Here is a 113310-nt window from a genome sequence, read left to right on the forward strand (position 1 = left end):
TCGACATCCTCACCGGGCAGACCGATCCCCGACTGGTCCACTTCGAGCTCGACCTCTACTGGACCTGGCGGGGCGCGCACGACCCGGTCGACGTGATCCGGGCCAACCGCGGCCGGATCCGTCAGGTGCACGTCAAGGACCTCGACGTCGAGGGCGGTTTCGCCGACCTCGGCGACGGCCTCATCGACTTCGGTCGGATCTTCGCCCACGAGCGCGAGGCCGGCATCGAGGAGTACATCGTGGAGCGCGACGACGCAGGCACCCCGCCACGCTCCCCCGCCGACGCCCTGGACACCGCCCGGGTCGGCTTCGACTATCTCGCTTCACTCCGGTACTGAAAGCACCTCGGGGGACCATTTGATGAACAGGACCGCATTCGCGTCCGCCCTGCTGCTGGTGACGGCCGGCCTGGTCGTACCACCGTCAGCCGCGGCCGCCGCACCGGCCGCACCGCCGGACAGCAGCTTCCAGAAAGTGACACTGAACGACTTCCCGGGCGAGCCGATGAGCCTCGCCGTCCTGCCCGACCTGCGGGTGCTGCACACCTCCCGCACCGGCGAGGTCCGCATCCACGACCCGCGCACCGGGCTGAACACCCTCGCCGCCGACATCCCCGTGTACGAGCACGACGAGGAGGGGCTGCAGGGGGTCGCCATCGACCCGAACTTCGCCCAGAACAAGTGGGTCTACCTCTACTACTCGCCGCCGATGAACACGCCGGTCGACGACCCGGCGACGCCCGACGTCAACGAGGGGGACGCGCCGGAGGTCGGCACGGAAGCGGACTGGCAGCGGTTCAAGGGCGCGCTGCGGCTGTCCCGGTTCAAGCTGGACGGAATGAAGCTGAACCTCGCCAGCGAGCAGCAGATCATCGACGTGCCCACCGACCGGGGCATCTGCTGCCACGTCGGCGGCCAGATCGACTTCGACAGCCTGGGCAACCTGTACCTGTCGACCGGTGACGACACCAACCCGTTCGCCTCCGACGGCTACATCCCGATCGACGAGCGGGCCGACCGCAACCCGGCGTACGACGCCCAGCGCACCTCGGCCAACACCAACGACCTGCGCGGCAAGCTGCTGCGTATCAAGGTGAAGGCCGGTGGTGGTTACACGGTGCCGGCCGGCAACCTGTTCAAGCCGGGCACGGCGAAGACCCGCCCGGAGATCTACGCGATGGGGCTGCGCAACGCGTTCCGGTTCGCCGTCGACCGGCGTACCAACGACGTGTACCTGGGCGACTACTCCCCCGACGCCTCCAACCCGAACCCGGAGCGCGGGCCGGCCGGGCACGGCCGCTGGATGCGGATCGACAAGCCGGCGAACTACGGCTGGCCGTACTGCGTCACGCCGACGATCGCCTACCGCGACTACGACTTCGCCACCGGTCAGTCCGGCGCCAAGTTCAACTGCAAGCGGCCGGTCAACGACTCACCCCACAACACCGGCAAGCGGATCCTGCCGCCGGTGGAGCAGCCGGAGGTCTGGTATCCCTCCGCCGCCTCCGGGGAGTTCCCGCAGCTGGGTTCCGGCGGCATCGGCCCGATGGGTGGCCCGGCGTACGACTACGACGGGACCAGCACGTCGCGTACCCGCTGGCCGGCCTACTACGACGGGGTGCCGCTGTTCTACGAGTGGACCCGCGACTACATCAAGGAGTTCCGCCTCGACGACGACGGTGACGTCACCGACATCCGGCCGGTGGTGCCATCGCTGGTCGTGGACAACCCGATGGACATGGAGTTCGGCCCGGACGGCGCGCTCTACGTGCTGGAGTACGGCGACGGCTACTTCGCCGAGAACCCGGACGCCCAGCTGTCCCGGATCGACTTCGTCCGAGGCAACCGGACGCCGATCCCGAAGATCAGTGGCACCCCGACGGTCGGGCAGGCCCCGCTGACCGTCGCGTTCTCCAGCGCCGGCACCACCGACCCGGACGGTGACAGGCTCAGCTACGCGTGGGACTTCAACGCGGACGGCTCGGTGGACAGCACCGACCCCAACCCGACGTGGACGTTCCAGGAGAACGGCTCGTACACCCCGACGGTGAAGGTGACCGACCGCACCGGACGCTCCGCCTCGGCGACCCTGCCGCTGGTGGTCGGGCCGACCGCGCCGATCATCGAGTTCGTCACCCCGGTGGCCGGGCAGCCGTTCCAGTTCGGGCAGACCGTCGCGTACGAGGTGAAGGTCACCGATGACCTGCCGGTGGACTGCTCCCGGGTGAAGGTCACGTACGTGCTCGGGCACGACGAGCACGGGCACCCGCTCTCCACGGCGACCGGGTGCTCCGGGACGATTCCCACCTTCGTGGACGGTGGGCACAGTGGTGCGGACAACCTGACCGCGGTGTTCGTCGCCGAGTACACCGACGCGCCGACCGAGCCGGGTGTGCCGCCGCAGTCGGCCTCGGCCACTGTCGTGCTGGACCCGGACCCGGTGGCGGGTCTGGCCGGCTGATCACCTCACGATGACAGCGGCGGCGACCGGAGTGATCCGGTCGCCGCCGCTCCTCGTTCCACCACCGACCGCCGGTCCAGGGCCGTTGCCCGGCTGACCGCCGTCGCCGGGTGGTCGCTCAGGTCCAGTCGCTGTCGACGTGGTTGTCCCGCCAGCGTCCGCCCACCGGCGGGGTGTCGAGCTGCATCCCCTCGTCGGCGTTGCCGGCGAGGTCGTTGTCCTCGACCCGGCTGCCCACGCAACTGCCCCGATCGGTGATCCACAGCCCGTGCGTCTGGGTCTGGTGGTCGTGGTTGTCCCAGATCCGGTTGCCGCGGATGGTGGCCGAGTCGAACGGCGCGTCGATGGTGATGCCGGCCCGCCGCTTCGGCGCGGCAGCCAGTTCGTATCCACATCCCGGTGGCGGGATGTCCCCGCTCCACGCGCTGAACGCGTCCGGGCGGACCGGGGCGAGGGTGAGTTCGTCGCCGGTGTTGCCGGCGACCATGGCGACGGACCGTCCGACCCGCAGCATCTTGCCCCGGTGCCCGTCGTGCGGCCAGTTGGCCGACCGGTCCACCACGGACCGCTCGCCGTAGCGCACGGCATCACCCGTCCCGCCGGTGCCTTCGGCGTACTGTCGCCCGTTGTTGCGGATCCGGTTGTTGAGCACCACCGCGTCGGTCATCTGGTGGTCGACGCGGACCGCGTCCAACCCGTTGCCCCAGATCTCGTTGCTCTCGATCACCACGTCCCGGATCGCGCCCTGGTAGCCGCGCCTGAGGTTGCGCGTGTGATAGCCGTGCTGGCCGTTGCCGCTGATTCGGTTGCCGCGGACGGTGTACGGGCCGGGGGTGTTGCCGATGCTGACCCCGTCGCGCAGGTTGCCGTCGATGACGCAGTCGGTGAGCAGCCCGCCCCGGCCGGCCACCGACGAGGTGCCCTGCGACGACACGTCGAAGCCGGTCTCCAGGTTGCCGGTCATCGTGCAGGCCGAGACGATCAGACCGTCGGCGCCCCAGTCGGAGATGCCGAACCGGTTGCCCTGACTGTGGCAGCCGATGATGCGGTAGCCGCGTGGCGGCTCCCAGTAGTCCTTCTGCAGCTCCAGGAAGATCCCGTTGGTGCCGTTGGCCAGGGCGGTGCAGTTGGCGATGGTCAGCCGCTCCACCGGGCCCCACCCGCCGATGCCGATCCCGATGCCGGCGCCGCCGATCTGCTCGCCGTTGTCGAGGCGACCACAGCCGACCACAACCACGCCGTCGATCAGGGAGTCCTGGAGGAAGTCGCAGCCCAACCCGGTGGCCGCGGTGTGGTGGATGTAGAGGTTGCGGAACACGCCCCGCACCATGTACTGGATACCGAGGCCCTTGGCCAGGTAGCTGTACTCGGCCATCGCGACCCCGGAGCCGTCGATCTGGAAGTCGGAGAAGGTGCAGTCGGCGATGTGCCGGTCCCGGTCGGCGCCGTGCTGCACAGTGGTCCAGAAGGCCAGCGGCGTCGGATCGGCCCGGTTGCCCTCGTTGCTGAGCATGAACCGGGTCGCCGCCGGGCCGGCCCCGATCAGGGAGACACCGCTGCGCCACACCGTCCCCGCGTCCCGGATCGAGTAGATGCCCGGCGGGCAGTAGATGACGCGGGCCCGCCCGTCCGAGGCGTAACCGGCACCGAGACGTTCCACGAGGGCGGCCAGCGCCGGCTGGTCATTGGTCGCGCCGTCACCGGTCAGCCCGTATTCCAGCGCGTCGCAGTAGAGGGGCGCGCCCGCCGAGGCGGGTCGTCGTACCCGGACCGAGTTCAGTAGCAGCTCGTTCGCCACGGCCACAGGTGGCTCCCTTCGACGCGTGCGGTGCGTTCCGGCGGGGCCGACTTCCCGATGACACGGCCGGGAAACCCCCGGCCCGGTGACGCACGCCGGGCAACCCCCGGCCCGACGACGCATGCCGGGAAACCCCCGGCCCGACGACGCACGCCGGGCAACCCCGGACATGGGCCGGCCCCGGCGCCGCACGGGCGGCGCCGGGGCCGGGAGGTGTACGCCGTCAGACGGCGGCGATCAGCAACGCCGGGCGCTCCACGCAGTCGGCGACGTGGCGCAGGAAGCCACCGGCCACCCCGCCGTCGCAGACCCGGTGGTCGAAGGTGAGGCTGAGCTGGGTCACCTTGCGCACGGCGAGTTGCCCGTCGACCACCCATGGCTTGTCCACGATCCGCCCGACTCCGAGCAGTGCGGCCTCGGGGTGGTTGATGATCGGCGTGGAGCCGTCGACGCCGAACACCCCGTAGTTGTTCAGCGTGAACGTGCCTCCGGTCAGCCGGGCCGGCGGCAGGCTGCCGGCCCGCGCGGCGGCGGTGGTCGCCGCCAGTTCGGCGGCCAACTCGGCGGTGGTGAGCCGCTGGGCGTCGCGCAGCACCGGCACCAGCAGACCCCGGTCGGTCTGCGCGGCGATACCGAGATGCACGCCGGCGGACTGGACGATCCGCTGCGCCTCGGTGTCGACCCGGGCGTTGAGCTGCGGGAACCGGCGTAGTCCGCTGAGGCAGATCCGGGCCAGCAGGGCCAGGATGCTCACCGGCGCGTCGGGAGTCGCCGCGTTGATCGCCGCGCGGGTCTCCAGCAGGCCGGTGGCGTCCACGTCGACCCAGATGGTCACCTCGGGGATCTCCCGCCGGCTGCGGGAGAGCTTGTCGGCGATGACCTTGCGTACGCCGGTGAGCGGGATGATGACGTCGCCGTCCCCGGCCGGGGCGAGCGCGACGTGCGGGTCGGGCACGGCGGCGAGCCGGGCTGCGGGCACGGCCAGCGCCGCCTCCACGTCGGCGCGGCGGATCACCCCGCCCGGTCCGGTGCCCCGCACAGTGGCGAGGTCGAGGCCCTGCTCGCGGGCCAGCCGCCGCACGATCGGTGAGATGACCAGGGCAGTCGCCGCGGCTGCGGCGAGATGACCGCCCGCGGTCGGACCGGTGTCGCCAGCCACGTCGGACCCGCGAGCGGGACCGGCAGTGGCCGGTTCGGGAGCCAGCGACAGGCGGGGTCGACGCCGGCGCCGGGTGGCACCGCCGTGCCCGGTGCCGTAGCCGATCAGCACGTTGCCGGAGCCGGCCCGCTCCTCCTCGCGGTAGGTGGCGTGCCCGGCCGGCTCGTCGCCGCCGTCCAGGGGCGCGATGGTGATCAGCGGCTGGCCGACCGGGCGTACCTCACCGGCCGCGCCGTGCAGGGTGACGACCCGGCCGGCGTACGGGCAGGGCACGTCCACGACCGCCTTGGCGGTCTCCACCTCGACCACGCTCTGGTCGACGGTGACGATGTCGCCCACGGCGACCCGCCACTCGACGATCTCGGCCTCGCTCAGCCCCTCGCCCAGGTCGGGCAGGAGGAAGACCTGCGTGCGCTCGACGGTGGTCATGCCGCGCTGCCCTGCGCCGCCCAGCGCGGGTCCGGCTGGTCGTCCCACTGCAACCGGGCCACCGCGTCGAGCACCCGGTCCACGCCGGGCAGGTGGGTGTGCTCCAGCATCGGCGCCGGGTACGGGATGTCCAGCCCGGCGACCCGCAGCACCGGGGCGTGCAGCGCGTGGAAGCACCGCTCCTGCACCCGGGCCGCGATCTCCGCGCCGACACCCGCGAAGCCCTGCGCCTCCTGGATCACCACGCACCGGCCGGTCCGTCGGACCGAGGCGGCGATGGTCTCGTCGTCGAACGGCACGATGGTGCGGACGTCGACGACCTCCAGGTCCCAGCCCTCCTCGCGGGCGGCCTCGGCGGCCTCCAGCGCGACCGGCACCGCCGGCCCGTACGCCACCAGGGTCGCGTCGCGTCCCGGCCGGCGCACGACGGCCCGCCCGAACGGCTCGGTCCGGGTCGGCAGGGCCGCCTCTGCGCTGCCGAAGTAGAGCTTCTTGGGCTCCATGAAGACCACCGGGTCAGGGTCGTCGATCGCCTCGCGCAGCAGCGAGTACGCGTCCTCGACGGTGGCCGGGGTGACCACCTTCAGCCCGGGGGTGTGCGCGTAGTACGCCTCGGACGAGTCGCAGTGGTGCTCGACCCCGCCGATGCCGCCGGCGTACGGCACCCGGATGACGATGGGCACGCTGAGCTTGCCCCGGGTGCGGTTGCGCAGCTTCGCCACGTGCGAGGCGATCTGCTCGAACGCCGGGTACGCGAACGCGTCGAACTGCATCTCGACGACCGGCCGCAGCCCGGACATGGCCAGGCCCACCGCGAAGCCGACGATGCCGGCCTCGGCGAGCGGGGTGTCGAAGCACCGTTTCTCGCCGAAGCGGTCCTGGAGGCCGTCGGTGATCCGGAAGACGCCACCGAGTTGACCGACGTCCTCACCGAAGACGACGACCCGGTCGTCGGCGGCGAGGGCGTCGGCGAGCGCGGTGTTGAGCGCCTTCGCCATGGTGGTGGCCATCAGGCGTCACCCTCCTCGTCGCGAGCGGCGGCCAGCTCGGCGCGGACCTGCTCGCGCTGTTCGATCAGCTGCGGGGTGGGTTCGGCGTAGACGTGGTCGAAGAGGCTCATCGGGTCCACGGTGGGCTGCTCGTTCATCCGGGTCCGCAGGTCCGCCGCGTACGCCTCGGCCTGTTCGGCGACCTCGGCGACCGCCGCGTCATCGAGCACACCGCGGGCGCGCAGGTAGGTCTCCAGGCGGGCGACCGGGTCCCGGTCACGCCAGGCGTCGACCTCGGCGCCGTCGCGGTAGCGGCTGGCGTCGTCGGCGTTGGTGTGCGCCTCCATCCGGTAGGTGTGCGCCTCGACGAGGAACGGCCCGTTGCCGGCGCGGGCGTGCGCGACCGCGCGGGTGAGGACGGCGAGCACGGCGACCGGGTCGTTGCCGTCGACCTGCTCGCTGGGTACGCCGTAGCCGACGCCCTTGTAGGCCAGCGACGGCGCGGCGGTCTGCCGGGACAGCGGGACGCTGATCGCGTACCGGTTGTTCTGCACGAAGAAGACCACCGGCGCCTTGAACACGGCCGCGAAGTTGATCCCCTCGTGGAAGTCACCCTCGCTGGTCGCGCCGTCCCCGATGAACGCCAGCGCCACCGTGTCACGCCCCTGGTATGCCTCGCCGTGCGCGAGGCCGGCGGCGTGCACGCACTGGGTGGCGAGTGGGGTGCACTGCGGCGCGGTGTGCACCTCGGTCGGGTCGTAGCCGCAGTGCCAGTCGCCGCGCAGCAGGGTGAGCACCTCGACCGGGTCGATGCCCCGGGCAACCAGCGCCATCGACTCGCGGTAGGTGGGGAAGACCCAGTCGGTGTCGCGGACCGCGAGAACCGCGCCGACCTGGCACGCCTCCTGGCCCCGCGAGGACGGGTAGACGGCCAGCCGGCCCTGCTTGGTCAGGGCGGTCGCCTGGGTGTCGAAGCGGCGGCCGAGCACCATCCGGCGGTACAGCTCGCGCAGCACCTCGACGGGCGGCTCCGGATAGTCGGTGCGGGCCGGCAGCGGCGTGCCGGTCGGGTCGAGCAGGCGGACGGGTTCGGTGTTCGGCAGCAGCGGGCGCGCCGGGTCGGGCGGGGTGGCCGCCCGACGGGTGCGCGGGGATGCCCTGCGGACCGCCTGGGGAGTGGTCGTCACGGCGGAACCTCCTGGGACGTGTGGTGAGCCTATGCTTCCGCCTGTTGGATGATTGACTCAAGATCCGCGTAGAAGGCGGGACGGTTGGCATGGGGAGGGACCAGCAGTGAGCCAGGAGACCGCAGACGGCGCGGGCCGGGCGGCGGGATCGGGACGATCGGCCCGAGCCCTGGACGAGGTGGACCGACGGATCCTCGACGAGCTGGTCCGGGACGGTCGGACGTCGGTGCGCACCCTCGCCGAGCGGATCCACATTTCCCGCACCAACGCGTACGCGCGGGTGGAGCGGCTGCTGCGCGACGGGGTGATCACCGGCTTCCGGGCCCAGGTGGCACCCGAGGCGGCCGGGCTGGGCACCTCGGCGTACGTCGCGTTGACGATCGAGCAGAACACCTGGCGGGAGGTGTCGGCCGAGCTGGCCCGGGTCCGCTACATCGAGCACGCCGCGCTGCTCGGTGGCGACCACGACGTGCTCGCGCTGGTCCGCGCGCCGGACAACGCCGCACTGCGGGATGTGGTGCTGGGCCGGGTGCAGAGCATCCCGGGGGTGTTGTCCACCCGCACCTGGTTGGTGTTCGAGGAGTTCGACGGGGCCGGCAGCCCCTGGGCCTGAGCGCTCAGCGCTCCGGTGGGGCCTCCAGCCCGTCCCGGTCGGCCAGCTCCAGCAACGGCTCCAGCGAGTGCCGGTCGCCGTCCAGGCCGGCGTGCGGGTCGCTGCACTCGGCTAAGCGAGCCGACATGCTGAGCACGTCGACGGCGAGGTTGCCGCTCGGTCAGGCGATCAGCAGCGCGCCGACCACGATCAGTGGCAGCCCGACGAAGAGGAAGATGCCGACCCCGGTGAGCACCCGCCCGCCGCCGGCCGTCTCGCGCTCCGATGCGGCGCCGAAGATGGCGCGCGGGCCCAGCATGCCGATCCGACTCATCGTCAGGTCACCCGTCACACCGAGGAGCCCGCCCACCACTATCAACGCGATGCCCAGCCGGGTGGTGTACTCGCCGCCGGCGACCGCCACCCAGATCGCTGCCGCGACCGCGACCAGCACCCCGGCGATCACGAACAACAGAAGCGCTTCCCGCAGACCTCGCACAATCGTCACATCGACACATCCCCACCAGTCGCCCCGGACACATTGTTCCGCATCGAACCGTCGTGGCGCTGCCCCCAAGCCGACAACTGTGGCTGGCGCACCGCGCTGGTGGTCGGCGGCTCCCCCTTGACCCCGGCGCAGTGTTGCCCGCCGGAGTGGCCGCGCCGCGTGCCTTCGACGGGGCCGTCAGCCCCTGGTCGTGACGGCCGGGGCTCAGCGCTCCGGTGGGGCCTCCAGCCCGTCCCGGTCGGCCAGCTCCAGCAACGGCTCCAGCGAGTGCCGGTCGCCGTCCAGGCCGGCGTGCGGGTCGCCACGCTCGGCGAAGCGGGCCGGCATGCTGAGCACGTCGAAGTCCTCCGGGCGGGCGTCGTCCAGCTCCGCCCACTCCAGCGGCGCCGACACCAGGGCCTGCGGTGTCGGCCGGATCGAGTACGCCGACGTCACCGTGTGGTCGCGGGCCATCTGGTTGTAGTCGATGAAGACCGGCCGGTCGCGTTGGTCGCGCCACCAGGTGGTGGTGACCAGCTCCGGCAACCGGCGTTGCATCTCCCGACCCAGGGCGAGCACCGCCCGGCGACACTCACCGAAACTCCACCGCGGCTCGATCGACAGGTAGACGTGCAGGCCCCGCCCACCGGTGGTCTTCGGGTAGCCGGTCATCCCCAGCTCGGCGAGGAACTCGTTGACCTCGCGGGCCACCGGCACCACCTGCTCGAAGCCGACGCCGGGCATCGGGTCGAGGTCGATGCGCAGCTGGTCGGGGCGTTCCACGTCCGAGGCGCTGACCGGCCACGGGTGGAAACGCAACGTGCCCAGGTTGGCCGCCCAGATCACCACGGCCAGCTCGCTCGGGGCGATCTCGTCGGCGGTACGGCCACTGGGGAAGGTGATGTGCGCGGTGCGTACCCACTCGGGTGCGCCCGCCGGCAGTCGTTTCTGGTAGAACGCGTCGCCCCGGTTGGTCTGCCGGGTCGCGATCGTCGCGCCCTCGAAGACGCCACGCGGCCAGCGCTCCAGCATCGTCGGCCGGTCCCGCAGGGCCCGCAGGATGCCGTCACCGACCGCCAGGAAGTAGTGGACCACGTCCAGCTTGGTCAGCCCCCGCTCCGGGAAGTAGGGCTTGTCGGGGCTGGAGACGCGGACCAGCCGCTCCCCCACCTGGATCTCCTCGGCCGCCGTCGCCACGCCACCGAGGGTACGACCTGCCCCCACGCCGGACGCCCACCGAGCGGACATCGGCATGGCGGATCACCGGACACGGTTACCGTCGGTGGCGCCCGGGTAGGGGTGCCGCATGGCGGAACTGGCAACCCTCTGGATCGTCCGACACGGCGAGAGCACCGCGAACGTCGCGGCGACGCACGCCGAGGCGTCGGGCGCGGAGCTGATCGATCTGACCCACCGCGACGCCGACGTGCCGCTCTCCGCGACCGGCGAGGACCAGGCCCGGGCGACCGGCCGTTGGCTGGCCGACCTGCCGGACGCGAAGCGCCCGGACGTGGCGGTGGTGTCGCCGTACCTGCGCGCCGTGCAGACCTCCCGACTGGCGCTGGCCGGCACCGACATTCCCGTCCACCGCGACGAGCGGCTGCGCGACCGGGAGCTGGGCATCCTCGACGGGCTGACCGGGCACGGGGTGCGGCGGCGGCACCCGGACGAGGCCGACCGTCGGGAGCGGTTGGGCAAGTTCTACTACCGGCCGCCCGGCGGCGAGTCCTGGACGGACGTGGCGCTGCGGCTGCGGACGCTGCTGGGCGACCTGCGCCGTGACCACGAGGGTAGCCGGGTGCTGCTCTTCGGCCACGACGCGCTGGTCTTCCTGCTTCGCTATCTGGTGGAGGGGTTGACCGAGGATGAGCTGATGGCGCTCACCCGCCAGGAGGTGATCGCCAACTGTTCGATCACCGAGTGGTCGGCCGACGAGGGCCGACTGGCAATCACCGCCTTCAACCGTGTCGAGCACCTGCGGCAGCAGGGCGCCCGGCCAACCAGGGAGGACGAGATCCATGCCGAGCCGGTCTGAGGTGAAGGTGATCACGCCAGGGCTGCTGCGGGACTGGGCACTGCCGGTGCCGGCCGGGGGCAAGGAGAGCCGCGGCACCGTGCTGGTCGTCGGCGGCTCCCGTTTCACCCCCGGCGCGGTGCTCCTCGCCGGGGTGGCCGCTTTGCGCGCCGGGGCCGGGGTGCTCCAGCTCGCCGCCGCCGAGTCCACCGCCGCCACGCTGAGCATCGAGGTGCCCGAGGCGCTGGTGGTCGGCTTGCCGGAGACCGCCGACGGCGCTGTCGCCGCCGACCGGGACGGCCAGCTCGGCGAGCTGGTCGCGCAGGCCGACGTGGTGGCCCTCGGCCCCGGGCTGAAGGCGATCGACGAGACCAACCGCCTGCTGAGCCTGGTCCTGGACGCGGCCCGGCCGCAGACGTCACTGGTGCTCGACGCGTACGCGCTCGGTGCCCTCAGCCACGCACCGGACCTGCTGGTCGGCTCGGGCCGGCCCGTGGTGCTCACGCCCAACGTCACCGAGGCCGGGCACCTGCTCGGGCGGGACCCGGGCGACGACCTGGACGCCGAGGCGGCCGAGCTGGCCGTCCGCTACGAGGCGGTCGTCTCGTTGTACGGGCACGTGGCCGCCCCCGACGGGCGGGGCTGGCGGGAGGAGAGCGGCGACGCCGGGCTGGGCACCTCCGGCAGCGGGGACGTGCTCGCCGGGTTGCTGGCGGGGCTGCTGTCCCGGGGAGCCGACCCGGCTCAGGCCGCCTGCTGGGGCTCGTTCGCGCACGCGGTGAGCGGTCAGCGGCTGATCCCCCGGTACGGCCGGATCGGCTTTCTGGCCCGGGAGTTGCTCGACGAGATCCCCCGCACCCTGGCGATGGTCTGAGGCGGTTTCACCTGTTTTCCGCGTTCGGCGTGGGGGTACCGGAACCCCACCAGCCGAGACTTTTCAGGGAGGTCATACCGGTGTCGACCGATGCCATCGTCCTGCTCAAAGAGGACCACAAGGAGATGCGCCGCCTGTTCAAGGCCTTCCAGGATGCCGAGGAGGGGCCTGCGAGCAAGCGGCAGAAGCTGGTCGGGCAGATCATCGAGGCCCTGACCGTGCACACCTACCTCGAGAACGAGGTGATGTACCCGGAGGTCCGCCGGCTGCTGCCCGACCTGGAGGACGACATCCTCGAGTCGTACGAGGAGCACCACGTGGCCGACGTGCTCTGCGCCGAGCTGGCCGCCATGGACGCGGACCACGAGCACTTCAACGCCAAGACGACGGTGCTGATCGAGAACGTGACGCACCACGTCGAGGAGGAGGAAGAAGAGTGGTTCCCCAAGGTCCGCGAGGCACTGGGTCGTAAGCAGTTGCAGGAGATCGGCGAGAAGATGATCGCGCTGCGGGCGGACGCTCCTCGTACGCCCAGTGACCCGAAGGCGATCAAGAAGGCGATCGACGCGGTGACCGCCTGAGGCGCCTGCTCACACCGAAGGGCCCGGCACGATGCCGGGCCCTTCGTCGTGCGTCGGGGGTCAGTCGCCCGAACCCGGCTCGGCCATCCGGCGGTGCTGTTCGGACTTGAGCTTGTCCGGGATGATCTTGCCGGCAGCGGTCTGCACCTTGTTCATCAGCGAACCCGCGGTGACCGTCTGATCGCCCTTCATCAGCGCCTCGAAGCCCTGCGCGGCGACCTTCGCCGGGCCGTCCTTGGAGCCCGAGCCGACCCGGGTGTCCTCCATGTCGGCCCGATCGAAGAACTCGGTGTCGGTCGGCCCGGGCATCAGCGAGGTCACCGTGACACCGGTGTCCTTCAACTCGTTGCGCAGCGCCTCGGCGAAGGACTGAACGAACGACTTCGAGGCGTTGTACACCGCCTGGAAGGGCCCCGGCATGGTCGAGGCGATCGACGAGGTGAACAGCACCCGGCCGGTGCCCCGCTCGACCATGCCGGGCAGCAACCGCTTCGCCAGGTGCACCGTCGAGCGGACGTTGAGGTCGACAATTTCCAACTCGTCGCGCAGGTCGGTGCCGCCGACGAAGGCGCCGCCAGCGCCCCGGCCGGCGTTGAGCGCCAGGGCGTCCACCGGGCGACCGGTGGCGGCGATCGTGGACGCCAACTCCTCCACGCCCTGCTCACGGGCCAGGTCGACACGGACGGGCTGAACCTCCGGGCCTCCGTCGCGGCGCAGCTTCTCGGCCGCCGAGGAGATACCGTCGTCTTCGGCGACCACGATGAGGTCGAAACCGTGCTCGGCGAACTGCACCGCCAGTTCGTACCCGATTCCGCTGGACGCCCCGGTCACCACGGCGAGCGGCCGGTCGGTGGACGGTGTGGTCATGATGGGTGACTCCTCTCGTGCGGGTGGCGGTCGTACCGGCAGGGGTAACCGCTCCCTACCGTGTGCCCCGACGTCGGCCGCTCAACCCTCCCGACGCGCGGCGCGCGGAGGTCGCCCGGGACGGCCCCGGCCGGACCGGTAGGATCGGACCGGGCCGTTACTGGCGCGTGGGGATGGACAACCATCGGGGAGCGGCCCCGTCATGAGGACGTTTGCCGAGCGCCTGGGCCTTCCCGCACGTCTGTTGGAGGTCGCATGTCGCGCAACGCCGAGTCCACCGCATTCCGTAGTGCCCTTGAGGTGATCCGGGCTGTCGAGCCGCGGGTGGCCGACGCCATCGGCGCGGAGCTGACCGACCAGCGGGAGTCGCTCAAGCTCATCGCCAGCGAGAACTACGCCTCCCCGGCGACCCTGCTGGCCATGGGCAACTGGTTCAGCGACAAGTACGCCGAGGGCACCGTCGGCCGGCGCTTCTACGCCGGCTGCCAGAACGTCGACACGGTCGAGGCGCTCGCCGCCGAGCACGCCCGGGAGCTGTTCGGCGCCGCGCACGCGTACGTGCAGCCGCACTCGGGCATCGACGCCAACCTGGTGGCGTTCTGGGCCGTGCTGGCCGACCGGGTGGAGTCCCCCGCCCTGAAGAAGGCGCAGGTCCGCCACGTCAACGACCTCACCGAGGCCGACTGGTTCACGCTTCGCCGTGAGCTGGGCAACCAGCGGATGCTCGGCATGTCGCTGGACGCGGGCGGCCACCTCACCCACGGGTTCCGGCCGAACATCTCCGGCAAGATGTTCGACCAGCGCAGCTACGGCACCGACCCGGCGACCGGTCTGATCGACTACGACCGGGTGGCCGAGGCGGCCCGCGAGTTCAAGCCGCTGATCCTGGTCGGCGGCTACTCGGCGTACCCGCGGAAGGTGAACTTCCGGATCCTGCGGGAGATCGCCGACTCGGTCGGCGCGACCTTCATGGTCGACATGGCGCACTTCGCCGGCCTGGTCGCCGGCAAGGTCTTCACCGGCGACTTCGACCCGGTGCCGCACGCCCACATCGTCACGACCACCACCCACAAGTCGCTGCGCGGCCCGCGCGGCGGCATGGTGCTCTGCCAGCCGGAGCTGGCCGACCAGGTGGACCGGGGCTGCCCGATGGTGCTCGGCGGTCCGCTGCCGCACGTGATGGCAGCGAAGGCGGTCGCCCTCGCGGAGGCACGCCGGCCCGACTTCGCCGACTACGCCCAGCGGATCGTGGACAACGCGCAGGCGCTCGCCGAGGGGCTGCTGCGGCGGGGCGCGAAGCTGGTCACCGGCGGCACCGACAACCACCTGGTGCTGATCGACGTGTCCGGCTACGGGCTCACCGGCCGGCAGGCCGAGCAGGCTCTCCTGGACTCGGGCATCGTCACCAACCGCAACTCGGTCCCGCAGGACCCGAACGGGGCCTGGTACACGTCCGGCATCCGGGTCGGCACGCCCGCCCTGACCACCCGGGGGCTCGGCACCGCCGAGATGGACCAGACCGCGGAGCTGATGCACACCGTGCTGACGCAGACCACCGCCGGCGCCAACGCCGACGGCACCCCGTCGAAGGCGAAGTACACGCTCGACCCGGCTCTGGCCGACAAGGTCGCCCGCCAGGCCACCGACCTGCTGGCCCCGCACCCCCTCTACCCGGCGATCGACCTGACCTGACCTGACCGGCCCCGGCTGCGGTCCCGGCCGCGTCGATCATGGAGTTGTGGTGCCCGAAACGGGCGGATGCACGGCGTTCGTCCACCACCACAACTCCATGATCGACGACGCGGGTGGGGCTCGGGGGCGTCGCAGGGGGTTAGTTCATGGGGCGCTTCAGGTGGTAGCGGTGGACCTCGGTGCTTCCCTGGACGTTGTTCACGTCCTCGGCGGCCGAGACCAGCTCCCATCCCTCCCGGCCCGCGCGGTTGAGGTGCGCGATGGCGGTGTCACCGAAGGCGGTGATGTCCTTACGGGACCCGTCCGGCGCGTACCAGACGAACGAGACATGGAAATTGCGGCCCTGTCCCTGATAGCGGCGGACGAGCAGGGCGTACTCCCAGGCAACCATGCGGCCTATTATGACCGTCCAACCAGGACGACGGCACGCGGGTCGTCGCGCATTGCCATCCGATGAACGCGCTGTGTCAACCCGCCCGGCGGGCCACCTCGTCGGTGATCAGGGCGGCCAGGCGGTCCAGCCCGACGTCGATCTGTTGTGGTGTCACCGCGCTGACCGACAGCCGCAGCGCGCACGCCGGCGCGGTGTCGTCGTAGAAGTGCGCCATCGGCGTCCACAGCACCCCGTAGTCGCGGGCCGAGCGGTCCAGCAGCGCGTCGTCGACCGGAAACGGCACTGTCACCACCACGAAGAACCCGCCGGCCGGCACCGTCCAGCGCACCGCCGCCGGGCCGCCCGCCCGGCCCGGGAACCGCCGGCGCAGCCCGGTCACCAGATGGCGCAGATTCCGGGTGTACGCGGAACGCTCCCGGGTGTTCGCCGCCACCAGGCTGCACCCGTTCTCCAGCAGCCGGCCGCCGATCACCGCCTGCGCGATCGGTGACGTGTTCACCGTGACCATGCTCTTGATCATGGCGAGCTGGTCCGCGAGCGGGCCGACCCGGCCGTCCGGCCCGGCCACCCGCTGGTCGGCGACCACGTAACCGACCCGCGCCCCGGGCAGCACGGTCTTCGCGAACGAGCCGAGGTAGACGACCCGACGCCCGGTGTCCAACGCCTTGAGGGTGGGCGGGCGCGGCCCGTCGGCGGAGTGGAACAGCCCGTACGGGTTGTCCTCCAGCAGCAGCAGGTCCTCCTCGGCGGCCAGCGTGAGCAACCGTCGCCGGTCCTCCGCCGAGATGCTGACCCCGGACGGATTGGCGAAGTCCGGCATCACGTAACAGGCACGCGGCCGAAGCCCCGACGCGCGGGCCCGCCGCACCTGGGCCGACAGGTCGGCCAGGTCCACTCCGGACGGTCCGCCGGCAACCGGCCACACCGGCAGGTCGACCAGCCGCGCCGCCCCGGTCAACCCGACGTAGGTCGGGGCGACCGCGAGCAGCACATCCTCCGGTCCGGCGCGCAACGCCCGCAGCGCCAGGAACATCGCCTCCTGGCAGCCGACGGTCACCACGACGGCCTCCGGGTCGACGGTGATCCCCTCGTCGACCGCGAGGTTGCGGGCGATCAGGTGGTGCACGATGCCCTTGGTCCGACCGTACTGGAGCAGCAGCCGCCGGGCCTGCTCGGACGAGTGACCCAGGTCGTCGGTGAGGTGCCGGTGGAACGTGTCCAGGTGCCGGTGCACCGCCGCGAGGTCGAAGAACTCCTCGTACGGCCGGCCGGCCGCCAGCGACACCGCCGCCGGGTAGCGCTCGGACACCTCGTTGAGGAAGTTCATCGAGGTCAGCGCCGGATCGCCCAGCGCGGGGTGCAGGTCGGCGACGGTCAGGTCGACCGGGTCGGTGGCAGTCACCGCTCAGCCCGCGTCGAGGGTCCGCAGCGCGGCGGCCGCCGCGGGGTCGGCGCAGCCGGCCAGGGTGAGCGCGTCGGTCAGCTCGGCGGCGAGCAGCGTCAGCGCGTCCCGCGCGCCGCGTTCGCCACCGGCGGCCAGCGCCCAGAGCAACGGCCGGCCGACCAGCACCCCGGCGGCGCCCAGCGCGAGCGCCCGCAGCACGTCGGTGCCGCTGCGGATGCCGCTGTCCAGCAGCACCTGGCAATCGCCGCCGACCGCGTCGACGACCTCCGGCAACATGGTGACACTGGCCGGCGCGCCGTCGAGTTGCCGGCCGCCATGGTTCGACACGACCAGCGCGTCCGCGCCCACCCGGACCGCCTCGACCGCGTCGCGGGGGTCCAGCACTCCCTTGACCACCAGCGGCAGGTCGACCTGCTCGCGTAGCCAGGCCAGGTCCGCCCAGCGCAGCGCCGGCGCGAACGAGGAGGCGGTGTGCGCGGCGAGCGCGGACACCCCGGGTGCACCGGCGTGCGCCAGGGCGTCGCGCCCGTCGGGCAGGTTCGCCGCCACCACGTCGTCCGGCAGCCGGAAGGCGTTGCGCAGGTCCCGGGGACGCCGGCCGAGCACCGGGACGTCCACGGTGACCACCAGTGCCCGACAACCGGCCGCGACGACCCGGGCCAGCAGGTCACGGACGAGGGCCCGGTCGCGCAGCCAGTAGAGCTGGAACCACACGTCCGCGCCGACAGCGGTGACCTGTTCGAGAGGTGTGCTGCCCAGCGTGCTCGCCAGGTACGGGATCCCGGCCGCGCCGGCCGCCGAGGCGAGGCCCAGCTCCCCGTCCGGGTGCATCAGGCGCTGGTACGCCATCGGCGCCACCCCGACCGGCATGGCGTACGGGCGGCCGAGCAGCCGGGCGCCGAGGTCGACGGTGTCCACCCCGCGTAGCATCCGGGGCAGCACGGCGACCCGGTCCAACGCGCGACGGTTGGCCGACACTGTCACCCCGGACGCGCTGCCGCAGTCGACGTAGTCCCACACGTCCTCCGGCAGCACCGTGCGGGCCCGCTCGGCGTAGTCGGTGAGCGACACGGCCGGCAGGTCGGTCAGCACCGGCTCAACCACCGCGCACCGCCGTGCCCGTCGGGCCATCCGCCGGCTCGTCACGCTCGGGCGCCAGCCCGAACCGTTCCCGCAGGAACGCCGCCGCGTCGGCCTGCGCCCGCCGGCCGTCGGTGAAGACGCCCGGCATGGCGAAGAAGCCGTGGATCATCCCCGGGTAGTGCCGCACCCGGGTGGGTACGCCGGCGGCGGCCAGTCGCTCCGCGTACCGCTGCCCCTGCGCGCACAGCGGGTCCAGCTCGGCGGTGACCACCAGCGCCGGGGGCAGGCCGGTCAGGTCGTCGGCGAGCAGCGGCGACGCGAGGGGGTCCTGGGCGTGCGCCTCGTCGGTCAGGTAGTGCGTCCGGTACCAGGCCACCGAACGGCTGTTGAACAGCGTCGGGTCGTCGTCGGCCGGGTCGGTGGGCTCGCCGCTCTGGTCGGTGTTCGGATAGACCAGCAGCTGCGCGGCGAGCGTGGGCCCGTGCGCGCGGCTGAGCAGGGTGACCGCGGCGGCCAGGTTCCCGCCGGCGCTGTCCCCACCCACCGCCAGCCGGTCCGGGTCAACGCCCAGCCGGTCGGCATGGCCGACGACCCAGCTGGCGGCCGCGTGGCAGTCGTGCACCGCCGCCGGGAAGGGATGCTCCGGGGCGAGCCGGTAGCCGACGGTGATCACCTGACAGGGCACGGCGTTGGCCAGTCGACGGCAGATGCCGTCGGCGGTGTCGATGCTGCCGAGCGTCCACCCGCCGCCGAAGAAGTACAGCAGGGTGGGCAGCGGGCCCGACCCTGCCGGCCGGTACACCCGCAGCGGCAGCTCGCCGGCCGGGCCGAGCATTCGCTCGTCGCGTACCTCGGACACCGGCTCGACCGCGCCGGAACCGGCGCGGATCGCGGCCAGGTCCGCGGCGCGCGCCTCGGTCAGCGTCTGCGTGTACAACGGCGGGGTGCCGGTCGCGGCGCGGGCCGCCCGGTACGCCGCCACCTCCGGGTGCGGGGCCATGTCGCTCCTATCCGCCGGTGCTGACGAGCAGCTTGTCGATGCCGCGCAGGAACAGGCTGCCGCTGTACGTCGGCGTCTCGGTGACGGTCAGCCCGGGGAACCGGGCGAACAGTCGGGGCAGCGCGAGGCGGCCCTCCAGTCGGGACACCGCCGCGCCGAGACAGAAGTGCAGACCCACCCCGAAGGCCAACGACGGCGGGCCGGGTCGGGTCGGGTCGAAGACGTCCGGGTCCGGGAACCGTGCCGGGTCCCGGTTGGCCGCCCCGATGATGATCAGCACGTTGTCGTCCCGGGCGACCGGCACATCACCCAGCACCATGTCGGCCGGCGCGGCACGGGCCAGGAAGTGCACGGGGCTCTCCAACCGCAGCACCTCGTCGACGCAGCCCGCGGTCAGCTTGTCGTCGGTGGGCATCGCCGCGACCGTCTCCGGGTGGGCCAGCAGCAACGGCATCCCGTTGCTGAACATGTAGACGGTGGTGACGAAGCTGGCGTTGAACAGCACGATCAGGTTGCTGACCAGCTCCTCCTCGGTCAGCTCCACCTCACCCGAGTCGAGGGCCTCCACCAGCCCACTCAGCAGGTCGTCCCCGGGCACCCTGCGGCGGTGCGCCAGCAGCTCCCGGTAGAAGACCCGCAGCTCCTCCGCCGCGGTGTTGGCGGCGGCCAGACGTTCCGGGGTCTTCCCGGCGACGTCCAGGAACTCGTCGATCCATTCCACCCGCTCGCGGTACCACGCCAACTCCCCCGCCGGGATACCGATGAACTCGGCCATCACCAGGGCCGGGACCGGGTACGCGAAGTCCGCCACGAAGTCCACCACGGCGTTTCCGGCGTCGGCCATCCGGTCCAGCAGCTCGTCGACCACCCGCAGGATCACCGGTTCCAGCGCGCCCAACCGGCGCGGCGTGAAGGTGCGGGAGAACACGTGCCGCATCCGCGTGTGGTCGGGCGGGTTCACGAACATCATCGAGGTCTGGAAGGTGCGCAGGATCTCCTGCTCCTGCCAGCCCGGCGGCGGCTGTTTGGTCCACTGCGGATCGCGCAGCAACCCGTCGACGAGGTCGTAGCCGACCGCCAGCGCCGCCACCGTGCGGTGCTCGGCCCGGGCCGGGACCGCGCTGACCGGCCCGAGCTTGTGCAGGCCGGCGTACCACGGATACGGGTTCTGTCGGCCCTGCTCGCTGTACAGGCCGGTGAGCAACTCCTGCGCCGTCACGACGCGCTCCTCCCCAGGATGTCGGTGCCGGGGCAGCGAGGATCACCCGCCGCCCCGGCCGGTGTCACAAGCCGAGCAGCCGCAGCGGCACAGCGTTCGCCAGTGCCTGGTTGCCGGCATCGTTCGGGTGGATGTGGTCACCCGAGTCGTACGCGGGCAGCAGCTGACTGGGCCGCGCCGGGTCGCGCAGCACCCGGTCGAAGTCGAGCAGCCCGTCGAACTCGCGGCTGCCACGCAGGTACGTGTTCACCGCCTGCCGGGTGGCTTCCTTCTGCGGAGTCCACACGCCGGGCGCCCCGTGCCCCTCGTACGGGGTCAGCGTGGCCACCAGGCTGGTCAGCCCTCGCTGCTGGAGCTGCTGGTTGATCTGCCGCAGGGTAGCGATGATCGCCTCGGGTGAGTCGTTGGACATCCAGATGTCGTTGATGCCCAGGTGGGTGACGACGGTGCGCACCCCGGTCTGGGGAAAGACGTCCTCGTTGAGCCGGGCCGCCGCGTTCGGGCCGAGCTGGTAGTAGCCGGGGTAGTTGCCGTCGCCCGGCTCGGTGCCCTCGTGGTTGAGGCGGTTGCCGGCCAGGCTGAGGTTGAGCACGCCCGGGGTGCGCGGGTCCGGCCGGGCGGCGAGCAGCCGGTCGGAGAGCAGGTCGGGCCAGCGCCGGTTGGCGTTGACGGTGCTGCCGTTGCCGTCACCGATGGAGTCACTGAGCACCACCACCGCGCCCGGGGTGGCCCTGCGCTGTACGTCGATCCCGGAGAGGAAGAACCAGCAGCAGGTGGGGCGGGTGGTGAACCCGGTGCCCTCGGCGGCCCCGGTCAGGTCCCCGGCGCCGATGAAGTTGGCCTGCTGCGACTGCCCGTGGAAGGTGGTCGGGCCGGTCGGCGTCGGGAAGTGCACTGTGACCACCAGGTCGCTGTCGTCCGCGACCGGGAACGCCAGCGGGTCGCTGAGCAGCTCGGCGCCCCGGTTCATGGTCGCCGAGCCGTTGCCGGTGAAGGTCAGCGGGCGCACCGAGGCCGGATCGATGTCGGAGAGGTCGTCGGCGGTGGCAGTGTTGGGTCGGGCGACGGTGGCCCGACCGACCGCTACCGCCTGCTCGCCGTAGAGGTTGCTCAGACGGACCCGCAGCGCCGGACCGCCCACCGATACGTGCACGATCATCCGTACGCTCTGGTCGTTCAGACCGGTGTTGGTCAGCCCGACCGAGTTGCCCCGGGTGACCGCGGTGGCCCAGCTGCCCGCCCACTCGGACCGGTCCGGTCGGCCGGCGGCGGTCCCGGACGGACCGGCGCTGGCGACGACCGCGGGTGTGCCCGTGACCAGCAGCGCGGCCGCGGCGGCGATGACGTGCCATCTCTTCGGGGTCGACATTGAACCTCCATCGTGTGGCAGCCCAGGGCCGTCCGCTGACGGCGCCCGCCTGGACGATGGTCCAGAAACCTAGCCGCCGCCGCTGACGGGCGTCAATCAACCTGATCGACGCGATCAAATGTCCGGCGGGCCTGTCGGATCGCCCCGTCGGCACGGTTCCGACCAACCGTTACCGGCCTAGGCTCGCAGTCGGCGGGCTCACCGGAGCGCGCGCCACCGTCGCGTCGTCACCGGGCGCTGCCCGGGGACCGCCGCTTTCTCGGATGGGGGCAGTCGGATGACTGACGGACCTGGGCACACCTACGTGGACCGAGTGCTGGATCTCTTCGCCGGCTTCGGGGACCGGGAGGCGCTGGTCGGCGGAGACCGCCGGCTCACCTACACCGAGGCCGCCGCGCTGGTGCGGACGATGGCCGCGACCCTGACCCGGCACGGCGTACGCCCCGGTGCGGCGGTGCTGGTGACAGTGGCGAACGCGGTCGAGGGCCCGTTGCTCCAGCTCGCGCTGCATCTCATCGGCTGCCGGACCATGTGGGTCGCCCCGGTGACCGCGCGCCGGGAGGTCGACGAGTTCATCCGCCTGGCCCGCCCGGACGCCCTCGTCTACGACGCCCGGGACCCGGCCAGTCTCGGCCCGGACCTGGCCGCCGCGCTGCCCGGCACGCCGTTGTGCTGTCTCGGCCCGGGAGGCGCCGGCCCGGACCTCACCGCCGACGCCGACGCGGCGGAACTGCCGGCATCCGTGCCGGCACCGGAGTCGTTCCTGCAGACCAGCGGCACCACCGGCAGCCCCAAGCTGGTGCACCACCGGGAGAGCTTCTACGCGCAGATCCTCACCCTGGCCGCCGACTTCCGCGCCGCCGGGTTCCCCCTGCTGCGGCACCTGTCGCACTCCCCGATGTGGTTGGCCAGCGGGCAGATCACCACCCTGTTCAACCTGTTCACCGGCGGGGTGCTGTTCCTGCGCGACGACTGGGACCCGGTGGCCTTCGTGGACACCGTACAGCGGGAGCGGATCAACTCCACCTTCCTCACCCCGCCGATGCTCTACGAGGTGCTGGACCACCCGGCGCTGGTCGGCGCGGACTTCAGCGCCATGTTCATGTTCAACGTGGGAGCGGGGCCCGCCGCGCCCGCCCGGCTGCGCCAGGCCATCGCGCGGTTCGGCCCGGTGCTGCGCATCGTGTACGGCCTCAGCGAAGCCGTGGTGATCACCGCGCTGCCCGGGTTGACCGATGACCCGGAGCACCCGGAGCGGCTGCGGTCCTGCGGTCGACCCTACGGCGACGTACAAATCGAGATCCGCGACGACGACGGCACGGTGCTGCCGCCGGGGCGCGACGGCGAGGTGTGGGTGCAGACCCGACTGAGCTTCGCCGGCTACCACGGCCAGCCCGAGCTGACCGCGCAGACGCTGGTCGACGGCTGGGTGCGTACCCGCGACATCGGGCACCTCGACGACAACGGTTACCTCTACCTGGTCGACCGCGCGCACGACATGATCGTCACGCACCGGCGGAACTGGGCGATCTTCTGCCGCCCCATCGAGGACGTGCTGGCCGGGCATCCCCAGGTACGGGCCGCCGCCGTGATCGGCGTACCGGACGAGACGGTCGGCGAGGTCCCGTACGCGTACGTCGTGGCCGCCCCGGACGCCACGGTCACCGGCGCCGAGCTGATCGACCTGGTGACCGCGGAGCTCAACGAGATGTGGGCGCCGGCCGCTGTGGAGTTCATCGACCGGTTGCCGGTGAACCGGTCGGTCAAGGTGGACAAACGGGCGCTGCGCGAGCGGTACGCGGCGCGTCGGGCGGCGGCGGTCGGGGCGTGACTCCCCGCCGGCAACTGGTCGTCCTGGTCGGCGCGGACCTGATCTCCAACCTGGGCACCCGCATCTCGGTGGTGACCATTCCATGGCTGGTGCTGGTCACCACCGGCAGCCCGACCAAGATGGGCCTGGTCGCGTTCGCCGAGACCCTGCCGTACCTGCTGTCCAGCGCGCTGGGTACACCCTGGGCGGACCGGATCGGCCTGCGCCGCACGTCCATCCTCTGTGACGCCGGCAGCGCGGTGGCCATGGTGGTCGTCGCGCTGACCCCGTGGTTGGGTTTCGGTTCGCTGGTGGCGCTGGTGGCGCTGGCCGGCGCGCTGCGCGGCATCGGGGACCGGGTGAAGCACGTGATGTTCCGGCCGGTCGCCGAGGCCGCCGGGGTGCCGCTGATCCGGCTGACCTCGGCGTACGACGGGTTGAGCCGGGTGGTGACCCTCTTCGGCGCCGCCGTGGGCGGCGTGCTGATCGCCGCGTTCGGGGTGACCGAGGCGATCCTCATCGACGCGGCCAGCTTCGGTGTCTGCGCGCTGCTGATCGGTGTCCTGGTCCGGCCACCGGCCGCGCCGGCGAAGCCCGCCGAGCCGGAGAGCTACCTGCGAGCGCTGCGTGCAGGATTCGGCTACCTGGGCCGGGACCGGCCGCTGCTCAGCATGCTGCTGGTCATCTCGGCGCTGAACATGGTGGCCAACGCCAGCGTGGCCGTCTACATCCCGGTGTGGGTCGCCCGGGAGCTGCACGGCCCCAGCGGGCTCGGTCTGGTGCTGGCGGCGTTCTCGGCGGGCGCGCTGCTGGGCAACGTCGTCTTCACCGCGCTCGGGCCGAGGCTGCCCCGCCGGCTGACGTTCCTGGTCGGGGCGCTGATCGCCGGCACACCCCGGCTGGTCGCACTGGCGATCAGCGACGAGCTGCCGGTGGTGCTCCTGGTGACCTTCCTGTCCGGCATCGGCATCGCGGCGGTCAACCCGCTGCTCGGGGTGGCGCTCTACGAGCGGGTGCCTGCGGAGTTGCAGACCCGGGTGATCGGCATCGCCGGTTCGCTGGCCTTCGTCGGTCTGCCGGTCGGCGCGCTGCTCGGCGGCTGGTCGGTGGACGCTCTGGGTCTCACCCCGGCGCTGCTGACCATGGCGGCGGCGTGCCTGCTGGTCAGCGCGTACCCACTGCTGACCCGGCCGTCCGAGCCGAGGACACCGACGCGGCCCACCCCCGCCGTCGCGCCCTGACAGTTGGGCTCGCACGAGCACACTGCGGCCCGCTGAGCGCGTACCGTGTGGACATGCCGAGCTGGGAGGACGTCCGCCGGATCGCGCTCGCTCTGCCGGAGACCACCGAGCGTCCGTCGTACGACGGGTTGCCGGCCTGGCGGGTCCGGGACAAGCCGTTCGTCTGGGAGCGACCGCTGCGCCGCGCGGACCTCGACGCCCTCGGTGACGCCGCGCCCGACGGCCCGCTGCTCGGCGTACGGGTGGCCGACCTCGGCGTCAAGGAAGCCCTGCTCGCCGACGACCCGTCGGTCTACCTCACCACCCCGCACTTCGACGGGTACCCGGCGGTGCTGGTCCGGCTCGACCGGATCAACCTGTCCGAGCTGACCGAGGTGGTCACCGAGGCGTGGTATTCCCGCGCCCCGAAACGCCTCGCCGCCGCCCACCGCGCCGATCAGGAGCCCACGAACGCCTAGACCGCGTCAGCGGGTGGCCGGGGCAGCGTGTTCGCTGCGGCAGCGGGGGCAGCGCAGGCGCGCTCCGGCGGCCGCCGCACCGGCGACGCCAACCCGACAGCGCCGCGAGGTGCTCGACGGGCGTTGGGTTGATGGCACGGAGGGCGTCGGGCGGGCCTGGCCGGGCGGGCGGTGGTCGGCTAGCGTGCCGGAATGGCATCGACGCTGGCCGAATCGACTGATCCGTACTGCCTGCGATCCGGGGAGGCCGCCGAGCTGCTGCGCGGGCACCCGTGGCGGCGATTCGTCGCACTGGGCGACAGCGTGATCGAGGGCAGCTGCGAGCCGACGCCCGGCTACTCGGACGTGCAGTGGGCCGACCGGATCGCCAGCGAACTGGACGCCGCCCGCCCGGGTCTGGCGTACCTGAATCTCGGCCGCAGTGGGCTGCGCGCGCACCAGGTGCGAGCCGAGCAGCTCGCGCCGGCGCTGGCCTTCGCACCCGACCTGGCGCTGGTGGTCTGCGGCGGAAACGACGCCTTCCGCCCGGCGTACGACGCGGACGCGGTCGACGCGGAGCTGACTGCGATGATCATTGCGCTGCGGGACGTCGGCGCGCACGTGGTCACGGTGGGGATGTTCGACGTCTCGTACAGCCCGGCGGTCCCGGAGGCCCTGCGCCCCGGCCTGCGGGAGCGGATGCGCCTCCTGTCCGCGCGCACCGCGAGGCTCGCCGAGCGCCTGGGCACCGTCCACGTGCACCTGACCGATCACCCGCTGACGGCCGACCCGACCCTCTACAGCACCGACGGCAGGCACGGCAGCGCCCGCAGCGACGCCATAGCAACGGCCGAAACCCTCCGCGCCCTCTCCCCCCACCGCCCCTGACCGACCCTGCGGCCCCCGGTCCCACCCTGCGCCCCGGTCCCCACCCGGTGATCAAGAGGTTTGCGTCATCGGACCTGGCGTGTCGTGACCGAAACCTCTTGATCACCGGGGCGATCGCGCGGTGGGCGTGGGGGTCAGTCCTTTAGGAGGACTCCGGTCATCAGGACGCCGTGGGCCAGGTTGAGGACTCCGTCGCAGCCGGGGTAGCCGACCCTCGCCAGGCCGCCGGAGGCGTGCCGGCCGAACAGGTACGGAGCGAGGGAGTACGGCACCTCCGCCGTCACCGTCTCGCCCGTCTCGATCTGCACGAAGTCCATCGACACCCGGTCGGTCGGCAGGTACTCCTGAAGGATCGCGCCACCCTGGTCGACAGCGGCCCGTACCCCGTCGGCCCAGTCCGTCGGGCTCAACTCCGGGCCGAGCAGCACGCCGTGCCCTGCGGAACCGTCAGCCGGTTTGGCCACCAGCTTCGCCTGGCCGGCGATCGCCCGGTCGAGCACCGCGGCAGTCAGCGGCACCGTGTACGGCACGTGCCGGCGGATCAGCGTCTGATCGTCGGCGGGCAGACCATCCACGTCCTCCCACAGCCACGCGAAGGTGATCTTGTTGCCGAGCAGCCAGGCCGCCGCCGAGACGAACATCGGCAGCGTGCCCGCCGCGAGGGCACCGGCCACCGCGTCCAGGCCGGCGGTCGGGGTGACCCGGTTGGGCACGAACAGCCGGAACAGCGCGTCGACCGGCGCGCCGTCGACCACCAGGCGACTGTCGGCGTCCAGGGTGGCGGTGGAGACCGGGGCGATGACCAGGTCGATGCCGAAGTCCCGGGCCCGTACGGCCAGTGGGTCGAGGATCCGGATGAACGTCTGCGGGTCGTCCAGACCGGGATAGTCGGAGTCGAAGTCCATCAGCAGCGCCACCCGGGCGCCGTCGGGCAACCGCAGCTCGTCGCGGATCGCCACGAACCGTTGGTCGAGCAGTGACGGTGCCGCCCGCGCGGGCAGGTCGTCCAGGATGCCCTGCTCCTGGTAGAGCCGCGCGAAGCGCTGGATCACGGTGTCGGCGTCGAAGCCGCCACCGAGGCTGCTGTCGATGTTGTACTCGACGAACTTCGGCACCCCCGCCGAGAAGATCACGTCCGGCCGGTACGCGGCCAGCAGCGCCTCGCTCAGCGGCTCCGACTCGTCCAGCAGGCGGGTCTCCCCCGCCGGTACGTCGAGCAGCCGGCGCAGCTCACCGGCGGTGCCCGCCCGACGACGGCAGGCGTCGAGGATCAGCTGGGCGAGCCGGTCGCAGACCTCGTTCAGCTGCCGCCAGGCGTCGGCGGTCAGGACCGGGGGGCGGGCCAGTCGCCACTGTTTGTTGTAGGTGGCCCGGCCGTGGAAGACCTGCTCCCAGGCCGCCGCTCCACTGGTCACCATGGCTCGTCGGGCCGGCTCCGGCAGGTCGGTCCAGGCTCGGTCGGCCGCCGGCCACGCGTAGTTGGGGTCGATCATGATCCGTCCTTCATGGTCAGGTGGATGGCGGTGGCGAGCTGGTCCCGGGACGGTTGCACGGCCCGGTCCAACGCCGGCGCGAACGGCAGCACCGCCCCGTCCGGGCGGGTGACCCGGCGGGGAGGGGCGAGCAGTCGGACGCGCTCCACCACCGAGGCGATGATCTCGGCGGCCATGCCGCAGGAGCGGTTGGCGTCGTCGAGCACCACGAGCCGCCCGGTGCGCGCCACCGACTCGGTCAGGCCGTCGATGTCGAACGGGTACAGCGTGCGCGGGTCGAACACCTCCACCGAGACCTGGTCGGCCAGCTCCTCGGCCACCGCGAGCGCGTCGTGCACCAGGTGCCCGACCGCGACCACTGTGACGTCGTCGCCGAAGCGGTGGATCCGGCCCCGGCCCAGCGGCACCGGGGTCAGGTCCTCGACGTCCTCCCGCAGGTCCATGGCGCCAGCCGGGGCGAACACCACCACCGGGTCGTCGTGGCGGATCGCGGTGACCAGCAGCCCGTACGCGTCGGCCGGGGTGGCCGGCACGACGGTGACCACGCCGACGTGCGCGAAGAGGCTGTACGGGTGGTCGGAGTGCTGCCCGGCCCAGCCCGTGCGCGAGCCGGAGCCGGGGACCAGGTAGGTGACCGGGACGGCGCACTGCCCACCGGTCATCAGCGGGAACTTGTGGGCGTGGTTGACGATCTGCTCGAAGACCAGGAACAGCAGCGACGGGATCTGGAACTCGATCACCGGCCGCAACCCGGCCAGCGCCGCGCCGGTGGCGAAGCTGGTGAACGCCTGCTCGGACAGCGGGGTGTCGCGTACCCGCTCGGTCCCGAAGCGCTTGGCCAGGCCGGTGGTCACCATCGACGCTCCGACCTGGACGTCCTCGCCGAGCAGGAACACCGCCTCGTCGCGGGTCAGCTCGTCGGCGAGTGCCCGGGTCAGCGCCCGGCGGTACGACAGTCGGGGCACCTCAGCCACCTCCGGTGCGGACGGTCATTCAGCCACCTCCGGTGCATGCGGTCATTCAGCCACCTCCGGTGCGGGCGGTCATGCCGCTGGCGTACAGGTAGGCCAGGGCGTCGGCCGGGTCGGGTTGCGGGCTGGCCAGGGCGAAGCGCACGGCCACGTCGAGGGTTTCCTCGACCTCGGCGTCCACTGCGGCACGGTCGACGGCGGAGAGGCGCTCACCCTGGATACGCACCGGGTCGCGGGCCCGACCCCGGGTCACCTCGTCGGGCGGGCGGTAGTCGAGGCGTACCGCGTGCTCGAAGGTGTGGTGGACGTCGAAGCGGTAGGTACGGGCCTCGATCAGCTCGGGACCGCCGCCGGCGCGCATCCGGTCGACGGCGGCGGCCGCGGCGACGCGTACCGTCTCGGGGTCCTGGCCGTCGACCTGGACGGCCGGGACGCCGAAGGCGGCGGCCCGGCCGGTGATGCTGCCGGCCACCGCGCCGGCGACCGGCATGGTGGTGGCGTAGCCGTTGTTCTCGCAGACGAACAGCACCGGAACCCGCCAGAGCGCGGCCAGGTTGAACGCCTCCAGCAGCATCCCCTCGTTGACCGCCCCGTCGCCGAAGAAGCTCACCCCGACGGTGTCGCGCCCCCGACGTCGGTGGGCCCAGACCGCACCCGTGATGATCGCCCCGGAGGCCCCCACGATCGCGTTGGCGCCGAGCACGCCGAGGCTGAAGTCGGCGGCGTGCATCGAACCGCCCCGCCCGGCGTTGAGGCCGGTGACCCGACCGCACAGCTCGGCGAGCATCCGGGCCGGGTCCGCGCCCCGGGCCAGGACGTGCCCGTGTCCGCGATGGGTGCCGGCGATCACGTCGTCGGCACCCAGGGCGGCGCAGACGCCGGCGGCGATCCCCTCCTGACCGAGGTACGGGTGGATGCCGCCGACGATCTGCCCGCCGTGGACCAGCTCCACCGCCCGTTCCTCGAACCGGCGGATCAGCCGGACCGTGCGGTAGAGCCGGACCGGGTCGGCGTCGGTCACGCCGGTCCCTTGATGGCCGCGAGGATGTCGTCCCACAGTCGGGCCCGGGCGGTGAGGGCGGTGTTGACCGTGTCGGCGCACTCCTGCCACTTGGTGTCGTCGTCGCCGCACAGGTCGGCGAGCATCTGCATGGCCATCGGGGTGTGCTGTTCGCCGTCGACCTCGATGTGCCGCTCCAGGTAGTCGACGAACGTGTGCAGCCGGTTGCTGCGCTCGTTGACCGAGACGACCTGCGTGAACATGTCCGGGATGAGGTCCTCACGACCGAACGCGAAGGCCGCCGCCTGGCAGTGCACCGGGGTCGACTCGATGATCCGCCAGGTGGTGGCGGCGAACCTCGCCGACGCGGCCGGCACCCCGGCCTCGGTGAGCGCGTCGGTCACCGGCCGGCCGGCGCGCAGCAGGTCGACGAGGGCGTTCACGGCCGTGGTGTCCGCGCCGGCCTCGACCATGCCCTGCACGTACAGCTCGAAGTGGCTGATGTAGCCGCCGCCCAGCTCGTCGCTCTCCTCGACCATGACGATGTCGTTGATGAGGCGGCGGCTGCCGGTCGGGCCGGTCGGGATCCACGGCACGGTGACGCAGGTCAGCTGCCGTTGCAACGACTTCAGCAGGGACATGAAGTCCCAGACCGCGAAGACGTGGTGCTGCATGAAGGTGACCAGCGCCTTATGGGTGTCCAGGTTGGCGTAGAGCGGGTGCTTGACCACCACGTCACGGCGGTCGGTCACCGCCTTTTCCAGCCGTTCGATGCCCGGGTGGGTCCTACCCCAGTCGTAGCGTGACATGTCAGCCTCCCTGTTGGGCGCGGTGGCGCCAGATGACCGGGCAGTAGTCGGGATCCGCGTAGTCGGGCCGCCCCTCGTGGGTGCGGCGGACCAGCACGTCGTGGTTGTACGCGGCGAGCGTGCCGTCGGAGAGCGGATACTCCCGCCAGGCGTTGTCGCCGTCCTGCAGGTGCAGCGAGATCGCCTGTCGGGGGCGACCGCTGACGTTGGGGCCGCTGCCGTGGTAGGTGCGGCAGTGGTGGAAGCTCACGTGGCCCTTGGGGATCACCATGGGGATCTTGCGGATCTCCGCACCGTTGTACGCGGCGTTCTCGGCCAGCATCTCCTCCAGCTGGCTGCGGTCCCGGTCGGCGAAGTGCCGCACCACTGTGTCGTCGGCGCCGATCTCCTTCCACCGGTGCGAGCCGTCGACCATGGTGATGGTGCCCATCTCCTCCCCACAGTCGTGGAACGGGATGAACGCGGTGAGCATCTTCTCCGACGACGAGGACGCCCAGTAGTGCTTGTCGAAGTGCCAGGGCACGATGTTGCTCGGCTCGCCGGAGATCGGCGGCTTGTAGATCAGCGTGGACTGGAAGACCCGGATCTCGTCGGCCTGGGCGAGTCGGGCCGCCACCGCCCCGACCAGCGGCTTGCGCAGGATCGCGCCGAGCCCGTCGTGCTCGTGGTGGACGTAGTCGTTGTGCCGTTGCACCGGCCCCGACGACGGCTCCCAGTAGGCCAGTTTCGGGGGCCGCACCGGCAACCGCCGGTCCCGCTCACCGTCGTAGTAGCGCTGCGCGGCGGCGGCGAGGGCGTCCACCTCGTCGTCGGTGAACACCTTCTTCGACAGGTACCAGCCGTGCTCGGCGTAGTGCCGCACGTCGTCGTCGGACGGCAGCAGGGCCTGCTCCTCGGCGGTCAGCGTCGGTTCGTAGCCGGTCACGCTCACGCCCCCACCCCCTGTGGTGTGGCCGCCACCGCGGCCAACTCCCGTTCCTTGGCCTCGTAGAGCGCCTTGATGTTGCCGCTGCCGAAGCCCCGCGCGCCGCGCCGCTCGATCAGCTCCAAAAAGAGCGTGCGGCGTACGTGCATCGACTCGGCGAAGATCTGCAACAGCTGGCCGTCGTGGTCGGAGTCGACCAGCACGCCCAGCTCCCGCAGCCGGTCCAGTGGGGCGTCCACCCGACCGACCCGCGCCTCCAGGGAGTCGTAGTAGCTGCCGGGTGTGCCGGCGAAGCGCACCCCGCGCCGGCCCAACGCCTCGACCGCGGTGAGGATGTCGTCGGTGCGCAGCCCCAGGTGCTGCACTCCCCCGCCGGCGTGCTGGTCGAGGAACGCGTCGATCTGCCCCGGCCGCCGGGCCCGGTCCGGTTCCAGCAGCACCACGGTGACCCGCCCGGACGGGCTCTGCACCACCTTGGAGTTCATCCCCTGCCCATCGACCTCGATGTGTTCCTCGAAGATCTCCGCGAAGTCGAACAGCTTCTCGAAGTGCCGGACCGTCTCGTCGAGCTGACCGGGCGGCACGCAGACCGCCAGGTGGTCGATCTCGGCGAGCACCGGCGGATGACCCTCCCCACCGGACGGTGCCGGTGTGATGACGCCGGGCAGGAACTCGGCCCGGTCACCGCGGCGCTGCACCAGCCGGTGCCGCACGTCGGCGAAGCCGTCCACCTCGGCGGTCACCACCTCGGCGTCCGCACCGGTGACGGTGGTCGGTGGCGTCACCCCGGTCGCGCCGCGGCCCACCAGCTCGGCGTACGCGGACGCGACGTCGTCGACCTCGACCGCGACGACGGCGATGCCGTCACCGTGGCGCTGGACGTACCTCGCCGCCGGATGCTCGGCGCTGAGCCCCGAGGTGAGCAGCAGTCGGATGTCGCCGTGACAGAGCAGCAGCGAGCGCTGCCCTTCCAGCCCGGTCTCCGGGCCACCCTGGCCACAGATCTCGAAGCCGACGGCGGTGCTGAAGTAGAAGGCCGCCTGTCGGGCGTCCCCCACGTAGAGTTCGATGTGGTCGATACCACGGATGTCCATGTCCCCTGAAACCCCTCCCACACGCTTCCCCCCGTGTTGCCGTCCGGGCGCGCCCGCCCGGGATGCCGCGTCGATCACCTCCTCGGCTCGGCGACGCGCGCGAGCAGCAGGCTCACGTTCTGACCGCCGAACCCGAACGAGTTGGTGACCGCGTACTCCGGGTCGGCCTTGCGGGGCGCGCCACGGATGTGGTCCGCCGGGCAGGCCGGGTCCGGGTCGTCGAGGTGGTACGTCGGCGGCAGCAGCCCCCGACCGAGCGCCAGCGCGGTGACCGCCGCCTCCAGGACCCCGGAGGCGCCGAGCAGGTGCCCGGTGAGCGCCTTGGTGGAGCTGACCGGCACACCGCCGACGCCGAACACGTCGGCGAGGGCGGTGGTCTCCGCGATGTCACCGAGCTTCGTCGCGGTGCCGTGCGCGTTGACGTAGCCGACCGCCGCCGCAGGCACACCGGAGCTGCGCAGCGCGCGCCGGATGCACGCGGCCGCGCCGGCACCGTCCGGGCGGGGTGCGGTCGGGTGGTACGCGTCAGTGGTCGCGCCGTGACCGGCCACTTCGGCGTACGCGGTGACTCCGCGCGCCGCTGCGTGCTCGGCGCGTTCCAGCACCAGCAGCGCGGCGCCCTCGGCCAGCACGAACCCACTGCGGGAGGTGTCGAACGGCCGGCTCGCCCGGGCCGGGTCGTCGCCTGCTCTGGCCAGGGCGCGCGCGTTGCCGAAGGTGTCGGCGAAGGTCGGGAACAGCGGTGCCTCGCTGGCCCCGCAGAGCACCACGTCGACCTCTCCGGTGGCGATCAGCCGGACCCCGTCGGCGACCGCCTGGGCACCGGAGGCGCAGGCGGTGCCGACCGACGAGCTGTAGCCGCGGATCCCGTGCGCGATGGCGATCCGCGCCGCCGGCATGTTCGGCAGGATCCCGGTGAGCAGGTACGGGCTGACCGCCGCCCGACCTCGCGCCGCCCGGGCCAGCACCTGCGACTCCAGGGTGGCCATCCCCCCGACACCGCCGACGATCACTCCGATCCGGTCGGGGTCGACGTCGCGGCCGACCTCGATGCCGGCGTCGGCGAGCGCGTCGGCGGCGGCGAGGAGTGCGAGCACCACGATCCGGTCCAGCACCCGGGTCTCCGGCCCGGACGCGACGGTGCGCGGGTCGATGTCGGGCAGCAGGCCGGCGACGTCCAACGACTCCCGCACCGGGTGCCCCTCGGGCGGGCGGGTCAGCCCGGAACGGCCGGTGGTCACCGCCTCGAAGGTCTCCTCGACGCCCCGCCCGACCGGGGTGAACAGACCCATCCCCGTGATCAGGGCGGTCACGCCGCCACTCCGCTTCGCTCCGCGCCGGCGCGAGGCTCCACGCTGCTGAGCTGCCTGATTCGCTCGCTCATGACGCCGCCTCGGTGAGGTAGCGCTCGCGCAGGACCACCTTGCGGACCTTGCCGGTCACCGTGACCGGGATGTCCGCGGAGCGCACCGGCACGACCCGGCGCAGCGTGCCGGCGACGTCCGCGCCCAGTGCGGCACGGACCCGTTCGGTGCGGTCCTCGGCCTCGTCGGCGCCGGCGGCCAACTCCAGCAGCACGTCGGTGACCACACCGTCGGCCTCGGCGACGATCACCACAGTGCAGTCGGTGACGTCCGGGCAGGCGGCCAGGATGCGCTCCTCGGACAACGCGGTGAACAGGCGTCGCCCGTCACCGGCGTCGACCGAGTCCACCGCCCGGTCCAGGTGGTAGTAGCGCCCCTCGGCGTCGGTGCGGACCAGGTCGCCGGTGAGGTACCAGCCGCGCTGACGGAACCGGTACGTGGTGACCGAGTCGTTCCAGTAGCCACGGAACAGCGACGGCGAGTCGACGCCCAGGAAACCCACCTCGCCGGTCGGCACCGGTTCGCCGTCGGCGTCGAGCACCGCGACCTTGGTGAACTGGTACGGGCGGCCGATGCAGCGGCCGTACCGGTCGGTGTCGGCGCGGTGGGTGATGTGGAACATCGAGTGCCCCATCTCGCTGGAGCCCAGGCCGTCGATGAAGACCGAGCCCGGCACCCGCACCACCCCCTCGCGGGTGACCGTGTCCCGGGAGCCGACCGCGACCAGCCGCCGGATGTGCGGCTCGTGCGAGCAGTCGCCGGTGTTGAACCACAGCCGCACCGAGTCCAGGTCGTACCCGGACAGGTCGAAGCGGGCCAGCTCGGCCCAGGTGACCGAGAAGCCGAACACGCCGTCGGGGTGCCAACGTTGGATCGCGTCGAGCACCCGCTCACCGTCCTGTTCGGACAGCAGCAGCATCTGCGCGGAGTTGCCCAGCGCCTGGTTGACCATCAGCACCGTGGCGGTGTGCGGGGCGGGCAGAGCGTTGAGGATCCGTGTGGTGCCCTGCGCCTGGGGCATGGTGAGCAGGTGCCGGGTGGCGGCGAAGAGGCTGGCGTGCGAGTGCAGCACCGCCTTGGGCACCCCGGTCGTGCCGGAGGTGTGGGTGATCACGATCGGGTCGTCCTGGTGGTGCCGGTAGTGCGCTGGGGCGGCGGACGGGTCACCCGTACCGGCCTGCGCGGGGGTGCCGAGCAGGGGTACGCCCAGATCGTGCCCGGCCAGCAGCGCGGTGTGCGCGTCATCGGCGAGCACACCGACGCCCCGCAGCCGACGGATGTACTCGGCGGCGATCTCCGGACGGAGCTTGCCGTTCATCAGCGCCGGAATCGCCCCGAGGCGGGCCAGCGCCAGGAAACTGAGCACCATGTCGGCGGCGGCGGTGGCCCAGACGGCGACCGGGTCGCGGGGACGTACCCCGCGCTCGTGCAGCCAGGCCGCACGAGCGGCGACGCGCTCGTCGAGCCGACCCAGCGTGAGCGGCTCCTCGGCCGGGTGCCCGTCGACGGCCGTGTCGAAGGTCAACCCGGGGCCGTCCGGGTCGGCGCCGTGTGCCAGCACCCGGGCCAGGACGTTGCCCGCGCCCACCTCGGTGTCGGCGGCCAACGCGCCCCGCAGTCCTCGTGTCCTCATGGTCGTCCTTCTCCCCCCAGCAGCACCGCGACCGCCTCGGTCGACGCGTCGGGCGCCTGTTCGATCAGGATCAGCAACACCTCGTCGGCGTCGCCGTCGTACCGCAGCAGGTCCGCCTCGGCGGTGCCGTCGGCGTACGGGTCACCGGTGGGGCTCAGGCAGACCACCGGGCCGCGCAGGCCCCAGCGGGCCGCGAGGTGCCCGGCGACGCTGTTGGGCACCGACTGGAAGAAGAACAGTGGGCCGATCCGCCCGCCGGCCTCCACAGCCGCCCGTACGTGCTCCGCGCTGGTGCGATCGCCACTGGCGCTGACCAGCACGATCGCGGTCCGCCTTCCCGGGGGCACGCCGGCAACCCCGTACCCGCGCCCCAGACACCGCTCCGCCACCGCCGCCACCACCGGTGCGAACTGCGAGGACACGAACCCGGGGACGCCCGGCGCCGGCCCGTCGTCGCCCACCTCGGGCCACCGCGCCTGCGCCAACACCCTCGTCCCCCGCTCCGCCGACCCCGCGCCGACGGGTGCCGTCTCGGGTTCGTCGGGGCGGACGGTGGACGACCGCCCGGTCATGGCGCGCCGACCAGGAGGGCGGTGTTCGCGCCGCCGAACGCCGCGTTGAGGGTCAGCGCGTGCGTCGTGGTCGTCCGGCGGGGGTGGTCCGTGATGACGTCCAGGGGGCACGCCTCGTCCGGGGCCAGCCAGCCGGCGTTGACCGGCAGTTCGCCCTGCCGCAGCGCGAGCGCGGTGACCACCAGTTCGAGCAACCCGGACGCCTCCAGCGCGTGTCCGTGCACCGACTTCGTGGAGCTGACCGGGACCTGCGTGGCGTGCGCGCCGAGAGCCCGGCGCAGGGCTGCCGCCTCGGCGGCGTCGCTCTGTGGGGTGCCGGTGGCGTTGGCGTTGACATAACCGACGGCCTGCGGCGGCAGCCCGGCCCGACGCAGCGCGGCGTCGACCGCACGAGCCAGGCCGGCGCCGGTCGGGTCCGGCTGGCACGGATGGAACGCGTCCCCGGCCCGCCCCCAGCCCACCACGGCGGCCAGTGGCTCGACGCCCCGCCGCCGCCCGGCGCTTGATTCCAGCACCACCGCGGCCACGCCGTCGCCGAGCAGCAACCCGCGTCGGTGGGCGCTGAACGGGCGGACCGCCCCGTCGACCGCGAGGGCCCGACCGGCGTCGAACAACGCGAACTGGTCCGGCTCCACCAGGTAACCGGCGGCGACCACCACCCGGTCGACGTCACCCCGGGCGATCAGGGTCGCCGCGTCGGCCACCGCTGTGCTCGCCGACACGCAGGCGCTGGTGTAGACCCGGGTGTGCCCCGAGAGCCCACACGCCACGGCGAGCTGGTCGACGAGCGCACCCGGCGTGGGGCCCGCTCCCGGTGCCGGTCCGCCGTGCACGGCGAGCAGCAGAGCGCACTGCTCGCGCTGCGCACCGGCCAGGCCGGCCGCGCGGCACGCCGCCTCGATCGCGGCGGCCAACTCGTCGTCGAGCGGACCGACCTCGGGCAGGGTTGCCGCCACGGTGACCCGGCGGGCGGCGGTGTCGAAGCGGCGTACCGCGCCGAACGCCGGCACCCCGGCCAGCACGCCGGCGAGCTGCGCCTCGGCGCCCCGACCAAGGGCACTGACCGCGTGTACGCCGGTGAGCTGGGTGACGCGCGGCTCAGCCATCTGCGGGGGTGGTCAGCGACGCCCGGAACACCGCCAGGGCGTCGTCGACGGTGCGAATGCCGGCCAGATCGTCGTCGGTGAGGTCGAGCTGGCGGTCGAAGCGTTGCTCGACGAGGTGCACCAGCCAGGCCAGCTCCATCGAGCCGATCCGGTCGGGCACCTCGGCGGCCGGTTTCGTGGTGAGTTCGGCGAGCATCGTCAGCAGGTCAGCTCGCCCCAGGTCGGGCTGACCGTCCATCAGGCTTTGTCGCTCGTCGCCTCGGTGACCCGGTTGGCGACCATGGTGGTGAACTCGCCGACCGTCATCAGGGCCAACTGCTCCGACTCGTCGTCGGCGAACGTCACGCCGTACCGGTCCTCGACCCGGACGGACAGGTCGGCCAGGGCGAGCGACTCCAGGTCGACGCCGGCCGGGCCGAGCGTGGTGTCGTCGTCGAGCCCCTCGACGTCGTAGTTCATGTCGGCGAGCTGCTCGACGACGAAGGCGCGGACCTCGGCTCTCATGGATACCCTCTCTGCGTGGGTCAGCTGACGGCGTCCGGTCGGGACACCGCCTACGTATGGGTCGGTCGGGATACCGGCGGTCAGCCGGATCCGGCCGCTGAGCTGCTGTGCCAGGCGGGACGTCTGCTGCTGGACCGCCCGATGGCCGAGCTGGTGCTGACGCACGGCCCGGGTGGGCGGCCGCTCGTCCGGGCCAGCGATGACCCGGCCGGGTCGGTCGGGTTGCCGGTCAGCGTCAGCCGCACCGCCGGGCTGGTGGTGGTCGCCGCCCGCCGTGCCGGCGCGATCGGCGTGGACGTGGAGCGGGTCCGCCCACTGCCCGCGCTCGCGCTGGCCCGCCGCTGGTTCCCGCCGGCCGAGCTGACCTGGTTGGCGAATCGGCCCGAGGCTGGTCGGGCGGTGGACTTCCTGCGGCTGTGGACCGCGAAGGAGGCGGTCGGCAAGGCTCTCGGGCAGGGCCTGCGCGGCGGCGGACTGCGCCGGCAGATGCCGCCCCCAGGGCTGCCGTGGCGACCGGTGCCCGGTGCCGAGGCCCTGTGGGTCGGCCACCCGGAGTTGGGCGGTGACCTCGTCCTGGCGGTCGCGGTGCACGCCACCGGGCAGGTCGACGTCGAGGTGGTGCAGCGGACCGGTCAGGGTGCCGTCGAGGTGGTGCAGCGGCCCGGTCACGGGGTGGCCGCCGTGCGCAGCGCGTCGGTCGAGCGGACCAGCTTGCCGGTGGTGGTGCGGGGCAACTGGTCGAGCAGGTGCAGCACCCGGGGCCGCTTGTAGCCGGCCAACCGCTCGGTGAGGAGCTTGTCCAGCGTCTCCTCCGACAGCGGGCCGTCGGGTTGGACGTACGCGGTGATGCCGTCGTCCCACACGACCACCGCCGCGGTGACCCCGGGCAGCTCGGCGACTGTCGCCTCCACCTCGGTCAGGTCGACCTTCATCCCACCCACGGAGACCTGCGAGTCGAGCCGGCCGCGCACGGTGACCAGGCCGGTGGCGGGGTCGACGGTGCCGGCGTCGCGGGTGTGCAGCCAGCCGTCGGCCCAGCGGGTCGGGTCGCTCAGCCCCACGTATGGCGACGCCGGGCAGGACACCCACAGCTCGCCGTCGGTCTCGCGGACCTCGATGCCGGGCGCCGGGACGATCGACGGTCGGTGCGATCCGTGCAGGTCGGTGCCGATCACACCGGCCTCGGTCATCCCGTACATGTTGCCCAGCGGCACGCCGTACCGGTCGGTGAACGCCTGGGCGACCGCGGCCGGCACGAGCTCGCCGCCGGTGGTCATCCGCTTGAGCTGCGGCAGCGGACCGGTGGGTCGGGTGGAGGCGAGCAGTCCGATGTGGAACGGCACGCCCAGCACTGTGGCGGGCGTCGCGTCGGCGCTGATCGCGGCCAGCACGGCGTCGCCGCTGAGCCGCTCCGGCGGCACCAGTTCGACCCCGGCGTGCAGGCCGTAGAGCAGGCCGCCGACCAGGCCGAGCACGTGCACCATCGAGGGCAGCAGGATGATCCGTTCGCCGGGCAGTGCCACCCCGTCGATCCGGGTGTAGCGGTGCACCTCGGCAACCAGGTCGGCGGCAGTGCGGCCGATCACCTTGGACGGTCCGGTGGAGCCGGAGCTGAGCTGGATCACGGCGTGGCCACTGACCGCCGGGCCGTCGGCGTACGGGGAGACGCCCTCGGTGACGTCGACGAAGATCCGCAACGCTCCGCCGCCGCTGCGGACCGGCGCGACGACGACCTGCGGGGTGAGCCGGGTCAGCGCGCGGTCCACCTCGTGGTCGGTCAGTCGGTGGTCGAGCAGGATCGCCTGCGCCCCGGCGCGCCAGGTCGCCAGGAGGTTCACCACGTACGCCAGTGACGGCGGCAACCGCAGCGCGGCAGCGCCACCGGGGCGCAGTCCGGCCGCGACGAGACGGTCCTGCGCGGCGGTGACCAGCCGGTGCAGGGTGGCGCGGTCGATCGGCTCGGGCAAACGGAGACAAATGCCTGTCGGGCGGCCGGCGAACAGAACTTCGTCCACCCATCCTGGGTCGGTCGCCGTAGGATCTTCTGTCGTCACTGCCGTTCACCGCCCAGCATGAAATAGGGCAAATATGCCCATGACGTACGCTTGTCGGGGTGCTGCGGGGAACCATACGACGCCCCGCGCGGCCATTGCTAGATGCAAATGGCTGGATCAAAAGAGGCGGCCAGCCGGATTGCCGACAGCCCGTTCGACGGGCAGGATCAGGCGCGTGCCTCGGCAGATCGTCACCGTGGGATGACCCCTCGTACAACCGTCGTGCGGGCCCCATCCGGACGGCCGATGGTGCCACCGGGTGAGGTGGGCGGCGCGATGCTCGGCGAGTGGTCGGCGCCAGTCGCCCGGCGGCAGGACCGAACGCGGTGCGGTGCGGGTCGTCGGTGCCCGTACGCCGGCCACGAGCCCCCACGGTGGGCGGGGACATGACACCAGCCTGCCGTTCTTGCCGGCGACTACCGCCGCACACGCCGCCTCACCCGCGACAGCTGACAATCTTGGACAGTTTCCGTTACCCCGGCGGGCTCACGGAAACTGTCCAAGATCTACCCTGCCAGCTCTCCGTCACGCAGCTACCGACGTCGCCGGCACGGTCAGATCATTGGACGCACCAACGCCTTCGCTCATCGAACCGTCCAGATACGCCGGCTGGCACAGGCGAGCGCGACCATCTCGGCGGCACGCGAGCCGTCAGGCGAGCGCCGGCGTCTGCGCGTGGATGTGGAACCGCAGCGAGCGAGCGTCGGTGAAGCACTCCCGCATCGGACGCACCAGGTCCCGGTGTTCCGGGCTGCGTTCCCAGCTCTCGAAGTCGGCCAGACTCGCCCACTCGCTGGTGATCAACCACTGCTCCGGGTCGGTCGACGAGCGGCACACCTGGTCGACCAGGTGCCCGGGCACGCCGCCGGCCACCAGATGCCGCACCTGCTCGTACGCGGCGAGGAACTGCTCGGTGCGCGGCACCGGCACCCGCACCAGAAAGACCACCCGGGCCCGCTGCTCGGTCATGATGCCTCTCCCCTCATCGGTGCGGCTCCCCGCAGGACCAGCGCGCTGTTGAACCCGTCGAAGCCCCGCGCGCACACCAGCGCGAGCCGGTTGCGCGGCCGGCGGTGCTCCCGCAGGAAGTCCAGCTCGCACCCGTCGGCCACCTCGTCCGGGCCCGCCGACGCTGGCAGCGTGTCGTGCGCGAAGGCGAGCAGCGCGGTCGCCACGTCCAACGCCGAGCCTCCCTGGTACGCCCGCCCGGTCAGCGACTTTTGGGTGGTCACCGGAGGCGGCCGGTCGGCGAACACGGCCCGCAGCGCCTCGGCCTCGCTGCGGTCGTAGCGGGGCACACCGAGCGCGTCGGGCAGCACCACGTCCACCCCGGCCGCCGCGACGCCCGCCCGGTCCAGGGCCAGCCGCATCGCCCGCGCGTACTGCGCCGGATCGCCGGCACTGTCCGCCGTGGTGTGCGCGGCGTCGTGGGTGGAGCCCCAACCGCTCACCTCGCCGTAGACCCGGGCTCCCCGGGCCAGCGCGTGCCCCAACTCCTCCACCACGAACACCGCTCCCCCCTCCGCCGGCAGGTAACCGCTGGCCGTGGCGTCGAAGGGCCGGTACGCCCGCTCGGGGTCGGCGACGTCGCTGAGCAGCCCTGAGCGCAACTGGCAGGCCAGCGCGTACGGGCTCAGCGGGCACTCGGTGGCCCCGGCGATCACGACCGGAGTGCCCCGGCGCACCGCGCGGGCCGCGTGCGCGAGGCTGTCCAGCCCGCCGGCCGCCTCCGCGACCAGTACCCCGCTCGGGCCCTTGAACTGGTGGTGGATGGAGAGCTGCCCGACGCTCGCCGCGTAGAACCAGGCGATCGACTGGTACGCCCCGACCGTCCGCGACGACCCGCCCCACAACCGTTGCAGCTCCCGCTGGCCGAACAGGTTGCCCCCCGACGAGCTGGCCAGGGTCACCGCGTAGCCGTACGGGTCGGGGGCCCGCTCGGGCAGCCCGGCGTCGGCCAACGCCAGCCGGGTGGCGGCGAAGCCGAGGTGCGTCCACCGGTCGGTCTGCACCAGTTGTCGGCTGTCCGCGTAGGAGTCGGCGGTGAAGCCGGGCACCTCCCCGCCGAATCGGGTCGGGTAGCCGGACGGGTCGAACAGCGTGATCGGCCCGGTCCGGCGGGTGCCGGCCAGCACCGTTCGCCAGTGGGCGTCCGCGCCGATGCCGCTGGGCGCCACCACACCGATGCCGGTCACCACCGCGCGGGCGGTGCTCACGCCGTCGGTGTGTAGGGCGCCCCGGTGCTGCGCGGTGCTCACGCCGCCACCGTTCCGGGCAGGCGGCGGAACACCATCGCCGACTGGAAGCCGCCGAACCCGCTGCCCACCGAGAGGGCCACGTCCACCGGGACCTCCCGCGCCTCGTTCGGCACGTAGTCCAGGTCGCACTCCGGGTCCCTGGTGCTCCAGTTCGCCGTCGGGGGCACCACGCCGAACTCGATGGCCAACGCGCACGCGGCCATCTCGATCGACCCGATCGCGCCGAGCGAGTGCCCGACCATCGACTTGATCGAGCTGATCGGCACCCGGTACGCGGCCTGGCCCAGCGCCCGCTTGAACGCGGCCGTCTCGTGCCGGTCGTTCTGCCGGGTCCCCGAGCCGTGCGCGCTGATGTAGGAGACCTGCTCGGGCAGGATGCGGCCCTGCTTGAGCGCGTCGGTCACGGCCAGGCCCATCTCCAGCCCGTCCGGCCGCAGCCCGGTCATGTGGAAGCCGTTGCTGCGGCTGGAATAGCCGGACACCTCGCAGTAGATGTGCGCCCCCCGCCGCAGCGCGTGCCCGGCCTCCTCCAGCACCAGCACCGCCCCACCCTCGGCCAGCACGAACCCGTGCCGGTCGGCGTCGAACGGGCGGGAGGCGTGCGCCGGGTCGTCGTTGTCCGGGCTGGTCGCCTTGATCGCGTCGAACGAGGCGACGGTGACCGGCGAGATCGGCGAGTCGGCAGCCCCGGCCAGCATCACGTCCGCCTCACCGTCCACGATCATCTGGTGGGCGTAGCCGATCGCGTCGATGCCGGAGGTGCACCCTGTCGACACGACCTGCGCCGGACCGTGCAGCCCGTACCGGCAGGCCACGTCGGCGGCGAGGCTGCTGGGCACCAACGCCTGATAGAGGTACGGGCCGCCGCGCGCCGCGTCGACCAACCAGCGGCTGCCGTGCTCGCTGACCGTGACGTACTCCTGTTCCAGCGCCATCGTCCCGCCCACGGCGGTGCCCAGCACCACCCCCGCCCGGTTCCGCTCGGCGTCGGTCAGCACCAACTGGGCGTCGGCTACGGCCTCCGCGGCGCAGGCCAGCGCGAACTGCACGTACCGGTCGGACCGGCGTCGCTCCGCCTCGGTGAGCCCCGCCGCGACGGGGTCGAAGTCGCACTCCGCCGCGATCTGGGACCGGAATGGCGACGGGTCGAAGAAGCTGATCCGCCGGGTGGCGGTCCGCCCCTCGGTGATGGTCTTCCAGAAGCGGTCCCGGCTGGCGCCGCCCGGAGCGACCACCCCGACGCCGGTCACCACAGTGCGACGACCGGTCATGACCCGCCCCGCTGCTCGACCAACTCGGTGTCGACGTGCCCCAACTCGGGGCGGGGGGCGAGCGGGCCCAGGTGGAAGACCACCTCGGCCGGTTCGACGCCGGTGTTGCGCAGTCGGTGCCGCACGTTCACCGGGACGAACAGTCCCTCCCCGGCGGCCAGGAGCGTCGGCTGGTCGTCCAGGTCGACGGTGATCGCGCCACGCACCACGTACAGGAACTCCTCGCTGTACGGGTGGTAGTGCTCGGCGATCCGCTCCCCCGGCGCGAGCGCGGCCACCCCGAGGAAGCCCGAGGTGCTGCCGACGGTGCGGGGGCCGAGCAGCACCCGCAGCTCACCGCCGCGACGCCGGTCGGCGGGTACGTCCTGGGCGGCGATCGGCCGGGTGCTCAGGTCACTCATCGTCGGCCTCCGTCGTCTGGTCGGTGGCCGCCGGGCGACCCTGGTCGGCGCGCTGCCGGGCGATCCGCTCCACCCGGTCCTTGATCACTGCGAGTTGGATGACGCTGTTGGTGTTGATCCGCTCGGTCATCCCGGCGTTGTCGACAGGTGCGGTCGGCTTCATCGCGAAGTCCTGCGTCCAGGTCATCCGGGTGCCGCCGGCTTCCTCGGTGTAGCGCCAGTGGATGCGCATGTACTCGAACGGCCCGGTTTCCACCCGGTGTGCCCGCACCTGGCGGCTCACCGGGTCGGCGGTGCGCTCACTGACCCAGCTCCACGACACCCCGTTCTCGTCGGGGTACATGGTGAGCCGGAACCGCACGGTGTGCCCGTCGCGGTGCAGGATCTCCACCACTGCGTACTCGGTGAACAGCTCCGTCCAGTTCGCCACGTCGTTGGTGACCTCCCAGACCAGCGCGAGCGGCGCGTCGAGGACCACGCTGTTCTCGGTGTGCCCGGGTGGGTCGGCGCGGCGGGTGACCAGGTCGGCCACCGCCGGAATGCTGAGCTGCCCGGCCTGCTCGGGAATGGTCACCTGCCACCGGTCGGCGACGACCGCGGAGAGCTCCAGCAGGGCGAGGGAGTCCATGCCCAGCTCCTCCAGCGACGCGGCGGGCGCCCGGGCCGCGGCGTCGGCGTCCAGCCCGCAGTGCGCCACCAGGATGTCGGTGATCTCGGCGGTCATCGGGCGACCATGGGTGACGGTCATCGGGTCCTCCTGTGGGTTGCGTCGGGCTTTGCGGCGGGCGCGGGGCGCGGGGCGGGGGTGGCCGTCGGCCGTTGCGCGGGCGCGGCACCGGGCACGCCGAGCAGACGGTCGACCAGGCCCGTGGTGTAGCGGCCCTTGCGGAATGCGGCGTCGTCGAGCACCCGCCGGACGAACGGGATGGTGGTGTGCACGCCCGGCCCCGCGATGTCGAACTCGTCGAGGGCGCGCTCCAGCCGGTTGAGGGCCAGCTCCCGGTCGGGCGCCCAGACGATCACCTTCGCCAGCAGCGAGTCGTACCAGGGGCCGACGAGGTAGCCCGCGCTGGCGTGGGTGTCCACCCGGGTGAACGGTCCACCCGGTGGGGTGAAACGCTCCAAGCGGCCGGGAGTGGGAGCGAAACCGCGCTCGGGGTCCTCGGTGTTGACCCGGCACTCCACAGCGACACCGTGCAGGCGGATCTCCTCCTGCCGCCAGCGCAGCGGCACCCCGGCGGCGATGTGCAGCTGCTCGTGCACCAGGTCGATCCCGGTGACCATCTCGGTGACCGGATGCTCCACCTGGATCCGGCAGTTGATCTCCAGGAAGTGGAACCGTTCCTCGGCGTCGACCAGGAACTCCAACGTGCCGGCGCCGACGAAGCCGACCTCGAGGGCACCCCGCAGCGCCGTCTCGGCGATGGTGTCGAGAACGGCGGCGGGCAGTGCCGGGGCGGGTGCCTCCTCCACCAGCTTCTGGTGCCGGCGTTGCACCGAGCAGTCCCGGGTGCCCAGGTGCACGCCGTTGCCGTGGGAGTCGCAGAGCACCTGCACCTCCACGTGCCGCGCCTCGGTGAGGTACCGCTCGACGTACACCCTGTCGTCGCCGAAGGCGGCCTGGGCGGCGGCCCGGGTCCGGGTGTAGGCCCGACGCAGCTCGCCCGGGGTGTGCACCACCGTCATCCCCCGGCCACCACCCCCGGCGGCGGCCTTCACGATCACCGGGTAACCGACCGCCTCGGCCACCTCGGCCGCGGCTGCGGCGTTCGGCACCGGCGCGATGCTGCCCGGCGACAGGGGCAGACCGGCGCGGCTCATCAGCGCCCGCGCCGAGGACTTGTCGGCCAACGCGGCCATCACCGCGGGCGGCGGGCCGATGAAGATCAGGCCGTTGTCCACGCAGATCTCGGCAAAGTCGGCGTCCTCGGACAGGAACCCGTAGCCCGGGTGCACGGCCTGCGCGCCCACCTGCCGAGCCGCCTCCACTATCGCCGCGGCGTTGAGGTAGCTGCGTCGGCTCGACGCCGGCCCGATCCGGATGGCCTGGTCGGCGAGTCGGACCGCCGCCGAGTCGGCGTCCGCGGCGGAGTAGACCACCGCCGTCCGTACGCCCAGCTCCTTGCAGGCGCGCAGCACCCGCAGCGCGATCTCGCCCCGGTTGGCGATCAGGACGGTCTCGAACATGCTCAACCACCCCGCGCCGTCATGCCGGGTCCAGTTCGACCAGCGGCTGGTCGTACTCCACCGGCTGGCCGTCCTCGACGAGGACCGCGACCACCCGGCCGGCGCGGTCGGCGATCACCTCGTTCATCAGCTTCATCGCCTCGACGATGGCGACCGGCTGGCCCGGGCGGACCAGGTCACCCACCGCGACGAACGGCCTCGCGCCGGGCTCCGGCGAGCGGTAGAAGGTCCCGACGATCGGCGCTCGCACCACGGCGCGACCGGGCACCGACGGCCGGATCAGGGCCGCCGGTGGGCCGGGTGCCGGCGCGACCGGCAGCGCCGTCGCCTGAACCGGAGCAGGGAGTACGTCCGGTCGGGTCGCCTCTTCGGGGTGCCACTCGATTTCGAGCACCGCCGGCCCGCTGCGCAGCCGGACCCGGCGCACCGGGCCGGCCAGCTCGGCGATCAGGTGCTGTGCCTGCCGGCGCAGCCCGGCCAGTGCCTCCTCGCCGCCCACCTCGGTGTCGTCGGGCGCCTCGACGGTCGACACCGACCCGTCGCCGGCGGTCACCGGACACCTGCCCGGTTGACGCCACGGGTTGTCCCGAACCGTCGGAAGCGCTGCCGACGGAGGCGGACCAGCATGGCGGGCGGCACGTCCAGCAGCGGCAGCAGGTTGGCCAGCAGGGCGGCCCGCAACCGGTGGGCGGTCTCCGCCGGGTCGTCGTGCGCGGCGCCCGACGGCTCCGGCACGACCTCGTCGACCACGCCGAGCCGGCACAGGTCGGGCGCGGTCAGTCGCAGCGCGCGGGCGGCCTGCGGCGCCGCCGACCGGTCCGGCCAGAGGATGGCGGCGCAGCCCTCGGGGCTGATCACCGAGTAGACGGCGTTCTCCAGCATCAGCACCCGGTCGGCGACCGCCAACGCCAGGGCGCCGCCACTGCCGCCCTCACCCGTGATGACCGCCAGCACGGGCGTGGGCAGCACGGTCAGGGACAGGATGTTCTCCGCGATGGCCGCTGCCTGGCCCTGCTCCTCGGCGCTCACGCCGGGGTCGGCGCCGGGGGTGTCCACGAGGGTCACCACGGGCAGGCCGAGCCGGGCGGCCAGGCGCATCAGCCGCAACGCCTTGCGGTGCCCGGCCGGGCTGGCCATGCCGAAGTTGCGGGCGACCAGTTCGGCGGTGGTGTGCCCCTTCTGGTGGCCGATGACCATGACGTGCCGGCCGGCCAGCCGGGCCACACCGCCCACGATGGCCGGGCAGTCACCGCCGAGGCGGTCACCGTGCAGTTCCACGAACCCGTCGAAGACCGAGTCGAGGTAGTCCAGTGTGGTCGGTCGAGCGGGGTGACGCGCCATCCGGACGGTGTCCCAGGCGTCGCGTACCGCCGGCGTCTGGCCCGCCCCCGGAGTGGGTGACGGCGCCACGGCCGCCGCCGGGCCCGCTGGCCGCGCCAGGGCGGCATCGTCGTCGGCGAGGCGCTCGCGGCGCGACGCCGGCTCCTGCCGGGGTACGGGCGGGTGGCCGGCGCGGGCCGCACGGCCGGCGCGGGTCGCGGCCAGCAGCGCCACCAGCCGCCCGCGCAGTGACCGACGCTGCACCACCATGTCGACCTGACCGTGCCGGAGCAGGAAGTCGGCGGTCTGGAAACCCTCCGGCAGCGCCCGGCCGGTGACCTGACGGATCACCCGGGGGCCGGCGAAGCCCATCCGCGCGCCGCTCTCGGCGAGCACCAGGTCGGTGTTGGTGGCGAACGACGCGGCCACCCCGCCGTAGGTCGGATCGGTGAGAACGCTCACGGTGAGCAGACCCGCCTCCCGCAGCGCGGCGATGGCCTGGCTGACGGTGGCCATCTGCATCAACGACAGCGCGCCCTCCTGCATCCGCGCCCCGCCCGAGGCGGTGACCAGGACGAGCGGGACGCGGTCGTCCAGCGCCCGCTCGGCGGTCCGGGTGATCAGCTCACCCACCGCGCAGCCCAGGCTGCCACCGAGGAAACGGAAGTCCATCACGGCCAGGGCGACCGGGTGCCCGCCGATGGTGGCCGTGGCACAGACGACCGCCTCGGCCAGGCCGGTGCTGGCCCGCGCGGCGGTGAGCCGGTGCGGGTACGGCAGCACGTCGACGAAGTCGATCGGGTCCGCCTCCGGCAGCAGGTCGGACAGTGGACGCAACGATCCCGGGTCGACGAGTTGGCGCAGCCGTTCCGGTGCGCCGAGTCGGGCGTGCTCACCGCACTCGGGGCAGACGTCCAGGTTGCGGCGCAACCGTTTGCGGTAGAGCAGGCTCGCGCAGCCGGCGCAGCGGGACCAGAGCTGCTCCTCGCGGCGGGCGATGGCCGTCACGACCGCCGTCCGGGGTCCGGGGCGTCGAAGCGGTAGAAGCACTGCGCCATGGCGTCGCGCGGCGAACGCCAGGTCGGCAGGTACGGCGAGACGTACGGGCGCAGGCGGTCGCTGACCCGGATGAACTCGGGGTGACCACGGGCGGACTCCACCGCGCCCTCCGCCGGCTGCTCGGTTTCGAGCAGGTGCACGTAGAGGTCGTGCAGGCGGTACAGCGAACGGTGCCGGACGCCGACCAGGCGCGGCAGCTCCGTCGCGTCCGACTCGGCGAAGATCTCGGCGACCCGCTCCTCGGCGGTCGGATCCACCTTCGCAACGATCAGCGATCGGTCCATACAGGCCTCCCCCCACGGCGTCCGGCCGGCGACGGGTCGCCCCCGGACGCGCTGGACGACTGCCGACACGATGCGGCAATCCTCGTCACGGCGGCGTCACCGTGAAGGGATGATCAGCTACGCATGACGGTGACGCTGCGTTGACGCAACCTGTGTATCAGCTATGCGTCGAGCGCGCCCGGGACGACGGAACGGTCAGATGTTTGCCCAGTTCAGAACCGATCTCAGGTTGACTGTCGCGAATAGAAGGCCCACGTCGGCGTTGACTCACCGTGACCGCTATTGATAATCTTCACGGTGGCCAGCCCGGCGGCCTCAGCGGGCGGGGCCGCGCCCGGCCCCGCCGTCAGTGGTGAGGTCGACAGTGGCGTCACGGGCAACCGATCCGGGACACAGCAGACAGTCGGGACGAGCGTCCCGCAGGGGGTGCCGCCGTGGCCGCTGATCCGTCCGTGCCGACCGCCGGAGAACCGCCCGAGGAGGGCGTCTCACTCCACCTGCTCGGCGGCTTCCGCCTGCTGCGCGACGCCGTACCGGTCGTGGTGCCGCGCGGGCTGCAACGGGTGATCGCGCTGATCGGGCTGCGCCCCGGCGCCACCCGCAGCCAACTCGCAGGGCTGCTCTGGCCCGACGCCTCCGAGGAACGCGCGCTGTCCTCCCTGCGCACGGCGCTGTGGCGACTCCGTCAGGACCCGTGCTGCCCGATGACCATGGCCAGCGACACCGTACGACTCGGCACGGCGGTCCGGCTCGACGTGGACGACCTGGTCGGCACCGCGACCCGGGTCCGCGACGGCGACGACCCCCGCACCGCCGCCGGGGCGCTCGCCGCCGGACGACACGACCTGCTCCCCGGATGGTACGACGACTGGGTGTTGCTGGACCGGGAGAGACTGCGCCAACTGCGCCTGCACATGCTGGAACAGGTCGCCGGACACCACCTGACCGCGGGGCGACACGGCGAGGCCCTCGAAGCCGCGCTGGAGGCGATGGCCGCCGAACCGTTACGCGAGACACCGCACCGGCTGGTCGTCCGCATCCACCTCGCCGAGGGCAACGCCTTCGAAGCCGTCCACGCCTTCTACGTCTACCGGGACCTGCTGCGCAGGGAGTTGCGCCTGGAGCCGAGCCCTGCGATGTCCGCCCTGCTCGAAGACACGCTCGCCCCGATCCGCCAGGCCAGCCGGGACGCCGTCACCGATCGCCCGTCACCGGCCGGCCGGCGTACGTGACGGTGACGTGACAGGCGCTGCGGCACGGTGGGCGCACAGAGCACGTGGCGCCGGTCCGAGGGTCGGAAAGCCACCGGCGGAAGGGGTCCCATGAGTCGTCTACTGATCGTCAGCCGGATCATCCCGGGCGCGGAGGGGCGGGTCGCGCAGATCTTCGCCGAATCCGACGCCACCGAACTGCCCGGTCTGACCGGCGTCACGCACCGATCCCTGTACTGCCTGCACGACCTGTGCGTACACCTGCTGGAGACCTCGGACGTCGACCCGGACGCCCTCGCGGCGGCCCGCAACCACCCGCTCTTCCAGCAGGTCAACGAGCGGCTCTCCGCGCACACGTCGCCGTACCTGCCGACCTGGCGCTCTCCCCGCGACGCCATCGCCAGCTGCTTCTACCGGTGGGACGCCAGCGGCCCGACCAGCACCGACGCGCCCGCAGCACGCCCAGCCAGTGCAGGCGCTCCCGCAGCGCGCCCGGCCAGCACCGACACACCTGCCGCGCACCCGGCTGGCTGAGATGTCCGCCGCCCCACCGCACGTACTGATCATCGGCGCCGGCACCGGCGGACTCTGCCTGGCGCACGGCCTGCGCCGGGCCGGGATCACCGTCGCCGTCTACGAACGGCACCGCGACCGCACCGACGGGCTGCTCGGTTACCGCGTCGGCATCGGCCCCACCGGTAGCCGGGCACTGCGCGAGTGCCTGCCCCCGGAACTGTTCGCCACCTTCCTGGCCACCTGCGCGCGGCCACCGCACTACTTCAACGTGGTCACCCAGGGGCTGCGCCAGACCGCGTCGTTCGCGCTACGGCCCAGCGCCGACCCGGTGCACACCGAACACTCGGTGGCCCGGATGGTGCTGCGCCACGTGCTGCTGACCGGCCTGGACGACGCGGTGCACTTCGACAAGACCTTCACCCGGTACGAGCAGCGCGACGACGGCACGGTCACCGCATACTTCGCCGACGGCACCAGCGCCACCGGTGACCTGCTGGTCGGGGCGGACGGCACACACTCGGCGGTACGCCGGCAGTACCTGCCGCACGCCGTCACCCGCGACGCCGGCACCATCAACATCGCCACCCGCATCCCGCTGACCGCACACACCCGCGATCTCGTCCCGGAACGCGTCCGCCAGGGCATCTCACTGATCTTCGGCATCGGCGGGATAATGGGCGTGCTGCACGTCATGGACTTCAAGTGGGACGCCGAACGGGCGATCAAGCCCGGCGTCAGCGACGCGGACGCCGCCCTGCTGCGGCAGTGGCCCGGCCTGTCCGACGACACCACCACCGACAACATCAACCTGATCATCTGGAGTGCCACCCGCCGGTTCCCCGCCGACGTGATGGAACGACGAGGCGAGGACCTCGTACGGGTCGCCCTGGAACTCACCACCAACTGGCACCCGAACCTGCGGGAACTGCTCACCCGCGCGGACCCGGCCAGCGTCCTCCCGATCAACGTGTCGACGTCCGAACCGGTGCCTCCCTGGAAGAGCAGCACCGTCACCATGCTCGGGGACGCCATCCACACCATGACCCCCGGTCGCGGTGTCGGCGCGAACACCGCCCTGCGCGACGCCCGCCTGCTCTGCGAGCAGCTCACCCGGGCCACCACCGGAGACAAGACGCTGCTCCAGGCGGTGGCGGACTACGAGGCCGCCATGGCGCCGTACGGCTTCGCGCGGGTCGCCGAATCGTTGAACCGCAGCGGCACCAGCGGCGACGACCGGATGTACCGGCCGGTGGTGGGCCGGCTCGCGCTGCTCGGGGCACGCGGCTACTTCGGAGTGACCAGCCGGGTGCCGCGACTGCGCCGCCGGTTCGTCGACGACTTCCACACCTACGAGGGCGATCAGGACTGACCCGGGCAACAGCCCGTCGACCCGGGTTCGGCGTTCCGCGCCGGGCCCGGGTCTCGTCCTGTCCGGGCTTATCTCGTCGAGTCGCTGGCTCTCGTCGCGGCGCTGGCTTCGTCCGCGTCGCCGGCTCCCGTCGGGCCTGGCTTTGTGCTTCTTGACGCAACGCTGTGTCACTCGGCGGGCACCGGCTGAGGTGGTCGCCCCACGCACAACGTCCCTGGCCGATCCTGTCTCTCGCCCGCAATACGCGTGTGCGAAGCTGCGGCGAGTTTTTCTCGTGACTTATCCAACGAGCTGAGAGGGAGGTTCGCCGTGGCGTGGTCTATCGGACACTCGCTGATAGTGGTACTGGCACTGTTGCTGGGACTGGCCGCCGGATGGTTGCTGCGCGGCCGGCGGGGCGTACAAGGCAACTCGATTGTGGAAGGTGACCCCGTCGCCGGCCTGGCCGTGATCTCCACGCCGACGCCGGCGGCCACCACCGACGAGGTCCAGCCCGCGGCCGCCGTCGACCCGGCCCCGACCGCCGTCGCGGACGAGCCGGTGCCGGTGGACACGGTCAGCGCGCCAGCCGCGGTGACCGCTGCGGACGGTCCCACCCCGGTTCCCGTCCCGACGGAAGCACCGAGCACTATCGACCCGGGCGACATGGCGCTGACCGAGGCCCCGCCGCCCGTGCCGGCCGCCGAGCAGCCCGACCCGGCCGAGCTGCGGTCGGAGCCCGTTGTGGAGTCGACCCCCGAACCGGTCGAGGTCGATGAGCAGCCCGCCCCGGCGGCCGTGATCGCCCCTCGTAAGCCTGCGGACGACCTCCCGCACGTTGACAGCACGCCGCTCGACAGCACCCCGGCCGACGATGCGGTCGCGGCCACCCCGGCCGACGATGCGGTCGCGGCCACCCCGGCCGACGATGCGGTCGCGGCCACCCCGGCCGACGATGTCGAGACCCGGGCCACGGTGGCCGATCCGGCGGAGGCACCGGTGACCACCGACGCGGTGGACGTGGACCCGGCGGACTCTCACCGGGTGGACGCGAAGTCGACGGACGCGGACGCGGTGCACACCAACGCGGTGAGCACCGACGCTGACGCTGAGTCGGTGGACACTGAGCCGGTGCATGCGGCGGTGGCCACGCCCCCGGTCCGGCCGACCGTGAGCGCGACCCCTCCGGTCCGTTCGACCGCCGACACCGCGATCAGCACCTACGAGGGCGACCCGACGGGCCCGGCCGACGACTTCCGCCGCATCCAGGGGATCGGCCCGAAGATGGCGGCGGCGTTGCAGGACGCCGGCGTGCGCACGTACGGCCAGCTCGGCGATTTGGACGAGCCGGCGCTGCGCGACCTGATCCGTGCCGCCGGTCTGCGCGCCGCGCCCGGGCTGGCCAGCTGGCCGCAGCAGGCCCGTGTGCTCGCCGGAGCTGGTGAGGAGATGGCCGCGGTGCTGCCGAGCAGCAACCAGGCCTGACGCCCGAGACCGAGCCCTCGGCCCACCGTCCAACGCGACGGTAGGCCGGGGGCTCGTCCGTGCGGGTCGGAACACCGCAGGGCCGCACGCCGAACCGACGGACAAGGCGCACGGTGATCGACTCGCCTTACAGGAAACCGCGCCAATCCGACCGACCCGGACACCCCGACTTACAGGAACCCGAGTCGATCAGCCCCGGTTGGGGGAAGGGCCGGCGAATTCGGGGCCGTGCCGTCGACCGATCGTTACCGTCCGGGGAGGTGGACCGGACGGGTCCGTCGAGTCGACCGGTTCCGCAGGAGAATCCCGTGAACCTCGCCGCGCCGGAGCCCGGGTCACCTGGGCCCCGCCGCCCTCCGGTGCGTGATCCGGCGGCCCCGCGCCGGGTGACACTTCTCGAACTCTTCTTCGACCTTGTGTACGTGGTCGCGTTGGCCCTCATCTCCCGCGGACTGGTCGACCAGCTCGACTGGCACCGGGCCGGTCAGGCACTGATCATGCTGGCCGCCGTCTGGTGGACCTGGGTGATCACCACCCTGGTCACCGACCTGTACAACCCGGAACGCACCGAGATCAAGCTGCTGATCAGCGCCGTGATGTTCGGCGCGCTGCTGATGACCACGGCGATCCCGGAGGCGTTCAAGGACCGCGGGCTCGTCTTCGCCGGCACCTACGTGGCGATCCACCTGGGGCGCGGGCTGTTCCTGATGCCGGCGGTACGCCGAGAACCGCAGACCCAGCGTCGGGCGGTACGCATCTTCATCTGGTTCGCGGTGTCCGCGATCCCGTGGATCATCGGCGGGTTCGTCAGCGACGACGCCCGGCTGGTGTGCTGGGCCATCGCCCTCGCCATCGACTACATCGGTTTCCGCCTCGCGTACCCGGTGCCCGGGCTCGGGATGGTGCCGGAACCCCAGCGCAACGTGACGGCGGAGCACCTCTCCGAGCGCTACCAGCAGTTCTTCATCATCGCCCTCGGCGACGCGATCCTGATTATCGGCACCATGTTCAGCGCGCAGCACAGCGAGACGGAGAACATCGGCGCGTTCGCCGTGGCGTTCCTGACCACCCTGCTGCTCTGGCGAATCTACGTGCACAAGTCCGGTCAGCTCCTACCGATGGCCATCAAGGGATCGGCGTCGCCGAGCAAGTTCCTGTTCACCGCGCCGTACACCCATCTGTTGATGGTCGCCGGGGTGGTGACCACGGCCTCCGGGTTCCACCTCGTGCTGCTCGAACCGAGCGGCCGGACGCCACCGGCCTGGGCGGCGGTGATCCTCGGCGGTCCGGCACTCTTCCTGACCGGACGGGCCTCCTTCGAGTACGAGGTGTTCAGCCGGGTGTCGTGGTCCCGCCCCGGCGGGGTGCTGGCGCTGCTCACCATCGCGCCCGCCGTGCTGTACCTGCCACCGGTGTTCGCCTCCCTCGGCGCCCTGCTGGTGCTGGCCGGCGTGGCGTACGCGGACTTCCGACGCAGTTACGGCAAGCCGCCGGAGGCCCCCAGCCCACCGCACTGAGCCGGCTGACCGCACTGAGCCAGCCCACCGCACTGAACCGGCCCACCGCGGCATCGGCGGGTCAGCGGGCCGTCCCGGCCAGCAGGAGGCCGGCGTCCGGCACGTACGGCTCGACGCCCAGACCGGTCAGCAGTTGGTGCACCGTGGCGGTGGCCGCGGTGAGCACCGGGCGGCCGAGGCGGGCCTCCACCTGCGGCACCGCCGCCAACGACGGCAGCTGCACGCAGGCGGAGAGAACCACAGCGTCCACGTCGGTCACGTCCAGCCGGTCGGCCAGCTCCACCAGGCGGGACGTGGGGATGCGTCCCACCGCCACGTTGTCCGGCTCGCTCAGGCTCACCGCGTCGGTCACCTGCACGCCGTGCGCGGCAAGGTAGGCGGCGACGGTCGCGGTCAACGGCGGCAGGTACGGCGCGATCAGGGCCACCCGGCGGGCACCCAACGCCCGCAGCCCGGTGACCAACGCGCCCGCGCTGGTCACCACCGGCATGTCGTGCCCGGCACGACCGGCCGCGCGGCCCAACCGCCGCTCGGCCCGCTCGTGCGCCCCGGCGCCCTCGCACATCACCGCCACCAGGCAGGCGTACGCGAGGACGTCGCAGCGGGCGTCGGCCAGCTCGGCGGCGCACCGGACGGCGGAGCGGTTCATCCGGGCCAGTTCGTCGAGGGTCACCTGGCGCAGCCGTACGCGGCTGGAGTGCGTGGTGAAGCGGACCGTCGGGTCGACGATCTCACGTCGGCGCAGCATCGCCGGGATCTCGGTCTCCATGGTGGTGTTCGAACTGGGCACCACCAGGCCGACCCGGTAGTCGCTCACACCAGCGCCCCGGCGTACCCCCGGACCTGCAACCGCTGCCGGGCGGTGCCGCCGAGGCGCACCTGCAGGCCGAGCGGCGCGGCCGCGCGGCGGACGTCGTCGAGGTGCAGCGACCCGTGCCGGTCCACGGTGAGCACGGGCGGCTCCTCCAGCTCACCCTCCGGCGCGTGGAAGGAGAGCAGGGTGACCGAGGTGGTGAGGTAGCCCGGGTACGCCGCGCGGGCCGCCGCCTCGTTCCGGTGCAGGAGCACCACCAGGTCGTCGAGGTGGGCGAAGTCGGCGGCGAGGCCCCCGGCCTTCCAGTGCGCCGGTTCCTCGGCCGTGCCGGTGAGATGGCGGGACCGGTTCGCCGAGGTGATGTAGAGGTGGTCCGACCCGGTCTCGGCGAGCGCCCGCTCGAAGAAGGCGTTGGACGGGCAGGTCAGGCCCGGGGCGATCACCTGGGTGGTTCGTACTCCCTGGTCGACCTGGACGAGGTGCTCGGGGAGCCGTTCCGCCGCCGGGCCCCGGAAGCCGAACGGCCCGGCGCCGTAGAGGGCGTCCATCAACGCCCGCACCCGACCAACCGGCAACCGGGGTGAAATTCGGGTCCAGTCGAACATTCCCGGGATCCGTCCGATCGCGGTGGTGATGCTGCCGACCTGGTTGACCGGACGCCCCTTGGCGAGGTTGACCCGGCCGACGGTGTCCGCGTCGGGACGCGTGACGATGACGTAGAAGTTGGCGAACGCCGCCGCGACGACCGCGCCGCCAGCCAGCGCGCGGGCCGCGACCGCGACGTCCTCGGGGCGGTCGATGTACAGGGGCGGTGACGGGGCGTCCATGAGTCCTCCTCGGCGGGGCGCTGAGGCAGTTCTACGTCCACCGCCCCGTACGACGGCGAGGTCGGTCGGCGATCCGATAGCCGATTCGCGTGACCCGGTGCGGGTGGCCGATGCGCGGGCGGTACTCAACGGCGGACGGCATCGGCCGGACGGACGATCCCCCGGGGGTCGTGGCGGGCAACCGTTAGCCGCGTGACCCGATTGGGTACAACGCCTGCACCTCAGATCCACCACATTCCCCCAGGAGGCAGCGATGCGCGGCACCTCGATACTCGGAGTCATCGTCGTGATCTGGTTGGTGATCGGCGCAATCGCCGGTGGCCAGCGAGGCTATTACAGCGGCGACGACACCAACTGCGCCGAGGCCGGCACCATCCTGGTCACCATCGTGGCCGGGCCCTTGAACTACATCGGCGCCAACCCCAAGGTCGACTGCAAGCTGCCCGAACCCTCTAAGTAGGTCGAACGCACTCCGGCCCGTGCCCCCTGACCGGGGGCACGGGCCGGTGCACGTTCGGTAGGAACGGCTCAGCTGTTGTAGACAACCGAGTCGCAGCGGCCGTTGTAGTCTTCGGGCCTCGCGTAGCCCATGCAGACGAAGACCTCAGTCCAGCGATACGAGGTGCCCGCGCCGGATTCCCACCGCAGCCGCACGCTTCCGGCGTTGCTGGTCTCGTCGACGGCGATCGCACCGGCGTACTGCTGTGCCCAGTAGACGTACACGCGGGCGGCGTACCCGTCGTCCTTCTTGTCGGTGACCGTGTTGGTGCGGTTCGTGTACAGCCAGGCGTAGCCGGCGCTGTTGACGCAGAGGGTTGCCGTCGCGCTGGCTCCCGCCCCGCCCGTCGGGCTCGGCACGTTGCCGGTGAGGCAGCCCTCCGCGTCGGCCCTGACGCGGCGGGCTCCGAGCGCTGATCGACTCGAGTTCCTGGAAGTCGCGGTATCCGAGGCTCGGCGACAGCCCGATTTCCGGAAACCCGAGTGGATCACGGGCCGCGCGGACGACCACACACCCCGTAAGCCGTCCTAGGAGGCTGGTTTGCAGGGCTGGGCGGCGTTTGTCGACGGCGAGGGCGGGAAGCCGACCCGGCGTCGACCGGCGGACGGAATCGGAGCGTGCCATGCAGATCGGCTACAAGCTGGCCTCGGAGGGCTACGGCCCCCAGGAGATCATCCGGCAGGCCGTCATGGCCGAGCAGGCCGTCATGGCCGAGCAGGCCGGTTTCGACTTCGTCGAGATGAGCGACCACTTCCACCCCTGGCTCGACACGCAGGGCCACTCGTCGTTCACCTGGAGCGTGCTCGGCGCCATCGCGGCCAGGACCAGCACGCTACGGCTGGCCACCGGCGTCACCTGCCCGACCGTGCGCTACCACCCGGCGATCATCGCGCAGGCCGCGGCGACCATGGCACTGGTCTCCGACGGGCGGTTCACCCTCGGGGTGGGCGCCGGCGAGCGACTCAACGAGCACGTCGTCGGCCAGGGATTCCCCAGCGTGCGGGGCCGACACGAACGGCTACGCGAGGCACTGGAAATCATCCGGCTGCTCTGGCAGGGCGGATACCAGTCGTACGAGGGCCGGCACCTGCAACTGGAGGACGCCCGGATCTTCGACCTGCCGGACACCCCACCGGTGATCGCGGTCGCGGCCAGCGGCGAGGCGTCGGCCCGGCTGGCCGCCGAACTCGGCGACGGGTTGTTCGCCACCGAGCCGGAGGCGTCCATCGTCGAGCACTACCGACGCGCGAACGGGTCGGGCCCACGCTACGCCGAGGTTCCGCTGGCCTGGGCCACCGACGAGCAGCAGGCGGTGCAGGCGGTGTTGCAGACCAGCCGGTGGATGGTCACCGGCTGGAAGGTGATGAGCGAGCTGCCGAACCCGGTCAACTTCGACGCGGCCAGCGCGTACGTCGAGGAGAAGCACATCCGCCAACTCTTCGCCATCGGCCCCGACCCGGAGCCGCACGTCGCCAAGGTCCGGTCGTACGTCGAAGCCGGCTTCGACCACATCGTGCTGCAGAACGCCGGCCCCGACCCGGACGGCTTCCTCGACTTCTTCGCCGGCGACCTCGCCGGCCGTCTCCGGGCGATGACCTGACGGCCGCCGCACCTGACGCCTCGACCGCTCCGAGCGCCGCACGCGAGCGGGACGCACCGAGCCGCCCCGACTGATCGTCGGGGCGGCCGGTTGCGCGGGTCCGCTCAGCGCGAGTTGTGCGCGCAGGTCCGCTCACCGCGGGTCGTGCGCGGGTCCGCTCAGCGGAAGCAGTGCGCGATCGGCGCCTGGCTGCCCTCGCAGTTGGTCGGCTCGTTCTCGACGACCACGCTCTCATCGTCGATCTTGACCTGGGCGTGCGAGGCGAAGATGCCGCCGGGCTTCACCGTCGACGCGTTGTGGGTGACCTTGCTGGTGTAGATGGCCACCGAACCCGCCGTCGCGTAGATGCCGCCCCCCTTGGAGGCGGCGCCGACGGCCTCGTTGCGGGTCACGTCGCTGCCGCGTACCAGCAGGTTCGCCTTCTCGGCGTAGATGCCGGCGCCGAGGCCGTGGGTGGTGTTGCCCTCGACCACGCTGTCGTCGAGTGGCGTCAGGCCCTTCACGGTCGAGATGCCGCCACCGTTGACGGTGGAGGTGTTGCCGCGGATGGTCATCGTGCGCATCACCAGCACCGCGTCGGAGTTCGCGGCACCCCCGCCGACCTGCGCGGTGTTGTTCAGCAGCTCGGTGTCGGAGACCTTGGTCCGGGCCGAGAAGCTGGCCAGCCCACCGCCCTGGCTGGCGCTGTTCTGGGTGAACGAGACGCTCTCCACGTCGGCCGCGCCACGGTAGTTGCCGAGCCCGCCGCCGTACCCGTTGGCGCTGTTGCGGTGGAACTCGGATCGCTTCAGCGTCAGCACCCCACCGTTGAGCAGGCCCCCGCCCTTGCCCGCGGCGCCGGATGCGCTGTTGCCGATAAAGGTCGAGTCGGTGACCACCATGTTGCCGTCGTTGAAGATGCCTCCGCCGCCGCCCTCGGGGGACAGCGAGGTGCTCTGGGTGACGGTGACCCGCTCCACCACCGCTGTCGCCCCGTGCACCACGTGCACGCTGCCGCCCTCGATGGCCGAGCGGCCGTTGTGCAGTTCCACGTCGCGCAGGGTCAACTCGCCGCCGTCGCGGACGGTGAAGAACCGGAACGCGGCGGCCTGGGCGTCGCGGGCGATGGTGGCTCCGGCGCCGTCGATCGTGATGGGCTGGTAGATCACCGGCAGGCCGGCGGTGTCGTCGGCCGGGTTGTGCGGCGGCGCCTCGGCGTCACCGGGGGTCTCCGCGGCGTCGGCCGCTTCCCGTGCGTCCCGGATCCCACCGTCGTACTGGTCGGTCTCGTGGAACGCCTCGGTGAGGGTGTAGCGGCACTTGGGCGCGAGCCGGAGTTCCGCGCCGCCCTCGGCGTTGGCCGTCACCAGCGCCGCCACCAGCTTCGCGGCGTCGCAGGGCACCGACACCACACCGCGCTTGCCGGTGCCCGGGGTGGCCGGACGGGCCCGCTCGGCACCGTCCTTGCCGCGCCCCTCCCCACGCTGGTCGTCGGCCCGGCGGTCGTCTTCGCTTCCGGCCGTCGCGCTCAGTCGGCCCAGACCGGGGAGGGAGAGGGCGCGGTCCGCGGCGGCGGCCACGCCGGCAACGCCGGCCGCTCCCACGACCAGGCTCCCCGCCAGGAAGCCGCTGGCGAGGAACCATCGGGACCGCCGTCTGGGTCGGGTCGCGCGGTCTCCTCCTGGGTACGTGGACATCAAGAATGCCTACCTTCCTGCCTGCCTACCGTGACCGCGCCCCGATCCGGGCGCGGGGCGCTCGACGTACCGTCGACCACCAGACGTCACGATAAGTCCGCAATACGGACAAGAAGGTGTGAACGTGAATAGTGCCCTTATTCATCTCTGGAACCCACCAAAAGGGCAGCCGGTCACCCGCCGACGTGGATCCCCGGCCGACGCAGCGGGTCCCGCTCGGTCCGACGGATGATCTCCCGTACCACCGGCGGGGTGTCTCCACGGCCGAGGATGAGATAGCGCGCCAGGTGCGCGATCGGGCTCCCCTCCGACCACTCGAAGTGCGCGTGCGGACGTACCCCGGTAGCGTCGCGCAGGGCCAGCAGGATCGCGGCGATCGCGTTGGGCGCGGCCGGGCTGCTGGCCCGCAGCACACGAAAGCCCCCCACCTCGATCCCGTGCACCTGCAGCACCTGGCTGAACCCCGACGGGTCGACCACGTCGATCTCCAGGAACAGCACGTCCGCGGCCCCGGGCACCGGGTTCATCCCCCGCTGCGCCCGTTCCTTGACCGTGTACTCCTTCACCGAGCCCTGCTGCCGCTTGTTCGCGATCAGGTGCAGCTGCCCGTCGTGGGCAAGCGACTCGGTGATGAACCGACGGGCCAGCTCGTCGAACTCGATCCGCTCGGCACGCAACTCGGTGGTCCGGGTGACCCGGGAGACCAGCGAGACCACGATGATGCCGAGGATGAACAGCGCGGAGATGGTGATCCCGTCCGGCTGCTCGACGACGTTCTCCAACAGCGCGTACAGCAGCACCAGGGTCAGCACCGTGAAGCCGATCGCGGCGGCGCGCTGGTGCCGTCGGGCCGCGGAGATCGTCACCGCCACCGCGCCGGAGACCATCATCGCCAGGATGCCGGTGGCGTACGCCCCGGCCTGGGCGTTGACGTCGGCCCGGAAGGCGATGGTGATGGCCACGCTGACCACCGTGTAGACGATCACCACCGGGCGCACCGCCCGCGCCCATTCCGGCGCCATGCCGTACGAGGGCAGGTAGCGCGGCACGATGTTGATCAGCCCGGCCATCGCCGAGGCGCCGGCGAACCAGAGGATGAGCACGCTGCTCACGTCGTAGACGGTGCCGAACACCTCCCCCAGGTAGGTGTGGGCCAGGAACGCCAGCGCCCGCCCGTTCGCGGCGCCACCAGGGCGGAACTCCTCCTCCGGGATGAGCGCCGTGGTCACGAACGTCGTCGAGATCAGGTACACCGACATGATCAGGGCGGCGGTGGTGAGCAGCCGGCGGGTGTTGCGGATCCGAGCGGCGAGTCGGGCCTGCTTGTCCGGACCGTCGGCCGAGATCAGGGGCATCATGCTGACCCCGGTCTCGAAACCGGACAGCCCCAGCACCAGCAGCGGGAACGCCAGCACGGCGGTGAGCAGCACACCGCCGGGCCCGCCACCGGTCTCGGTCAACGCGGCGGTCCAGTCCGACACGATGTTCGGGTCGCCGACGATCCGGACGACCGCGACCACGACGATCACCGCGTTGAGCACCAGGAAGACCGCGACCAGCGGGATGGCGACAACCACCGCCTCGCGGAACCCGAGCAGGAACACCCCGCCGAGGATGAGCAGCAACGCGACGGTCACCACGACCGGCACCAGGGGGCCGTGCATGGCGTCGGGCAGGTACGGGTTCTCCAGCAGGTGCACTGTGGCGTCGGCCGAGGAGAGGGTGATCGTGATGATCCAGGAGGTCGCCACGAAGCCCAGCAGCACCAGGACGAAGATCTTGCCCCGCCAGAACGGCAGCAGCCGTTCCAGCATCGCCACCGACCCCTGGCCGTGCGGGCTCTCGTGGGCCACCCGCCGGTACATCGGCAGCATGCCGAACAGGGTGAGCGCGACGATCAGGAGGGTCGCCAGCGGGGAGAGCGCGCCGGCCGCCACCGCCGCGATGCCCGGCAGGTACGACAGGGTGGAGAAGTAGTCCACGCCGGTCAGGCACATCACCTGCCACCAGGCGTGCCTGCGCTCCTGCCCCTCGGTCGCCTCCGGGCCGGGTGGCTGCACCTGATGCTGGAAGAGCCACCGGCGCAGTCGGCTCGCCGGTGGCCCCGAACGGACCGGCGTGGGCACGCGTTCGGGCACCACGACGCCGTGCCGGCCGCTCCGGTGCGGGCGGGCCGGGTCGCGGGCCGCCCGCAGCGCCGGGTCCGGCCCGTTCGGCGTGTGCCGGCGTCCACTCCAGCGTCGTGGTTTCGCCCGGTGCTCGTCACCCATCGTCCGTCCCACCCTCACAGGTCCTGATCCGACGGTAGGCGGTGGCCGGGGGCCCGGCCTGCGGAAACGGGGACGTGGACGACCTGCTCAGGACAGGTCCGGGACGGCGAGCAGCCGGGCCAGCGCCGGCGGGTCGGTGACGGTCATCGTGGCCGCCGGGTGCCGTGGGCGACCGCCGGGTATCAGGGCCGGCACCGGTTCACCGAAGCGCAGACAGATCCCGCCGGCCGTGCTGGTGCCGAAGCTCGCGCCCCCGTCGGCCAACGACAGGTGCGGCCCGATCACCCGCCACCAGCGGTACGGACCGCTCAACTCGACGGCGGTCACGTTGTCCCGGCGGGTCCGCAGCCACCACGGCCCGTACCGGATCGTCAGGTCCCGGTCGGTCACGGCCACCCAGGCCGTCGCCGGGCGGACCCCCAGCAGCGCCAGCACCGGGCGGAACGCCGGATCGAAGCGGAACGGAAACCGCGTCGCGGCCTCGGTCATCGCGCACCGGGCCGGGCCGTGGGCCGCGACACCGGGCCACCCGGCCGCAGGGGCCCGGGCCGCGCCGGCCGGGGTCGGGCGGCGGGACGGTGCCGGGCCAGGACGGTCATGGCGCGGGCGTACCCGTTGCGCGCCCGCCGACACCACCTAATCTCGCGCCGTCGCCGCCCTCCCCCACCGCCGGCCGGCACCCCCCGGGCCGGCCGACGGTGGCAGACGGTCGACACCCCCCGGGCCGACCGGCTGTTCTCCCCGAGGGCCGACCGAAGTCGGGCGACCACGCGGGGTGGGTGGAGCTGGTGGGACGCACCCCCGCGCTCCGCCGCCCCCCACGGGGCGGAGCGCGGGGGCCCCCCGTCCCGACTACTGCAGAAACGCCCCGAGGGGCGAGAGCAGCAGCCGGCCGAGCGCCGCGGCGTTGTCGTCCAACCGCATGCGCTCACACTCGCGGGCGTCCGGGTCGTGCCGGCACCGCCAGATCTTCTGCGCGTTACGCCAGGCGACATCGCGGGTGTACTCGACCAGTTCCCCCTGGTACCAGTCGTCGATGTCGCCGTTGAGCATGTCGATGAGCAGCTGCCACCGCTCCAGATAGCCCCGGCGCAGGCCGGGGATCTTGTCCGCGAAGATCTTGTTGATCTCCAGGTAGTCGTGGTGCTGGTCGCTGCCGTCGACCGGCTCCGACTCCAGGTGGTCGAACGTGGTCACCAGGGCGAACGGCAGGTCGAAGTTGATGTGCGCGTTCACCCCGGCCGCCGCCGAGGGCAACGGGCGGGCGTCCGGCCCACGCATCCGCTCGAAGAGACACGACCACGCCTTCGGCGTGCCCGGGCTGGAGTCGGTCCACAGCCGCATCGCGTCGAAATACCGCGCCGCGAACTCGACGTCGAGCCGGGAGAGGAACGCCGGGTCGACGAAGCGGTCGTCGTACAGCCCGTCCAGCACACTGCTGGTGATGGTCAGATAGAGCCTGTTGAAGTCGGCCAGTGGGCAACTGGCCTCCAACGGAGGCAGCCGCACCAGCATGTCCTGAAGCTTGGTGAGGTGATCGACCACGGCCGGCACGTCCGCGGGATGGTCGGCCAGCAGGTCGACGATGTCCCGGTGCACGGGCCCCCAGACCGGTTCGGTCATCTCTCCTCCATGGTGGTCGGCGGCATCCCCCGTGCCGTCGTCGACGCGGCCCAGCCTCTCAGCCGACACCCGTGCGCCGGATCAGTAGAACGACGTATCCCGGCGCACGCACGGGCCTACGTACGGCCGGGGTTGATCAGCCCCGGTGGTTGCGCAGCTGGATCGCGCTCGCCTGGACGCGGGTGCGGACCTGGAGCTTGTCGAAGATGTGCGACACGTGCACCCCGATGGTCCGCTCGCTGATGAACAGCCGCTGACCGATCTCCTTGTTGGTCAGCCCCTCGGCGACCAGCGCGAGCACTTCCCGCTCCCGTGCGGTGAGCGCGGCCAACTCGTCGTCGGACTCCTCGGTGGGCGCCCCGCGGGTGGCGCCGTTGGGCTCCCGCTCCTCCAGCGACACCCGGGCCCGCCCGGCCAGCTCGCGGATCTCCGAGGTCAATGGCACCGCGCCCAGCCCCTGCGCCACGTGGTACGCCTCACGCAACAGCTTGCCGGCGGTGGCCACCCGGCTGCGACGAGCCAGCAGCGCCTCGGCCTGCCTCAGGCGGGAGTACGCCGCCGGGTAGGGGTGATTACGTCGGTCCCACTCGGCGGCCGAAACGGCCCACAGCTCCGGGTCGCTGCCGTCGAGGCGGCTCACCTCGGCGGCGCAGAGCGCCAGGAAGCCCTCCACCACCGAACGCACCGGTCGGGCCGCGCCGGCGCTCTTGCGGGCCACCCGGTCGGCGACGTCCCGCAACCGGCGTACGGCGGTCGGGTCCACGTCCACGGTGCGGCTGGCGTGCGCCTCCGCCTCGGCGCGAAGCCCGTGCCAGACCAGGGCGGACAGGATCATCACGTCGTCGGAGCGACTCTCGGTGAGGCCGCGCTGGACCGCCAGCCGCGCCACGTCGTGCCGGCCCTCCCACATGGCCAGCCCGGACCGCAGGGTGAGCAGCGGGATGACGTGGCGCGCCCCACCGCCAGCGAGCAGGGTCGCCACCGCGTCGAGGTCCCGACCGGCGGCCTCGATGTCCCCGTAGCCCACCGAGAGCCGGCACCGGGCGAGCAGCAACTCGACGGCGTCCGCGCCGGAGGGTCGGTGCCGCAGGGCCGCGGCGACCACCTTCTCCGCCTCGGCCCACTGGCCCACCCGGAACAGCCCGTTGATGGCGATGGCCAGCAGCCGGGTGCCCCAGGTGCGGCCCAGCCCCAGCTCGGCCACCCGCTCGGCGCCGCGCCGCGCCACCACCACGCCCTCTTCGAGGATGTTCAGCGGGCCGGTCAGCAGCTCCGCCAGGTGCAGGTAGGCGCAGGCCACGTCCTCGGGTTGGCCGGCGCGCTCGGCGGTGTCGAGGGCGTCGCGCATGACCGCCAGACCTGCGTCCGGGTCTTCCAGACAGGCGTCGCTGAAGCCCAGCGCCGAGCTGGCCAGCACGACCTCGGTGGCGGAGCCCTCCACGTTCTCGGCCAGCGCCAGCGCCTCGCGTGCCCGCTCGCCGGCGTCGGCGTAGCGGCCCAGGTGCAGCAGCAGCTCGGCCAGGCGCGCGGCCGCGGCGGCGCGGTCGCGCGGGGAACAGTCCGCCGCCTTCAACGCCCGCTGGTATTCCTCCTCGGCCAGCGCCGAGCGGCCGGCGGCGGCCAGGTAACGGGCCCGACGGATGTGCAGCGCGCAGCTCGGCTCGCCGCCCCGCAGCGCGGCCAACTCCTCCAGCAGGGCCAACGCGCGGGCGTGCTCCCCGCAGTGGTGGGCGGCCTCGGCGGCGTTCTCCAGCAGCTCGACGCGGTCCACCGTCAGCGGGCCCGGGTCGGCGGCCAGTTGCAGCGCCGCCGACCAGTGCCGGTGCGCCTCGGCGTAACCGTGCAGCCGCTCGGCCTCCTGCGCGGCGGCCACCGCCGCCGGCAACGCGCGCGCCGGCTCACCGGCCAGCCGCCAGTGGTGTGCCAATCGCGCCTGGTGCAGCTCGCCCGGCGCGGCGGTCAGCGCCTCGGCGTAGCGGCGGTGCAGCCCGGAACGCTCGGCCGGCAACAACTCGTGCGCCAGCACCTCGGCGACGAGGCGGTGCCGCAGGCGGTAGCCGTCGTCGGCGCCGACCAGCAGCCGGTGTGCCACAGCGGCGCGGGCCGCGTCGATCAGCTCGTCCTCCGGCAGGCGCAGCACCTGGGCCAGCAGCCAGTGCTGCACCGGCTCGACACCGGCGGCCACCGCGTGCACCACCGCGTGCGCGTGCTGGGGCAGCGCGTCGACCCGGTCGAGGAAGATCTCCCGCAGCGTCTCGGACAGACCGTCGCGGCCGTCGCGCAGGTCGCGGGCCAGCTCCTCGATGACGAACGGGTTGCCGCCACTGCGCTGCCACACCTGCTCGGCCGCCTCGGCGGACAGCGTCCGGCCGACCACGGCGGCGGCGAGCTCCTCGGTGTCGGCCCGGCCCAGCGGCGCCAGGTCGAGCACCTGTACCGTGCGCAGCCGGCGCAGCTCGGTCAGCACCCGGCGCAGCGGGTGTGCCCCCTGCAACGACTCGGCGCGCACCGCCGCCAGCACCGAGAGCTGGAGGTCACCGAGCCCTGCCAACAGATAGAGCAGCAGCTGCCGGGTGCTGCGGTCGACCCACTGCAGGTCGTCGAGGATCAGCACCAGCGGTCGGCCCTCGGCGATCAGGTGCAGCCCGCGCGAGACCCGCTCCAGCAGCGCTCCCGCGCCGTCCGGGCCGGCGGTCTCGTCGGCGAACATCTGCAACAGCCCTCGCACCGCCGAGGAGGTGCGGGCGCGCGTGGACAGGTCGGCGTCGAAGCGCCGCAGCGCCTGCAACAGCGGGTGCAGAGGCGACGCGTCGCCGATGTCCAGACAACTGCCGGTGAGCACCACGGCGCCCTGCTCACGCAGCCGGTCGCCGATCTCGCCCAGCAGCCGGGTCTTGCCCACACCGCTCTCGCCGGTCAGGAAGACGGCGGCGGTCTGCCCGTGCGCGCCGTCACCGAGCAACGCGGACCGAACCGTCTGCACCAGCTCGGCCCGACCCACGAGCGGTGCGGTGTCCACATCGCTGGCCATGGCACGCAGCCTAATCACAGGGCCCCTCACCGTTCTACGGCCATACGTCGCTTGTGGTACTCCTCGCGTCGACTTTGCGACTAAAGGTTGCGGGTGGCCGACATACGTCGTTCGGCAGATCCCCCGTGAGCCCAGGAGTGCCAATCTCCGGAGGTCATCAGGCATGAGCGGGGAGAAGGGCCGGTGCGATACCCATGACCACCATCATCGTCGACGCGCAGCGGACCTCGACCCCGCACTGGCCGGTGCCCCAGGAGCGACGCACAGTCACTGTGCTCTTCGCGGACATCGTCGGTTCCACCGCGTTGGTGGACCGACTCGACCCGGAGGACGTCCGCGCGTTGCAACGGGCCTACTTCGACACCGTGGCCGGTGTGCTGCACCGCTGGCAGGGGGTGGTGGAGAAGTACGTCGGCGACGCGGTGATGGCGCTCTTCGGCGCCCGGCACTCGGACGGCTTCGACGCGTACCGGGCGGTGCGCGCCGGGCTTGAGATCCAGGCCGCCCTGGACCGCCGGCCGATGGTCGGCGACAGCAGACTGCGGGTCCGCGTCGGTGTCGCCACCGGCGAGGTCGTGGTCGACCTGGGCAGCGCCGTCAGTGGTGGGCACGGCGTGGCCAGCGGCGCGGTGATCACCACCGCAGCCCGCCTGCAGGAGTACGCGCCACCCGGCGCCGTCGCGCTCTGCGCGGCCACCGCCCGGGCCACCGCCGGCCTGATCACCCAACGTCAGCTGACGCCGGTGTCGGTCGCCGGCCGGGTGCCGCCGATGCCGGTCTGGCACGCCGTCGGTCCGGTCCGTCCGGGCACCGACCGGCACGACGGCCCACTGATCGGTCGCCGCCGCGAGCTGGCCACGATCCGCGACCAGTTGAGCCGGGCCATCCGCGAGCAGGACCCGCGCTGGATCTCCCTGGTCGGCCCCACCGGTAGTGGGCGAAGCCGGCTGCTGCACGAGTTGACCCGTGGGCTGACCACCGTGGACGGGATGCCGGTGCGCTGGTGTGTGGCGACCTGCCAGCCGTACCCCGATCAGGTCATGGCGCCGGCCGCCGAGCTGCTCCGCGGCCTCGCCGGGGTGCGGCACGGCGACGGCCCGGCGGTGGTCCACGACCGGTTGGTGGCCGCCCTGGCGTCGCTGTTTCCGCCGGAGCGCGTCGCGGCGGCGATCCCGGCCCTGCAGCGGTTCCTCACCACCCCGGACGGCTCCTCGGCGGCGCTGGCGGGGGCGGCGATCTGCCGGGACGTCCTGCTTCGTCTGGCCGCGCACCAGCCGCTGATCGTCGCCGTGGACGACGTGGACCGGGCGGCGCCGGCTATGAGCCGTTTCCTGCACGCACTGTTCAGCACGGCGACGGCGCGCGGGTTGCCACTGGCCCTGATCACCCTGCACCAGCCGCAGTGGGCCGACACCCGGCCCGGCCCGGCCCGACGGGTGACGATCGGGCCGCTGGCCACGGTGCAGTCCGGGCGGCTGCTGCGCCACCTGCTCACCCGCGCCGGGCAACCGGTGAGCCTCGCCGACCGGCTGCTGCACCTGGTGGGGGGCCGACCCGGGCACGCGGCGGCGTACGTGCGGTCGATCATGGACGGCGCCGACCGGGTGACGCTCCCGCTGCCCGACGCGGTCCGCCGGGCCGTCTGCGCGGAGCTGGACCACCTCGACGGTGAACGGCGGGCGGTGCTGATGGCCGCTGCCACCATCGGCGGTGTGATCTCCGGCGCTGCCGTCGACCGGGCCCTCAGTTGGGCACCCGGCCGGTCCGCGCCGGCCCTACGCGGGCTGGTCGCAGCCGGGCTGCTGCTTCCCCGGCGCGCCGACGGGTACGCGTTCGTCGCGCCCGCGCTGCGCCAGGTCGCCGCCGAACGCTTGCCCCGCGCGTTGCGGGCCGTCTTCGGCCGCCGGGCCGCCGAAGCGCCGCCCCTCGACGTCGTCCGCCCAGACGCCGCCCTTCCCCGTGACCACGCCGCGGCCGACCGTGCTGGGTCCGGCCGTGCTGCGGCCGAGCGAGCTGGGTCCGACCGCGCTGGGTTCGATCGGGCTGCCCTCAGCGGCTCGGGCGTGCGGCGCGCCGAGGTCGTGCCCCTCGACGTCGTTCGCGCCCGGGACGGCCGCCTCGACGTCGTCCTCGCGGTGCCGCCCTCCGGCGTCACCGACCCGCTGCGCCGAGGCCTCCCCAGCTCGACAATGGCCACCTCACCGACCGCGCCGACCGGCGGAGCCAACCGATCGTTGGGCTTCCGCCGGCTCCGGGCCGTTGCGTCGGCTGGCGACGACGTGCCTCCGACCCGAGCGTCCGCGACACCGAACAATGCGGGCGGTCACTGGCCTGCGGCCTCCGACCGGCCCCCGGCAACGATCCGCGCGGTGCCTGCCGTGCCCGGGCCGGCCGGACGCACAGCGGCTGCCGCTGCCGGGGCTCCGCCGGACGTGGTGCGCACCGGACCGCGTCCGCCGTTGATCCGCTGGCCGACCGGCCTCGCCGCCTCCGCCTGAGGGACCGGCGTCGTCACTCGTCCCTCGACGTTGGCAGCTGAGCAACTCGACACGCCGAGCACCCGTCTGCTGAGCTGCCACCGATCGGCACGACCGTCCCGAGCAGGTCTCGGGAGCGAGTCAGGACGGACGTCCGCCGAACTGCCAGCGGTGCACCTCGACGTCGGCGTACCGGTCCACGGTCAGGATGGCGCGCGCCGCGTCCGGGGTGGGTGCGCGGAGCAGCGCGGCGGTGCCGAGCCAGGTGTCGCCGTCGTCGGACAGCAGCGGCCCGTACGCGATCAGCTCGTCCGGGTCGCGCGGCACGGCCAGGTCGACGGCCGGCCCCGCGCCGAGGCCGAGCACCAGGTACCGGTCACCGCCCGTCCGACCACCGGGGAAGTCCCACATCGTGCGGCCCAGCGTGTTGCGCCATCGGCGCAGCAGCACATCCCGGTACACGCCGGCCTGGTAGTTCGGCTCGTCGAAGGCGAACGCCCGCGCGGCGGCCGGATCGGGCACGTCGACGATGTGCACGCTGCCGGTGGCCGTGTCGCCGGACAGTGTCGGGCCGCGGGCGATCATCTCCGCCGCGTACCGGTCCATGTAGGTCCAGTGCTCGGCCAGCAACTCGTCGCGCGACGCGGCCGAGTCGGGCCGGTCGCGGTGGTAGCACAGGAACTCCATGCCGCACATTGTCGACGCCGTGCCCGACCCACTGCGGGCCGGGCTTCAGCAGGCGGCAAGGAAGGCCAGCACGCGCGGCCAGGTCGCCGCCGTGGCGTCCGGGGAGTGCTCGGCCAGGCCCGGGTCGGTGAACAGGTGCCCCACCCCGGGGTAGCGGAAGACCGTCAGGTCGGCACCGGCGTCGGTGAGCGCCTGCTGCCACTCGTCGACCTCGTCCGGCGCGTCGTACGGGTCGGGGTCGGCGAGGTGCAGGTGCACCGGCAACCCGGCCCGGACCGCGTCGGGCGCTCCACCGGTGCCGTGCAGCAGGAGCAGACCCGCGGCGTCGGGGCGCTCGGCCAGCAGCGCCCCGGCCACACCGGCGCCCATCGAGAAGCCGGCGAGCACCGTCTCCGGTGGGAGGTCGCGCAGCGCAGCCCGGGCCCGGTCGAGCACCACCTCCTGGCCAATCTTGTCGAGCAGCGCGAAGCCCTCCTCGACGGTGTCGGTGGCCGGCACGCCGTACAGGTCGGGGGTGGTGACCTGATGGCCGGCGGCGCGCAACCGGTCGGCGGCGGCGCGCACGGCGGGTCGCAGGCCGTACACGGAGTGGAACAGCACGACGTGTCGCATCACGTCATCCTGCCGCAGCCGACCGCGCGTCCGGCGCGGCCACGCGGGGCGAGCCTCAGACCAGTGCCACCAGGCGCGCGACGAGGTCGGTGGGTGGCGGCATCGCGGCGATCTCCTGGCTGACCTGCCCGGCGGCGACGCGCAGGCCGTCGTCGGTGAGCAGCCGGGTCAGCGCCTGCGCGGTGATGTCCCGGGGGCGCAGGGCCAGGCCGGCGCCCCGACGGGCCACCAGCTCGGCGTTGTGCCGCCGGTCCCCCGGGCCCACTGTGGCCAGTTGGGGCAGGCCGGCGACGAGGGCTCCGAGGGCGCTGCCCGCCCCGCCGTGGTGGACCAGCGCCGCGCTCGCCGGCAGCGCCTCGTCGAGCGGAATCCAGTCGACCACCCGCACGTTCGCGGGCAGCGACCGCGCCGACCGATCGTCCGGGCGGACGAGCACGATCTCGGCGTCCATGTCGGCGGCGGCGGCCACCACGGCGGGCATCGGCCCCCGGTCACCGGGGCCGGTCAGGGTGCTGCGGGTGACCAGGATCCGGGGCCGGTCACCCGGCTCGCGCAGCCAGGCCGGCAGCTCGCCACCGCCGACGTAGGACGTGTAGCGCATCGGCCACCCGCCCTGCACGGCCACGCTGGGCGGGGCCACGGCGAGGGCGGCGACGGGTGGCGGCAGCTCACTCAGGCCGTGCCGGCGCAGCGCGCCGCCGAGTCGGGCCACTGTGGCGCGGACGAGGTCCCGGCCGTCGAACAGGGCGTTCTCCTGGCGTACGGCAGGTACGTCGAGCCGCGCGGCGGCCACCGCGCCGGCCACCGCGAACGGTTCGTGCAGCACCAGATCCGGTCGCCACCGGGTGGCAAGCGCGACCACCGGGTCGGTGAGCTGGTCGTTGAGCGCGCCGAACAGCAGGCCGGCGCCCCGGGTGCCGGCGGTGCCGGCCAGCTCGGCGCGCGCGACCAGCGGATGGCGGGGAAAGACCCGCAACGCGATCCGGCCGAAGTCGAAGCCGGGTGCGATGTCGTGCACGGGCAGACCGGCGCCGGCGGCGGCCAGGCCACCGCCCCCGGTGGCCAGCAGCACGTCATGGCCGGCGTCACGCAACGCGACGGCGAGCGGCACCAGCGGAAAGACATGCCCGACCAGGGGCGCGGAGACCACCAGCACACGCATGGGCAGGATCCTATGTCCACGACGCACCCGGAGTCAGGACTCTCGACGCCCTCTGAGCAACCAGTTGCCCCACAACCGGGGCAGCTCCACAGGAGACAGAACTGCGGCCCGGTCCAGGACGAGACCGGGTGTCGGCCGTGGGTCAGCCGGCCGCCCGCTGGTCGACGATGCGGCGCATCTTGCCCATCGACCGCTCCACGGCGTCCGGGGCGAGCACGTCGACCGCGACACTCACACCGATGGTGTTCTTCACCAGCTGGACCAGCGTCGCACCGGCCCGTTCGGCGGCGTCCACCCCAACCCCGGCCCGTCGTTCCACCCGCACGGTCAGGGTGTCCAACCGGCCCTGCCGATCGAGTACGCACTGGAAGTGCGGCGACAACTGCGGGGTCCGCAGGATCAGCTCCTCGATCTGGGTGGGGAAGATGTTCACCCCGCGCACGATCATCATGTCGTCCGTCCGACCGGTGATCTTCTCGATCCGGCGCATCGGGCGGGCGGTACCGGGCAGCAGCCGGGTCAGGTCGCGAGTGCGGTAGCGAACGACCGGCATCGCCTCCTTCGTCAGCGAGGTCAGCACCAGCTCACCCCGCTCACCGTCGGGCAGCACCGCCCCGGTGACCGGGTCGATGATCTCGGGGTAGAAGTGGTCCTCCCAGACGTGCAGCCCGTCCTTGGTCTCGACGCACTCGGTGGCCACGCCGGGACCCATCACCTCGGACAGCCCGTAGATGTCCACCGCGTGGATGTCCAGTCGCTGTTCCATCTCCCGGCGCATGTCCTCGGTCCACGGCTCCGCCCCGAAGATGCCCACCCGCAGCGAGGTGGCGCGCGGGTCGACGCCCTGGCGCTGCATCTCGTCCACGATGGCGAGCATGTAGCTGGGCGTGACCATGATGACCTCGGGTTCGAAGTCGCGGATCAGCATGACCTGACGCTCGGTCATGCCGCCGGAGACAGGGATGACGGTGCAGCCCAGCTCCTCGGCGCCGTAGTGCGCGCCCAGACCCCCAGTGAAGAGCCCGTAGCCGTACGCGACGTGCACCCGGTCGCTGGGACGGCCGCCGGAGGCGCGGATCGACCGGGCCATCAGTCGCGCCCAGGTGCGCAGGTCGTCGCGGGTGTAGCCGACCACCGTCGGTCGGCCGGTGGTGCCGGAGGAGGCGTGCGACCGGGACACCCGCTCCCGGGGGATGGCGAACATGCCGAACGGGTAGTTCTCCCGCAGCTCCGCCTTGCCGGTGAACGGGAAGCGGGCCAGGTCGCCGAGGTCCCGGCAGTCGTCGGGGTGCACCCCGGTCTCGTCGAACGCCCGGCGGTAGTGCGGCACGTTGTCGTACGCGTGCCGCAACGACCAGCGCAGACGTTCGCGTTGCAGGTCACGCAGCTCGTCGATGCCGGCGCGCTCGATCGGCTCCAGCTCCTCCGCACGAGGGGTGCGGTCCTGCATCGCGTGCCTCCTTGGCGCGGCGGTCCCGGTGGGGCTGCGGGTACCGTACGCCCGCCGTCGCCCGGGCTGGCGGTGCGGTCAGCGGGCAGCCGGTGCGGTGAGGCCGAGGTCGGCGCAGGGCGGTGGGTCCGTCGTCGCGTCCTATACCTCCGGCTCCCAGGCGATCAGCTGGTCGAGGACGCGCCGGTCGCCGTCGAGCCGCAGCGAGTCCATCGTGATGCGGCCGTAGCAGAACATGACCAGCTCATTGGCCGTGCCCCGGGCGGAGACGTAGGCCACCTCCGGGCCCTCGTCGGCGGCCGGCGTGGAGAGGCGGGCGGTCCGGGCGCCGTCGGCAGAGAACCAGAGCCGCCACGATCGGCCCTCGGTGGCGTGGTAGTCGAGGACCGCGGGCTTGTGCGGCCACGCGGCCGTCGTCGCGACGCAGGTGGTCAGGAACTCGTCGACACCGTCGAGGGCCACCTCGTCCGGCAGCGGCTGCGGGGCACCCACGGCGACCTGGGCGTCGTAGGTGTGCACGGCGACCTGCTGAAGCTGGTGCCGGGCGACAGCACCAGCCGTCTGCGGCGATTGCGAATCACCCCACCACGTCCAGCAACCACGATCCGGGCCGGCCTCCCGCAGCGCGTCCAGCAGCTCCTCCGTCGACGCGGCGAACCAGGCCAGCAAGGCCTCGCGCTCCCGGGGCGCCACCGGGGCGGACATCACCGGAGGAGCGTCGGCGGGCCCCGCGGCCACGGTGGCGGCCCACCTGCGGCGCCCGTCGCCCAGGTGCTGCACCAGGTCGAACAACGTCCACTCGGGGCAGGTCGGCACCTGCACGTCGAGGCTGGGTGCCGCGGCGACCGCCGCCCGGAAAGCGGTAGCTCGTTCGTCCATCAGCCGCAACAGGTCGGCAAAGTCCAGAGTCTGTTCCACCGAGGCTTTGTACCACCACGCCTCGGACAACGGACAGCGAATTTCCCCACTCTCGCACGAGGACGCCGGGCCGGGCGGATGCCCGACCCGGCGTCACCCTGATCATCGCCCTGCCATCTTCTCGCAATTGCAAGTTATGTGCAACAAGGTCTGGACAGCGCGCTCGCACGGTAACTAGCCTCTCCATCATGAGTCCTTACATCACGGATGCGTGGGCCTGGCAGGAGAGCTGGGACCGTCAGCAGGAGGCCTACCTACCGGACCGGGAACACCGGTTCACCGCCATGCTCGACACCGTCGACGCGGTCCTCGACGGTCGGCCGCCACGAGTGCTCGACCTGGCCGGCGGCACCGGCAGCATCTCGCTGCGCACGCTGGCCCGTTTCCCCGGCGCCGAGGCGACCCTGCTGGACCTCGACCCGGCACTGCTCGCCATAGCCCGCTCGTCACTGACCGACCGGGCCACCATCGTCACGGCAGACCTCGGCACCCCCGACTGGCGCGACGCGCTCCCCCACCGCGAATACGACGCCGTCCTCACCGCCACCGCCCTGCACTGGCTGCCGGCCGACCGGCTAGGGCAGCTCTACGCCGAGCTGCGGGACGTGCTGCGACCGGGCGGGGTCTTCGTCAACGCCGACCACATGCCGGACGACAGCCTGCCGGAGCTGACCAAGCGGCTGATGGACCGGGCGAGGGACCGACGCAACGCCCGGTACGCGGCCGGCTCGTTGCTGTCCTGGTCGGACTGGTGGAAGCAGGCCGGTGCGGACGCGGCGCTGGCGCCACTGGTCACCCAGCGGCAGGACATCTACCCGGCCGGGCACAGCCCGGAGTGGAACCCGCCGGTCTCCTGGCACCTCGCCGCGCTCACCGCCGCCGGTTTCACCGAGGTCGGCACGGTGTGGCGGGGCGGCGCGGACGCCGCCGTCGCGGCAGTACGCTGACGCCGCCGTCGCCGGCACTACGCTGAAGAGCCGTGCCAGAGCCATCCGAGCCGCGTAGCGACCCCGACGTCGACCTGCGCGTCCCCGCCGACCGCCGCGAGCTGGCCGTGCGCCCCACGACGGTCCTCGCCGCGATCGCGGCCGGCGGGGTGCTCGGTGCGCTGGCCCGGGCCGGTCTGCAACACACCGCCCCGCACCCGCCGACCGGCTTCGGTTGGGCGACGTTCGCCATCAACACGTCCGGCTGCCTGCTGATCGGCGTGCTGATGGCGGGGCTCGGCCACCTCGGCGGCGGGCACCCCCTGGCTCGCCCGTTCCTCGGGGTCGGGGTGCTCGGTGGGTTCACCACGTTCTCCGCCTACGCGGTCGACATCCAGCAGGCACTGGTCGCGGGCGCGCCGGGCACCGCGCTGGCGTACCTGGCGGCGACGGTGCTCGGGGCACTCGTCGCGGTCGCACTGGGCGACGCCGTTACGGCGTCGCTGCTGAGGCGGCGGGCGGCCCGATGACAGTGCTGCTCATCGCCCTGGGCGCGGCCGTCGGCGCGCCGTTGCGTTACCTCACCGACCGGGCGGTCCAGACCCGGCACGACTCGGCGTTCCCCTGGGGCACGTTCACCGTCAACGTGGTCGGCTCACTGCTGCTCGGCGTGCTCGTCGGGTGGCCAGCCGGCCCGGCGCTCACCGCGCTGCTCGGCACCGGGTTCTGCGGCGCGCTGACCACCTACTCCACCTTCAGCTACGAGACGTTGCGGCTGGCGCAGGGCGGTCACCGGCTCCTCGCGCTGGCCAACGTCGTGGGCAGCGTCGCTGTGGGGCTCGCCGCGGCCGCCGCCGGCTACGCCCTGGCCCGCGTCCTGCTGGGCTGACCTCCGGAAATGCGCCCCGACCGGGGGACCCTCTCAGAACACACCGAGGGTATATACGCGAGGTATACCCTCGGTGTAGTCTCCTCCCATGAGCGTGCCACTGACCCTTCTCGGCCTCCTCGAACGAGAGCCCAGCCACGGCTACGACCTGAAGCGTGACTACGACGCCTTCTTCGGCCGGGGCAAGCCACTGCCGTTCGGTCAGGTCTACTCCACCCTCAGCCGGCTGGCCCGCGACGGCAAGGTGGTGATCAGCGACGTCGCTCCCGGCTCCGGCCCCGACCGCAAGCGCTACATCATCACCGACGTCGGCGCGACGGAGGTCGAGCAGTGGCTGAGCCAGCCGGTCGACCCGGAACCGCACCTGCAGACGGTGCTCTTCGCCAAGGTCGTGCTCGCGCTGATGCTGGACCGGCCGGCCGCCGAATACCTCGACACCCAGCGCAGCGCGCACCTGCACCGGATGCGTGAGCTGACCGAGATCAAGCGCGCCGGCGGCCTGGTCGACGCGCTGCTCGCCGACCACGGTCTCTACCACCTGGAGGCGGACCTCCGGTGGATCGAGATGACCGGCGCCCGGCTGGACGCCCTACGGAAAGAGGTGCGGCCATGAGCGTCGTGATCGAAGCACGGGACGTGACGTTCTCCTTCGGCCAGACGCCCGCCCTGCGCGGCGCGAGCGTCGCCGTTGACGCGGGCGAGATTGTCGCCATCATGGGCCCCAGCGGCTCGGGCAAGTCCACCCTGCTGCACTGCCTGGCCGGCATCCTCGTGCCCGACTCCGGCGAGATCCTCTTCGACGGAGCGCGGGTCGACGCCATGGCCGAGACCCAGCGCAGCAGCCTGCGCAGGGACCGCTTCGGCTTCGTGTTCCAGTTCGGCCAGCTCGTCCCCGAGCTGACCGCCGTGGAGAACGTCGCCCTGCCGCTCCTGCTCAGCGGCGTACACCGGAAGCAGGCGCTGCCGAAGGCGAAAGCCTGGTTCGCGCGCCTCGGTCTGGACGGCCTGGAGCAGCGCCGCTCGGGTGAGTTGTCCGGCGGTCAGGCACAACGTGTGGCCCTGGCCCGCGGTCTGGTCGCCGAGCCGCAGGTGCTCTTCGCCGACGAGCCGACCGGCGCGCTCGACTCGCTGACCGGCGAGCAGGTGATGGACCTGCTGGTCGGCGCCGCCCGCGAGCAGGGCACCACTGTCATCCTGGTGACCCACGAACCCCGGATCGCCGCGTACGCCGACCGTGAGGTCATGGTCCGCGACGGGCGCGTGAACGCGCCGGACCGGATCGCCTCATGATCCGCTTCGGGCTCCGCCTCGCTGTGGCCGGCGGCCGGGAGGCGCTCACCCGCCTGCTCGTCATCGCCGCCGCCGTCGCGGTCGGCAGCGGGCTGCTGCTGACCACCCTCGCCGGGGTCAACGCGGTCAACGCCCAGCTCACCCGGTACGCGTCGGTCTATCCCAACGCCTCGACGGGCGGCGACGCCGATCCCCTGTGGTGGTCGACGCGCGAGGACTACTTCCACGGCAAACAGATCATTCGGATCGACGTTGCCGCAACCGGCCCGGACGCGCCCACCCCGACCGGCGTCCCGAGCACGCCGGGGCCCGGGGAGTACTACGCCTCGCCCGCGTTGCGGAAGCTGCTGGCCGCCCACCCCGCCGACCAACTGGCTGACCGTTACCCGGGGCGCGACATCGGCACCGTCGGTCCGGCCGGATTGACCTCACCGGACACCCTGCTCGTCATCCGGGGCGGCACCCCCGACGAGGTGGCCACATTGCCCCTCGCCAGGCAGCTCACCACCGTCGGCGACACTCCCGCGCTGCCCGAGACGACGGTGAACCTCATCCTGAGCGTGATCGCCGGCGGGCTGCTGTTCCCGTTGCTGATCTTCGTCGGCACCGCCACCCGGCTCAACGCGGCCCGCCGGGAGCAGCGCTTCGCCGCGATGCGCCTGGTCGGCGCCACCCCGACGCAGATCTCGGTGGTCGCGGCGGTGGAGGCGACCACCGCGGCCGTCGTCGGCACCGCCGTCGGCTTCGGCCTGTTCTACGCCTTCCGCGGCCCGATGGCGGGCATCCCGTTCACGGGCATGCCGTTCTTCCCCAGCGACATGTCGTTGGGCGTGCTGGACACCCTGCTGGTGGCGCTCGGCGTTCCGGCCGGCGCGGCGGTGGCGGCCCAGGTCTCGCTGCGCCGGGTACGGATCTCGCCGCTGGGCGTGACCCGCCGGGTCACTCCCCGCGCCCCGCGGGCGTACCGGCTGATCCCGATCCTGCTCGGTGTCGCCGTGCTGTTCTTCGCCATCGGGTTCCGGCCCCCGACATCCGATGGCCAGGCCGCGGTGTTCCTTCCCGGCCTGCTGCTCATCATGGCCGGCCTGATCCTCGCCGGCCCGTGGCTGACGATGGTCGGCGCCCGGGTGATGGCCCGGTTCGCCAACCGCCCCGCCACCCTCATCGCCGCGCGACGCCTCGCCGACAACCCGAAGGCCGGCTTCCGGGCGATCAGCGGCATCATGCTCGCGCTCTTCGTGACGAGCGTGGCCGTCGGCGTGATCACCACGATCGTCGCCAACCGCGGCCCGGCACCGGTCGGCTCGACCGAGGCGGGACAGGTGTCGCTCTACCTTCCTGAGGATGCACCGGCAACGCCTGACTCGCTCTTCACCGACCTACGCTCGATCACCGGCGTGCGGTCCGCGTTCGCGGTGCGCGAGAACCCGGACTGGATGAGCGCCAGCGAGCCCGGCCTGATCGCGTGCGCCGAGATCCCGAGCGCGTACGGCCGGTGCGCCGAGGGCGCCACCGTCGCCGAGGTGGCGACGGGTCTCATCCCCTTCCGGGAGTCGGCGTCGTCCACCAGGGTCTGGCCCGCCGCATCGGTTCCATTCGGCGAACTCCAACAGCTGCCGGTGATGTCGATCGTCGTCGACACTGACGGTTCCGCCGCCACCATCGAGCGCTCGCGCACCGCGCTCGAGACCGCCCTGCCGGCCTTCCGGGTGGCGCCGAACGTGCCCGGTGACTTCGAGTCGGAGTTCGCCAACACGCTGCGCGGCTGGGAACAACTGGCCAACGTCGTCATCATCGCCAGCCTCGCGCTCGGCGGGTGCAGCCTCGCGGTCAGCGTGATCGGCGGTCTCACCGAGCGCCGTCGCCCGTTCAGCCTGCTGCGTCTCAGCGGCGCGCCCGTGCGGGTCCTGCGTCGGGTGGTGGCGTTGGAGAGCGCCGTGCCGATGCTCGCCGTCGCCGCCGTCGCCATCGGGATGGGCCTCCTCGCCGCCCACCTGTTCCTGCGGGCACAGATGGGCTACACGCTGATCGCGCCGGAGCCACGCTTCTACGTGATCGTCGTCGTCGGGTTGGCCGCCTGCCTCGGTGTCATCGCCTCCACCCTGCCGCTGCTGGAACGGATCACCGGTCCGGAGACCGCCCGCAGCGAGTGATCGTCAGACCGTGGGCCCGGTGGTCGACAGCGCGACCACCGGGCCGAGGACGAAGACGGCGGGCGGACGAATGTCCTCCCGGGTGGCTACCGCGCCGATCTCGTCCAGCCGGGCGGGCACCGACCGCTGGTCGGCCTGCCCGGCGTCCTGCACGGCGAGCACCGGAGTCTCCGGGGCACGGCCGTGCTCGATCAGCACCGACGCGATCTTGGCGATGGTGTCGACGGCCATCAGCAACACGACGGTGCCCCGGGCCCGCGCCAGCGCCGCCCAGTCGACAAGCGAGTCGGGGTGCCCGGGCGGCAGGTGTCCGGACACGACTGTGACGTCGTGCGCCACGCCGCGGTGCGTCACCGGCACGCCGGCGAGGGCCGGTGCGGCGAAGGCGCTGCTCACCCCGGGGACCACTGTCACCGGCACACCGGCCGCCGTGCAGGCCTGCACCTCCTCGTGGCCGCGTCCGAAGACGTACGGGTCGCCGCCCTTGAGCCGGACCACCCGCCGGCCGGCGCGGGCGTGCGACACCAGGGCCGCGTTGATCGCCTCCTGGGCCATCGACGGGCCACGGGGCACCTTGGCGGCGTCGACCACCAGCACGTCGGGGCGCAGTCCGGCGAGCAGCCCCTGCGGGGCCAACCGGTCGACCACGACGACGTCCGCGGCGTCGAGGAGGGCCTTACCGCGTACCGTGATCAGGTCGTCGGGTCCGGGCCCACCGCCGACCACAGCGACCGAGCCGTGGTCGTGAGCGTGCCCGTGGTCGTGCCCGTGGTGATGGTGGTGGCCGACCGGGTCGTCGGGGTGGTCGTGCGGGCGTTGCGGGCGGCCCACCTTGTCGGCGAAGCCGGGCATCAGCACCCGGTACGCGCAGGTGTCGCAGTTCATCCGGATGTCGCCGCCCAGCGCCTCTGCGTAGCGTTCCCGCACCAGGTCGGCGAGTGCGTCGCAGTCGCCGATCACCTCGGCCACCCGCACGTCGAGGTCGGGGTGGGCGGCGGCGAACTCCGCCGACTGGGCGACGATCCGGTCCGGCAGCACCCCGGCGAACAGGAAGTACGGCGCGACGACGATCCGCCGCGCGCCGAGGCGGCGCAGTCGCTCCAGCACCGCCGGCACCGACGGGGACGCGAGGGAGACGAAGCCGGGCTCGACGCCCGCGTAGCCGCGCCCCTCCCAGAGCAGCCGGGCGACCTTCGCGACCTCGGCGTTGGCGTCCGGGTCGGTGGCACCCCGCCCGATCAACGCCACCCACGTGCCGGCCCGGTGGGCACCGGCCAGCCCCGCGCCGGCCCGGTCGGCACCGGCCAGCCCCGTACCGGCCAGCGCCGCGTCGATGCGCTCTTCGAGGGCCTCGTGCAGCAGCGGGTGCGGGCCGAGTGGGCGGCCGTAGCGGTAGGTCAGCCCGGGGTGACGTTCCTGCTCGCGGGCCATCGCGGCGGGGATGTCGCCCTTGCCGTGTCCGGCGGCGGTGAGCACCAGCGGCAGCGCCACCAGCGCCCGGTGCCCGCGCGTCACGAGCGCGCCGACCGCGTCGGTCAGCGGCGGGCGGGACAGCTCGATGAAGCCGCCTTCGACGTCGCCGACGTCACCGCGACGGCGGACCCGCTCGACGAGCGCGGCGAACTGGTCGACCCCGGCCGCGCTGCGCGTACCGTGCCCGACGATGACCAACCCGGTCATGACTTCTCCTCGACGTAGAGCAGGGCGTTGAGGGCGGCGGCGGCGACCGCCGAGCCGCCCTTCTCGCCCACGTTGGACACCCCGGGCAGGCCGCTGGCCCGCAGCGCCGCCTTCGACTCGGCGGCGCCCACGAAGCCGACCGGCAGGCCGACGACCAGCGCCGGCGCGGCGTCCACTGTGAGTAGTTCGACAAGCGCGGTCGGCGCGCAGCCGACCACCCAGACCGCGCCCGGGCCGACCCGGGTCAGTGCGATCCGCACGGCCGCCGCCGAGCGGGTGATTCCGGCCTCGCGGCCCAACTCGGCGGCGGCCGGCTCGGCGACCGGGCAGACCAGCTCCAGGCCGGCCCGGGTGATGCCGGCGGCGACCATCGCCACGTCGGTGACCACGGGCGCCCCGGCGCGCAGCGCCGCCAGCCCCGACTCCAGCGCCGCCTCGTCGCAGACCAGCTCGTCGACGTACGCGAGGTCGGCGCTGGCGTGCACCACCCGTTCGGTGACCGCTCGGCAGAGCGGCGGCAGGTGCGACAGGTCGACCCGCTCGCGCAGGATGCGGTACGACTCGACCTCGATGGGATGCACCACCCGGCTCATCGGGCTCCTTCGCAGGGGTCGGGCTCGACGACGCGGATCGCGTCAGGGTCAGTGACGACGCGGATCGCGTCAGGGTCAGTGACGACGCGGATCGCGTCGACCGGGCAGATCTCCAGGCACTCCAGGCAGCCGGTGCAGCGGTCGGCGCGGACGGTCAGGCCACCGGGGACGGGCCGGATCGCGTGCGTGGGGCAGGTGAGCAGGCAGGCGCCGCAGCCCTGGCAGGCGCCGATCGTCACGATCGCCACCGGTACCCCCGGGGTGTGACCATCCGGCCGGCGACCAGCCTCGTGTCGCTGTTGCCGACCACCACGACGCTGTACATGTCGACCGCAGTCGGGTCCACCGTGGTCAGGGTGGCCAGGTGCACCCGCTCGCTTGGGCGGCTGGCGTTGCGTACCATCCCGACCGGGGTGTCCGGTGGCCGGTGCGCGGCGAGGATCCCGAGCGCCTTGCCGAGCTGCCAGTCACGTGCCCGGCTGCGCGGGTTGTAGAACACCGTCACGAAGTCACCCTCGGCGGCGGCAGTCACCCGCCGCTCGATGACCTCCCACGGCGTGTGCAGGTCGGACAAACTCACATAGGCGTGGTCGTGGCCGAGGGGCGCGCCGAGCAGCGCTCCGGCGGCCAGCGCGGCGGTCACCCCGGGCACACCCACCACGTCGATCCGCTCGTCGGCGTACTCCAGGGCGGGGCTGGCCATCGCGTACACCCCGGCGTCGCCGGACCCGACCAGCGCGACCGCCCGGCCGGCGACGGCCTCGGCGACAGCGGCGCGGGCCCGCTCCTCCTCCGCGCCCAGGCCGCTGGACAGCACCCGGGTGCCCGGGCGGAGCACGTCGCGGACCTGGTCGAGGTACTGGTCCAGGCCGACCACCACGGCCGCGCGCCGCAGCTCGGTCACCGCGCGAGGGGTGCGCAGGTCGGCCGCGCCCGGCCCGAGCCCGACCACGGCGAGTCGGCCGCGCGGCGCGTGCCGGGCCACCGCCACTGTGGCCATCGCCGTCGCGGTCTTTCCCACCAGCAGCGTGGCGTCGTCCGGTCGGCCCGCCGGGCCGAGCAGCGCCGCCGCCTCCGACACGCTCGGCGCGCCGACCGCGGCGCGGACCACCTCGCTGGGATGCGGCACGTCGACGGTGGCCAGTCGCGTCGCCGGCCAGGTCACCAGGGGTACGCCGAGCGCGTCGGCGGTGCTCAGGATGCCTGCCTCGTCGGCTTTCACGTCGGCGCTGGCCAGGCAGCGCAGGCTCGCCGGGTCGAGGCCGGCCTCGGCCAGCACCCGGTGCAGCAGCTCCCCCACCTCGGCGGCCGGCGCGCCCCGACTCGCGCCCACGCCGGCGACCAGCGACGGTGGCCGCAGCACGGCGGTCCGCTCGTCGAGCGGCACCACCCGGTCGGTGACCAGCAGCCGGTAGCCGCCGTTCACGGCGTCCTCGTCGGTGGTCCGGAGGTTCGGGGGCAGGGCGGGCAGCGGCCAGTCGGCGTCGGCGACCAGTCGGACCGGCTCGCCGTCCAGGATGGCCCGGGACACCGCGGCGACCGCGCCCTGCACGGGCCAGCCGAGGGTGTCCAGCCCCGGTAGGTCGACCGCGTCGGTGGCGGTGGTGATCACCGGTTGGGCGTCCAGTACCGCGCCGACCTGCTCGGCGAGGTCGTTGCCGCCGCCGGCGTGCCCGCCGAGCAGCGCCACGGCGTGCCGGGCGGCCTCGTCGACGACCACCACGGCCGGGTCGCTGCGCTTGTCGGTGAGCAGCGGCGCGAGGATCCGCACCACCGCGCCGGTGGCCAGGAACGCGACAACCGCGTCGCACTCGGTCCAGGCGCGGCGCAGCGCGTCGGCCGCGCTCTCCCCCTCGACCATTCGGGCGTGCGGCCAGGTGGTGGCCAGGGTGTCCGCGTGCCGTCGGCCGGCGGCGGTGGCCGCCACCAGACCGATCCGAGCGGGCGGGTTTCGGTGGTTCACGGGCGCTCCCCGGTGAGGACGACCACCGGGTTGGTGGCCGCGAGGCGGATCGACCCGCCGGGCAGGTCGGCGAGGCGGGCGGCGGAGAGCTGGCTGCCCTCGACCGTGTAGCCGGCGGCGCGCAGCAGAGCCACGGCGGGCGCGACCCGGTCCAGGGCTGCCAGGGTCAGCACCACCCGCTCGGGTTGGCGGGCCACGACGGCGGTGAGGGTGTCGGGGCCGCCACCGCCGACGAAGACCGCGTCGGGTTCGGGCAGGCCGGCCAGCGCCTGCGGGGCTCGACCGGTGACGAGCCGGACGTCCACGGCGTGCGCGGTCGCGTTGGCCCGGATGGTCGCGCCGGCCCCGGGGTCCTGTTCGACGGCGAGCACTGCCGCGCCGAGCAGCGCGCACTCGATGCCGACCGAGCCGCTGCCCGCGCCGACGTCCCAGACCAGCCGGCCCAGTCGGGGTCGCAGCCGGGCGATGACGAGGGCGCGCACCTCCGACTTGGTGATCATGGAGCCCCGGTGGGCGTACCGGGTCTCCGGCAGCGCCCAACCGCCGGCCGGGGCGGCGGCCGGCTGGTTGTCGGAGCGCATCCCAGCGGGCGCGACCCGATCCGGGTCGGCGATGCTGAGCAGGACGTGCGGGTCGGCCCAGGTCTCGGCGGCGGCCTGCTCGGGGGTCACCGCGCGGACCCGTTCGGCGGCGGTGCCCAGGTGCTCGGCCACCAGCAGGCGGCGGGACCATCCGACCAGGCCGGCGCCCAGCTCGGCCGCACCGGCGCCGGGTGCGGTGAGCACCGCGACCAGCGGCAACGCGCGGCAGGCGTTCAGGGCCGGTCGCGGGTCGCGGCCGTGCGCGGTGACCACGGCGGCGCCGTCCCAGGGCAGGCCGGCACAGGCGAACGCGGCGGCCACACTGGACACCGCCGGCACCACCCGCAGCGGCAGCCCGGCCGCGCGCAGCCGCCGGACGATGCCGAACAGGCCGGGATCCCCGCTGGCCAGCACGACGGCCGGCACCCCGGCGGCGACGGCCTCGGCCAGCCGGTGCACGGCGGGGGCGAGCGGCCCGAGGGTCACGGTGTCCGCGCCGGGCGGTACGGGCACCGCAGCCAGGTGCCGGGCGGCCCCGACGACCAGCCCGGCGGCGGCCAGCAGCGGCGCGAGTGCCGGGTGCGGTGGGGCACCGGCGGCGTCCAGCCCGACCACTGTCACACCGGTCGCCTGCGCCGTCCGCGTCATCGGGGCCACCGGCCGGACGAGGCGACGACGTGTGAGCCTGCGAAGTCGACCATCGCCACGTCCACGGTGACCGTCGGCCCACCGAAGCGCCGCAGCACCTGGCGGACCCGCTGGCAGAGCAGGTCACCGGCCGGGGCGAGCAGTCCGGCGGCCTCCCACAGCTCGTACGCGTGCCGCCCGGTGTTGGCCTCGGTAACGGTGGCGACGAGCGACGCGTCGCCACCGGCCTCGGCGGTCACGGCCCCGAGCAGGGACAGGTCCACCTTGGAGCGCGTGTAGTGCGTCATCAGCACCCCGGCGGCGAGTTTGGCCAGCTTGCCGGCCATGCCGACGAAGACCACGCCGGTCATGCCGTCCTCCACAGCGGCGGTCACCGCGGCCCCGGTGAAGTCGCCGACCTCGACGAAGCAGACCTCGGGCAGGTCGGGCAGCAGCGTGCGGGCGGCCCGCTCGGTACGCCCACCGGTGCAGAGCACCACAGTCGGCTCGCCCTGGGCGGCCATCACGTGCACGGCCTGCACGACGCTGGCCCGCCAGGACGCGGTGGAGAACGGGCGCACGATGCCGGTGGTGCCGAGGATCGAGATGCCGCCGAGGATGCCGAGCCGCCGGTTGGTGGTCTTGCGGGCCATGATCTCGCCCCGGGGCACGCTGATCACCACGCGTACGCCGACCTCGCTGAGGTCGACCACCTCGGCCACCGCGTCGCCGATCATCCGGCGGGGGGTGTCGTTGATGGCCGGGCCGCCGACGGTAAGCCCCAGACCGGGTTTGGTGACAATGCCGACGCCAGCACCACCGGCGAGCCGCAGACCGGGGACGTCGGTCCAGTCCACCGTGGCGGTCAGCGCGGCCCCGTGGGTGACGTCCGGGTCGTCGCCGGCGTCCTTGACCACCACCGCCTCGGCGCGCACCGGTGGGGTGCCGGTCACCTCGCAGCGCTCGACCGGGAAGCGCACCCGCCGCCCGGCGGGCAGGCCGATCTCCACGTCCGGCTGGATCTCCCCGGTGACCAGCGCGGTGACCGCGGCCTTGGCCGCCGCCGTCGCGCAGGCGCCGGTGGTCCAGCCGGTACGCAACGCGGTGGGCCGTACCTTCGCGGTCCGTGGCAGGTCCGGCTCACGCAGCGGCGGCTCGGCGTACGTCATGGTGTGTGCCCCGGTGTGGCTGTCCCCCCGGTGCGGTCGCCGGCCTGGCGGCGCAGCTCGGCACGGGCGGCCGGCTCGGCCTTGCGGAAGGTGTGGAAGTGCCCGGGGTGGTACAGGTGCGAACGGGTGCCCTCGGCGGCGAGGGCCGGCCCGACGAGGAACAGGGTGTGCTTCCACAGCTTGTGCTGCTTGACCGTCGCCTCCAGGGTGCCGACCGTGCAGCGCACCACCAGCTCGTCGGGCCAGGTCGCCTGGTACGCGACCACTGCCGGGGTGTCCTCCGGGTAGCCGCCGGCCAGCAGCTCGGCCTGCACCTGCCCGGAACGGGCAGCGGAGAGGAACAGCGCCATCGTGGTGCCGTGCCGGGCGAAGTCCCGCACCCGCTCGCCGGGCGGCATCGGGGTCTTGCCACCCTCCAGGCGGGTGAGGATCACCGACTGGGCCACCTCGGGCACTGTCAGCTCCCGCCCGACGATCGCCGCGACGGCGGTGAACGAGGAGACCCCGGGCACGATCTCCACGGCGAGGCCGAGCGCCGAGCACAGCTCCAGTTGCTCCTGCACCGCGCCCCACAGCGCCGGGTCGCCGGAGTGGATCCGCGCCACGGTCAGCCCCTGCTCGGCGGCACGCTGGTAGAGCGGCAGCACGCCCTCGATGGGCAGCTGCGACGAGTCGATCACCTCCGCGCCGGGGCGGGCGTGGTCGAGCACGTCGGCGTGCACCAGGCTGGCTGCCCAGATCACGATGTCCGCCCCGGCGATCACCCGGGCGGCCCGCACTGTCAGCAGGTCCGCCGCCCCCGGCCCGGCTCCGACGAACCACACCTTGCCGTCGCTGGTCACAGCTTTCCTCCTCGGTGGTCGCGGCGGGCCGGCACCAGCAGCGTCGACAGGTACGGCAGGTCGTGCTCGGCGTCGTCGACCGGGCCGATCCGTTCACCGGGCAAACCCAGGCTGCGCCCGAGCACCGCGTCGGGGAGCCGGCCCTGTCGGCGCAGCTCGGCGAGCAGTTCGGGGTGCCGCCGCCAGCCCTTGTAGGCGACCACAGTGCCCGGCCCGGCGAGGGCGTCGGCGAACAGCGCCAGACCCGCGGTGGCGGGCAGCAGGGTCAGCGGTTCGCGTCCCTCACAGAGCGGGGTGCCGCTGCGCGCCGCGAGCTCCTGCATAGCGGTGACGCCGGGCACTGTCGCCACCCGCACCGCCGGGCGCAGCGCGCGGACGCTCTGGGCCAGGTAACCGAAGGTGGAGTAGACGTTGGGGTCGCCGATGGTGGCGAACGCGAGGGACCGCGCGCCCGCGTCGATCGCCTCGACCACCGCCCGGGCCGCCTCGTCCCAGGCGGCCGCCCGGCGGGCGGTGACCCCACCCCGGTCGTCCAGCGCGAACGGCAGCCGGCGCAGCCGGTCCACCGCGACGTGGGGCCGCACCGTCGCCTCGGCCCGCCCGGCGTCCGCGCCCGCCGGCGTCGCGGCGGCAGTCACCGTGGGTTCGACAGGGTCCGCCATCACGGGTACGAAGACGACGTCGGCCTCGCGCAGCACCCGCACCGCCTTGACGGTGAGCAGTTCCGGGTCGCCGGGGCCGACACCGACCCCGGTCAGCGTGGCGTCGGCGCTCATCGGCACGCCTCGACGAGCCGGCGGGCCGCCTCCGGGTGACCGGCCCAGTGGGTGTGCAGGTAGGAGGCGTGCACCCGACCGCCCACGAAGCCGTGCTCCGCGTCGTTCCAACGCCACGCCGGTCGGTCGCCGTGCCCCGGGTCGGTGGTGGTGCGGTGGAACTCGTGGCCGCGTACCGCCTCGCCGGCACGGGCCACCGGGGAGTCGGTGACCGCCACGGCCTCGCGGTAGCCGAGGGTGAGCCGGCCGGTCATCCGGGCGGTGAGGTCCAGCCGGCCGCACATCGGTACGTCGTCCAGGGACCGCCCGAGGTAGAGCAGCCCGGCGCACTCGGCCACGATCGGCCCGTCGAAGTCGGCCAGCTCGGCGCGGAGCGTGGTGTTGCCGGCCAGCGCCTGGGCGTACGCCTCGGGGAAGCCGCCGCCGATGACCACCGCGCGGGTGCCGGCGGGCAGTGCCGGGTCGCGCAGCGGGTCGACGGTGAGCACGTCCGCGCCGGCGGCGGTGAGCAGTTCGGCGGTCTCCGCGTACGAGAAGGTGAAGGCCGGACCACCGGCGAGCGCGACCACTGGCCGCTCGGCGCCGGCCGGCCCGCCGACGGCGGTGACCGGGTCCCACGCGGGGGTGGTCAGCGGTGCGGCGGTGCGGGCCAGGTCGAGCACGGCGTCGAGGTCCACTGTGGCTTCGACCAGCTCGGCGAGCGCGGTGACGATCGCCAGGGACTCGGGGGCCCGCTCGGCGACCGGGACCAGCCCGAGGTGCCGGGCCGGCGCGGCCACCTCGGCGGCGCGGGTGACGGCTCCGAGCACCGGTACGCCGACCTCTGCGAGGGCGTCGCGCAGCAGGGTTTCGTGCCGGGGCGAGCCGACGCGGTTGAGGATCACCCCGCCGATGCGCACGGCCCTGTCGAAGGCGGCCATGCCGAGGGTGAGCGCGGCGGCCGAGCGGCCCTGGGCCGTGGTGTCCAGCACCAGCAGCACGGGCGCCTCGATCAGCCGGGCGACGTGTGCGGTGGAGGCGTAGTCGCGGCGGCCGACGGCGCCGTCGTGCAGGCCCATGACGCCCTCCACCACGGCGATGTCGGCGGGTGTGGGGACGCTCGCGCCGTGGCGCAGCAGACCGGCGATCCGCTCGACGCCGACCAGGAACGGGTCGAGGTTGCGCCCGGGCCGGCCGGCGGCGAGGGCGTGGTAGCCGGGGTCGATGTAGTCGGGGCCGACCTTGTGCGGGCTGACCGTCAGGCCGCGACGGCGCAGTGCGGCGAGCAGCCCGGTGGCGATGGTCGTCTTGCCGTGGCCGCTGGCCGGTGCGGCGACGACGACCCGGGGCAGCGGCCACGGGTCGGTGGTCGTGGTCACCACTCGATGCCCTTCTGGCCCTTCTGGCCGGCGTCCATCGGGTGCTTGACCTTGGTCAGCTCGGCGACCAGATCGGCGGAAGCGACCAGGCGCGGGTCGGCGTCCCGTCCGGTGATGACGACGTGCTGGAAGCCGGGCCGGTCGGCCAGTGTGGCGACCACCTCGTCGACGTCCACCCAGCCCCACTTCATCGGGTAGGTGAACTCGTCCAGCACGTACAGCCCGTAGCGCTCGGCGGCCAGGTCGCGCTGGATCTGCCGCCAGCCCTCCAGGGCGTCGGCGGCGTGGTCGGCGTCGCCGCCGCGCTGGATCCAGGACCAGCCCTCACCCATCTTGTGCCAGGCGACCGGCGCGCCCTGGCCGGTGCGCTCGTGCACCTCGCCGAGCGCCCGGAAGGCGTTCTCCTCCCCCACCCGCCACTTGGCGCTCTTGACGAACTGGAACACGCCGATCGGCAGACCGGCCGTCCAGGCTCGCAGCGCCAGCCCGAAGGCGGCTGTCGACTTTCCCTTCATCTGTCCGGTGTGGACGATCAGCAGCGGTCGGTGCCGTCGCTGCCGGGTCGTCAACCCGTCTGCGGGCACCACGCTCGGCTGTCCCTGCGGCATCAGCACGCTCCCCTTCGGGCGATCCTGCGTTTGCGGTCGGTCATCGGTGCCGTCGTCACGCCGCGACGGGAAGCGCGCTGTCGCGAGTGTCGGGGTGGGTGAGAGCGGTCAGCGGGTGGTGGGGGGCACCCAACTGGGTGGCCAGTCGACGCGCCAGGTTGAGGCGGACCGGGCCGGTCTCGCAGTCGACGACGACGCAGGGCGCACCGGTCGCCGCGAGCACCGCCGCAGCTGCCGCGGCGCGGTCCAGCGGGCGGTTGCCCGCCGTGGCCCGGCCGTCGGTGACGACGAGGACGAGCGGACGCCTCAACGGGTCGCGCAGGCGCTCCACCCGCAGCAGGTCGGCGGCCGCGAGCAGCCCTTCGGCCAGCGGCGTACGCCCACCGGTGGGCAACTCGGCCAGCCGGGTCGAGGCGGCCAGCACCGACGAGGTGGCCGGCAGCAACGTCTGCGCCTCGGCGCCACGGAAGGCGATCACCGCGACCTTGTCCCGCCGCTGGTAGGCGTCGGTGAGCAGGGCGAGCACCGCGTCCTTCACTGTGGTCATCCGCTGCCGGGCACCCATCGAGCCGCTGGCGTCCACCACGAACAGCACCAGGTTGCCCTCCCGCCCCTCCCGGACCGCCTCCCGCACGTCGTCCGGGCGCAACCGCAGCGGGCCGCTCACCCGTCCCCGGGATGCCTGGTGCGGCGCGGCGGCGCGGACCGTCGCCGGCAGGTGCAAGGCCCCGACCCGGCCGGTCGGCACCCGGGCCCCGGTGGTGCGCCCCCGCCCGGTGCGGGCCCGCGAACGCCGGCCCGGCACGCCGTCACCGACACCGGGCGCGGTGAGCACCCGTGCCTTCAGACCACCCCGGGGTACGGCCACCGGCTGCCCGTCGGCGCCGCCGTTGCGCCCCTGGTCCGGGTCGTCGCCACCGTCCGCGGTGTGCCGGTCGCCGGGCTGAGCGTGCCCGTCGGGGTCGTCCGTCGGGCGCTGCGGCGAGCCGTCGTCGTCAGCTCCGCTCGACACCTCGGTCCGCCCGTCCGGGCCGGCGTCACCCTCGGCGGGCGCACTCTCGGCCGGGCCGGGTACACGCTGGTCGACCACGTCGCCGCCGCTCCCCCCACCGCCGGCCGGGCCGCCACCGCCTGATGGGCCGCCACCACCCGGGCCGTCGTCGTCCGGGCCCGGGTCGTCCGGCTCGTCGGGGTGGGCGTCCTGGGCACGCTGCAACGCCTCGTCCAGGCGCTTCTCGTCCAGGCCGGGGGTGTCGAACGGGTCGCGGCGGCGGCGGTGCGGCAGGGCCAGTCGGGCGGCCACCCGGACGTCGTCGATGCTCACCCGGTCCCGGCCGTGCCAGGCGGCGTGGGCCAGAGCGGTACGGGCGGTGACGATGTCGGCGCGCATCCCGTCCACGTCGAACGCCGCGCACACCTCGGCGATCTGCCGCAGCGCGGCGTCCGGAAGTCGTACCCCGGGAAGCCGGCGTCGGGCGTCGGCCACCTGGCCGGCGATCTCCGCGTCGGCGTCGGCCCACCGGGCGGCGAAACCGGCCGGGTCGGCGTCGGCGGCGAGCCGGCGGCGGACCACCTCGACCCGGACCTCCGGGTCCCGGCTGGCGCCCACCTCGACGGTGAGCCCGAACCGGTCGAGCAACTGCGGACGCAGCTCCCCCTCCTCCGGGTTCATCGTGCCGACCAGCAGGAACCGGGCCGCGTGGCTGACCGAGACGCCTTCGCGCTCGACGTGGCTGCGGCCCATCGCCGCAGCGTCCAGCAGCAGGTCCACGAGGTGGTCGTGCAACAGGTTGACCTCGTCGACGTAGAGCACCCCCCGGTGGGCGGCGGCGAGCAGACCCGGCTCGAAAGCGCGTACGCCCTCGCCGAGGGCCTTCTCCAGGTCCAGCGAGCCGACCACCCGGTCCTCGGCGGCGCCGACCGGCAGCTCCACCAGCCGGGCCGGACGCGTCTCGGCGGCGGCACCGGCCGGGTGCGGCCCGTCCGGGCAGCCCGGGTCCGGCTCGGCCGGGTCACAACCGAAGCGGCAGCCGGCGACCCGGCGGACCGGCGGCAGCAGCGCGGCGAGTGCCCGAACGGCTGTGGACTTGGCGGTCCCCTTCTCACCCCGGACCAGCACACCGCCGATCGCCGGGGACACCGCGTTGAGCAGCAGCGCCAGCCGCATGTCGGCCATGCCAAGCACGGCACTGAACGGATAATTGACGATCACTGTGCCTTCCTTCGATCGCGACTGCGGGGCTCGCAAACCCGGCTCACTCCTCGCGCTCACACCCGATCCTCCAGGTCGCCCTCGCTGGCCAGGTACGTGTCGCGCAGCCGGTCCAGGGTGGCCGGCTCGGGTTTGGCCCACAGCCCCCGGTCGGCGGCCTCCAACAGGCGTTCGGTGATGCCGCGCAACGCCCACGGGTTGGACTGCTCCAGGAACTCGCGGGTGGTGTCGTCGAACAGGTACGCGGCGGCCAGGTGCTCGTACATCCAGTCGTCGACCACGCCGGCGGTGGCGTCGTAGCCGAACAGGTAGTCCACTGTGGCGGCCAGCTCGAACGCGCCCTTGTAGCCGTGCCGGCGCATCGCGGCGATCCACTTCGGGTTGACCACCCGGGCCCGGAACACCCGCCGGGTCTCCTCGCCCAGCGTGCGCGTGCGCACGTCGTGCGGCATCGCCGAGTCACCCACGTACGCCTGCGGTGACGTGCCGGTGAGGTGACGGACCATCGCCACCATCCCGCCGTGGTACTGGAAGTAGTCGTCCGAGTCGACGATGTCGTGCTCGCGGGTGTCCTGGTTCTTCACCGCCACCGCGATCCGGGCGAAGGAGCGTTCCATGTCGGCGCGCGCCTCCCGCCCGTCCAGGCCCCGGCCGTAGGCGTAGCCGCCCCACACCGCGTACACCTCGGCCAGGTCCGCGTCGCTGCGCCAGGTCCGCGCGTCGATCAGGGGCAGCAGGCCCGCGCCGTACGCCCCGGGCTTCGAGCCGAAGATCCGGGCGGTCGCGCGCCGCTCGTCACCGTGCTCGGCGACGTCGGCGGCGACGTGCGCCCGCAGGTAGTTCTCCTCCTCCGGCTCGTCCAAGACGGCGACCCGCCGCACGGCATCGTCGAGGAGTGCCACCACGTGCGGAAACGCGTCGCGGAAGAACCCGGAGATGCGCACTGTCACGTCGACGCGCGGCCGGCCCAGCTTGGCGGTCGGCACCACCTCGATGCCGGTGACCCGCCGGGACCGCTCGTCCCACACCGGCCGGCAACCCAGCAGCGCGAGCACCTCGGCGATGTCGTCGCCCTGGGTGCGCATCGCGCTGGTGCCCCACACGGTCAAACCCACCGAGCGGGGGTACGCCCCGGTGTCGGCGAGGTGCCGGGCGAGCAGCGAGTCGGCGAGGGCCACCCCGACGTCCCAGGCGTTGCGGCTGGGGATGGCCTTGGGGTCGACGGAGTAGAAGTTGCGGCCGGTGGGCAGCACGTTGACCAGGCCCCGGGTGGGCGAACCGGACGGGCCGGGCGGCACGAACCGGCCGTCGAGCGCGCCGAGGGTGTTGGTCAGCTCGTCGGTGGTCCGGTCCAGCCGGGGCACCAGCTCGGTGGCGGCGAAGTGCAGCACGGCGGCGACGTCCGGCATCGGCTGGCCGGTCACCTCCGCCACCACCGCGTCGACGGCCTCGGCGTCCCAGCCGAGCGTCTCCATCCCGATGACCAACCGCCGGGCGAGGGCCTCGATCAGGTCGACGGCGTCGGCGGCGGTGCCGGCCGGCCCGTCCACCACGTCGGTCAGCGCCGTGGGCACCGTCAGTCGTTCACCCGGCGCCGCGAGCAGCGCCTGCTCGTCGAGGGAGTACGCGACGGCGAGCGCCTGCCGCAGGCCGGGCAGGGCGCGGGCGCCACCCCAGATCTGGGGGGCGCGCAGGACCGCGAGGACCAGGTTGACCCGGGGCTCGCCGGTGGGCGCGTCGGCGAGGATGTGCAGACCGTCGCGGATCTGCACGTCCTTGACCTCGCAGAGGTACCCGTCCAGGTGCAGCACGAACTCGTCGAAGTCGTCCGCGTCGGGCATCGCCTCGGCGTGCAGGTCGTGGTGCAGCTCGGCGGCGCGTACGAGGTCCCAGATCTGCGCCCGCACGGTGGGCACCTTCGCCGGGTCGAGGGCCTGCACTGTGGCGTACTCGTCGAGCAGTTGCTCCAGTTTGGCCAGGTCGCCGTACGTCTCGGCGCGGGCCATCGGCGGCACCAGGTGGTCGATCACCACGGCGTGCGCCCGGCGCTTGGCCTGGGTGCCCTCACCGGGGTCGTTGACGATGAACGGGTAGACCAGCGGCAGGTCGGCGAGGACCGCGTCGGGCGCGCAGTCGGCGGCCAGACCGAGGCCCTTGCCCGGCAGCCATTCGAGGGTGCCGTGCTTGCCCAGGTGCACCACGGCGTCCGCGCCGAAGCCGCCGTCGGCGACCGGCGCGGCCAGCCAGCGGTACGCGGCCAGATAGTGGTGACTCGGCGGCAGGTCCGGGTCGTGGTAGATGGCGATCGGGTTCTCCCCGAAACCGCGCGGCGGTTGGATCAGCAGCACCACGTTGCCGAAGCGCAGCCCGGCGAGCACGACGTCGCCGCTCTCGGTGTAGAGCTGGCCGGGCGGCTCACCCCAGTGTTCCCGCATCCGTTCGCGCAGCTCGGTCGGGACCTGATCGAACCAGCGCCGGTACGTCGGCCCCGGTATCCGGGCCTCGGCGGCGGCCAACTGCTCCGGGGTGAGCCACTCCACGTCGTGACCGCCGGCGGCGATCAGCGCGTGGATCAGCGCGTCGCCGTCCTCGGGCGGTGGAGCGTCACCCAGGTCGTAACCCGCCTCGGCGAGTGCGGCGAACAGGCGGACCGCCGAGACCGGGGTGTCCAGCCCGACGGCGTTGCCGACCCGTGAGTGCTTGGTGGGGTACGAGCTGAGGACGACGGCGACCCGCTTGTCGGCGTTGGGCACGTACCGCAGCCGGGCGTGGCGCACGGCGATCCCGGCGACCCGGGCGGCCCGCTCGGCGTCGGCGGCATAGACCGAGAGCCCGTCGGCGTCGATCCGCTTGAACGAGAACGGCACGCTGACGATCCGGCCGTCGAACTCGGGGATGGCCACCTGCATCGCCGCGTCCAACGGGGACAGTCCGGCGTCGCTGCCGGCCCACTGCTCACGGGTGCTGGTCAGGCAGAGCGCCTGGATGATCGGCACGTCCAGGGCGGCCAGGGCGCCCACGTCCCAGGCGTCCTCGTCGCCGCCCCCGGACGCGTCCGCGGCGACCGCGCCACCGGCCGCGAGCACGGTGACCAGCAGCGCGTCGCAGCGGGCGAAGAGCCCGAGCGGCCCCGCGCCCGTGGTCAGGCCCCGCAGCGAGCCGCAGAAGATCGGCAGCGGGTTGCCGCCGGCTTTGTGGACCGCGTCCGCGAGGACGTCGACGAAACCGGTGTTGCCGGCGAGCGCGTGCGCCCGGTAGAAGACGATTCCCACCGTGGGCCGGTCCGGGTCTGCGGGGTGTTCGCCGTGCACGCCGTATGCCGGGGTGGGTGCGGGCGGGGCGAACCCCTCGCCGGTGAGCAGCACCGTGTCGGAGAGGAACCGGGCCAGCTGCGCCAGGTTGTCCGGCCCACCCTCGACCAGGTACGCCAGAGCCTGGGTGACGACCCCGGACGGCACTGTGGAGATGGCCATCAGCTCCGCGTCGGGCAGCGTCTCGCCGCCCAGCGCGACCGTCGGCACGCCGGTGGCGAGCACCGCGGCGAGGCCGTCCGGCCAGGCCTGTCGGCCGCCGAGCAGGCGTACGACGACGAGGTCGACCCCTTCGAGCAGGGCGGGCACCTCGTCGGCGGCGACCCGGGCGGGGTTGGCCAGCCGGTAGTCGGCGCCGCTGGCGCGGGCGGCCAGCAGATCGGTGTCGGCGGTGGAGAGCAGCAGGATGCGCACGGCAGGCTCCGGAGAGTGACGCCCTGGCCGCCACGGAGGCGACCTGGACGAAGCGGGTGGGTGCGGCGTCAGCCAGCACGACGGCGCGATCGGCTTGGCGACGCGGGCGTCGGGGCCGTTCAGCGCCGGGCGCTCAGCTCAGCGGGGCCGGTGGCCGACGCGGGCGACCTGGAGCACGCCGACGAGGCCGGCCCGGAGCATGCTGGTCCGGCCGGTCGTGGGTGCGGTGCGGCGCCCGCGATGCGGGTCATCACGATGCTCGTCGATTAATGAGACGCCATGCGTCATCGGGTCCTCCTCGGGTGTCCACGCCCTGGGGTACGTCCCGACGGCCGAAGTATCCTGGCTTCCGGATCGACGCTCTCCCCCGGCCTTCCAACCGCAGACACACGGCCGTGACTCACGAGGGGGGATCGCTCCCCGGTGACAGTGGCGGGACCGCGTCGGAATCGCACCGACTTCCTTCACTGCCGTCAGGCCGCGAATGCTGCCACACCGCCGCGCCGCCGGTCAACGCTGGCCCAGCCCGCCGAACTGGCGCCCCTCATCGAGATTCGCCGACTTGTCTGCCCTCGAACCGTCACGTTGCAAAGCCCCGAATCAATGCCAGCCCTCCTTTGCTCTGCTTACCTATAGGCACCAGTGACGCTCCGTGTCTGGTGCAGATAGGTAAGCAGAGCAAAGGGAGGTAGCACCTACCCTGGCCTGCGCCGATCGTCCGAGGGTGCGGTGGCATGCGGCACCCTCACCTAGGATCGGCGACCACCGGAGCAGCGTCCGCGATCAATCACGGGAGGATCACCATCGTCGCCATGCGATTCCACCACCTCGCCGGCCGTGTCTGGTTCTGCCCGGGCGATTCGGACCCGGAGGTGGTCCAGGCCGGCGTCGCCGTCGTGGCCGACGAGCGCGGCAGTGTGATGATCGACGCCGAGCCGATGACGCTTGAGCAGGCCCGCTCAGCCGTCGAGGCCGCCTGAACAGACGAGCCTCAGCGGGCGTGCCGTTCCGGGTGGGCCCGGCTCCAGGTGCGCATCCGTTCCGGGTATCCGGTGCGCGCCGCCTCGTACAGCGGCACCGCGTGCTCGCGGGCGATGGACCCCGCCGCCCGCGGTGTGCCGGTACGACGACGGATCCACTCGCCGTCGTGGGCGATCGCCACCACCGTGGTGTCCGTCGCGGTCGTCTCCGGCTCCAGGTAGAACTCCACCCCCCGCCGGCTGGCGACGAACTCCTCCAGCGCCGCGAGATCCTCGCGGGTCGCCTCCCGGTCCAGCTTCGTCGGGGTCGCCTCGGCACCCCGTGACCGGCGGTTGAACCAGCTCATGACCAGCCCCTCTCCTCGACGCCCCTCCAGTGCAGCACCGAATCCTGGCAATACGCTGCACGCCGGATGGGAGACAGCTGACCCGCGTCAAAAGGGACGGGTGGAACCACCGTGGCGTAGGCGGTGTCATGAGTGTGATCCGAACGGAGGCCTCCCCCTGGACGACGACGCTCTCGTCACCCGCGCTCGGGCCGGTGACCTGGAGGCGTACGACCTCCTGGTCGCCCGGCACACCGCGTCCGCACACCGGACGGCGGTGCTGCTCGGCGCGGGATCGGACTCCGAGGACGTCATCCAGGAGGCGTTCGTGAAGGCGTACCGCAAGCTGTCCCGTTACCGGGGCGAGTCGTCCTTCCGATCGTGGCTGCTCGCGATCGTCGCCAACGAGACCCGCAACCTGCACCGGTCCCGCGGCCGGCGGGACGGGCTCGTCCTGCGGGCCGCGGCGGCGGACCCGACGTCCGAGATCGCCGAGGACGGGGCGGTCGGCGCCGTCCTCGCCGGGGAGCGCCGCGCCTCGCTGGTGCAGGCCCTGCGTCAGCTCCCGGTACGCGACCGCGAGGTGATCGTCTGCCGGTTCTTCCTCGACCTCAGCGAGGAGGAGACGGTGGCGGCGCTGGGGTGGCCCCGGGGCACTGTCAAGTCGCGCACGTCCCGGGCGCTGGCGAAGCTTCGCGGCCTGCTCGACCGCGAGGAGGTCCGGCATGGGTGACCTCGAACGGGAGCTGCGCGACCTCTCCGCCTGGCTGGAGACACCCGATGCGCCGGACGTGACCGCTCGTGTCCGCGTACGCCTCGACAGGCCGGCGCGCCGGTGGCGTCCGCTTGCCGCGGCGGCGCTCGTCGCCGTGGTCGTGGCGGTGGTGCCCCCGACCCGCGCCGCCGTCGCCGACGCTGTCACGGGGCTGCTGCGCTTCGCCGGTGTCAGCATCGCCACCACGCCCGCCCGCACGCTGCCCGGCGGCACGCCGTCGCCGTTGCCCGGCCAGCGGTCCATCACCCTGGACGAGGCCCAACGGGCGGTGCGGTTCCCGATCCGTCAACCCGCGAAGCTCGGCCCACCCGAGCGGGTGCTGGTCGCCGACCCCGACGCCACGGGCACCTGCCGGGTGGCGACGTTGCTCTACAACGGGGGCGCACTGCGCGTCGACGCGTTCGACGGTCGTCTCAATCTGGCCTTCCACAAGGAGGTCAGCCCGCCGGGAGCGGACTGGGTCCAGGTCAACGGCGACTTCGCCATCTGGGTGGACGGGCCACACGTGCTGTCGTACGTGGACCGCTCGGGCGGGGTCCGCCAGGAGACCGCCCGACTGGCCGCCTCGACCCTGATCTGGCAGGAGGGCGACGTGAGCTACCGGCTGGAGGGTGCCGTCGGCAAGGCGGAGGCGATCGAGATCGCCCGCTCGCTGCGCTAGGTGTTCCAGGGAACCTGGCGGGCGCGGCCGGTGTCATGACGGTGCGACGAGGCGTCGGCACGTACCGGAAGGGGCGAGATGGTTTCCTGGGGCAGATGGGTGCTGGCATCATCGGTGGTCCTGCTGGCGGGGTGCACGACCACGACCAGCGGCGGGGCAGCCGCGCCGACGAACTCTGCCGCCACCACGGCGAGCGCCACGGCCGCCACGGCGAGCGCCACGACCGGCTGCGCGGCGCGGGTCGAGACCGGGTCGCTGCCGGACTGGGCGGACGCCGGGTTCAGCGGGGACGCCCGGGTCCCGCACGTGTTCGGCGCGAAGGGTGACATCGTGGCGGTGGTGTTCGCCCATCCGCTGCGGCAGCACCGCAAGGACGGGTCGAATAACAAGATCCTTTGGGTGGCCCGGGCCGCCACGACCTCGCCCGACACGAGCGCACCGGCGACCCTGGTGATCACCGCGACGCTCGACGGCACCGACACCCGGGTCACCCGGGAAGTCGCCGGCGGACCGGGCCCGTCGATCATCGACATGCCCCAGCCCGGTTGCTGGCGCCTCGACCTGCGCTGGTCCGGTCACACCGACACCATGGACCTGGTCTACGCACCATGACGGCGTGCCCTGGCGCCGCCTATGCTGCCGGGCGTGCTGAAGGACGCGCGGGTGGCGGCGGCCCGCAACAACGCCGAATGGTGCGACATCGTCTGCGGCAGCCACGGGCTGGCCGGCCTCACCGACGACGAGGCCTGGTCGGTCCCGCGCCGCTCACCCCCGTGGTATCCGGACGCGGTCACCCTGCGGCCGGGGGTCGACGCCGAGGCCCTGCTGGCGCGCATCGACGCGGGGCCCGGCGCCTCGGTGAAGGACAGCTTCGCCGACCTCGACCTATCCGGGTACGGCTTCCAAGTGCTCTTCGACGCCCAGTGGGTCCACCGCCCTCCGGCGGAACCACCGGCCGACGCGCCGCTCACCCCGGTCAGCACCCCGGACGAGTTGGCGGCCTGGGCAGCGGCACACGGCGGTGGCGAGCTGTTCCGCCCCGCGCTCCTGACCGATCCCCGGGTACGGGTGCTCGCCCGCCACGACGACAGCGGTGTGATCACCGGCGGCGCGGTTCTCAGTGGTGGCGACGGCCGGTACGGCGTCTCCAACCTGTTCACCCGCACCGACGACCCCGAGGCCATCTGGCGGGCGGTGTGCGCCACCCTGCCCACCGCGTCCCTGGTCGGCTACGAGGAAGCCCCGGACCTACCCCCCGCCCGACAAGCAGGCTTCCACTCGACGGGCCCCCTCCAAATCTGGCTCCACCCCTAACCCCCGTCCGTCCCCCTGCCACCCCCTTTCACACCGTTGATCATGAAGTTAGCGACATCGACACCGGCGTGTCGCGCCGCTAACTTCATGATCAACAGGGCAGGCCAGGCAGGTGGAGGGGCGGGGATCAGGCCAGGTTTTTCGTTCTTCGGGGGTCAGGGTCAGGGTCAGGGCTCCGGCACGGCGCAGTGCCCGCCGCTGCCGCGGTGATCTCGTCGGTTGGCATCGGGCGACACTAACCAGCCCGGGTACGCGGCGCAGTCGGCCGCGCACCCGATACCGCTCGGCGGTGAATGGGGTTAGTTTTTGTGTGCTGACGGAGCCGGTTCGACGGCGTGCGGCGGGCGCAGCACCCGCACCAACAGCAGGGTCGGCAGCAGCAGCAGCGGCACCACCAGCAGCGCGCGCAGGGTGCCTACCTCGTCGCCGAGCAGCCCCAGCAGCGGCGGCCCACCCAGGAACGCGGTGTAGCCGATCACCGCGACCACGCTCACCCGCACCGGCGCGTGTGCCTCCTCGTCGGCCGCCGCGCTCATCCCGACCGGGAAGCCCAGCGACGCGCCGAGGCCCCAGAGCGCGACGCCGACGATCGCCACCGGCCCGGAGCCAGCCAGCACGGCCAGGCTGGCACCGACCACGGCGAGCCCGATGGTGCCGCTGAGCACCGGCACCCGACCCCACCGGTCCAGCGCGACGGTGCCCGCGGTGCGCCCGATGGTCATGCCCACGACGAAGACACCGAAGACCGCCGCGCCAGCGGCCTCACTCAGGTCCCGGCCGTCCACGAACGCGACCGCCAGCCAGTCGTTGGCGGCGCCCTCGGTGAACGCCGCCACCAGCACGAACAGCCCGATCAGCAGGGTGCGCGGCTCCCGCCAGGCAGCGAGCTGCGCCCGGCGACGGGCAGCCGGGGTGGCGTCCGCCGGGTCGCCGGCGTGATCGCCGCCCAGCGGCAGGAACGTCCGGGCCGCGAGTGCGGTGCCGATCAGTACGACCACCGCCACCCCGACGAGGTGCGCGCCCACCGACACGTCGAACCGGGCCGCCCCGGCGCCGAGCGCCGCGCCGGCCACCGAACCGAGGCTCCACGCGGCGTGGAAGCGGGGCATGACGGTACGCCTCAGGCGCCGTTCCACCGCCGCGCCCTCGACGTTCATCGCCACGTCACAGGCGCCGGAGCCGTAGCCGAAGGCGACCAACCCGAGCGCGACGACGGCGAACGAGCCGGCCATCGTTGCGCCCAGCCCCGCCACGGTCAGGCCGACCGCGACCAGCACGGAGGCCAGGGTCACGGTGCGGGCCGCGCCCAGTCGCTGGGCGAGCAGGCCGGAGGTGGGCATGGCGAGCAGCGCGCCGACGCTCATCGCCAGCAGCAGCAACCCGAGCCGGCCGGCGGAGAGGTCCAGCGCCTCGCGGACCGCCGGCACCCGGGAGAACCAACTGCCGACGGCCAGCCCGTTGAGGGTGAAGGTGACCGCCACGCCGTTGCGGGCGAGCAGCACCGCCCGTGACGGCGGCGATGTGGTGGCCGGGGCAACAGCTCTGCTGGTGGGGGCGCTCACGCGTCTGATCCTCTTCTTCGGGGTGATCTCCTGGGACGATCGCACACCTGAGAGCGCTACCACCACAACCGGTAATCCCCTTACCGCTGTTGGAGTGACCAGGGCATGATGTGAACTGGCGTTTGTCCGACCAGATGGGCCGCCGCAGGAGGCAACGATGACGGCAGCGGCACACCGGCCGGCCACTCTCGAGGACGTGGCGCGGGTCGCCGGGGTGTCCCGGTCCACCGCGTCGCGGGTGATCGCCGGCACGGGGTTCGCCTCGCCGACAGCCCGGGAACAGGTCACGGCAGCCGTCGGCCAACTCGGCTACGTACCCAACCCGGCTGCCCGAGCGCTGGTCCGCGGCGGCGGCGTACGACTGGTGGTGGCCGCGCTGGCCGCCAACGAGGCGGTGCTGGACGACCCGTACGTCCACCGGGTGGTCGGCTCGGCCGCCCGGGTCTGCACGGCCGCCGGCGTGGGGGTGGCGCTGCAGTGGCTGCCGCTCGGCGGCTCGCGCAGCCTCGACAAGCTCGCCGAGGATCGCACCGTCTGCGGTGTGATACTGATCAACACCACCGAGGATCTGCTGGACGGGGTGCCACGGTCGCTGCACGGCCGGGTGGTCTCGATCGGCATCGGCTCCGCGACCGTGCCGTCGTTCGACATCGACAACGCCGCCGGTTCCGACGCGGTGCTGCGCCACCTGTACGCCACCGGTCGCCGCCGGATCGCCATGGTGACCGGCCCCCGGTGGCTGCCCTGCGCGCAACGCCCCGTGGAGACGTACCGCCGACTCATGCGTCAGGCCGGCCTGCCGGAGCGGGTGCTGCCCGGGGACTTCACGGCGGCGCGCGGCCGGACAGCGGCCGAGGAGGCGCTGCACCGCTGGCCGGACGTCGACGCGATCTACGCCATCAGCGACGACACCGCGCTCGGGGTGATGGCGGCGCTGCGCGACGCCGGTGTGCGGGTGCCGGGCGACGTGGCGGTGGCCGGCTTCGACGACATCCCGCTGGCCGCGATGACCGCACCGGCGCTGACCACGGCGAGCCACCCGGTGGGGCAGATCGCCACCGCCGCGGCGACCGCCCTGCTGGACGGACGTCCGGCCGCTCCGGCGACTCTCTTCCCGTCCGAACTAGTCGCCCGGGCCAGCGCCTGAGCCAACGGTCAGCACCTCGGCGACGGTTAACCCAGGTCGGGGCGGGTAACCGCGTCGGACGTTTTCCTCGACTGCGAGGGGTGGCCTGTGCCCGACTCCGCGCCGCCGTACCGGACCCCGCAGGACCCCCGGCACGGCCGGTTGACCGCCCGCCGCCACCCGCCGGTGGTGCCGGGGCCGACCGGGCTCGTGCCCATGAATGGCCCCGACGGTGACCAGCTGGCGATGGCGTACGCCCCGGAGCCTGCGACCGACGGGTCGGCGTACCGGTTGGTGCTGCTCCTGCACGGTGCGGGCGGCTCGGCGCGGCAGGGGCTGGACCTGCTGCTGCCCGTCGCGGACGAGCACCAGTTGCTGCTGGTCGCCCCGCAGTCGTCGGCGGCCAGCTGGGACCTGATCGCTGGCGGCTTCGGCGCGGACGTGGCGCGGATCGACGGGCTGTTGGCGACCGTCTTCGACCGCTACCCGATCCAGGAGGTGACGTTCGGTGGGTTCTCCGACGGCGCCTCGTACGCGCTGTCGCTGGGCCTGGCCAACGGCGACCTGGTCGACGCGGTGCTGGCCTTCTCCCCCGGTTTCGCCGCGCCACCGGTCACCGACGGTCACCCCCGGATCTTCATCTCGCACGGCGTCGACGACCGGGTGCTGCCCATCGACGTGTGCAGCCGCCGGCTCGTCCCGCACCTGCACAGCCGTGGCTACGAGGTCACCTACGAGGAGTTCCCCGGCGGTCACGAGATCCCGGCGCCGATCCGCGCTGCCGCCACCACCTGGCTGACCACCTGACCGGGCCGCGGCCAGGAGGCAAGGGCGTCGGTCGGGGACGGGTCAGATCGCCGGGAGGCCGAGGGCTTCGTCCACCCGGGCGAGGACGGCGGCGTCGTCGTCGGGGTTGACGCCACGTAGCAGGTCGATGGCCGTGGCCCGGACCTGACCGATGATCATCGCCAGTGGGAGGGCCTGCGTCGAGCCAAAGAGCTGCCCGGCGGTGCGCACGGCGGCGAGCGCCGACTCGTCGGCTCGAGTTGCGTGCTGATCGGCGATCTCGTGCTGCCCCGTCAGGTCGGCGGCGAGGGCAGCGCCGGCCTCGCGGACCGCCTCGGCCAACGACCGCAGGGCCGCACCCAGCTCGGGTGGTGCCGGGGCGTGCGTCCGGCTGAGTGTCACACCGGCGCGGGCCAAAACCCGGACGTTGCGTACCGCGTAGTCGATCTGCCGGATCGACTCGTCGACCGACTTCAGCCGACCGATGTGCCGACGTCGACGGACGTTGAGCTGCAGCGCCTCGCCGGCGGCGAGCACTCCGTCGCGCAGGCCGTCGACCCGGGCGTCCATCCCCCGGGCCTGCGTCAGCGCGGCGACCGCCGCGGCCTCGTCGCGGTGGTCCAGGGCGTCGGCGATCCCGCCCAGCAGCCCGGCCAACTCGTCGAAGGTTCGCCGGACCTCGGCGACCAGCGGCGCGAGGGGGCGCCGGGCGTCGACCAGCAGGCTGGCCGCGAGCGCGACCGCGCCACCGATCAGCGCGTCGACGAAGCGGAACGGCACCAGTGTGCCGTCCGGTGGTGCGACCACCACCAGGTAGAGCGCGGAGACCGCGGCCTGCACCAGCGTCACGCCGGTGGCGCCGAAGGCCACCGCGAGGAGCACGGTGAGCAGGATGACGGTGAAGACCGTCCAGGTGCTGCCGGGGCCGAGCGCCTGCACGACCAGGTCCGCGACGAGCACCCCGGCGGCGACCCCGAGGACGACCTCGACGGCCCGGCGGATGCGCTGGCCCCGGGCCTGACCGAGAACGATCAGCGCTGCGGCCGGCGCGAAGAAGGGCTGCGGGTGCCCGAGCAACCGGGTGGCGAGCAGCCAGGCCACCGTGGCCGCGACGGTTGCCTCCACCACCGGTCGCCAGCCGTGCCGCACACGCCCGCCAGCCGTCCGCAGACCGCTGAACCGCACCATCGCCAATCTCCCCTTCACTGCGCCGACCGGGTCTGACCGCCAGCGGTCGGCACTCCGCCGTCACCCGCCACCGGTCGCCACCAGTTCGCGGCACCGCGCCGCCCGCGCTCGCTCTGGAGCTGATGTCGTGAACGCATCGCGGGCGCCTGATGTCGTAAGCGATTCAGCTCCAGAGCGCCAGCCCACCGCACCACGCCGCCGATCCACAGCCAACCCACGGCGCCTTCAAGACGAACTGGTCGCCCTGCCGATCGGGGTCGGTGGACCGTGCAACCGGCTCGTCGTCGCGATGCGGGACGCCGCGACGCGGCTCACCCCGGCCCAGCCGCCCTGCGCGGCATGGCCCGCTATGCGGACTGGAGCCCTCCGGCGGGTTGAACCGGCCCCGTGACCGCCCGGCCGGTCGTCATCGCGGCGTACTCGGGTGAGGCGAAAAACTGGGTCAGCACCTCGACGGCGCCCGGTGTCCAGGGGCGGCCGTCGAGCACCTCGTCGCCGGGTACGAAGACCATCGCCGCGCCCTCACCGAGCACCACGTCCTCCTGCCGGGCCCGGGTGCGGCCGAGGAAGTAGTGCTTCACCCGACCCAGCTCGGGAAACGGTTGCACGGCGATCGGGCGCAGCGGCCCGTCCGCGCGCAGGCCGGTCTCCTCCCACAGCTCCCGCTCGGCGGCCTGCTCCGGCGTCTCCCCCGGCTCGCCGTGGCCACCGGGCAGACCCCAGACGTCCGGGTGGTGCGGCGCGTTGCTGTCGCGCAGTTGCAGCAGCAGCCGCCCGTCTGGGTCCACCAGGAGCACGCACGCGATAACGACCATTCCCCCAGCCTATGCCGGCCAGGTGGCGCTGTCGGGTAGACGCTCACGCGATGGCAGTGGCGTGCCGACGCCCTACGCTCGGACGGTATGCGGTGGCGGATCGGTTACCGGCTGCGAAACGCGCTCATCGTCGGCGGCAGCGTCGGCATGGGCCTCTTCGGCTGGCAGACGCTGACCGCCGACGTGCCGAGCCGCCCTCCGGCCGTCGACGTCTGCGGCCTCGTTCGTCCCGAGTCGGTCGCTCGACTGGTGCCCGACGCGTCGCGGCCGGCGGTCGAGCGTGGCGGCCGGGGATACGTCCTGTGCGTGTACACCGGCTGGGTGGGTGTGGGCGCCCACCGCGACGAGGTGGTGCTCTGGTTCGGCTACCACCGGCACACGCGGACGGACGGCGAGTCCGCGGTGCGACGGGCCCGTGCCGACGTGGGCGATTGGCGTTGCACCCGCTGCCGGCCACGTCCGACGCCCGTTCGGATCGGCGATGAGTCCTACGAGCACGGCCTCGCCTATGCCGACGACGGACGGCAGACCGCCCAGGTCACCGCTCGGATCGGCACGGTGACGATCGCCACCGAACTGGACACTGCGTACGCGGCCCGGGACGCCATGTTCGAGGCCGTGCGGAATCTGGCGCAGGAGGTGGCCGCGCGATGCCGCGCAGAATGCTGAGCGAGTCGAACGCCGTGCTGGTGGTCGTCGCCGTGGCCCTCTCCGTGGGCGGCTACGCGCTGGGACGGGTCGTCGCCGGGCCGGTCGAGCGCGCACAGACAGCCGTCGTGGACCGGTTTGCCGCCCCGGTGTCGATGCCTCCTCTGCCGGCGTCGCCGCACTATCCACTGTCGACGCCACGCGCGATGTCGTCTCCCTCCGGAGGAACCCTCGGTGGCGCGAGCTTCGTCGCGGACGAGGCGGTGCCCCTCGGCGAACCGGGGCTGCCGGTGGAAGCTCTGGTGCCCAGGGGCACCGAATGGCGGTGCCTCGTCTTCAGTCTGCCCGGCACCGGCACCGCGTCGACAGCCGAGTGGGAGTGCTCCGAGGGGGCCGCCGACACGACCGGCCAGACGACCTCGCTGCGCGTGTTGCTGGCACCGTGCCCGCCGCCGTGCGATGCCGAGGCCAGGGCCCGGTTACGGCCGCCGTTCGTGGACCCGTCCGCCTGGGCCGTCGACGACAGCACCTGGCTTGCCGATCTCCTGTCACCTCCGGACTGGATGGGCCGCCGGACCCTGCACCTGATGATGGAACATGTCTGGGCGGCGCCGCCCGGGTCACTGGGACCGGGCTCTCCGGCACAGACCCTCTACGTGGCGGCCCGCGTGGAGAACTGGCCCGACGACCGACCCGCGGCGGAGAAGGTCATCAACGGTCTCCACGGCCAGATGTAGCATGCCGAGGCCCACGAAAGCGCAGTAGGGCCCAAAGCTCCAGAATAGTCATTCGGGCTGTCGTCGGGCTCAAACAAATGCGACAGCGCACCGGTACAATCGGCGACTGCCTTGTGACCGATCGCTGACTGCCGACTGTGAAAGCGATCACACACACTGAGCCCATGAACAGGAGAGTCAACCGCGGTAAGGCACTCCGCGTCGCGGTGTGTCTCGTCCTTCTCGCCGCACTGAGCAGTTGTATGCAGCTCAACATGGGCCTCACCGTCAACGCCAACGACACTGTCGACGGGCAGCTGCTGCTGACGGCCGAGAAGTCCGTGCTGAGCGCCCGGAACAAGAACATCCCGGCCGCCTTCGCGGAGCTGCGGCAGAACATTCCGGCCCTGCCCGCCGGAGAGGAGACCGGGTACGAGGACAGCAAACTCTTCGGCTCCCAGATCAGTTATCGCAAGGCACCGCTGGCGGGTTTCGACACGGAGAGCGTGAAACTGGTCCGGGACGGCGACCTGTATCGCTTCACATTGCCGCTCGACCCGAAAAAATACGGCGGAATGGTCGCGCAGCAGAATCCGCAACAGCAGCAGGCCTTCCTCAAGCTCATGTCGTTCGAGATCTCGGTGACATTTCCCGGCCGGGTGATCGACAGCAATGGCACGGTGAACGGCCGGTCGGTCAGCTGGCGGGTCGACTCCAACCAGGACAAGCCGAGCGAGCTGCGGGCCGTCGCCGAGGCGCCACCCCGAACGTCCGCCTCGCCGGCCGCCGCCGGGGACGACGGCGGGTTCCCGTGGCTGCTGGTCGGCGGCGGCGCGCTCCTACTGCTGTTGCTCGCCGCGGTGGGCGTACTCCTGGTGCGCCGCCGTCAGGCCGCGACGCCCGCCGCGCCCGGTCCGACGCCGCCCGGTCCGACGTCGCCGGGCCCACCCGTCGGCGCCCCGGGGTCCGGCTGATCCACCTGGTGGCCGGCTCAGCCGGCCACCAGGAGCACCCAACCTCACCACCACCACATCCCGGTCGCACCATCGCAGAAAAGGGGGATCGCCGTGAACGATCTCTTCACCTGGGCAGCTCTGGGGACCATCGCCGGCGCGAGCGCCGCCACCCTGCTGGCCACCAACGTCATCGGCGGGCTGCTCGGCCCGAGCGGCGACAAGCTCCGCAAGTGGATCGCCATCGCCATCGCGCTGCTGCTGTCCTACCTGACAGCAGCATTCGCTGACGACGCCGGCGGCGAAAAGTGGGTCATCGCGTTCTTCAACGCCCTGGTCATCTTCTCCGCCGCGCTCGGCGTCAACCAGTTCCCGCCCGGCAACCGGCAGGCGACGCAGCCGTCGCCGACCCAGGTCGCACAGGGTCGTGAGCCCCGAGTCTTCCGTTCCTGGGTTTGAGGGTGACGTCATGGTCTTCGGAATCATCAGCGCGGCGGTCCAGGTCAGTCTTGGCGCCCTGTTCGGTTTCCTCGCCGGTGGCACGATCGGGCTGATGGTGGGCGCCGTCGTGGGCCTGCTGGTCGGCGCGGTCTTCGGCTGGGCGGTGGCCTCCGCCGGGGTGTACGCACCGGACGCGCGCGGCATCTTCCTCTTCGTCGTCGACCACACCTGGAGCCTGCTCAACACGGTCGTCGGCGCCATCTACCTGGCCGTACACCTGATCTTCGGGCACTCGCTGGACCGGCCCACCTCGCAGGGCAGCGGACGGGTCAGCGTGGTGGAGGGGGTCTCGCCCCGCTACGCCACCACCATCGGCACCGTCTGCGCCGGCTCCAGCTCCGGCATCCAGCGGCACGAGGACGTGCACATCTTCCAGGGTCGCCTGCTCGGGCCGCTTTACATCCCCCTCGTCCTGGCGAACTACGTGCTGTTCACCATCGCCCCGGTGTGGCTGCTCTACCACGACCACACCAACGCCCCGATCAACCGCTTCACCCGGTACTTCGAGATCGGCGTCTACCCGCACGTGTGGAATGAGGCCATCGCGTACCGGATCCAGGGGACGCCGCCGCGATGAACACTGACGGGCGCGGACCGATCGAGACGGCCACCGCCGAGCTGGTCGCCTGGGTGGCCAGCGCGGCGGGGGAACCGGTCCCGGTCGGCCCGCCCCGCACCGACGGCGACGCCGACGGGCTCACCCTCTGGCCGCTGGAGCTGCGCCCGGCCCGGCAGACCCGCTCCAGCGGCGCGGTCCGCGAGCCGTACCGGTTCACTGTCCGTTTCCTGCTCTGCGTGACCGGGCCGGCCGGGTTGCCCCGGCTGGACCGGGTGCTCACCGCCGCGACCAGTGACGGCAGTTATCCGGTCGTCCTGGAGGCCGGTGACCCACCACTGTGGACGGCGTTCGGTTCGGCACCGCGCCCGGCGCTGCTGATCGACGTACCCGCGCAGGTGGACCACCCGACCCCGGCCGCGCCGCCGGTGCTGCAACCGCTGCGTCTGCGGCAACTGGGGGTGCGTGCCCTCGCCGGCCGGGTGGTCGGTCCCGAGGACCAACCACTGGCGGCGATGCGGGTCGAGCTACCCGGCACCGGGTCCGCCACCCGTACCGACCCCGACGGCCGGTTCCTGATCGTCGGCGTCCCGCACGACCCCGAGCACCCGGCTCCGGTCCGACTCCGGCTGACCGGGCGGGGCCTCGTCCTCACCGCCGACGTCGACCCCACCGAGGCCGACATCGTCATCGTCTGCGCGCCACCGACCCACTGACACCCACCCGCACAGGAGGACCGATGCCCAGCTACTTCTCCCCCGGCATCTATGTCGAGGAGGTCCCGAGCGGCGCCCGACCGATCGGGCCGGCGAGCACCAGCATCGCCGCGTTCGTCGGCATCGCACCGGACCGCTCCGCCCACCTGGGCAAGGCGGTGCCGGTCAACAACTGGACGGAGTTCCTGCGGCTCTTCGCCAGCGGTGAGCGGGTGGAGAGCACCCCGCTGGCCCGGGCGGTCTTCGGCTTCCTGGACAACGGGGGCGCCCGCTGCTGGGTGGTCAACGTGGGTGAGGGCGGCGCGATCACCGGCAGCGGGCAACGCCGTGGCGGTCTGCAACTGCTGGAGGCCGTCGACGAGATCTCCATCATCGCGGCGCCCGGCTTCCACGACGTGGTGTCGCACGAGGCGCTGCTCAGCATGGCCGAGCGCACCCGCACCATGGTCGCGATCTGCGACCCGGCACCGGACATCGACGACATCTCCGCGTTGACAAGGGTGGCCACGCCGTCGTCGGGCAAACCCCCCAAGCCCGCCGAGGGTACGGGCGGCGGCTCGGGCGGTCCCGGTGGCGGCCCGGCCCAGCCGGGCGGCTCCGGTGGGCACGAGGGGGCGGCCTACCGGCCCCGGCAGTCCGAGTTCGGGGCCTTCTACTACCCCTGGCTGCGGGTCCGCGACCCGATCAGCGGCGAGTTGGAACTCACCCCGCCGAGCGGGCACCTGGCGGGCATCTGGGCCCGCACCGACGCCCTGCGCGGAGTGCACAAGGCACCGGCCAACGAACCCGTACGCGGCGCCGTCGACCTGGGCTACCTGGTCACCCGACCGGAACACGACGTGCTCAACCCCAAGGGCGTCAACGTGATCCGCTACTTCGCCGGTGAGGGCATCCGGGTCTGGGGTGCCCGTACGCTCGCCGCCGAGGCCAGCGAGTGGCGCTACCTCAACGTACGGCGACTCAGCATCGCCATCGAACAGGCCATCGCCAACGGCACCCGGTGGATGGTGTTCGAGCCCAACGACTTCACTCTCTGGCGCTCGATCCGGCGTGACATCGGGGCGTTCCTCACCCGGGTGTGGCGCGACGGCGCGCTGCTCGGGCGCAGCCCCGAGGAGGCGTTCTTCGTCAAGTGCGACGAGGAGACCAACCCGCCGGACGTCCGCGACGCCGGCATGGTGATCGCCCATATCGGCATCGCCGTCGTCAAGCCCGCCGAGTTCGTGGTGTTCAAGCTGAGCCAGTGGGCCGGCGGCACCGAGACCGAGACGATCGGAGGCTGACATGCCCACCACCGCCACCCCGCAGCCCGGCGCCCCGGTCGACCCGTACCGGGCGTACAACTTCCGGTTGCTCATCAACGGCGTCACCAACGGCCACTTCACCGAGATGACCGGGCTGGAGGTGAACATTCCCGGGCAGCCGTACCGGGAGCACGGCCTCGGCCGGATGCGGATGGTGCCCGGTCAGGCCGAGTACGAGCCGGTGACGCTGCACTTCGGCCTCACCGCCTCCCGCGAGCTGTGGGACTGGGTGAACGCCACAGCGCAGGGCACCCTCAACCGGCGCAACGTCTCGGTGGTGCTGCTCGACTCGGTCGGCACCGCCGAGGTGCTGCGCTGGAACCTGATCGACGCCTGGCCCACCCGGTGGCGTGGCGCGCACCTCAACACCCTCAGCCACGAGATCGCCATCGCCTCGTTGACCCTGCGCTACGAGGGCCTGGAGCTGGAGACCGGCGGTGCCACCGCGCCGACACCCGCGTAGCTGGCTGGCCGGCCGGCTGCGCTCGGCCGCCGGGGCGGTGCAGCGCCTCGCCGGCCGGGTCGAGCCCACCGGCCATCTCCCGCAACGGCCGCCCCCGGACGCGCCGACGGCCGCGCCACGCCGCTTCGGGGAACCCCCGCAGCACTGGCTGGACCTGGTCGCCGCTCACGCCCCCGGTCTGCTCCGCGACCTGGACCTCGACGCGTCCCCGAGCGACGGCGGGCAGATCCGGGGCCACGACGACCAGCAGGCCGGCCCGGCGACAGCTTCCGTGGCCCCGTCGGACGGGCCGATCCGGGGGGCGGACGAGCCGAGCCGGTGGGACACGACGGATCGACCCGGCACGCCGGCCGGGGAGGGCACCGGGCACTCCACCGGCACTGACGGATTCCGCGCCGGCGGCACCCGTGGCGGGTTCGGCGACACAGCCGGCACCAGCCGGACCGACGCGGTCACCCAGGCCGAGGCTCGGGCTGGTCGTGTCCTGTGGTCAACCGGTACGCCGGACACCTTCGGCGCACCGGGCGGCCCCGCCACGGCGGGCGGCGTCGAACCCGTGGGCGGCACCGGACGCGCAGGCATCCACGCAACGGTCGGTGACCTCGGAACGGCTGGCCGACACAACACCGCAGGCCAGCGCGGCACCGACGGCACGGCGACCGGCGTCGACGGCAGGGCAATCGGCGTCGGCGGCACGGCGACCGGAATCGGTGGCACAGCATCCGGCGTCGGCGGGCCGCGCACGGTGGACGGGGCCGGCAGGTCGGGCGGATCCAGGTCAGCGGGCGGGACCCGGCCGTCGGACGGCGCGCCTGACGGCCTGGCGAGCGGCAGCGCGATCCGCGGCGGCGGTGCGTTCGGCGGCGGCTCCGACGCCACGGAGACTCCCGGGGGACCCGGCGGGGGGACGCCCTTCGAGCCGTCGGATCGGCGCATGCCGGGCCGGGTGTGGGACGGTTGGCGCCTCGGCTCGCCGTTTCGACGAGGCCCGTCGGCCGGGTCGGCCAGACGGTTCGGACCAGCGCCACGGGGCGACACCCCGGCCGTAGGCGGAGACGGGCTGCCCCGAGCGAGCGACCGTCCCCTCGCCCCTGAGGAGTTCCTGGACGGTCTCGATCCCTCCGGCCCCGCCGCCGCCGACCACGCGGGACGCGGCGGGCTGGCCGCGGTCGAGGCAGCCAGCAACGGTCCGTGGCCGGCCCTACCCGGCGAACGGACGTGGCCCGAACAGCACGTCGGGCCGCACCCCGGACAGCACACCAGCCAGCACCGCGCCGGGCACCCGGGCGGATGGCGTGGCGGCGACGTCGGAACGGTCGGGGCCGGGAGCGGCGGGTCGACGCGCGATCCGGGTGGCGGAGGGTGGCCGGTGAGCAGTGCGTTCGGGCCGACGGCGCGGACCACCGACCCGTGGCCTGCGCTGCCCGACGACGGAACGTTGTGGACGGTGCCGGGTGACGCCCTGAACGCCGCCCAGCTCGGTCGGCTGGACCGGGAACAGGCGGGCGACTGATGGAACGCGTCGCCTTCCTGATCGACTCCTCCGGGGAACGGGTGGACTGCCTACTCAACCCGGAGACCGTGCAGGTGACCCGGCTCGCCGGCGTACGCCATCGGGGTGTCGCCGGCGGGCAGCTCACCGGGTCCGGGCTGGCCGACGACCCGCTGGTCTTCACCGGCGGGGGCCGCACCGAGCTGGTGCTCGACCTGCTCTTCGACGTCGACTTCGTCCAGGCGCAGGTCCGTCCCGCCGACGTGCGGGTGCTGACCCGTCCCCTGTGGATGCTGGCGGAGAACTCAACAACCGAGCACGGGTGGCTGCGACCGCCGTTGGTCCGCCTGGTCTGGGGCAAGACGTGGAACGTGCCCGGTGTGATCATCGCGGTGGCGGAGCGGTTCGACGCGTTCACCGGCACCGGGTCACCCCGACGCTCCTGGCTGCGGCTGAAGCTGGTCCGGGCCGCCGAGACGGCCGATCAGGCGGAGGCCGGCTTCGCCGAGGAGCTGGCAGCCGCGAGCACCCCGACCGCCGCACCGGGCGGCGCGGTGATCGCCGCCGGCGACGGTGCCGCCGAGCCGGGCCGTTCCGGCGTGCGCTTCGACCTGCTGGCCAACGACGCGCTCGGCTCGCCGCTGCGCTGGCGCCTGCTGGCCGAACACAACCGGATCACCGACCCGCTGTCGGTGCCGGCCGGAACCACGCTGGCCGTGCCACCACCCGGCGCGCCGACCGGTGGATCGGTGGTGGGTGGGGTGAGCGGCGCCGCGCGGGCACTGGCCGGCGCGGTGGGCGCCGGCGCGTCGTTCGTCGGCGCCTCGATCGCCACCGCGCCCGCCGCCTGGGGCCCTGCGGGCCCCACCGCCACCAGCACCAACCCGGGGGGTACGCCGTGACGGGCGTCGCGCCCCGGGCCTTGATCGTCGTGCTCGACGGCGTCGAGCTGGCCGGCGCGGCCCGTCAGCGGATCCGCTCGCTGCGGGTGGCCGCACGGCTCGACCAGCCCACCCAGGCCGAGCTGGTGCTC

The 113310-nt window shown here is 73.0% G+C and carries 110 protein-coding genes and 2 riboswitches (2 of these 112 running past the window's edge); of the genes, 44 read left to right on the forward strand and 66 right to left on the reverse strand.

The genetic code is table 11. The features are described from left to right. Together FBZ33_RS15070 and FBZ33_RS15075 are read left to right on the forward strand one after the other, a co-directional pair. On the forward strand, window positions 1-338 hold the 3' portion of the coding sequence (locus FBZ33_RS15070) for a sugar phosphate isomerase/epimerase (RefSeq protein ID WP_088948319.1). Its footprint begins 619 nt before the window's first position; 338 of the gene's 957 nt are visible here — the last part of the coding sequence; its start codon lies off the left edge, out of view; it ends in the stop codon at window positions 336-338. Window positions 339-360: 22 nt separating this feature from the next. After that, window positions 361-2460: a PQQ-dependent sugar dehydrogenase gene (locus tag FBZ33_RS15075; protein WP_141909527.1), complete on the forward strand. Its 2100-nt coding sequence runs from the start codon at window positions 361-363 to the stop codon at window positions 2458-2460. A gap of 118 nt (window positions 2461-2578) precedes the next feature. On the opposite strand, the gene FBZ33_RS15080 is transcribed toward FBZ33_RS15075, so the two are convergent. The 4 genes from FBZ33_RS15080 to pdhA form a co-directional block, all read right to left on the reverse strand. Then, window positions 2579-4258, reverse strand: a complete 1680-nt coding sequence (locus FBZ33_RS15080) for a right-handed parallel beta-helix repeat-containing protein (RefSeq protein ID WP_231927402.1) — start codon at window positions 4256-4258, stop codon at window positions 2579-2581. A 223-nt stretch (window positions 4259-4481) separates the two neighbouring features. Next, window positions 4482-5846, reverse strand: coding sequence for a dihydrolipoamide acetyltransferase family protein (locus FBZ33_RS15085; RefSeq protein ID WP_141909529.1), 1365 nt, complete (start codon window positions 5844-5846; stop codon window positions 4482-4484). Further along, window positions 5843-6859, reverse strand: a complete 1017-nt coding sequence (locus tag FBZ33_RS15090) for an alpha-ketoacid dehydrogenase subunit beta (RefSeq protein WP_185755494.1) — start codon at window positions 6857-6859, stop codon at window positions 5843-5845. The genes FBZ33_RS15085 and FBZ33_RS15090 overlap by 4 nt, the downstream gene beginning before the upstream one ends. After that, the gene (gene pdhA / locus FBZ33_RS15095; RefSeq protein ID WP_088948323.1) at window positions 6856-8022 is read right to left on the reverse strand and encodes a pyruvate dehydrogenase (acetyl-transferring) E1 component subunit alpha; all 1167 of its coding nucleotides are present in this window, start codon (window positions 8020-8022) and stop codon (window positions 6856-6858) included. Before pdhA ends, FBZ33_RS15090 begins: the two co-directional genes overlap by 4 nt. Window positions 8023-8128: 106 nt before the next feature. Here pdhA and FBZ33_RS15100 point away from each other — a divergent pair, with 106 nt between their 5' ends. After that, window positions 8129-8635, forward strand: coding sequence for an Lrp/AsnC family transcriptional regulator (locus tag FBZ33_RS15100; protein WP_088948324.1), 507 nt, complete (start codon window positions 8129-8131; stop codon window positions 8633-8635). A gap of 4 nt (window positions 8636-8639) precedes the next feature. Here the strand turns inward: FBZ33_RS15100 and FBZ33_RS15105 are convergent, their stop codons facing one another. The 3 genes from FBZ33_RS15105 to FBZ33_RS15115 all read right to left on the reverse strand — a co-directional run bounded on the left by FBZ33_RS15105 (window position 8640) and on the right by FBZ33_RS15115 (window position 10349). Continuing rightward, window positions 8640-8762 carry a hypothetical protein gene (locus FBZ33_RS15105; protein WP_370453011.1) on the reverse strand — a complete coding sequence of 41 codons (123 nt, stop codon included), beginning with the start codon at window positions 8760-8762 and terminating at the stop codon, window positions 8640-8642. Between the two features lie 33 nt (window positions 8763-8795). Beyond that, complete coding sequence (locus FBZ33_RS15110) at window positions 8796-9122, reverse strand: hypothetical protein (RefSeq protein ID WP_141909531.1); 327 nt, start codon at window positions 9120-9122, stop codon at window positions 8796-8798. 204 nt (window positions 9123-9326) lie between these two features. Next, window positions 9327-10349 (reverse strand): DNA polymerase domain-containing protein, encoded by a 1023-nt coding sequence (locus FBZ33_RS15115; protein WP_141912691.1) that lies wholly within the window; start codon window positions 10347-10349, stop codon window positions 9327-9329. Window positions 10350-10407: 58 nt separating this feature from the next. Here FBZ33_RS15115 and FBZ33_RS15120 point away from each other — a divergent pair, with 58 nt between their 5' ends. The 3 genes from FBZ33_RS15120 (at window position 10408) to FBZ33_RS15130 (ending at window position 12570) form a co-directional block, all read left to right on the forward strand. Further along, a complete protein-coding gene (locus FBZ33_RS15120) occupies window positions 10408-11136 on the forward strand; it encodes a histidine phosphatase family protein (protein ID WP_141909532.1) in 729 nt (242 codons plus the stop codon). Beyond that, complete coding sequence (locus FBZ33_RS15125; protein WP_088948327.1) at window positions 11120-11989, forward strand: NAD(P)H-hydrate dehydratase; 870 nt, start codon at window positions 11120-11122, stop codon at window positions 11987-11989. The genes FBZ33_RS15120 and FBZ33_RS15125 overlap by 17 nt, the downstream gene beginning before the upstream one ends. An 80-nt stretch (window positions 11990-12069) precedes the next feature. Then, a complete protein-coding gene (locus FBZ33_RS15130; protein WP_099853849.1) occupies window positions 12070-12570 on the forward strand; it encodes a hemerythrin domain-containing protein in 501 nt (166 codons plus the stop codon). Window positions 12571-12630: 60 nt separating this feature from the next. On the opposite strand, the gene FBZ33_RS15135 is transcribed toward FBZ33_RS15130, so the two are convergent. After that, the gene (locus tag FBZ33_RS15135) at window positions 12631-13437 is read right to left on the reverse strand and encodes an SDR family oxidoreductase (RefSeq protein WP_141909533.1); all 807 of its coding nucleotides are present in this window, start codon (window positions 13435-13437) and stop codon (window positions 12631-12633) included. 146 nt (window positions 13438-13583) lie between these two features. Then, a riboswitch (ZMP/ZTP riboswitch) is annotated at window positions 13584-13673 on the forward strand. Between the two features lie 19 nt (window positions 13674-13692). On the opposite strand from FBZ33_RS15135, the gene FBZ33_RS15140 reads away from it, so the two are divergent. Then, entirely contained in the window at window positions 13693-15129 is a 1437-nt protein-coding gene (locus FBZ33_RS15140; protein ID WP_099853853.1) for a glycine hydroxymethyltransferase, read from the forward strand. Between the two features lie 139 nt (window positions 15130-15268). On the opposite strand, the gene FBZ33_RS15145 is transcribed toward FBZ33_RS15140, so the two are convergent. From FBZ33_RS15145 to FBZ33_RS15170, 6 genes are all read right to left on the reverse strand, one after another. After that, window positions 15269-15529 carry a hypothetical protein gene (locus FBZ33_RS15145; protein ID WP_088948331.1) on the reverse strand — a complete coding sequence of 87 codons (261 nt, stop codon included), beginning with the start codon at window positions 15527-15529 and terminating at the stop codon, window positions 15269-15271. Between the two features lie 67 nt (window positions 15530-15596). Continuing rightward, window positions 15597-16925 (reverse strand): aminotransferase class I/II-fold pyridoxal phosphate-dependent enzyme, encoded by a 1329-nt coding sequence (locus tag FBZ33_RS15150; RefSeq protein WP_141909534.1) that lies wholly within the window; start codon window positions 16923-16925, stop codon window positions 15597-15599. A 3-nt stretch (window positions 16926-16928) separates the two neighbouring features. Then, window positions 16929-18032 carry an alpha-hydroxy acid oxidase gene (locus FBZ33_RS15155; RefSeq protein ID WP_255508878.1) on the reverse strand — a complete coding sequence of 368 codons (1104 nt, stop codon included), beginning with the start codon at window positions 18030-18032 and terminating at the stop codon, window positions 16929-16931. Next, window positions 18025-19011, reverse strand: a complete 987-nt coding sequence (locus tag FBZ33_RS15160) for an alpha/beta hydrolase (protein WP_141909536.1) — start codon at window positions 19009-19011, stop codon at window positions 18025-18027. The genes FBZ33_RS15155 and FBZ33_RS15160 overlap by 8 nt, the downstream gene beginning before the upstream one ends. A gap of 7 nt (window positions 19012-19018) precedes the next feature. Next, window positions 19019-20230 carry a cytochrome P450 gene (locus FBZ33_RS15165; protein ID WP_141909537.1) on the reverse strand — a complete coding sequence of 404 codons (1212 nt, stop codon included), beginning with the start codon at window positions 20228-20230 and terminating at the stop codon, window positions 19019-19021. A gap of 64 nt (window positions 20231-20294) precedes the next feature. Beyond that, window positions 20295-21572: an SGNH/GDSL hydrolase family protein gene (locus FBZ33_RS15170; protein ID WP_185755495.1), complete on the reverse strand. Its 1278-nt coding sequence runs from the start codon at window positions 21570-21572 to the stop codon at window positions 20295-20297. A gap of 304 nt (window positions 21573-21876) precedes the next feature. Between FBZ33_RS15170 and FBZ33_RS15175 the strand changes: the two genes are divergently transcribed. From FBZ33_RS15175 to FBZ33_RS15190, 4 genes are all read left to right on the forward strand, one after another. Further along, entirely contained in the window at window positions 21877-23430 is a 1554-nt protein-coding gene (locus FBZ33_RS15175) for a class I adenylate-forming enzyme family protein (RefSeq protein WP_141909539.1), read from the forward strand. Then, window positions 23427-24650, forward strand: coding sequence for an MFS transporter (locus FBZ33_RS15180; protein WP_141909540.1), 1224 nt, complete (start codon window positions 23427-23429; stop codon window positions 24648-24650). Before FBZ33_RS15175 ends, FBZ33_RS15180 begins: the two co-directional genes overlap by 4 nt. A gap of 53 nt (window positions 24651-24703) precedes the next feature. Beyond that, window positions 24704-25108, forward strand: coding sequence for an MmcQ/YjbR family DNA-binding protein (locus FBZ33_RS15185; protein WP_141909541.1), 405 nt, complete (start codon window positions 24704-24706; stop codon window positions 25106-25108). 192 nt (window positions 25109-25300) lie between these two features. Then, window positions 25301-25975, forward strand: coding sequence for an SGNH/GDSL hydrolase family protein (locus FBZ33_RS15190; protein ID WP_141909542.1), 675 nt, complete (start codon window positions 25301-25303; stop codon window positions 25973-25975). Window positions 25976-26109: 134 nt separating this feature from the next. Here FBZ33_RS15190 and FBZ33_RS15195 read toward each other — a convergent pair whose 3' ends face one another. From FBZ33_RS15195 to FBZ33_RS15250, 12 genes are all read right to left on the reverse strand, one after another. Beyond that, window positions 26110-27468 carry a hypothetical protein gene (locus tag FBZ33_RS15195; protein WP_185755310.1) on the reverse strand — a complete coding sequence of 453 codons (1359 nt, stop codon included), beginning with the start codon at window positions 27466-27468 and terminating at the stop codon, window positions 26110-26112. Continuing rightward, window positions 27465-28433 carry an alpha-ketoacid dehydrogenase subunit beta gene (locus FBZ33_RS15200; RefSeq protein WP_141909543.1) on the reverse strand — a complete coding sequence of 323 codons (969 nt, stop codon included), beginning with the start codon at window positions 28431-28433 and terminating at the stop codon, window positions 27465-27467. Before FBZ33_RS15200 ends, FBZ33_RS15195 begins: the two co-directional genes overlap by 4 nt. A gap of 55 nt (window positions 28434-28488) precedes the next feature. Then, a complete protein-coding gene (locus tag FBZ33_RS15205; protein WP_141909544.1) occupies window positions 28489-29460 on the reverse strand; it encodes a thiamine pyrophosphate-dependent dehydrogenase E1 component subunit alpha in 972 nt (323 codons plus the stop codon). Further along, window positions 29457-30248 (reverse strand): DUF3050 domain-containing protein, encoded by a 792-nt coding sequence (locus FBZ33_RS15210; protein ID WP_141909545.1) that lies wholly within the window; start codon window positions 30246-30248, stop codon window positions 29457-29459. The genes FBZ33_RS15205 and FBZ33_RS15210 overlap by 4 nt, the downstream gene beginning before the upstream one ends. A gap of 1 nt (window position 30249) precedes the next feature. Further along, window positions 30250-31179, reverse strand: coding sequence for a phytanoyl-CoA dioxygenase family protein (locus FBZ33_RS15215; RefSeq protein ID WP_088948343.1), 930 nt, complete (start codon window positions 31177-31179; stop codon window positions 30250-30252). Continuing rightward, entirely contained in the window at window positions 31176-32267 is a 1092-nt protein-coding gene (gene hppD / locus FBZ33_RS15220; protein ID WP_141909546.1) for a 4-hydroxyphenylpyruvate dioxygenase, read from the reverse strand. The genes FBZ33_RS15215 and hppD overlap by 4 nt, the downstream gene beginning before the upstream one ends. Before the next feature lie 74 nt (window positions 32268-32341). Next, complete coding sequence (locus tag FBZ33_RS15225; RefSeq protein WP_088948345.1) at window positions 32342-33580, reverse strand: beta-ketoacyl synthase; 1239 nt, start codon at window positions 33578-33580, stop codon at window positions 32342-32344. Window positions 33581-33647: 67 nt separating this feature from the next. Next, window positions 33648-35264 (reverse strand): class I adenylate-forming enzyme family protein, encoded by a 1617-nt coding sequence (locus FBZ33_RS15230; protein WP_141909547.1) that lies wholly within the window; start codon window positions 35262-35264, stop codon window positions 33648-33650. Then, on the reverse strand, window positions 35261-35752 hold the full coding sequence (locus tag FBZ33_RS15235; RefSeq protein ID WP_141912694.1) for a beta-ketoacyl synthase chain length factor: 492 nt from the start codon (window positions 35750-35752) through the stop codon (window positions 35261-35263). Before FBZ33_RS15235 ends, FBZ33_RS15230 begins: the two co-directional genes overlap by 4 nt. 80 nt (window positions 35753-35832) lie before the next feature. Beyond that, complete coding sequence (locus tag FBZ33_RS15240) at window positions 35833-36942, reverse strand: beta-ketoacyl synthase (protein WP_141909548.1); 1110 nt, start codon at window positions 36940-36942, stop codon at window positions 35833-35835. Further along, window positions 36935-37180 carry an acyl carrier protein gene (locus tag FBZ33_RS15245; protein ID WP_141909549.1) on the reverse strand — a complete coding sequence of 82 codons (246 nt, stop codon included), beginning with the start codon at window positions 37178-37180 and terminating at the stop codon, window positions 36935-36937. The genes FBZ33_RS15240 and FBZ33_RS15245 overlap by 8 nt, the downstream gene beginning before the upstream one ends. Continuing rightward, window positions 37180-37446, reverse strand: coding sequence for an acyl carrier protein (locus FBZ33_RS15250; RefSeq protein WP_088948350.1), 267 nt, complete (start codon window positions 37444-37446; stop codon window positions 37180-37182). The genes FBZ33_RS15245 and FBZ33_RS15250 overlap by 1 nt, the downstream gene beginning before the upstream one ends. A 15-nt stretch (window positions 37447-37461) precedes the next feature. On the opposite strand from FBZ33_RS15250, the gene FBZ33_RS15255 reads away from it, so the two are divergent. After that, window positions 37462-38217, forward strand: coding sequence for a 4'-phosphopantetheinyl transferase superfamily protein (locus FBZ33_RS15255; RefSeq protein WP_141909550.1), 756 nt, complete (start codon window positions 37462-37464; stop codon window positions 38215-38217). Here the strand turns inward: FBZ33_RS15255 and FBZ33_RS15260 are convergent. The 10 genes from FBZ33_RS15260 to FBZ33_RS15305 all read right to left on the reverse strand — a co-directional run bounded on the left by FBZ33_RS15260 (window position 38112) and on the right by FBZ33_RS15305 (window position 48280). Further along, window positions 38112-39461, reverse strand: coding sequence for a class I adenylate-forming enzyme family protein (locus tag FBZ33_RS15260; RefSeq protein WP_141909551.1), 1350 nt, complete (start codon window positions 39459-39461; stop codon window positions 38112-38114). The two genes, FBZ33_RS15255 and FBZ33_RS15260, sit on opposite strands and share 106 nt — an antisense overlap. Window positions 39462-40151: 690 nt before the next feature. Continuing rightward, window positions 40152-40469 (reverse strand): antibiotic biosynthesis monooxygenase, encoded by a 318-nt coding sequence (locus FBZ33_RS15265; RefSeq protein WP_141909552.1) that lies wholly within the window; start codon window positions 40467-40469, stop codon window positions 40152-40154. Then, window positions 40466-41716, reverse strand: coding sequence for a beta-ketoacyl synthase N-terminal-like domain-containing protein (locus FBZ33_RS15270; protein ID WP_141912696.1), 1251 nt, complete (start codon window positions 41714-41716; stop codon window positions 40466-40468). The genes FBZ33_RS15265 and FBZ33_RS15270 overlap by 4 nt, the downstream gene beginning before the upstream one ends. 38 nt (window positions 41717-41754) lie before the next feature. After that, window positions 41755-43029: a beta-ketoacyl synthase gene (locus tag FBZ33_RS15275; RefSeq protein ID WP_141909553.1), complete on the reverse strand. Its 1275-nt coding sequence runs from the start codon at window positions 43027-43029 to the stop codon at window positions 41755-41757. Then, the gene (locus FBZ33_RS15280) at window positions 43026-43430 is read right to left on the reverse strand and encodes a cupin domain-containing protein (RefSeq protein ID WP_141909554.1); all 405 of its coding nucleotides are present in this window, start codon (window positions 43428-43430) and stop codon (window positions 43026-43028) included. Before FBZ33_RS15280 ends, FBZ33_RS15275 begins: the two co-directional genes overlap by 4 nt. Beyond that, on the reverse strand, window positions 43423-44178 hold the full coding sequence (locus FBZ33_RS15285) for an SRPBCC family protein (RefSeq protein WP_141909555.1): 756 nt from the start codon (window positions 44176-44178) through the stop codon (window positions 43423-43425). The genes FBZ33_RS15280 and FBZ33_RS15285 overlap by 8 nt, the downstream gene beginning before the upstream one ends. Then, entirely contained in the window at window positions 44175-45617 is a 1443-nt protein-coding gene (locus FBZ33_RS15290; protein ID WP_141909556.1) for an acetyl/propionyl/methylcrotonyl-CoA carboxylase subunit alpha, read from the reverse strand. The genes FBZ33_RS15285 and FBZ33_RS15290 overlap by 4 nt, the downstream gene beginning before the upstream one ends. Before the next feature lie 19 nt (window positions 45618-45636). Beyond that, a complete protein-coding gene (accB, locus tag FBZ33_RS15295; RefSeq protein WP_255509127.1) occupies window positions 45637-46149 on the reverse strand; it encodes an acetyl-CoA carboxylase biotin carboxyl carrier protein in 513 nt (170 codons plus the stop codon). 17 nt (window positions 46150-46166) lie between these two features. Further along, on the reverse strand, window positions 46167-47945 hold the full coding sequence (locus FBZ33_RS15300; RefSeq protein WP_141909558.1) for an acetyl-CoA carboxylase carboxyltransferase subunit alpha: 1779 nt from the start codon (window positions 47943-47945) through the stop codon (window positions 46167-46169). Next, window positions 47942-48280, reverse strand: a complete 339-nt coding sequence (locus tag FBZ33_RS15305) for a TcmI family type II polyketide cyclase (protein ID WP_088948360.1) — start codon at window positions 48278-48280, stop codon at window positions 47942-47944. The genes FBZ33_RS15300 and FBZ33_RS15305 overlap by 4 nt, the downstream gene beginning before the upstream one ends. Window positions 48281-48714: 434 nt before the next feature. On the opposite strand from FBZ33_RS15305, the gene FBZ33_RS15310 reads away from it, so the two are divergent. The 5 genes from FBZ33_RS15310 to FBZ33_RS15330 all read left to right on the forward strand — a co-directional run bounded on the left by FBZ33_RS15310 (window position 48715) and on the right by FBZ33_RS15330 (window position 54357). Beyond that, window positions 48715-49512, forward strand: a complete 798-nt coding sequence (locus FBZ33_RS15310; protein ID WP_141909559.1) for a BTAD domain-containing putative transcriptional regulator — start codon at window positions 48715-48717, stop codon at window positions 49510-49512. Between the two features lie 90 nt (window positions 49513-49602). Continuing rightward, complete coding sequence (locus FBZ33_RS15315; RefSeq protein WP_370453012.1) at window positions 49603-50025, forward strand: TcmI family type II polyketide cyclase; 423 nt, start codon at window positions 49603-49605, stop codon at window positions 50023-50025. A gap of 1 nt (window position 50026) precedes the next feature. Next, window positions 50027-51376, forward strand: a complete 1350-nt coding sequence (locus FBZ33_RS15320) for an NAD(P)/FAD-dependent oxidoreductase (protein ID WP_141909560.1) — start codon at window positions 50027-50029, stop codon at window positions 51374-51376. A 339-nt stretch (window positions 51377-51715) separates the two neighbouring features. Next, complete coding sequence (locus FBZ33_RS15325; RefSeq protein ID WP_141909561.1) at window positions 51716-52840, forward strand: hypothetical protein; 1125 nt, start codon at window positions 51716-51718, stop codon at window positions 52838-52840. A gap of 308 nt (window positions 52841-53148) precedes the next feature. After that, the gene (locus FBZ33_RS15330) at window positions 53149-54357 is read left to right on the forward strand and encodes a low temperature requirement protein A (RefSeq protein WP_088948362.1); all 1209 of its coding nucleotides are present in this window, start codon (window positions 53149-53151) and stop codon (window positions 54355-54357) included. A gap of 61 nt (window positions 54358-54418) precedes the next feature. Here FBZ33_RS15330 and FBZ33_RS15335 read toward each other — a convergent pair whose 3' ends face one another. Further along, window positions 54419-55174, reverse strand: a complete 756-nt coding sequence (locus FBZ33_RS15335; protein ID WP_141909562.1) for an aspartate/glutamate racemase family protein — start codon at window positions 55172-55174, stop codon at window positions 54419-54421. After that, complete coding sequence (locus FBZ33_RS15340) at window positions 55171-55998, reverse strand: hypothetical protein (protein ID WP_141909563.1); 828 nt, start codon at window positions 55996-55998, stop codon at window positions 55171-55173. Before FBZ33_RS15340 ends, FBZ33_RS15335 begins: the two co-directional genes overlap by 4 nt. A 253-nt stretch (window positions 55999-56251) precedes the next feature. Here FBZ33_RS15340 and FBZ33_RS15345 point away from each other — a divergent pair, with 253 nt between their 5' ends. Continuing rightward, window positions 56252-56458 (forward strand): hypothetical protein, encoded by a 207-nt coding sequence (locus FBZ33_RS15345; RefSeq protein WP_007460667.1) that lies wholly within the window; start codon window positions 56252-56254, stop codon window positions 56456-56458. Between the two features lie 68 nt (window positions 56459-56526). On the opposite strand, the gene FBZ33_RS15350 is transcribed toward FBZ33_RS15345, so the two are convergent. After that, entirely contained in the window at window positions 56527-56856 is a 330-nt protein-coding gene (locus FBZ33_RS15350; protein WP_141909564.1) for a hypothetical protein, read from the reverse strand. A gap of 263 nt (window positions 56857-57119) precedes the next feature. On the opposite strand from FBZ33_RS15350, the gene FBZ33_RS15355 reads away from it, so the two are divergent. After that, the gene (locus FBZ33_RS15355) at window positions 57120-58097 is read left to right on the forward strand and encodes a TIGR03557 family F420-dependent LLM class oxidoreductase (protein WP_141909565.1); all 978 of its coding nucleotides are present in this window, start codon (window positions 57120-57122) and stop codon (window positions 58095-58097) included. 158 nt (window positions 58098-58255) lie between these two features. Here the strand turns inward: FBZ33_RS15355 and FBZ33_RS15360 are convergent, their stop codons facing one another. The 5 genes from FBZ33_RS15360 to FBZ33_RS15380 all read right to left on the reverse strand — a co-directional run bounded on the left by FBZ33_RS15360 (window position 58256) and on the right by FBZ33_RS15380 (window position 66697). Then, on the reverse strand, window positions 58256-59773 hold the full coding sequence (locus FBZ33_RS15360) for a hypothetical protein (protein WP_141909566.1): 1518 nt from the start codon (window positions 59771-59773) through the stop codon (window positions 58256-58258). Between the two features lie 173 nt (window positions 59774-59946). After that, entirely contained in the window at window positions 59947-62043 is a 2097-nt protein-coding gene (locus FBZ33_RS15365) for an APC family permease (protein ID WP_141909567.1), read from the reverse strand. An 87-nt stretch (window positions 62044-62130) separates the two neighbouring features. Further along, window positions 62131-62532, reverse strand: coding sequence for a PH domain-containing protein (locus FBZ33_RS15370; RefSeq protein WP_141909568.1), 402 nt, complete (start codon window positions 62530-62532; stop codon window positions 62131-62133). A gap of 363 nt (window positions 62533-62895) precedes the next feature. Beyond that, complete coding sequence (locus tag FBZ33_RS15375; RefSeq protein WP_099857509.1) at window positions 62896-63666, reverse strand: DUF5995 family protein; 771 nt, start codon at window positions 63664-63666, stop codon at window positions 62896-62898. A 136-nt stretch (window positions 63667-63802) separates the two neighbouring features. After that, window positions 63803-66697 (reverse strand): LuxR family transcriptional regulator, encoded by a 2895-nt coding sequence (locus FBZ33_RS15380; RefSeq protein WP_141909569.1) that lies wholly within the window; start codon window positions 66695-66697, stop codon window positions 63803-63805. 194 nt (window positions 66698-66891) lie between these two features. Between FBZ33_RS15380 and FBZ33_RS15385 the strand changes: the two genes are divergently transcribed. After that, window positions 66892-69195 (forward strand): adenylate/guanylate cyclase domain-containing protein, encoded by a 2304-nt coding sequence (locus FBZ33_RS15385; RefSeq protein ID WP_141909570.1) that lies wholly within the window; start codon window positions 66892-66894, stop codon window positions 69193-69195. A 120-nt stretch (window positions 69196-69315) separates the two neighbouring features. Here FBZ33_RS15385 and FBZ33_RS15390 read toward each other — a convergent pair whose 3' ends face one another. From FBZ33_RS15390 to FBZ33_RS15410, 5 genes are all read right to left on the reverse strand, one after another. Next, window positions 69316-69861: a YciI family protein gene (locus FBZ33_RS15390; protein ID WP_141909571.1), complete on the reverse strand. Its 546-nt coding sequence runs from the start codon at window positions 69859-69861 to the stop codon at window positions 69316-69318. A gap of 45 nt (window positions 69862-69906) precedes the next feature. Continuing rightward, window positions 69907-70473: a dienelactone hydrolase family protein gene (locus FBZ33_RS15395; RefSeq protein WP_141909572.1), complete on the reverse strand. Its 567-nt coding sequence runs from the start codon at window positions 70471-70473 to the stop codon at window positions 69907-69909. A 55-nt stretch (window positions 70474-70528) separates the two neighbouring features. Beyond that, window positions 70529-71635 carry a nucleotide disphospho-sugar-binding domain-containing protein gene (locus FBZ33_RS15400; RefSeq protein ID WP_141909573.1) on the reverse strand — a complete coding sequence of 369 codons (1107 nt, stop codon included), beginning with the start codon at window positions 71633-71635 and terminating at the stop codon, window positions 70529-70531. Window positions 71636-71777: 142 nt separating this feature from the next. Further along, complete coding sequence (gene paaK, locus FBZ33_RS15405) at window positions 71778-73085, reverse strand: phenylacetate--CoA ligase PaaK (protein ID WP_141909574.1); 1308 nt, start codon at window positions 73083-73085, stop codon at window positions 71778-71780. A 141-nt stretch (window positions 73086-73226) separates the two neighbouring features. Beyond that, the gene (locus FBZ33_RS15410; protein ID WP_141909575.1) at window positions 73227-74003 is read right to left on the reverse strand and encodes a maleylpyruvate isomerase family mycothiol-dependent enzyme; all 777 of its coding nucleotides are present in this window, start codon (window positions 74001-74003) and stop codon (window positions 73227-73229) included. Between the two features lie 188 nt (window positions 74004-74191). Between FBZ33_RS15410 and FBZ33_RS15415 the strand changes: the two genes are divergently transcribed. The 6 genes from FBZ33_RS15415 (at window position 74192) to FBZ33_RS15440 (ending at window position 79261) form a co-directional block, all read left to right on the forward strand. Beyond that, window positions 74192-74950 (forward strand): trans-aconitate 2-methyltransferase, encoded by a 759-nt coding sequence (locus FBZ33_RS15415; protein ID WP_141909576.1) that lies wholly within the window; start codon window positions 74192-74194, stop codon window positions 74948-74950. Window positions 74951-74982: 32 nt separating this feature from the next. After that, window positions 74983-75459, forward strand: coding sequence for a CrcB family protein (locus tag FBZ33_RS15420; RefSeq protein ID WP_141909577.1), 477 nt, complete (start codon window positions 74983-74985; stop codon window positions 75457-75459). Beyond that, window positions 75456-75818 carry a fluoride efflux transporter CrcB gene (gene crcB / locus FBZ33_RS15425; protein ID WP_141909578.1) on the forward strand — a complete coding sequence of 121 codons (363 nt, stop codon included), beginning with the start codon at window positions 75456-75458 and terminating at the stop codon, window positions 75816-75818. Before FBZ33_RS15420 ends, crcB begins: the two co-directional genes overlap by 4 nt. 88 nt (window positions 75819-75906) lie before the next feature. Next, window positions 75907-76431, forward strand: coding sequence for a PadR family transcriptional regulator (locus FBZ33_RS15430; RefSeq protein WP_141909579.1), 525 nt, complete (start codon window positions 75907-75909; stop codon window positions 76429-76431). Continuing rightward, on the forward strand, window positions 76428-77108 hold the full coding sequence (locus tag FBZ33_RS15435) for an ABC transporter ATP-binding protein (protein WP_141909580.1): 681 nt from the start codon (window positions 76428-76430) through the stop codon (window positions 77106-77108). Before FBZ33_RS15430 ends, FBZ33_RS15435 begins: the two co-directional genes overlap by 4 nt. Then, on the forward strand, window positions 77105-79261 hold the full coding sequence (locus FBZ33_RS15440; protein ID WP_141909581.1) for an FtsX-like permease family protein: 2157 nt from the start codon (window positions 77105-77107) through the stop codon (window positions 79259-79261). The genes FBZ33_RS15435 and FBZ33_RS15440 overlap by 4 nt, the downstream gene beginning before the upstream one ends. Before the next feature lie 3 nt (window positions 79262-79264). On the opposite strand, the gene cobA is transcribed toward FBZ33_RS15440, so the two are convergent. Genes cobA through cobN form a run of 12 tightly spaced genes read right to left on the reverse strand, consistent with a single transcriptional unit; the run spans window position 79265 to window position 95395 of the window. Continuing rightward, window positions 79265-80941: a uroporphyrinogen-III C-methyltransferase gene (cobA, locus tag FBZ33_RS15445; RefSeq protein WP_141909582.1), complete on the reverse strand. Its 1677-nt coding sequence runs from the start codon at window positions 80939-80941 to the stop codon at window positions 79265-79267. Next, on the reverse strand, window positions 80938-81534 hold the full coding sequence (locus FBZ33_RS15450) for a precorrin-8X methylmutase (protein ID WP_088948386.1): 597 nt from the start codon (window positions 81532-81534) through the stop codon (window positions 80938-80940). The genes cobA and FBZ33_RS15450 overlap by 4 nt, the downstream gene beginning before the upstream one ends. Continuing rightward, complete coding sequence (locus tag FBZ33_RS33750; protein ID WP_370453013.1) at window positions 81531-81782, reverse strand: DUF362 domain-containing protein; 252 nt, start codon at window positions 81780-81782, stop codon at window positions 81531-81533. Before FBZ33_RS33750 ends, FBZ33_RS15450 begins: the two co-directional genes overlap by 4 nt. Next, window positions 81770-83497, reverse strand: a complete 1728-nt coding sequence (gene cobJ, locus FBZ33_RS15460; protein ID WP_141909583.1) for a precorrin-3B C(17)-methyltransferase — start codon at window positions 83495-83497, stop codon at window positions 81770-81772. Before cobJ ends, FBZ33_RS33750 begins: the two co-directional genes overlap by 13 nt. After that, entirely contained in the window at window positions 83494-84726 is a 1233-nt protein-coding gene (gene cbiE / locus FBZ33_RS15465; protein WP_141909584.1) for a precorrin-6y C5,15-methyltransferase (decarboxylating) subunit CbiE, read from the reverse strand. The genes cobJ and cbiE overlap by 4 nt, the downstream gene beginning before the upstream one ends. Next, window positions 84723-85874, reverse strand: coding sequence for a cobalt-precorrin-5B (C(1))-methyltransferase (locus tag FBZ33_RS15470; protein ID WP_141909585.1), 1152 nt, complete (start codon window positions 85872-85874; stop codon window positions 84723-84725). Before FBZ33_RS15470 ends, cbiE begins: the two co-directional genes overlap by 4 nt. Beyond that, a complete protein-coding gene (cobM, locus tag FBZ33_RS15475) occupies window positions 85871-86716 on the reverse strand; it encodes a precorrin-4 C(11)-methyltransferase (protein WP_141909586.1) in 846 nt (281 codons plus the stop codon). Before cobM ends, FBZ33_RS15470 begins: the two co-directional genes overlap by 4 nt. Next, window positions 86713-87492 (reverse strand): precorrin-2 C(20)-methyltransferase, encoded by a 780-nt coding sequence (cobI, locus tag FBZ33_RS15480; RefSeq protein ID WP_141909587.1) that lies wholly within the window; start codon window positions 87490-87492, stop codon window positions 86713-86715. The genes cobM and cobI overlap by 4 nt, the downstream gene beginning before the upstream one ends. After that, complete coding sequence (locus FBZ33_RS15485) at window positions 87489-88850, reverse strand: cobyrinate a,c-diamide synthase (RefSeq protein ID WP_141909588.1); 1362 nt, start codon at window positions 88848-88850, stop codon at window positions 87489-87491. The genes cobI and FBZ33_RS15485 overlap by 4 nt, the downstream gene beginning before the upstream one ends. After that, window positions 88847-89458, reverse strand: coding sequence for a cob(I)yrinic acid a,c-diamide adenosyltransferase (gene cobO, locus FBZ33_RS15490; RefSeq protein WP_141909589.1), 612 nt, complete (start codon window positions 89456-89458; stop codon window positions 88847-88849). The genes FBZ33_RS15485 and cobO overlap by 4 nt, the downstream gene beginning before the upstream one ends. Before the next feature lie 55 nt (window positions 89459-89513). Then, the gene (locus FBZ33_RS15495) at window positions 89514-91730 is read right to left on the reverse strand and encodes a magnesium chelatase subunit D family protein (RefSeq protein ID WP_141909590.1); all 2217 of its coding nucleotides are present in this window, start codon (window positions 91728-91730) and stop codon (window positions 89514-89516) included. Next, complete coding sequence (gene cobN / locus FBZ33_RS15500) at window positions 91727-95395, reverse strand: cobaltochelatase subunit CobN (RefSeq protein ID WP_141909591.1); 3669 nt, start codon at window positions 95393-95395, stop codon at window positions 91727-91729. The genes FBZ33_RS15495 and cobN overlap by 4 nt, the downstream gene beginning before the upstream one ends. 335 nt (window positions 95396-95730) lie before the next feature. Continuing rightward, a riboswitch (cobalamin riboswitch) is annotated at window positions 95731-95860 on the reverse strand. A gap of 347 nt (window positions 95861-96207) precedes the next feature. Here cobN and FBZ33_RS32780 point away from each other — a divergent pair. After that, window positions 96208-96375, forward strand: coding sequence for a hypothetical protein (locus tag FBZ33_RS32780; protein ID WP_185755311.1), 168 nt, complete (start codon window positions 96208-96210; stop codon window positions 96373-96375). Between the two features lie 11 nt (window positions 96376-96386). On the opposite strand, the gene FBZ33_RS15505 is transcribed toward FBZ33_RS32780, so the two are convergent. Next, complete coding sequence (locus tag FBZ33_RS15505; protein WP_141909592.1) at window positions 96387-96722, reverse strand: hypothetical protein; 336 nt, start codon at window positions 96720-96722, stop codon at window positions 96387-96389. 100 nt (window positions 96723-96822) lie between these two features. On the opposite strand from FBZ33_RS15505, the gene FBZ33_RS15510 reads away from it, so the two are divergent. Both FBZ33_RS15510 and FBZ33_RS15515 read left to right on the forward strand, forming a co-directional pair. Beyond that, the gene (locus FBZ33_RS15510; protein ID WP_141909593.1) at window positions 96823-97434 is read left to right on the forward strand and encodes an RNA polymerase sigma factor; all 612 of its coding nucleotides are present in this window, start codon (window positions 96823-96825) and stop codon (window positions 97432-97434) included. Then, entirely contained in the window at window positions 97427-98137 is a 711-nt protein-coding gene (locus FBZ33_RS15515; protein ID WP_141909594.1) for a hypothetical protein, read from the forward strand. The genes FBZ33_RS15510 and FBZ33_RS15515 overlap by 8 nt, the downstream gene beginning before the upstream one ends. Here FBZ33_RS15515 and FBZ33_RS33380 read toward each other — a convergent pair. Then, window positions 98134-98466 carry a hypothetical protein gene (locus FBZ33_RS33380; protein WP_255508880.1) on the reverse strand — a complete coding sequence of 111 codons (333 nt, stop codon included), beginning with the start codon at window positions 98464-98466 and terminating at the stop codon, window positions 98134-98136. The genes FBZ33_RS15515 and FBZ33_RS33380 overlap by 4 nt on opposite strands. Window position 98467: 1 nt before the next feature. Here FBZ33_RS33380 and FBZ33_RS33385 point away from each other — a divergent pair, with 1 nt between their 5' ends. Together FBZ33_RS33385 and FBZ33_RS15525 are read left to right on the forward strand one after the other, a co-directional pair. Further along, complete coding sequence (locus FBZ33_RS33385) at window positions 98468-98749, forward strand: hypothetical protein (protein ID WP_255508881.1); 282 nt, start codon at window positions 98468-98470, stop codon at window positions 98747-98749. Between the two features lie 33 nt (window positions 98750-98782). Further along, window positions 98783-99451, forward strand: coding sequence for a hypothetical protein (locus FBZ33_RS15525; protein ID WP_221629468.1), 669 nt, complete (start codon window positions 98783-98785; stop codon window positions 99449-99451). Window positions 99452-99750: 299 nt separating this feature from the next. Here the strand turns inward: FBZ33_RS15525 and FBZ33_RS15530 are convergent, their stop codons facing one another. Then, window positions 99751-101265 (reverse strand): MFS transporter, encoded by a 1515-nt coding sequence (locus FBZ33_RS15530; protein ID WP_370453014.1) that lies wholly within the window; start codon window positions 101263-101265, stop codon window positions 99751-99753. On the opposite strand from FBZ33_RS15530, the gene FBZ33_RS15535 reads away from it, so the two are divergent. Both FBZ33_RS15535 and FBZ33_RS15540 read left to right on the forward strand, forming a co-directional pair. Further along, window positions 101171-102160 (forward strand): LacI family DNA-binding transcriptional regulator, encoded by a 990-nt coding sequence (locus FBZ33_RS15535; RefSeq protein WP_141909597.1) that lies wholly within the window; start codon window positions 101171-101173, stop codon window positions 102158-102160. The two genes, FBZ33_RS15530 and FBZ33_RS15535, sit on opposite strands and share 95 nt — an antisense overlap. Before the next feature lie 87 nt (window positions 102161-102247). Further along, entirely contained in the window at window positions 102248-102946 is a 699-nt protein-coding gene (locus tag FBZ33_RS15540) for an alpha/beta hydrolase (RefSeq protein ID WP_141909598.1), read from the forward strand. Window positions 102947-102988: 42 nt separating this feature from the next. On the opposite strand, the gene FBZ33_RS15545 is transcribed toward FBZ33_RS15540, so the two are convergent. Together FBZ33_RS15545 and FBZ33_RS15550 are read right to left on the reverse strand one after the other, a co-directional pair. After that, window positions 102989-104113 (reverse strand): aromatic acid exporter family protein, encoded by a 1125-nt coding sequence (locus FBZ33_RS15545; protein WP_141909599.1) that lies wholly within the window; start codon window positions 104111-104113, stop codon window positions 102989-102991. 347 nt (window positions 104114-104460) lie between these two features. Continuing rightward, entirely contained in the window at window positions 104461-104928 is a 468-nt protein-coding gene (locus FBZ33_RS15550; protein ID WP_141909600.1) for an NUDIX domain-containing protein, read from the reverse strand. A gap of 87 nt (window positions 104929-105015) precedes the next feature. Between FBZ33_RS15550 and FBZ33_RS15555 the strand changes: the two genes are divergently transcribed. The 11 genes from FBZ33_RS15555 to FBZ33_RS15605 form a co-directional block, all read left to right on the forward strand. Further along, window positions 105016-105597, forward strand: a complete 582-nt coding sequence (locus FBZ33_RS15555; RefSeq protein ID WP_141909601.1) for a hypothetical protein — start codon at window positions 105016-105018, stop codon at window positions 105595-105597. Then, a complete protein-coding gene (locus FBZ33_RS15560; protein ID WP_141909602.1) occupies window positions 105579-106313 on the forward strand; it encodes a hypothetical protein in 735 nt (244 codons plus the stop codon). The genes FBZ33_RS15555 and FBZ33_RS15560 overlap by 19 nt, the downstream gene beginning before the upstream one ends. Before the next feature lie 164 nt (window positions 106314-106477). Next, the gene (locus tag FBZ33_RS15565; protein WP_141909603.1) at window positions 106478-107266 is read left to right on the forward strand and encodes a DUF3153 domain-containing protein; all 789 of its coding nucleotides are present in this window, start codon (window positions 106478-106480) and stop codon (window positions 107264-107266) included. Window positions 107267-107359: 93 nt separating this feature from the next. Next, a complete protein-coding gene (locus tag FBZ33_RS15570) occupies window positions 107360-107704 on the forward strand; it encodes a hypothetical protein (RefSeq protein ID WP_141909604.1) in 345 nt (114 codons plus the stop codon). 10 nt (window positions 107705-107714) lie between these two features. After that, on the forward strand, window positions 107715-108323 hold the full coding sequence (locus tag FBZ33_RS15575) for a glycine zipper family protein (RefSeq protein ID WP_141909605.1): 609 nt from the start codon (window positions 107715-107717) through the stop codon (window positions 108321-108323). Then, window positions 108320-109018, forward strand: coding sequence for a carboxypeptidase regulatory-like domain-containing protein (locus tag FBZ33_RS15580; RefSeq protein WP_141909606.1), 699 nt, complete (start codon window positions 108320-108322; stop codon window positions 109016-109018). The genes FBZ33_RS15575 and FBZ33_RS15580 overlap by 4 nt, the downstream gene beginning before the upstream one ends. Window positions 109019-109041: 23 nt before the next feature. Then, window positions 109042-110301, forward strand: coding sequence for a phage tail sheath subtilisin-like domain-containing protein (locus tag FBZ33_RS15585; protein ID WP_141909607.1), 1260 nt, complete (start codon window positions 109042-109044; stop codon window positions 110299-110301). Between the two features lies 1 nt (window position 110302). Then, window positions 110303-110785, forward strand: a complete 483-nt coding sequence (locus FBZ33_RS15590; protein ID WP_030327509.1) for a phage tail protein — start codon at window positions 110303-110305, stop codon at window positions 110783-110785. After that, window positions 110760-112298, forward strand: a complete 1539-nt coding sequence (locus FBZ33_RS15595) for a hypothetical protein (RefSeq protein ID WP_141909608.1) — start codon at window positions 110760-110762, stop codon at window positions 112296-112298. The genes FBZ33_RS15590 and FBZ33_RS15595 overlap by 26 nt, the downstream gene beginning before the upstream one ends. Beyond that, window positions 112298-113179: a hypothetical protein gene (locus FBZ33_RS15600; RefSeq protein ID WP_141909609.1), complete on the forward strand. Its 882-nt coding sequence runs from the start codon at window positions 112298-112300 to the stop codon at window positions 113177-113179. Before FBZ33_RS15595 ends, FBZ33_RS15600 begins: the two co-directional genes overlap by 1 nt. Further along, window positions 113176-113310 carry the start of a contractile injection system protein, VgrG/Pvc8 family gene (locus FBZ33_RS15605; RefSeq protein ID WP_141909610.1) on the forward strand. Its footprint extends 1452 nt past the window's final position, so 135 of the gene's 1587 nt are visible here — the first part of the coding sequence; the start codon lies at window positions 113176-113178; the stop codon falls past the right edge of the window. Before FBZ33_RS15600 ends, FBZ33_RS15605 begins: the two co-directional genes overlap by 4 nt.

This window comes from Micromonospora sp. A202, assembly GCF_006715105.1.
GTDB classification, from domain to species: domain Bacteria; phylum Actinomycetota; class Actinomycetes; order Mycobacteriales; family Micromonosporaceae; genus Micromonospora; species Micromonospora zamorensis.

Bases quoted from the DNA above. Each gene is read 5' to 3' on its own strand.
- paaK (WP_141909574.1), bottom strand. From the start codon at position 73,085: ATGCAGGACCGCACCCCTCGTGCGGAGGAGCTGGAGCCGATCGAGCGC.
- FBZ33_RS15450 (WP_088948386.1), bottom strand. From the start codon at position 81,534: ATGAGCCGGGTGGTGCATCCCATCGAGGTCGAGTCGTACCGCATCCTG.
- FBZ33_RS15395 (WP_141909572.1), bottom strand. From the start codon at position 70,473: ATGCGACACGTCGTGCTGTTCCACTCCGTGTACGGCCTGCGACCCGCC.
- hppD (WP_141909546.1), bottom strand. From the start codon at position 32,267: ATGGACATCCGTGGTATCGACCACATCGAACTCTACGTGGGGGACGCC.
- FBZ33_RS15250 (WP_088948350.1), bottom strand. From the start codon at position 37,446: ATGAGAGCCGAGGTCCGCGCCTTCGTCGTCGAGCAGCTCGCCGACATG.
- FBZ33_RS15210 (WP_141909545.1), bottom strand. From the start codon at position 30,248: ATGTCACGCTACGACTGGGGTAGGACCCACCCGGGCATCGAACGGCTG.
- FBZ33_RS15505 (WP_141909592.1), bottom strand. From the start codon at position 96,722: ATGAGCTGGTTCAACCGCCGGTCACGGGGTGCCGAGGCGACCCCGACG.
- FBZ33_RS15370 (WP_141909568.1), bottom strand. From the start codon at position 62,532: ATGACCGAGGCCGCGACGCGGTTTCCGTTCCGCTTCGATCCGGCGTTC.
- FBZ33_RS15560 (WP_141909602.1), top strand. From the start codon at position 105,579: ATGCCGCGCAGAATGCTGAGCGAGTCGAACGCCGTGCTGGTGGTCGTC.
- FBZ33_RS15600 (WP_141909609.1), top strand. From the start codon at position 112,298: ATGGAACGCGTCGCCTTCCTGATCGACTCCTCCGGGGAACGGGTGGAC.
- FBZ33_RS15360 (WP_141909566.1), bottom strand. From the start codon at position 59,773: ATGTCCACGTACCCAGGAGGAGACCGCGCGACCCGACCCAGACGGCGG.
- FBZ33_RS15305 (WP_088948360.1), bottom strand. From the start codon at position 48,280: ATGGACCGATCGCTGATCGTTGCGAAGGTGGATCCGACCGCCGAGGAG.
- FBZ33_RS15385 (WP_141909570.1), top strand. From the start codon at position 66,892: ATGACCACCATCATCGTCGACGCGCAGCGGACCTCGACCCCGCACTGG.
- cobO (WP_141909589.1), bottom strand. From the start codon at position 89,458: ATGCCGCAGGGACAGCCGAGCGTGGTGCCCGCAGACGGGTTGACGACC.
- cobA (WP_141909582.1), bottom strand. From the start codon at position 80,941: ATGACCGGGTTGGTCATCGTCGGGCACGGTACGCGCAGCGCGGCCGGG.
- FBZ33_RS15195 (WP_185755310.1), bottom strand. From the start codon at position 27,468: ATGATCGACCCCAACTACGCGTGGCCGGCGGCCGACCGAGCCTGGACC.
- FBZ33_RS15415 (WP_141909576.1), top strand. From the start codon at position 74,192: ATGAGTCCTTACATCACGGATGCGTGGGCCTGGCAGGAGAGCTGGGAC.
- FBZ33_RS15575 (WP_141909605.1), top strand. From the start codon at position 107,715: ATGGTCTTCGGAATCATCAGCGCGGCGGTCCAGGTCAGTCTTGGCGCC.
- FBZ33_RS15280 (WP_141909554.1), bottom strand. From the start codon at position 43,430: ATGAGTGACCTGAGCACCCGGCCGATCGCCGCCCAGGACGTACCCGCC.
- cobI (WP_141909587.1), bottom strand. From the start codon at position 87,492: ATGAGCGCCGACGCCACGCTGACCGGGGTCGGTGTCGGCCCCGGCGAC.
- FBZ33_RS15120 (WP_141909532.1), top strand. From the start codon at position 10,408: ATGGCGGAACTGGCAACCCTCTGGATCGTCCGACACGGCGAGAGCACC.
- FBZ33_RS15240 (WP_141909548.1), bottom strand. From the start codon at position 36,942: ATGGCTGAGCCGCGCGTCACCCAGCTCACCGGCGTACACGCGGTCAGT.
- FBZ33_RS15565 (WP_141909603.1), top strand. From the start codon at position 106,478: ATGAACAGGAGAGTCAACCGCGGTAAGGCACTCCGCGTCGCGGTGTGT.
- FBZ33_RS15535 (WP_141909597.1), top strand. From the start codon at position 101,171: ATGACGGCAGCGGCACACCGGCCGGCCACTCTCGAGGACGTGGCGCGG.
- FBZ33_RS15585 (WP_141909607.1), top strand. From the start codon at position 109,042: ATGCCCAGCTACTTCTCCCCCGGCATCTATGTCGAGGAGGTCCCGAGC.
- FBZ33_RS15315 (WP_370453012.1), top strand. From the start codon at position 49,603: ATGAGTCGTCTACTGATCGTCAGCCGGATCATCCCGGGCGCGGAGGGG.
- FBZ33_RS15340 (WP_141909563.1), bottom strand. From the start codon at position 55,998: ATGGACGCCCCGTCACCGCCCCTGTACATCGACCGCCCCGAGGACGTC.
- FBZ33_RS15545 (WP_141909599.1), bottom strand. From the start codon at position 104,113: ATGGTGCGGTTCAGCGGTCTGCGGACGGCTGGCGGGCGTGTGCGGCAC.
- FBZ33_RS15245 (WP_141909549.1), bottom strand. From the start codon at position 37,180: ATGGACGGTCAGCCCGACCTGGGGCGAGCTGACCTGCTGACGATGCTC.
- FBZ33_RS15435 (WP_141909580.1), top strand. From the start codon at position 76,428: ATGAGCGTCGTGATCGAAGCACGGGACGTGACGTTCTCCTTCGGCCAG.
- FBZ33_RS33380 (WP_255508880.1), bottom strand. From the start codon at position 98,466: ATGTCACCCTTCGCGCCGAACACGTGCGGGACCCGGGCGTCCCCGCTG.
- crcB (WP_141909578.1), top strand. From the start codon at position 75,456: ATGACAGTGCTGCTCATCGCCCTGGGCGCGGCCGTCGGCGCGCCGTTG.
- FBZ33_RS15175 (WP_141909539.1), top strand. From the start codon at position 21,877: ATGACTGACGGACCTGGGCACACCTACGTGGACCGAGTGCTGGATCTC.
- FBZ33_RS15390 (WP_141909571.1), bottom strand. From the start codon at position 69,861: ATGGAGTTCCTGTGCTACCACCGCGACCGGCCCGACTCGGCCGCGTCG.
- FBZ33_RS15380 (WP_141909569.1), bottom strand. From the start codon at position 66,697: ATGGCCAGCGATGTGGACACCGCACCGCTCGTGGGTCGGGCCGAGCTG.
- FBZ33_RS15320 (WP_141909560.1), top strand. From the start codon at position 50,027: ATGTCCGCCGCCCCACCGCACGTACTGATCATCGGCGCCGGCACCGGC.
- FBZ33_RS15290 (WP_141909556.1), bottom strand. From the start codon at position 45,617: ATGTTCGAGACCGTCCTGATCGCCAACCGGGGCGAGATCGCGCTGCGG.
- FBZ33_RS15375 (WP_099857509.1), bottom strand. From the start codon at position 63,666: ATGACCGAACCGGTCTGGGGGCCCGTGCACCGGGACATCGTCGACCTG.
- FBZ33_RS15550 (WP_141909600.1), bottom strand. From the start codon at position 104,928: ATGGTCGTTATCGCGTGCGTGCTCCTGGTGGACCCAGACGGGCGGCTG.
- FBZ33_RS15135 (WP_141909533.1), bottom strand. From the start codon at position 13,437: ATGACCACACCGTCCACCGACCGGCCGCTCGCCGTGGTGACCGGGGCG.
- cbiE (WP_141909584.1), bottom strand. From the start codon at position 84,726: ATGACGCGGACGGCGCAGGCGACCGGTGTGACAGTGGTCGGGCTGGAC.
- FBZ33_RS15590 (WP_030327509.1), top strand. From the start codon at position 110,303: ATGCCCACCACCGCCACCCCGCAGCCCGGCGCCCCGGTCGACCCGTAC.
- FBZ33_RS15365 (WP_141909567.1), bottom strand. From the start codon at position 62,043: ATGGGTGACGAGCACCGGGCGAAACCACGACGCTGGAGTGGACGCCGG.
- FBZ33_RS15580 (WP_141909606.1), top strand. From the start codon at position 108,320: ATGAACACTGACGGGCGCGGACCGATCGAGACGGCCACCGCCGAGCTG.
- FBZ33_RS15430 (WP_141909579.1), top strand. From the start codon at position 75,907: ATGAGCGTGCCACTGACCCTTCTCGGCCTCCTCGAACGAGAGCCCAGC.
- FBZ33_RS15515 (WP_141909594.1), top strand. From the start codon at position 97,427: ATGGGTGACCTCGAACGGGAGCTGCGCGACCTCTCCGCCTGGCTGGAG.
- FBZ33_RS15115 (WP_141912691.1), bottom strand. From the start codon at position 10,349: ATGTCCGCTCGGTGGGCGTCCGGCGTGGGGGCAGGTCGTACCCTCGGT.
- FBZ33_RS15185 (WP_141909541.1), top strand. From the start codon at position 24,704: ATGCCGAGCTGGGAGGACGTCCGCCGGATCGCGCTCGCTCTGCCGGAG.
- FBZ33_RS32780 (WP_185755311.1), top strand. From the start codon at position 96,208: ATGCGATTCCACCACCTCGCCGGCCGTGTCTGGTTCTGCCCGGGCGAT.
- FBZ33_RS15265 (WP_141909552.1), bottom strand. From the start codon at position 40,469: ATGACCGAGCAGCGGGCCCGGGTGGTCTTTCTGGTGCGGGTGCCGGTG.
- FBZ33_RS15190 (WP_141909542.1), top strand. From the start codon at position 25,301: ATGGCATCGACGCTGGCCGAATCGACTGATCCGTACTGCCTGCGATCC.
- FBZ33_RS15400 (WP_141909573.1), bottom strand. From the start codon at position 71,635: ATGCGTGTGCTGGTGGTCTCCGCGCCCCTGGTCGGGCATGTCTTTCCG.
- FBZ33_RS15345 (WP_007460667.1), top strand. From the start codon at position 56,252: ATGCGCGGCACCTCGATACTCGGAGTCATCGTCGTGATCTGGTTGGTG.
- FBZ33_RS15075 (WP_141909527.1), top strand. From the start codon at position 361: ATGAACAGGACCGCATTCGCGTCCGCCCTGCTGCTGGTGACGGCCGGC.
- FBZ33_RS15355 (WP_141909565.1), top strand. From the start codon at position 57,120: ATGCAGATCGGCTACAAGCTGGCCTCGGAGGGCTACGGCCCCCAGGAG.
- FBZ33_RS15230 (WP_141909547.1), bottom strand. From the start codon at position 35,264: ATGAGGACACGAGGACTGCGGGGCGCGTTGGCCGCCGACACCGAGGTG.
- FBZ33_RS15160 (WP_141909536.1), bottom strand. From the start codon at position 19,011: ATGGCCCCGCACCCGGAGGTGGCGGCGTACCGGGCGGCCCGCGCCGCG.
- FBZ33_RS15285 (WP_141909555.1), bottom strand. From the start codon at position 44,178: ATGACCGTCACCCATGGTCGCCCGATGACCGCCGAGATCACCGACATC.
- FBZ33_RS15440 (WP_141909581.1), top strand. From the start codon at position 77,105: ATGATCCGCTTCGGGCTCCGCCTCGCTGTGGCCGGCGGCCGGGAGGCG.
- FBZ33_RS15470 (WP_141909585.1), bottom strand. From the start codon at position 85,874: ATGACGTACGCCGAGCCGCCGCTGCGTGAGCCGGACCTGCCACGGACC.
- FBZ33_RS15105 (WP_370453011.1), bottom strand. From the start codon at position 8,762: ATGTCGGCTCGCTTAGCCGAGTGCAGCGACCCGCACGCCGGCCTGGAC.
- FBZ33_RS15555 (WP_141909601.1), top strand. From the start codon at position 105,016: ATGCGGTGGCGGATCGGTTACCGGCTGCGAAACGCGCTCATCGTCGGC.
- FBZ33_RS15275 (WP_141909553.1), bottom strand. From the start codon at position 43,029: ATGACCGGTCGTCGCACTGTGGTGACCGGCGTCGGGGTGGTCGCTCCG.
- FBZ33_RS15125 (WP_088948327.1), top strand. From the start codon at position 11,120: ATGCCGAGCCGGTCTGAGGTGAAGGTGATCACGCCAGGGCTGCTGCGG.
- FBZ33_RS15085 (WP_141909529.1), bottom strand. From the start codon at position 5,846: ATGACCACCGTCGAGCGCACGCAGGTCTTCCTCCTGCCCGACCTGGGC.
- FBZ33_RS15140 (WP_099853853.1), top strand. From the start codon at position 13,693: ATGTCGCGCAACGCCGAGTCCACCGCATTCCGTAGTGCCCTTGAGGTG.